The sequence below is a fragment of the Rhodobacteraceae bacterium Araon29 genome (genome assembly GCA_039640505.1).
Lineage (GTDB): Bacteria > Pseudomonadota > Alphaproteobacteria > Rhodobacterales > Rhodobacteraceae > CABZJG01.
The window spans coordinates 3,377,485-3,492,827 of sequence record CP046865.1; the positions used below are offsets into that span (position 1 = coordinate 3,377,485).

Here is a 115,343-nt window from a genome sequence, read left to right on the forward strand (position 1 = left end):
TCCGGCGATATTCTTGCCCTGACGGGCGAAAGTGGATCGGGCAAGTCAATGACCGCGCTGGCACTAATGCAATTGCTGCCCGAAGCGGCCATATGCAGCGGCTCTATTCAACTTGACGGCCGCGAGGTGATCGGGCTGGATGACCCGTCGCTTTGCAAGCTGCGCGGGGCGCAGGTCAGCATGGTGTTTCAAGAGCCGATGACAGCGCTTAATCCGGTCAAAACCATCGGCAATCAGGTGATGGAAACCCTGCTAGAACATGATATGGCGCAAAAGGCCCAAGCTCGGCAGCAAGCCCAGCAGGTGCTGGAACGGGTCGGGCTTCCCGCTGCCCAGATTTCAATGAACAGCTATCCGCATCAATTGTCGGGCGGTCAGCGGCAACGGGTGGTCATCGCTATGGCCATCGCGCTGCGCCCGAAGCTTTTAATTGCGGATGAGCCGACCACAGCACTGGATGTCACCACCCAGGCGCAAATCTTGAGGCTGCTGAAAAAGCTTACCAAAGAGGACCAGATGGGGATGATAATGATCACCCATGATCTGGCTGTGGTGGCCGATATGGCCGATGAAATCGCAGTGATGCAACTTGGTAAAATAGTTGAAAAAGCCGGCCCTGAAACGCTGTTTACCGCCATGCAGCACCCCTATACCAAAACCCTTTTTGCCGCCTCGGGGCATCAGGTTGCCCTACCGCCATTGCCGCCAGATCCACCACCCTTGCTTGAGGTCAAAGACGTTTATCGCAGCTACACGCTGCCACGCCGCGCCCTGTGGCAAAAACCGGCCCAAAAACCGGCGGTTCAGGGGGTCAGCTTTGAGCTACGCCGCGGCGAAAGGCTGGGTCTGGTGGGCGAATCGGGTTGCGGCAAATCCACCCTGACACGGGCAATATTAGGGCTTGATCCGATTGATAAGGGCGATATCTGGCTCAATGGGCAAAGCCTGCATGGGGCGGGCGCCGATCTGCGCCGTGATATTCAAGTGGTGTTTCAAGACCCCTACGGCTCGTTCAACCCGCGTCATAAAGTCGGCCGGCTTATTCGAGAGCCCTATCATCTTTTGACGCAGCCCCCGACCCCACTGGATCAGGGTGATGCCGTGGTCACTGTGCTCAAAGCGGTCGGCCTGCACGCCGAGGATCAATTTAAATATATCCATGAGTTTTCCGGTGGCCAGCGGCAACGGATCGCCATTGCCCGGGCGCTTATCATTCGCCCCAAACTGGTTATTTTCGATGAAGCCGTCTCAGCGCTTGATGTCTCGGTGCGGGCGCAAATCCTTGATCTGATTGCTGCACTGGCCGAAGATTACGGGCTCAGCTATCTATTTATCAGTCACGATCTTTCCGTGGTGCGCACCATTACCGATCGCTGTTTGGTGATGCAAAACGGAGAAATTGTCGAACATGGCCAAACCGCCGCTATCCTTGACAATCCGCAGCATACCTATAGCCAAGAATTGATCGCGGCAGCCCCCAAGCTGCCCAGAATTTCCATAGGAGCCTAAAGACATGTCGCTTCCCAAACTGCCCTTTGCCGCAGATAAATGCCTTATTGGTGGCCGGTGGATTACCCCTCAAACCGGCAATACAATTGATCTGATCAACCCCTCGGACGGAAGCGCGCTAACGGCGATTGCCGCAGGTGGTGCGGAAGATATCGACGCCGCGGTTGCCGCAGCCCGCAGTGCATTCGACACAAGCTGGTCCCAAACCACCGCAACCGATCGCGGCCGTATGTTAAGCAAGCTGTCGGCGCTGGTGTTAGAGCATAGCGCCTATCTGGCCGAACTTGAGGCGCTGGATGTGGGCAAACCGCTAAAACAGGCCCATGCGGATGCCATCGCTCTAGCGCGTTATATGGAGTTTTATGGCGGCGCGGCGGATAAGCTGCACGGCGAAACCCTGCCCTATCAACAGGGCTATACGGTCTACACCCTGCGCGAGCCACATGGGGTTACCGGCCATATAGTGCCGTGGAATTACCCAATGCAAATCATCGGCCGATCGGTGGGTGCGGCATTGGCGATGGGCAATGCCTGCGTGCTGAAACCCGCAGAAGAGGCTTGCCTGACAGCATTGGCCTTTGCCGATCTGGCGGGCAAGGCAGGTCTGCCCGACGGGGTTTTAAACGTGGTGCCCGGCACAGGTCAAAGCGCGGGTGCCGCCTTGGCAGCGCACGGCGGCATTGATCATCTTAGCTTTACCGGATCCGTGATAACCGGACAGCGGGTGCAGGCGGCAGCCGCGCAGCACGTGGTGCCGGTCACGCTTGAGCTTGGCGGGAAATCCCCACAGGTGGTCTTTGAAGATGCTGATCTTAACGCCGCCTTGCCGTTTTTAATCAATGCCGGGATACAAAATGCCGGTCAGACCTGCTCAGCCAGCAGCCGGATATTGGTGCAGCGCGGCCTTTATGAACAGGTGGTTGAACGCATGTCCGAACGCTATCAAAGCCTGACAGCGCGGCCCGCAATGGCAGATGGCGATTTGGGGCCGCTAATATCAGCGCGTCAGCAGGGCATCGTGAACGGGTTTTTGGAACAGGCGAGCGATCTGACCTGCGCCGCCAAAGGGCAGATTGCCGAGGATGCGCCGAAAGGTGGCAGCTATGTGGCGCCGCATCTTTTTGCCGATGTGGCCCCGACCCACGCGCTGGCACGCGATGAGGTGTTCGGGCCAGTGCAGGTGGTGATCCCGTTTGAGGATGAGGCCGAAGCGATTGCCATTGCCAACGGCACCGATTACGGGCTGGTGGCCAGTGTCTGGACCCGTGACGGCGGGCGGCAGATGCGCATGGCCAAGGCTCTGCGCTCGGGTCAGGTGTTTATCAATAACTACGGCGCTGGCGGCGGGGTTGAGCTGCCCTTTGGCGGGCGCGGACTGTCGGGTCACGGCCGCGAAAAAGGCTTTGAGGCGCTTTACGGGTTTTCGGCGCTGAAAACCGTTGCCGCGCATCATGGCTAGCGGACGGCTTCGCCTGACGAACCGCGATGCGCGCAGGCTCTGGATCTGGACCAATGGACTGGCCGAAACGCCAATAGGTCCATGCAAGCTGATGGATATTGTGAACCGTTTGGGGTTCGTTCAGATCGATACCATCCGCAATGTCACCCGCGCCCATAATCATATTTTATGGTCGCGCAATCAAAACTACCGCGAAGGGGCGATCTGGGACCGCTTAGCGGCCCGCGATGTGTTTGAGCATTTCACCCATGATGCCAGCCTGATCGCGGCTGATGTGCTGCCCTATTGGGGCCTGCAGTTTGCCCGATTAGAGGCTGCGATATCGCGCAACACTTGGTATCAGTCAGGTCTGGCCCAAGAACAGGTGGCCGCAATCGTTGCGCGCATCAAAGTCGAAGGCGCCCTATCCACTCATGCGTTTGACACAAAGGCTAAAATCCGTGAGATGTGGGCGCGGCCGCCGCATAAAAAGGCCCTTGATCACCTTTGGTATGCCGGAAAACTGGCCACCTCGCATCGTGAAAAATTTGTAAAGTTCTACGATCTGGCCGAACGTGTTTTCCCGCCCCATGAGCAGCGCACAGACGCCGAGGCGCTGCGCTGGCTCGCGGCTGCAGCGATGGACAGGTTAAGTTTCGCCGCGCAGGGCGAGGTGCAGCGGTTTTGGGATGTAATAAGCGCGCAGGAAGCCAGAGAGTGGACCACGAAAACCAAGGACCTTATCCCGATAGAAGTCACCTGTGCAGATGGGTCGACCTATGCCGCAATAGCGCATCCGGACATAGAAAAACGGCTGCGTGCAGCGCCTGAGCCCACATCAAAACTGCGCATTTTAAACCCGTTTGATCCGCTGATCCGTGACCGTAGCCGACTGGAAAAGCTATTTGGCTTTGCCTACCGCAATGAAATGTTTGTGCCAAAGGCCAAACGCATCTGGGGGTATTATGTGTATCCCCTGCTCGAAGGCACGCGGTTTGTTGGGCGAATTGAGCTTAAGGCCGACCGCAGCAAGCAGCTGCTTGCTGTAATCGGTTTTTGGAAAGAACCGGGTCAGCAGTGGAGCACTGCGCGCTGGAATAAATTGGAAGCCGAACTGCGCCGGTTTGGCAGGTTTGCCGGCTTAAGCACGCTGAGATGGGATATCGAACGTGTTTAACTTGAATATCATTGGATTTGAGCGCAAGCTTTGAATGAGGACAGCGGAGGCATTTGGATGAGACTGGACGGAAAAACGGCCATTGTTACCGGCGGAGGTTCGGGATTTGGTGCCGGGATAGCGCGTAAATTTATCGCCGAGGGCGCACAGGTGGTGATCGCCGATATCAACAGTGCAGCGGCTGAAAGCCTGAGCGATGAGCTGGGCGCAGCAGCCTTTGCCGCCCATGTGGATGTTGCAGATTTACGCTCGGTAAAAGCGCTTGCCCACCAAGCTGAAAAAGATGTGGGAGCGGTTGATATTATCATTAACAACGCCGGGGTGACCCATTTGCCAACGCCGCTAGACGAGGTCAGCGAAGAAGATTTTGACCGCGTGTTTTCGGTCAATTGCAAATCTGTCTATTTGACAGCCAAAACCTTTGTGCCGGCCATGAAAGCGCGCGGCGACGGGGCGATTTTAAATATCGCATCCACCGCAGGCGTATCACCACGGCCCAACCTCAATTGGTACAACAGCTCGAAAGGCTGGATGAACACGGCGACCAAAACCATGGCGGTCGAGCTGGCACCCTTTGGCATCCGCGTGAATGCCATCAATCCCGTGGCAGGTGAAACGCCTTTGCTTGCGTCGTTTATGGGCGAAGATACGCCCGAGATACGCGCCAAATTCCTATCAACCATTCCTTTGGGGCGGTTTTCCACACCCGAAGATATTGCCAACAGCGCCTGCTATCTATGCTCGGACGAAGCCAGCATGGTGACCGGGGTCTGCATGGAAGTGGATGGCGGGCGGTGTATCTAATGCAGCCCGGACCACGTAATTTAATCACCGATGTTGCAGGAATTGAGGTCGGCAACGCCTGTGATGCGGCGCTGAAATCCGGCGTCAGCGTGGTTCTGTCGGATGCCCCCATGACCGCCTCTTGTGCGGTGATGGGCGGTGCACCTGGAACCCGGGATACCGAATTGCTTGAACCCGACAAAACCGTACCGGCGGTTGACGCGCTGGTGCTGTCTGGCGGATCTGCTTTCGGGCTTGATGCGGCCAGCGGCGTCAGTGCCTGTCTGGCCAAAGAAGGTCGTGGCTATAGGGTGGGCAGCGCCAAAGTGCCGATTGTGCCCACTGCTATATTGTTTGATTTGCTCAACGGCGGCGATAAAAACTGGGCGACCAACCCCTATGCGGCTCTTGGCCGCGCCGCCTTTGAGGCCCGCAGCGAAAGTTTTGATATAGGCACTGCAGGCGCAGGCTACGGCGCGCTCTGCGGAATGATGAAGGGTGGTCTTGGCTCTGCTTCATTTCAGCTTAGCTCTGGGATCACCGTCGGGGCGTTGGTGGCCGCCAATCCGGTTGGCAACCTAGTGGAACCGGAGGGCAAACGGTTCTGGGCTGCCCCGTTTGAGGTTGGCGCAGAGTTTGGCGGCTGCGGTGTGCCAAACCCCAAGGGCCCCGTTGGACTTGCGCAAAGCAAACTTGGCCGTTTGGTTGACGGCGCCAACACCACACTGGCCATCGTGGCCACCGATGCCATTTTGACCAAAGCCGAAGCCAAACGCTTGGCTACCATTTCGCATGACGGCTTTGCACGCGCCATTTTGCCCTCGCATTTGCCGCAGGATGGGGATTTAATCTTTGCCGCTTCAACCGGCAGGCAGGCTGCACCCGAAGGCCGGTTGGGATTTGCCGAGCTGTGTCACGCGGCCAGCCTATGCGTCGCGCGCGCCGCAGCACGCGGTATATTTGAAGCAAGCAGAGAGCAGAATGATACGCTACCCACTTGGGCTGATTTCAATCGCTAAGGGGCCAGATATCTTTTCAAGCATGGCACATCTGAATTTCTAAACCACGCATTTATTCAACGAACACTAAAAAACACCGCAGGGCGCTAAATCGACCGGTTTGTGGCTTTTGGATGCGCCAATGTGATGCCAACTTGATAGCTTTTCGCAAGCAGGGATTGGCGGCGCTTAATTGAACCAGTGGCACCGCAGAGCACTTCGAGCCTGCGTGGAGAGAAGCCAAAATAACCAAAGGTTCCCTTGATCCATGCGGTTTCCAATGCAGACAGGTACCCGCCATTTTCCATTTCATCTGAGCGTGCTCCGGCCGGGACTAGAAGCACTCCGGAACGGGGCCTTTGGAGTGAGCTTTCCGGGTCTTGTAATTGATCGTAGGCCCAACCCCAGCTCCAGACACGGTCGAGCCAACCCTTAGTCATCGATGGCATGCCCCACCAAAATAGCGGAAAAACCAGACAGATTGCATCAGCTCGCGCAATCCGCCGTTGTTCGTGGGCCACATCATCCGATGGGGTTGCGTGGGGTTCTCTTGCAATGTCAGCCATTGAAAAACGCGGATCAAAACCTTCCGCATGTAAATCTGCTAGCTCGACCGAATGACCAGACGCCTCTGCGCCAGCCATGAATTGCTGGGCAACAGCAGCGCTAAACGACTTTGGGTTGGGGTGATCTAGAATGGTCAATACATGCAAATGCGCAGCCTTCAGAAAATATTTTTCCAGCGCCATTTAAGACTATGGATGCAAAACCAGTTCACAAGCTGGCCGCTCCAAATACGCGTGTAGGCGTTGGCTTAAACGCATTCCGCCCGAGAGTTGAGTTTAGGTCAAGAGGAAACTTACTGGTGCGCTTTTTCACATTTGGAGGGCCAGGGCACTGGGCGACATAGGAACACCTTGCCAATGCCTTGGCGTGTCTTGTCGTGTTCGCCACAATATTGTCCGATATCACAATAGCCTAGATCACCGACCGCGCGCTTGTGTCAGCCCTTTTCGTGAAAAAATCCAAAAATTTTCTCGGCCATGGCAGCGGAAATGCCATCTACGGCCTTTAGATCGGCTAGATTGGCGCGGCTAACGGCTTTGGCCGAGCCAAAATGGGCAAGCAATGCGCGTTTGCGTGATGCGCCCACACCGGTTATTTCGTCAAGGGGCGTGGCCCCAATGGCCTTGGCCCGCTTGGCCCGATGGGTGCCGATTGCAAACCTGTGCGCTTCATCCCGCAGTCTTTGGATGAAATACAGCACCGGGTCATTGCGCTGCAGAGCAAAGGGGCGCTGGCCGCGCATGTGGAACTCTTCTTTGCCCAGATCACGATCAATGCCCTTGGCCACCCCGACCATGGGGATGTCGTCCACGCCAAACTCGGCCATAACCTGCGCCACGGCAGAGACCTGACCTGCGCCGCCATCGATCAACAATAGATCCGGCCAGTGATCCAAACTACGGTCGGGGTCTTCCTTCAACAGACGTTTAAAGCGGCGGCTCAGCACCTCTTTCATCATGCCGAAATCATCGCCCGGGGTCACGTTTTCATCGGATATATTAAACTTGCGGTAGCTGTTTTTCATCAGCCCCTCAGGGCCGGCCACAATCATCGCGCCAACCGCGTTGCTGCCCTGAATATGCGAGTTGTCATAAACTTCGATACGCTGCGGCGGCTGATCTAGTTCAAAGGCGTCCGCCAGACCGCGCAGCAGTTTTGCCTGGGTCGCAGTTTCGGCCATTTTGCGCGCCAGACTTTCCTTTGCATTGCGCAGCGCGCCCGAGATGAGTTCAAGTTTTTCACCGCGCAAGGGGACGATAATATCAACCTTGCGGCCGAGCTTATCACTGAGCAATTGCTGCATCAGATCGGCGTTTTCAATACCGTGGGACAGGATCATGGCGCGCGGCGATTCCTTGGTGGCGTAAAACTGACCCAAGAACGCTTCCATCACCTCGGCATGGCCCATATCAGCAGCCACACGCGGGTAAAAATCCCGATTGCCCCAGTTTTGATTGGCACGGATGAAAAACACCTGCACGCAGGCCTGACCCGCTTCGAGATGCAGCGCAACAATATCGGCCTCTTTGACAGTTCTGGGATTGATCCCTTGGGTGGTTTGCACTTGCGTCAACGCGCGAATACGGTCGCGAAGGGAAGCAGCCTGTTCAAACTCCATCGCTTCAGAGGCAGCGGCCATTTGCGCGGCCAGCGTTTCTTGCACCTCGGTCGAGCGACCCGATAAAAACCGCTGCGCATCCTTGACCGACGCGGCATAATTATCGCGTGAAATACGATCAACGCAAGGCCCGCTGCAGCGCTTGATCTGATACTGCAAGCACGGCCTCGTGCGGCTTTCAAACATCGCATCGGTGCAGTTGCGCAGCATGAACACCCGCTGCAATTGCGATAAGGTTCGGTTCACTGATCCGGCGCTGGCAAAGGGCCCGTAATAGGCGCCTTTTTCTGATTTTGCACCGCGATGCTTTTTGATCTGGGGAAAGCGGTGCTGGGTGGTGACAAGAATATTGGGAAAGGATTTATCATCCCGCAGCAAAACATTATAGCGCGGTTTCAGCTGCTTTATCAGGTTCTGCTCTAGCAGCAGGGCTTCGGTTTCGGTGCGCGTGGTGAGAAACATCATCGAAGACGTTTCAGAAATCATCCGAGCGATACGCGCCGAATGACCGCTTGGACGAGCATAGTTTGAGACCCGCGCTTTTAAGTTACGCGCTTTACCGACGTATAAAACCCGTGCCTGATCATCCAGCATACGGTACACACCAGGCGAGCTGTCCAGCGTTGCTACATACTTTTGGATAATTTTATAGCCGGTTTTATTCATGATGTGCGCATTGGTCTAAGGGTATCTATCGAATTGATAATGATTCTTTCCTAGCTGCAATGTTATAGCTTTGGGATCAAGAGAAAAGCTGTCCACCGTTCCTGTGGATAACTCTGGGGAAAAGCAATGAGAATCTGGATTTTTCTTTGCAAAGTCTGCAACTTCGCTAATATGCCTAAAAATTAGGCATATAATTAACATATTGAAATCATTGTATTTTTTTTCATGCCTTCCTGCAAATTATTGAAAACAATACATTTTTGTAACAACTCTTTAACAAAACCTTACACCGGTGCACAACTTGTCCGATAAATTTTTCGAGCCGTTACTCAATGCCGAGTATATCTGGGGTTTGCCAGACCAAATGCTGGCCGCCATCGACACACAGTAATTGCCCTGTGATCGCCGGCGCATCAATAAAATACCCCAGTGCCGCCGTGATGTCGGATGGGTTAGCGCCGCGGGTCAAAACCGTATTTTCACGTTGTTTTTGAAAGTGTTCCAAAGTTTGCCGAGCGCCTTGCAATGTCGGACCGGGGCCGATTGCATTGACCCGGACGTGCGGCGCAAGCGCCTGTGCTGCGGTCTGTGTCAGCGCCCAAAGTCCCATTTTGGCGATTGTATAGCTGGCAAATTCAGGTGTGAGCTTGCGCACCCGTTGATCTATCATATTGACAATAAGCCCCTGCGCGAGCGGTTCGTTATTTGCATCCATCTGCGCTTTAGGTAGCTGCGCGGCAAAAGCCTGACTTAGAACAAAAGGTGCCCGTAGATTGCTTTCAATATGGCGATCCCAGCTTGTCCGCGTAGCCGTCTCAAGGGTGTCATATTCAAAAATCGAGGCGTTGTTGATCAGGCAGGTGATTGGCCCACCAAGAGCCGCGGCTGCGGCAGGCAAGAGCTCTTGGACCTCTGCCTCTATGAGCAGATCAGCTGGAAGCGCCTTTGCCTTGCAGCCCAAGGCTTGAATCTCTGCTACCACCTCATCTGCTGCCGCTTGCGAGCTGGCATAATGCACCACCACATCATAGCCCCGCGCCGCCACATATAGCGCCATTTCTCGGCCAAGCCGTTTCGCGCCTCCGGTTATCAATGCCCGCATGATCGCACCTTTCAAATTTTAGGATAGCACAATAGTGACATAGGCCAAATAACTGCCGGTCAAGAGCACGCCCCATAATCGCGTCAGTTTCATCCGCCCAACCACAAACGGCGCAAGCAGTAGCGAAGACCCCAGCATGACCCAAAGATCAAAGGTCAAAAACGCGCGCGGTACCGGCACGTCACCAATCAATGCGGTGATCCCAATGATGGCCAGCAGATTAAACATATTTGACCCAATCACATTGCCAATTGCGATATCTGCTTGCCTTCGAATAGCGCTCATCACTGTGGTGGCCAACTCTGGCAAGGATGTTCCAATAGCGATTAATGTCAAACCAATGGCTGTTTCGCTAACATGATAGCTCAGCGCAATAGAAGTTGCGCTGCTCACCAGAATTTCTGCGCCCAGCGGTAGTCCAACCAACCCAAGCAACAAATAAAGCGTAATCCACCAACCGCTCATAGACTGATCCGCAGCCTCTAGATTGGTTAAATCTGCTTGATCTGTGCCGGTCTCTTGCCGGTGGGCGCGGGCCTGCATAAAGGCATCTCGCAAAGAATAGCCAAGTGCAGCCAAGAGCACAGCGCCCTGCCACAAACCAAATTCTCCGGTAAAGGCCAAGGTAATAAACAAAAGCGTTGCCAGCAACATAAAGCCATAGATTTTGCGGCTGTTACAGCTAGAGGTATCCACCACAGATATGATCGCTGGAATGCCCAGAACCAAAAGCACATTAGCCGTGTTCGAGCCCACCACATTGCCCAAAGCAATCCCTGGCGCATTATCCAAAGTGGCCCGGATTGCAATCAAAAGCTCAGGGGCTGAGGTTCCAAAAGCCACGATGGTCAAGCTGACAATCAAAGCCGGCACCCCAAGCCGCAAGCTTAGGTTGACCGCGCCTTTTACCAGCGCATCCCCAGCCAAAAGTAATATAACAAGACCAATCGCAGACAGCAGCCAATCCATCACAGGTCCCTATTTAGCACCACATACACAGGGCGGCTTACCGATCATGATCCGGCCACACTCAGGGCATCTTACAGATTTGCGACGGCCAACCTTTGGCATCCGCAACCTGCCAAGCATGGCCAAGACCGCCATGCCAGCCAAAAACAAGACGACAATCTTAAAAATCATATCAAAGCCCAAAGCGGGCAAAGGCCGCCTTTTCCTCTAACATAATCGATGCGCTGTGAAACAGGGATGTGCCAAATCGCTGTGCCAAGCTTTTCTTTTGGCCATAAAGCCGGAAACGTACTTTTTCGCCATAGCGCTCTTTTAGAATAGGCACCAGATGACCAATTGCATCCGCCAGCCCCAAGTCAACAGCGGTCTGACCGACCCAGTATTCACCGCTAAACAAATCTTCATCAGAACTGAACTTGTCGCCCCTGCGCGCAGTAACATGGTCAATAAAGGCTTTGTGGACCTGCTCTAAGGTGGCTTTCATGCGGGCCACATCTTCGGGCTTTTCTTCGCGAAACGGGTCAAGCGTCGATTTTGATTTTCCCGCTGTATAGACCCGCCGCTCGATGCCATAACGGGCAAGGAACTCTGGCGCGCCAAATCCGGCAGAGATCACTCCAATGGACCCAACGATCGAGCTATGGTCAAGAAAGATCTCATCCGCTGTCACCGCCAGCCAATAGCCGCCCGAGGCGGCCACATCCTCGACAAAGGCCAGAACCGGCACTTTATGTTCTTCTGCAAGCCGGCGAATTCTCGCTCCAATAAGCGAGGATTGAACTGGTGAGCCACCGGGTGAGTTTAAAACCAACGCTACAGCGTCGGGTTTGCCTTTGCGAAAGGCCTTCTCAAGCATTGGCGCTAAAGCCTGATCATTAAGCTGCCCACGCGACCCGGCCGCAATAAGACCAGAAAGCCGCACCACGGCCACGGACTTTTGAGGTTTTAGAAATGGAATTTTAAGTTTCATGGTCCTGATGTAGAGTGCTTGGCGCAAACAAACAAGAACCCTAGGTGATCCATTGAAATTAAATTTTGACCGCAGGAAAGCCTTTAGTTGCGCAACCGCCATCCGGTTTTGAAAATCCAGCCAATCACCGCCAGACACAGCACGGTGAAGCCAAAAATAGCGATCAAGCTGGTATAGACAGACACATCAGCCATTCCGAAAAACGACCAGCGAAAGCCAGAAATTAAATACACAACCGGATTTAACATGGCGATGTTTTGCCAGACCGGCGGCAACATCGAGATTGAATAAAACGAACCACCAAGAAACACCAGCGGCGTCACAATCAGCAGGGGCACCACTTGCAATTGTTCAAAATTCTTTGCCCATATGCCTAGAATAAAGCCCAAAAGCGAAAACGAGAAACAGGTCAGAACCAGAAATGCAAACATGGCGAACGGATATTGGATTTTCAGATCAACAAAAAGTGTCGAGGTGGCCAAAATAACCATGCCGATCAACAGCGCTTTGGTGGCCGCCGCCCCCACGTATCCAGCTACGATTTCCAGAAAACTAACCGGCGCTGAAAGCAATTCATAAATCGTGCCGACAAATTTTGGGAAATATATCCCAAAAGAAGCATTCGATATTGCTTGCGTCATTACCGTGAGCATCACCAGACCCGGCACAATAAAAGTGCCATAACTGACCCCTTCGACCTGATCTATGCGACTGCCAATCGCAGCGCCAAAAACGATGAAATACAGCGATGTGGATATCACCGGTGAGGCAAGGCTTTGTCCCGCAGTGCGAAAAAAGCGCGCCATTTCGAATTGATAGATGGCCTTTATAGCGTGGATATTCATACCTATACCTCTGCTTCACTCGGGGTTTTGGCCTTGTCGGCCTGCACTAGACTGACAAAAATCTCTTCGAGCGAGGATTGATCAGTTTGCAAATCTTTCACCTGCAATCCGGCATTGGAAAAATCATGTATCAACCGCGTGATGCCGGTGCGGTCGCTGCGCGTGTCATAGGTAAAACTTAGCGCTGTGCCGTCATCGGAGAGCACAAGGTCATACTCGCCCAGCGCCTGAGGTATTTTATCAATCGTATCTTGCAACTCAATAGTCAGTGTTTTTTTGCCAAGCCGCTTCATAAGCGCCTGTTTTTCTTCCACCAGCAAAATCTCACCCTTGCTGATCACCCCGACACGCTCGGCGATGGCTTCGGCTTCTTCGATATAATGCGTGGTCAACACAATGGTCACACCACTGGCCTGCAATTCGGCCACAATATCCCACATATCCTTGCGCAGTTCCACATCAACGCCGGCGCTCGGCTCATCTAAAAACAACAGGCGCGGCTCATGGCTCAGGGCTTTTGCAATTAGCACCCGACGCTTCATACCGCCCGAAAGCTCAACCACTTTCGAGTTGCGTTTGTCCCAGAGCGAGAGTTGCTTGAGCAGCTTTTCAAGATAGCCATCATTTCTGGGCTTGCCATGCAGTCCCCGCGAAAAACGCACCGTGTTGAACACGGTCTCAAACGGCTCAAGCGAGACATCCTGCGGCACGAGCCCGATGAGTTTGCGAGTTTCACGATAATTAGTGATGATATCATGGCCGTTCACTAGAACCTCACCCGATGTGGCCAGGCAGATTCCACAGATGGTTGAAATCAAGGTCGTTTTGCCAGCCCCATTTGGCCCCAAAAGAGCGAGAATTTCCCCCTGATTGATGGTCAGGTTCACATTGTTCAGCGCTTGAAGTCCGCCGGGAAATGATTTCGAAAGGTTTTTAACCTCGACAACACTACTCATCCAACCTCACAAACTAAACCAATGCGCTGAATCTATTTGATAAACATACGCTTGGATAGTCAAATTAGTATCCAACAACCGTCGTTTCCGGCGCAAATAAAGAAACGACGCGCCGTCACTTTGCTGCACGCACCGTGTCGATCATCAGTTGAACATTTTCTGGATCGGCATCTGGCGTGATCCCATGACCCAGATTGAAAATATGTGGCCCACCGCTGAGCGCTGTGCAAATCTGGCGAGCCTCATCAACCAATGCCTGACCGCCTGTGACCATGTGAGACGATTTAAGGTTACCCTGAACGCAGCTGTCCTTTTGCAGATGCTGCGCGACCCACTTAGGGATAACCGAATTATCAACCGCCACACAGTCGGCGCCTGTCGCCGCAGCAAAGCCGATGTATTTATCCCCAGCCTCACGTGGAAACGCAATAATCGGGATATCTGGATGCCGCGCCTTTAGGGCGGTGATAATCGCTTTTGTCGGGGCAACTGCATAGCGCTCAAAATCCGCACCTGTCAGCGATCCAGCCCAGCTGTCAAAGAGTTTCACGACCTCGGCGCCAGCCTCAATCTGGGCACTGAGATATTCGATTGTTGCAACCGTTATAAGATCCATCAACCCGTCAAAAAGCTGTGGGTTTTCCTGTTTCAAAGCATGCGCTGGCCCCTGATCCGGGGTGCCGCGCCCTGCAATCATATAGGTGGCCACCGTCCATGGCGCACCGGCAAAACCGATTAATGTGGTTTCTTGTGGCAACGCCTTGGTCAAAATCCGCAGGGTTTGATAGACCGGTGCCAAGGTTTCATCAATGTCAGCGATAGGCCGCAGCGCCGCCAGATCATCATCACGTGTCAGGGTTGAAAGCCGCGGGCCTTCGCCAGTGACAAACCACAAATCAGCGCCCAGCGCCTGCGGCAGCAACAAGATATCAGCAAACAGGATCGCCGCATCAAACCCATAGCGGCGGATTGGCTGCAAGGTAACCTCGGCCGCCAAATCGCTGTTATAGCAAAGTGATAGAAAATCCCCCGCCTCGGCGCGGGCCGCGCGGTATTCGGGCAAATAACGCCCTGCCTGCCGCATCATCCAGATCGGCGGGGTGTCTAAAATTTCACCTGCAAGCGCGCGAAGTATTTTCTTTTGCTCTGCCATATGTCACCCTTGGTACTGGTTCTGCTTCGCCGCCCTCTTGGCGGGCATCGCCGCTAAGCTCTTATCAGAATGTGTTGACCGACTTAAACTAGATATATGACCCAGACTTTACCAAATCCAAGCGCGCCGCTTAAAATTGGCACCCGCGGCTCGCCATTGGCGCTGGCGCAGGCCTATGAAACCCGCGACCGGCTTGCGGCGGCTTTCGCATTGCAGCAAAGCGCCTTTGAGATCGTGGTGATTAAAACCACCGGTGATAAAATTCAGGATCGCCCGCTGAAAGACATCGGTGGCAAAGGGCTTTTCACCCGCGAGATTGAAGCCGCGCTGCTTGAAGGCGTCATTGATATCGCGGTTCATTCGATGAAAGATATGCCAGTGGCACAGCCGCAGGGTCTGCTGCTTGATACCTACCTGCCACGCGAAGATGTGCGCGATGGCTTTATCTCACCCCGGTACGGCAGCATCGACAGCCTGCCGCCCGGCACTTTGGTGGGCACGTCGTCATTGCGCCGGCGCGCGCAGCTTTTGCACCGCCGCCCTGATTTGCAGATCGTCGAGTTTCGCGGCAATGTGCAAACCCGCCTGAAAAAACTTGATGCGGGGGTTGCCGCCGGCACATTTTTAGCCATCGCTGGCCTGAACCGGTTGGACATGGCGCATCTGGCCAAAGCGCCGATTGCTGTTGACGCCATGCTGCCGGCTGTGGCGCAGGGGGCGATTGGGATCGAGCGGCGCCGTGATGATTTGCAAACAGCCGGACTGCTTGAAGCCATTCATGATCCGGATACGGGCCATCGGCTTGTAGCCGAGCGGAGTTTTTTGGCGGCACTGGACGGATCGTGCGAAACCCCGATTGCAGGCTTGGCCGAGCTCAGCGGCGGCACGCTGCGCCTGCGCGGTGAAGTGCTGCGCCCGGACGGGTCCGAAGCGATCAGCGATGATCAAAGCGCCCCGATCGAAGATGGTGCCACCCTTGGCGCCGAAATGGCTGCGCAATTGCTGACCCAAAGCGGGCCGGGATTTTTCGATTGGCGCGGCGAGGATAAAACCTAGGAACCTTTGGTAGCCTGCTGCGGAATAACCTTGCCTGGATTAAGGATATTGTTCGGATCAAGCGCCTGTTTGATCTGCCGCATCACCGCAACCGCAACGGGATTTTTACGCCGCTGCATTGATGGCAATTTGCTGCGGCCAATACCATGTTCGGCGGAAAAACTGCCGCCAAGGTCAAGAACCACATCTTCCACCGCCTCGGTGATCGCCGCATGCACCTTTGGGTCATGGCTTTTTGGCCAAACCGGATAGTGGATATTGCCATCCCCAAGGTGCGAGACAACAATGGTCTCAGCCCCGGGGTCCAGCGCCGTCAAACGATCCTGCATGCGGTTTAGAAACACCGCCACCTTATCAAGTGGCACAGCAATGTCGTGATTGACCAGAGGCTTTTGGGCAACTGTGACCTCTGCCGCGCTTTCGCGCAGATGCCACATTTGGGCACGCTGTGTGTCGTTTTGGGCAACAACCGCATCCAAGATCGCGCCGCTTTGCAATTGATCGGCTAGGATCGCTTCAAACCGCGACGACAGCTGGATTTGGCCGCTGTCATCAGGGGCAGATAAGTCCTCGGCAGTGGTGGCCACCTCAACCAGAATATTCACATCATATTGGATCGGAAATGGCAGTTGGCGGTCGGCAAAATGGGCGGCATATTTTTCAATATAAAACCGCGGCATATATTCATAGGCTTCAACCGAACCGCCCGTGGCTGATTGCAGCGCATTGAGAATGCTCAGCGCCGCATCAAGCGAAGGCACAGCCAACATAGCGGTGGCATAGGCACGCGGCTTTGGCATCAACCGCAGCACAGCGGCGGTGATAATGCCCAAAGTGCCTTCTGCGCCGATCATCAGATGTTTAAGATTATAGCCAGAATTATCTTTGTGCAGTTCGGACATCATATCCATGATCTCACCGTTGGGCAGCACAACTTCGATGCCAAGGCACAAATCACGGGTGTTGCCATAGCGCAGCACATTTGATCCGCCCGCATTGGTCGACAGCATGCCGCCAATCATGGCTGAGCCGCGCGCACCAAACGTCATCGCGAAAATAAAATCTTGCTCTTCTGCCGCCTCGTGCAGATCAGACAGGATCACTCCGGCCTCGACCACTGCAAGGCGTGCATCAGATCGGATTTCCCGAATGGCGTTCATCCGTTCTAGTGACAGCACCAATGCGCCCTCGGCGTAGGTGCCATCCGCTAAACCCGTGTTGCCGCCCATTGGCACCACAGCGATCTTTTCTAAATTGGCCCATTTAACGATCTCTGACACCTGATGCACATTTGCAGGGCGCACCACTGCCAAAGGGGTGAAAGGATGTAATTTGAACCAATCACTGGAATATTTTTCACAATCACGGCCAGTGAGCACATGCGAAGGACCAACAATGTCTATCAGGGCATTTATCTGCGTCATTGGGGGTTCCTTTGCTATGTCATTTTTGCCAGAAAAAACAAAAAAAATCTGCTCTTTGCAAGCAACTTAACGCCTAAAAGCTTTGGGTTCCATGCGCAAAATGGCACCACCGTCATACCGACGCAATACAGAGCCCGTTTTTTACCGGTTTTTAGAGCCCATGAGCAGGGCGTATTAATCCCATTTGGCCAGTGGCGGCAGGCTCATCAAAACCGCTTCTGGATCATGCCCTGTTGCCAGACCAAATTTTGTTCCACGGTCATAAACCAGATTAAACTCTGCATAAAGCCCACGGTGGCTCAATTGAGTTTGCTTGTCTTCGTCGCTCCACGGCTGCGCAACGCGTTTGGTCACCAAAGGCAGATAGGCGGGCAAGAATGCGCGGCCTATATCCTGGGTCAGTGCAAAATCCGCTGCCCAGTCGCCAGTGCAGCGATCATCCATAAATATCCCACCCACGCCGCGCGCGCGTTTGCGGTGGGGAACGTAAAAATACTCATCAGCCCAAGCCTTTAGCTTTGGGTAGAGCGCTGGATCATGCGGGTCTAGATGGGCTTTTTGAGTGGTGTGAAAATGGGCGGTATCTTCAGCATATTCGATGCAAGGGTTCAAATCCGACCCGCCGCCAAACCACCATGCTTTCGGGGTCCAAAACATGCGTGTATTCAGGTGCACTGCCGGACAATGCGGATTTTGCATATGCGCCACCAGTGAAATACCACTGGCCCAAAAGCGCGGGTCATCTGCGATATCGCTCAGCCCCGGCCGGGCCCGCATCGCCGCCTGCGCCTGATCACCAAGCCGGCCATAAACGGTTGAAACATTCACCCCAACCTTTTCAAACACACGCCCGCCGCGCAGCACGCTCATCAAACCCCCCCTGCATCACTACCATCATCTGATTGCCGTTGTGTGGTTGTGACCTCAAACTTTCCAGCAGGCCTTTCAGCCATCGAACCATCGGCATGGTCATTTTCAAGCTGTTGAAAAGAAGTAACTATTTCATCGCGCAATTGATGAAACCACGCACTGGCCTGTTGCTTTTGCTGATCCGATATTGTCACCATGGTTTCCGTCTTTTTGCCTTGCGCTTTAATAGAATCTGTCTCTTGGGAACCCACTGACTTGTCAAGCGGACTTGCCCCTTCGCGGCGCTAAGCCACAGCCTTTTAAGCCAATGTTCCGTCCTTAGTGTGCCGGTGCTTCAACTGGATCAATCAACGTCCGCCCACCATCCACTGTTAGTATTTGGCCCGTAACAAACCCTGCGCTTTCAGAGGCAAGATACTGCACCGTCTCAGCGACATCGGAAGCGGGTGCGATCCGCCCCATCGGAGTGTGCTTTTCGATATCACTGCGATAGTCGCTATTGTCTTTGAGCATATCCTGTAGGCTTGCGGACATCACCGAACCAAAAGCAACCGCATTGACCCGGATACGGTGCGGCGCTAGCGCCACCGCCATGGCCCGTGTCATTTGATCGAGCGCGGCGGTGGATACAGAATATCCCAAAAGCTGTGGATGCGCCCGACGGGCCGCAATTGAGGACAGGTTGACGATCGCGCCCGCCTGCCCTTCGGTCTGTGATCCGCTTTGCTTGATCATTCGGGTGGCAATCAATTGCGACAATCGAAGGCTGGTCATGAAGTTTTGATTCAACAAAGTTTCAACCGAGTTGTCATTCAAATCCAAAAGGTCCGAGGCCATCATTTGCCGCGATGCATTGATTAAAATATCAACCCGGTCGAAGCTATCAAGCGTAGCTGATAGCAGGTTAGCAATGGTGAGTTTTTCCCGCAGATCACCGGCGAAATACCGTAAGTTACTTTGACTGGATTCGTTATCAACTTCCTTTTGCAAGCTGGCCTCATCCATATCGGCAAACATCACATTGGCACCATGTTCGGCAAAATGCCGAGCAATGGCCAAGCCTATCCCATTGGCAGCACCTGTCACAATTGCCGTCTTTCCATCAATCGAGAATGACATATCAGCTCCTTGATTCTCGGCGAGAGATTAGCGAGTTTTTCGCAAATGTTCGAGAGGGCGATTTGCAAACAGAACTTTGAATAGATTATTCTGCGCCATTTGCTTTACATTTGCAAAACAGCTTTGCAGCACTGCCTCATATGGCAATTGCCGGTTGGCAACCATGAATAGACGCCCTTTCGCCGCTAAATTTCGCGCCGCTGATGCAATAAACGCTTGTCCAATTGTCGGATCAGCTGCCCGCCCGTGATGAAATGGTGGGTTCATCACTATACCATCCAACGCTGTCTTGGCGCACCATGTGGTGGCATCACTCCAATGAAAAGCCACCCTGCGGTCTCCACAATTCTGCCGTGCGCAGTCTATGGCCGCGCTATCCGCTTCGATGGAGTCAATATGCTCAATCTCTGGATAGTCAAATAATCGGCGTGTCAAATATCCCCAACCCGCCCCAAAGTCAGCGTACCTGCCGCGCAGATCATCCGGCAGTGAAGCGGCCAAAAGCTGCGATGCCGGATCAATGCCGTCGGCCGAGAAAACACCCGTTTTTGTTACAAAGCCATCTTCGATCAGATTGAAATTATCGGCTTGCCAATCATCAAAGACCCCGGTGGTGCGATACCACGCAAGCTTGCCATGCGCTTTTGAAACAACGCCCGTTAAGTCAACGCGGGTTTTTAAGTCTTTTATCAGGCTGTCGATACCCTGTGACTTGCTGCCATCGACGATTATGATTCCATCACGGCCTGTCGCGCGCGTTGCTGTGTAAATCAGATGCCGGGCCAAACGTTTGACCCGTGGTAAATGCACAAGGGCAACATCTAGATCAGCAGGTTCAGATGGCAGGGGATCAAACCCTTGGTCTTGGAAAAGATCAACGAGGGGCTTAAACCTATGCATGATTTTGGGCTTAAGATGCGCTAGCGGCGTGACATCCTCTAAGCGCTCTGGAAAAAAGACCGCAGAGTTGCCACTCTGGGGAAGCGCCAGTTTGCCCTGCCTTAAGCTAAATTCAAATCGCGCATCAAACACTTAAGTACCATTGTCCGCCTAATAAGATGCTTTACTCTTTTTCCATCGTACATTGCAACGGATGCTGGTGCTGACGGGCGAAATCCATAACTTGCGCCACTTTGGTTTCGGCCACTTCATGGCTAAACACACCGACCACGGCCAAGCCTTTTTTATGCACAGTTAGCATGATTTCAAACGCCTGCGTCTGGTTCATTCCAAAAAAGCGCTCAAGCACGATAACGACAAATTCCATAGGGGTGTAATCATCATTTAAAAGCATGACTTTATAAAGCCGGGGGCGCTCGGTTTTGGCGCGCGTATCAATCAGAACATCCTGATCGTTATCGCCTTCAGGCTTATTGGTCATTTTAAATACAAGACCCGTCATCCAGACCCCAAATTGGTATTTCTGCTGAATCACTATATAAACTGTCCGACGCCAGAGAAAAGCCCCGCATAGCAACAATTCAATTCAGAACTAAAAAATGTTTAGACGGCGCATAATTAAGGGCTTTAGGATTTGCGATCAAAGCCTAGGCGAAAGGCGTGCCTAATGCCTATTTTGGTTGTGATGAACTACAAACTTGTCACTCACCAAACATCATGAAGCTAGGTGAAAGAACATCAGCAAAACCCTTTAGTTGTGGTTTACAAGCCAAGAACCCCTAAATGTGCTATTAAATACATCCGAAATTCCCACAAATCCATTGAAATTGAAGGCTTTATTCGTGAATCGCGTTGTGTTATCTTTGAAAAAAATAAAAAGCCAGCCACAAATGGCGGCATGAGGCAGACAAGGACAGTTACCATGAAAAGACGGCATAGCAAGCCGGCTCGGTTTTGGTTATTTGCAGCAACCGCAATTTGGATGCTGGTTATTTTGCCGTTTAGCGCAATGGCCGCACCCTATGCCGCTATGGTGATCGACGCCAGAACGGGAAAAACCCTGCATTCCGAAAACGCAGATACCCGTCTTCACCCAGCATCCCTGACGAAAATGATGACGCTTTATGTGGTGTTCGAAGCCGTTGAAAACGGCGAAATCTCACTCGATACCATGGTGCGCGTATCGCGCAAAGCAGCCTCTGAGCCCCCTTCCAAGCTTGGGTTGAGACAAGGCCAACGTATCAAGCTTCGCTATTTAATCCGCGCGGCAGCGATAAAATCAGCCAATGATGCCGCCACTGCCCTTGGCGAAGCAATAGAGGGCTCTGAGGCCGCCTTTGCGCGGCGGATGAACCGGACAGCAAAAGCGATGGGAATGTCCCGCACCACGTTCAAGAATGCCCATGGTCTAACAGAGTCAGGTCACTTGTCGACCGCCCGCGATATGACAACCTTAGGACGGCATTTGTTCTATGATTTTCCAGACTATTATCATTTATTTTCGCGCCGCGAGCATAATGCGAAAATAAGAACAGTCAGAAATACAAATCGGCGTTTTTTAAACGACTATAAGGGTGCTGATGGGATCAAGACTGGGTATACGCGCGCTGCGGGCTTTAACCTAGTGGCTTCCGCCGAAAGAGGGCGCGAGCGCATTATAACCACTGTTTTTGGTGGGCGCTCAACCACCACCCGCAATGCCCAAGTGGCCAAACTTATGAATCTCGGATTTAAAAAAGCACCCACAGCTGTTGCCGAGGTGAAACCCTCAAAACCAGATTATTCACGGCTTGCCCAGAACGGCACTTTTGGCAAACGCACAACCTTTAAAACTGCTGTCAACAAAAGCCTGCGGCCAAAGGCAAGACCAACCAATACAAGCATGCCGCTTAAGGTTGCGACACTTAATTTAAAAGACGAAATAGCCGCCGCTTTGATTGTGGCGAATACGCCTAAGATATCGACCTCTAATGGATCAAGTCTTGTCCCCAAAGCCCGGCCAGCAAAACTTTCCAACCAGACAATAGCACCAATTGCCACACCGTCCGAACCAGAAATTGTGGCCCGCCTATCCACCTCTGGTGGTCAAAACTGGGCAATTAATGTTGGCCGTTTTTCGACCCAGTTTTCGGCGGAAAAAATGCTGCTTAAAACTGCCCTTGCAGAAATGAGCACTTTGAACGGGTCATTGCGCAAAGTTCAAAAAGGGAAGCTTGGTTTTGAAGCAACTTTTGTTGGGCTTAGTCAGGATACGGCGGATCGCGCGTGCGAAAGATTAGCAGCCCGTAATGTCACCTGTACAGTTGTAGGTCCAAGCTGAAATTAAGAATACTATTGTTTGAGGTTGGTCATTGCCTTTAGGGTTTATCCAGCAGTGCGCGGAGAGATCGCGCTTGGGTCTGTATGAAGTTCGATAATCGCGGATGTACTGGCAGCGCGCGCGCGCTCGAGAGCGGCGGGAAACTCTTCTGTTTTATAAACATGCTCACCGTAGCCGCCATAACATTGGGCCAAGCCAGCAAAATCTGGATTGTGCAATGTGGTGCCCGAGGGCCGCTCTGGATAGCTGCTTTGCTGATGCATCCGGATTGTTCCATAAACCCCATTGTTCACCACGATCACAATGACTTTAGCGCCATATTGCGCCGCAGTGCCAAATTCCTGCATGGTCATTTGAAAACATCCATCGCCTGCGAAGCAGATCACTTCTTTTGAAGGATACGCCAGTTTGGCCGCAACCGCTGCCGGCAACCCATACCCCATTGAGCCACTGGTTGGGGCAAGCTGTGTGCGATAGGATTTATAACAGTAATAGCGGTGCAGCCAGCCAGCATAGTTTCCCGCGCCATTTGTTATAATGGCATCATGCGGCAAAACTTCCGATGCGTGGGTGATCACTTGTTCCATCTTGACTGCGCCGGGGGTTTGAAACGGCTGTTGCCAGCGTTCATACGCAGCACGGGGCGCGGATCTCCTATCGGCGCTTTGCTCTGAAATTAGGTCCATTGCAGTGCTCAGAAATTCACCAGATTGGCAGGCCAGACCAATTTCAGGTCGGTAAACGCGGCCTATTTCATTCGGGTCGGCATGGATATGAATGATTTTTTGGCGAGGAGTGGGTATATCAAACAGCTCATATCCGCCTGAGGTCATTTCCCCAAGCCGGGCGCCAAGCACTAAAATGCAATCAGAGTCTGCCACCAAAGCGCCCAGTTCGGGATTGGGCGCGATACCAACGTCCCCAACATAATTGGGGTGCCGGTTATCAATGTAATCTTGGCACCTAAACGAGGTACCAACAGGCAAGCCTTGGGCAGACGCAAAGCGTCCCAAGTCCTTTGCAGCCTGCGCACTCCATCCCCCGCCGCCCACAATAACCATTGGATTGCGCGCTTCTTTTAGCCAGTCCATCACCTCAGTAACCGCGTTTTGTGATACTGTCTGGCGCGCTGGATTTGCCGGAGCGCCATCTGCAACATCTGCCATTGCGGACAGAATATCTTCCGGTAGCGCCAAAACCACCGGACCGGGCCGACCTGACATCGCAACGTGAAATGCATGGCTGATATATTCGGGAATACGGTCCGTGCGATCAATTTCGGTCACCCATTTGGCCAAGGGTAAAAACATCTGGCGATAATCGACTTCCTGAAAGGCTTCCCTGTCCCGCTGATCCGTTGCCACCTGCCCGATAAACAACACCATCGGGGTGCTATCCTGCAACGCAATATGCACCCCAGCAGAGGCGTTGGTGGCGCCAGGGCCTCGGGTGACAAATGCAACACCCGGGCGGCCCGTAAGCTTTCCATGTGCTTCCGCCATCATCGCAACGCCGCCTTCTTGGCGGCCTATTATGGTTTCTATATTGCTATCAAAAAGCCCATCTAGCGCTGCCAGATAACTTTCACCGGGAACACAGAATACCCGATCGACCCCCTGAATTTCGAGTTGATCGACAAGAATTTGACCGCCATGACGCATTGGTTTTCCAACTTGACTAATCTTCGCCAAAAAACCCTAATACCTAGCTGGCCAAGAGGGAACAGGTGAATTTAAAATTATGCCGCCCACAAAGCTAGCATGGTGCGCGCCTGTTGCCATTTGGCCAACGGCTGGCGGTATTGATCGCACAATTCCACTGCGTGCTTTACCAACGCAGCATTGACGGAGCCAAAGTGTGCTTATCCAGCCGTACAGTATCTTCTCGGCCCGTCATGATATGTCGACCCGCGTCTATACACCATTCGATTAACTTAATCTGCTGGGCACCAATGCCTACACCGCGCCAGTCATGATCGAAAAACAGTCGCTTACAGTTTTATCGCAATAATTGAACACATCCTTACCCGCAGGCATCACGTTTTTGAAGCAGCTGTTAAAGAGGCCATATCCGCGCGCCAGGGTAACATAGAGCCACGTTTGGCCTCAGTGCCAGAGCCGCCGCCAATGGGCAGTTGGATAATCATGCTCAGGCAATTGCTGTTTAATCCCTTCCATTAAGCGCGTAAACAGCTAAGCGTCAGATGTTGGAGATTGGTCAGGACTGCGCAAACGCTAAAGCGCGGTCCAAGCCACACTTCAAAAGATGCATGGATGCACAAAACACACCTCTGTCGTCTTTGCACATAACTGCAGTCAATTGACTGCCTTTTAATGGGTCCAAACTGTGCGGCGATCAGTGGCAAAATTTTCGCCATATCCGCGCTGACGGATATTCACTTTACGCTTCTTTGGTTCAATAACATCTGCATTGATATTATGGTCATTGGCATATTCCAAAGCGGCGTCCTTGCTTTCAAATTGCAAGGTCACCTGAGACTGCATATCGTTGCTTGATGTCCAACCCATAAGAGGGTCCACTTCGCGGGCAGAGTCTGGTGCATATTCCAACACCCAAAAGCGGGTGTTTGCGGTCCCAGATGACATCGCCGTTTTGGCAGGTTGGTAGATACGTGCACGCATTGCCTTTGTCCTCTTATTACACTGGTATATGCTAGATTTATTCCCCATAAACAAGAGCAAGTTGACATGAACACTGAATCATTCGCTAGGTAAATTCGAAAAATATTTCTTTTTCAAAACCAATATTGTGATGGCTTTTGACACTGCAAAAATAATTTCTAAGTCTACAGCATAGATAGGAAAGCAAATTATGACAGAAAACAGTCTTGGGCATGTAACGGGCGATGTTCGATCTCGGCCGAAACTTGAGGGCGGAAAAGCCTTTAAGATGCAGACCGAGTTTTCGCCAGCCGGTGATCAACCCACCGCTATCGCCGAATTGAAAGCCGGAATTATAGAAGGTGAACAAGATCAGGTGCTTTTGGGTGCGACCGGTACGGGCAAAACCTTCACTATGGCAAAAGTGATCGAGGAAACCCAAAAGCCGGCCATTATTATGGCCCCAAATAAAACCTTGGCGGCGCAGCTATACGGCGAGTTCAAAGGGTTTTTTCCCGACAATGCTGTGGAATATTTCGTCAGCTACTATGACTATTACCAACCCGAGGCCTATGTGCCGCGCTCAGACACCTATATCGAAAAAGAAAGCCAGATTAACGAACAGATCGACCGGATGCGCCATTCAGCAACGCGGGCTTTGCTTGAACGTGACGACGTGATTATCATTGCCTCTGTCTCTTGCATCTATGGCATTGGTTCGGTGGAAACCTACGGCGCCATGACCCAAGACCTAAAGGCCGGCGAAAACTATAATCAACGACAGGTCATGGCAGATTTGGTCGCCCAGCAATACCGCCGCAATGATCAGGCTTTTCAACGCGGCTCGTTTCGTGTGCGCGGCGATAGTTTAGAGATTTTTCCAGCGCACCTAGAGGATCGGGCTTGGCGGCTGTCATTCTTTGGCGATGAACTGGAATCAATTGTAGAGTTTGACCCACTGACAGGCGAAAAAACCGATAACTTTGAGCAGATTAGAATCTACGCCAATTCGCATTATGTCACCCCAAAGCCTACAATTCAGCAGGCCATCATCAATATCAAGGACGAGTTGCGCAAACGATTGGATCAATTGGTTGGCGAAGGTAAACTGCTAGAAGCCCAACGTTTGGAACAACGCACCAATTTCGACCTTGAAATGCTTGAAGCCACCGGCGTTTGTAGCGGGATTGAAAATTATTCGCGGTATCTAACGGGCCGTGCACCGGGCGAACCGCCACCCACCCTGTTTGAATTTATCCCCGATAATGCAATTGTGTTTGCGGATGAAAGTCATGTCAGCGTGCCGCAGATTGGCGCGATGTACAAAGGCGATTATCGGCGTAAGTTTACACTTGCCGAGCATGGGTTTCGCCTGCCGTCCTGTATGGACAACAGGCCGCTGAAGTTCGAGGAATGGAATGCCATGCGGCCACAAACGGTCTATGTGTCTGCAACCCCTTCAAACTGGGAAATCGAGCGCACAGGGGGCGTTTTTGCCGAACAGGTTATCCGGCCCACCGGTCTTTTGGATCCCGAGGTCGAGATTCGGCCAGTGGAAATGCAGGTCGATGATCTGCTAGATGAAATTCGCAAGGTTGCGGCCAGTGGATTTCGTACTTTGGTCACCACTCTGACCAAACGCATGGCTGAGGATCTTACCGAATACCTGCACGAACAAGGTATTCGCGTGCGATATATGCACTCGGACATCGACACCATTGAGCGGATTGAAATTTTGCGCGATCTGCGCCTTGGGGCTTTTGATGTGCTCATCGGTATCAACCTATTGCGCGAAGGCCTCGATATTCCCGAATGTGGTCTGGTTGCCATCCTAGATGCGGATAAAGAAGGCTTTCTGCGGTCCGAAACATCTTTGGTGCAAACCATTGGCCGCGCTGCAAGGAATGTAGAGGGTCGTGTCATCATGTATGCAGACCGGATCACTGGTTCGATGGAGCGCGCCCTGTCGGAAACCAATCGCCGACGCGCCAAGCAAAAGGCCTATAATTTAGAGCATGACATCACGCCGGAAACGGTTCAAAAAAATGTAGAGGATGTCCTCGCAGGTCTTTATAAAGGCGATACCGATCAATCGCGCGTCACCGCCCAGATTGATAAGCCCATGGCAGGGGCAAATCTTCAAGCAGTTCTTGACGGGCTGCGCAGTGACATGCGTAAGGCGGCTGAAAATCTTGAATTTGAAGAAGCCGCACGGCTGCGCGATGAAGTCAAGCGGCTTGAAGCAGTTGATCTGGCCGTCGCGGATGACCCGCTTGCGCGCCAATCCGCCATTGAAGCAGTCAGCGAAGGACCCCGCAGCAAAGGTCGCTCGACCGCAGGGCGCGGAGGTACCCGTACATATCGCGGCAAATCACAAAAGAAGTTTTAAGTTTCCTGCTCATACGCCGATCCAGATGATCATGTATGGGAAATTGCAATGAACCCGTTTTGGCCATTGCAGTCAGATGGCGGGCTAACCTTGCCGGATGAAGACATCTAATTGCCGTCGTATCCAACCATATGCTGTTCGCCGCGTTCCCGCGCAAGACGAATTTGCTTTTGCCGCTCGCGAAAGCGGTCTTTATCTGCTTCGCTGGTTTCATGCGCACATTGGTGGCAAGCTACGCCGTGCTCGTATTCCGGACGCTCTTTATCTGAGGGAAGAATTGGGCGGCGGCAGGCAAAGCACAGCTGATGCGGCCCTTCCTTAAGCTCATGCCCGACTGACACCCGCGCATCAAAAACGAAACACTCGCCATCCCATTTGCTGTCCGCCTGCGGTACCTCTTCAAGGTATTTAAGGATGCCGCCTTTCAGGTGGTAAACATCTTCCACCCCTTGGCTCAGCAGATAGTTGGTCGATTTTTCGCAGCGAATGCCGCCAGTGCAAAACATCGCGATGCGTTTGTTGTGAAACCGCTCTTTGTTGTCTTCCCACCATTTTGGAAAATCGCGAAAAGATTTTGTTTGCGGATCTATTGCGCCGTCAAAAGTGCCGATCCCGACCTCATAATCATTACGGGTGTCGATGACAGCAACATCTGGCGCCGAAATCAGTGCGTTCCAGTCCTGCGCTTCAACATAATGACCAACACGCGCCTTTGGGTCTACATCGGGCTGCCCCATAGTCACGATTTCTTTTTTAAGCTTCACTTTCATCCGCGGAAATGGCGGCAAGCTCGCAGTGCTTGCTTTATGTTCAAGGTCGCTGCACCCGGGCAGGCCGCGCAAATGGATAAGAATGGCGTCAATCCCGTCCCGCGAACCAGAAATCGTGCCATTAATGCCCTCTTTCGCAATTAAAAGAGAGCCGTAAATGCCAAGCGCTTCGCATTTCTCCTGCAATGGTCCCTGTATGGCGGCAGGGTCCTCAAATCGTGTAAAATGATAAAGCGCGGCAACGGTAAACATGGGCGCTGCATTACATTGAAAGCGCGCCAAAAAGCAAGGGCGCAGGATGCTTGTTACAATACCGAACGCATTTGCCGTCCTTCAATAACAACCGGCACCAAAGGCCGGCCAAGCCCAGCGCCACCATCAAGATTAATCCGGTTGCCATAATGGGTCGGGGTATCAATCGGGGTATGCCCATGGATGATCAGATGGGCATGGGGGCCCTGATGCGCGTGAAACTCTTGCCGGATCCAAAGCATATCATCTTCGGTTTGCTGATCTAATGCCACACCGGGGCGAATGCCTGCATGGACAAAAAGCTTATCATCGACCACATGTTTTATGTTCAGTGACTTTAGAAAATCAACATGGGCCTGAGGCACCTTTTCCAGTGCGTCTTTATGCACGTCAATCAGGTTGCGCCTGTCATGCACGTCCACCCCGTATGACGCCATTGTTGCACGCCCCCCAAGGCGCTCATGAAACCAGTGTAGCCCAACCAAAAGACGCGGGTCATGACGCGGTGGGCTTTGCATGAACCATTCAAGCATCCGGTCATGATTGCCCTTTAGGATGGTGAAATTGCGCCCTTCGGCGCAAAGCGAGATAAGCAATTCAATCACCTGCCGGCTGTCTGGCCCACGATCTACAAGATCACCAATAAACACAACAGCTGCATCCTTGCCGCCGTCTTTTTCAATCGCGATAAGCGCGGCCTCAAGCTGGGCCAACTGGCCATGGATATCACCCACGGCATAAATAGGATAAGAGGGTTCAGACATTAAAAAAAAACTTTCTTCAAAATTGGTCTTTCGATAAAGCAGCAGCAAGGCGTGACGACCTTGCTTTGAATGCGAAATCTATTGAGCCTATGGAAAAGCAAAAAATTTTCACCATTAAACCCTACAGTGTGTTTACTTATATCTTTTCTCTTATTACGTTCAACATATTAAAGCCGCATCGTGCTTTCGGTGTAATTTAGTTTTTGCTTTTTAAGGGTATAAAAAATGATATTTTGGCCAATTTTAGGATTATTTGTGATCGCCGCGGGATATGTTATCCGCAACAACTTTGACTTCCCCGACAATAAAAATCTTGACGGCGTGGTGAATATGGTCGGTTGGGGCGTTAAAGTTGCAGGGCTACTGCTGTTTATAATTTCTACATTTAACGGCATGTTTTTTTACGCTGAGCCTGGCTTTAAATACCATGTCCGGACTATTTTAGGCGAAGAAAAAATGGTCTCGGATACAGGGTACAACATGCATCTGTTTGGCCGCTATAATGCATGGAAAAATGCGGTGTCCGTGCAAGCAGTAAAGGGCGGTAAAGGTGACTATAGGGCCGAAACGGAAAGCGTGACCACGAGCGCAAATTTGCCGCCGAAATCACTGGTTTTTCTAGATCAAGTGGATGCGGTCGTCTCGGCCACCGCGCGGTTTGAGTTGCCTTCTGACGAAGAGGGATTTTTAACCATGGCGCGGCTTTACCGATCCCCAGAAAACCTACTGCGCACAGAACTAGTTCCAGCGTTTGAGGAGACCCTAGGCGCAAATGCGGCGTTGATGTCAGCAGAGGATTATTTTCAAGGCGGCAAAACCGAATTTAACAACGAGTTCGAGCGACAATTGGCAGATGGTATTTATCTGGTCAGACGGATTGAAAAACGCGTCAAAGTCGAAAGCAGTCGCGCCGGCACCGCCAATGTGGCGCTGGGTGAAAATCAAGAGCAGTTTGGCGATGAATTCAAAACGGTCTTTATTGTTGAAAAGCTTCTGGATGAAACTGGGCAGCCAAAGCGTAAAAGACAAGCGTTTGAAAAATTTGGCATCAGCGTGACATCAGCGCGGGTAACAGATGTGCGGCCAAATATTAAATTTCAGGAACGCATGGGCCTGCGGCAACAAGCAGCGGCAGACCGTGCTATCGCCCGCGAACAGCGCGTACAGGAAGAAGAACAACGCCTGCTGGCCATCACGCGCGGCGAACGGGAAGTAGCAGAGCGCCAAGCGGCCGCAAAAGTTGAACAAATTCAGAAAACAACCGAAGCCGAAACCGAAAAACAACTGGCAATCACGGCCGCCGAGCGTGAGAGAGAGTCGGCGCGTATCAGGCAAGAGCGCGCGCAGATTTTACTGGAAACTGCCCGCATTGACGCACAAGCAAAACAAGTCAGCGCCGATGCCGCCGCCTATGAAAAAACCGCCATCCTTGAGGCAGATAATGCGCTTGCGCAAAAATTAGCGGCCTATGTCGAAGTTCAAAAAGTATGGGCAGAAGCCTTTGCCAACCGTAAAGTGCCCACAACGGTATTTGGCGCACCAGAAGGCGGGGTTGGAACCGATGGTGACATCAGCCGCTTTATTGATTTGCTAACCATGCAGGCGGCAAAAGGGCTTGCGGTAGATCCTTCTATTGAGCGTAAATCAGCTGAGTGATTTTCCAGAAAGTCAATGTGTTTAGTTTCGGTTAACTGAATACTATTCCGCCAATCAAACCTCCATAGCGAATAAGCCATGTGCCAAGTAAAGCCCCTTAGAAGGGCTTTACTCCTCGTTGTTCAACAAAAAAAGATTATGCTACATCAAAAGACAGTGGCTTGACCTGCTTGAACAGGCCAGTTTGCGCCAATTGCTCAACCACCTGATCTTTGATCGGATGATCGACATAAAGCAGCGCTATCGCCTCGGCGCCTGCGGCCGCGCGGCCGAGGGTAAAGTTTGCGATATTGACCCCGTTTTCACCCATGGTGTGACCCAAAGTGCCGATAATGCCGGGGACATCTTCGTTTGTGGTATACAGCATATGTGCGCCAATTTCAGCATCAATATTGATACCTTTAATCTGAATAAACCGCGGTTTTCCATCACTAAAGACAGTGCCCGCTATTGAACGCTCACGCTGATCTGTAACAACGGTCACTTTGATGTAGCCTTCAAAGGCACCAGATTTATCCTGATTGGTGGTGCTAATCTGAATACCGCGTTCTTTGGCGATAAACGGCGCGCTGACCATGTTCACATCGGGGTTGGCCTTTTTCATGATCCCGGCGACAACCGAACAATTCAAAGCCTCAAGGTTCATTTCGGACACCGAGCCATCATAAAGTATGTTAATCGCGCTAACCGGTTCATCGGTCATTTGGCCTATAAAGCTGCCCAAATGTCCAGAAAGCTCAAGCCATGGTCCCATAACCTTGGCTTCTTCAGCCGTGACCGATGGCATGTTTAGCGCATTGGTCACCGCTCCGGTGAGAAGATAATCTGACATCTGTTCAGCCACCTGCAAGGCAACATTTTCCTGAGCCTCGGTGGTGGCTGCGCCCAGATGCGGGGTACATACCACATTCGGCAGATCGAAAAGCGGATTTTCAAGTGCCGGTTCAACTGCGAAAACATCAAACGCAGCACCAGCGATATGGCCTGATTTTAATGCATCCGCCAGCGCTTCTTCATCCACCAGTCCGCCGCGCGCACAGTTGATAATGCGAACGCCTTTTTTTGTTTTTGCAAGATTTTCACGGCTCAGCACATTGCGGGTTTGATCGGTTAGCGGCACGTGCAACGTGATAAAATCAGCGCGTGACAGAAGAGCATCCAACTCGACCTTTTCAACGCCCATTTTGTCAGCTTTTTCAGCGCCCAAAAAGGGATCATAGGCCAGCACTTTCATTTTAAGCCCGCGGGCGCGATCACAAACGATGCCGCCAATATTACCCGCGCCAATGACGCCCAGCGTTTTGCCGGTCAGTTCAACGCCCATGAATTTTGATTTTTCCCATTTGCCAGCGTGGGTTGAAGCGCTGGCCGCAGGAATTTGCCGCGCCACTGCAAACATCATGGCAATGGCATGTTCGGCTGTGGTGATCATATTGCCAAACGGCGTATTCATTACAATCACACCGTTCTTACTGGCAATGTCGCGGTCAATATTGTCGACCCCGATGCCCGCGCGGCCAATGACCTTTAAATTGCCCGCAGCATTTAGAATTTTCTCGGTGACCTTAGTGGCCGAGCGAATGGCGAGACCGTCATATTGGCCGATAACCTCAAGCAGCTTTTCTTTGTCTTTGCCAAGATCGGGTTCGAAATCGACATCAATGCCGCGATCACGGAAAATCTGGACCGCTGTGGGGGATAACTTATCAGAAACAAGAACTTTGGGGGCCATTTTAGGCGCTCCTTCTTTGGATAGTTGTTCAGAATATGGGGGATTAAGCCGCTTGGTTTTGGGCGTTCAGTTCGCTCTCAAAGGCCCAATCGAGCCAGGGCAGCATGGCCTCTATATCGGTTGTTTCAACCGTTCCACCGCACCAGATGCGCAGCCCTGCAGGGGCGTCGCGATAGGCACCGATGTCATAAGCGGCATCCGCTGCATCAAGCCGCTTGGCCACGGCTTTGGCAAATCCTGCCGGATCGCTAATTCGTGGGTCGGTGAACTTGAGACAGACCGAGGTATTGGACCTAATCACAGGATTTTCTGCAAGAAAATCAATCCAGTCACGGGATTTTACAAAATCTGCAATAGCGCCTGTATTGGCGTTGGCTCGCCGGATTAAGCCGTCCAAACCACCCACTGAACGTGCCCAGTCGAGGGCCAGTAGATAATCTTCAACCGCCAGCATCGAGGGGGTATTGATGGTCGCGCCCTCAAATATGCCTTCGATCAATTTACCGCCTTTGGTTAGGCGAAAGATTTTCGGCAGAGGCCAAGGGGGCGTATAGCTTTCAAGTCTTTCCACCGCCCGAGGGCTGAGGATCAGCATACCGTGCGCCGCTTCACCGCCCAGAACTTTTTGCCAGCTAAACGTTGTTACATCGAGCTTGTCCCATGGCAAATCCATGGCAAAAGCCGCCGAAGTGGCATCACAAATAGTCAACCCTTCGCGATCGGCCGGAATGACATCACCGTTAGGGACGCGAACCCCCGAGGTAGTACCATTCCAAGTAAAGACCACATCGTTCGCATAGTCTAAAGCAGCCATATCGACAATCTCGCCATACTCAGCGGTTTGAATATCTGCGTCTATTTTCAGCTGCTTAACCACGTCGGTGACCCAACCAGAGCCAAAGCTTTCCCACGCCACCATAGTGGCCTTGCGAGCGCCCAAAAGCGACCACATCGCCATTTCAACTGCGCCGGTATCCGAGGCAGGAACAATCCCAATGCGGTAATCATCAGGGATGCCCAGCACGTCGCGGCTGCCTTCGATGGCCGCTTTCAGCCGGGCTTTGCCAACCGCGGCACGGTGACTGCGGCCCAAGGGCGCACCAGATAATTTATCAAGTTTAAAGGTAGGGTTTTTGGCACAGGGGCCAGATGAAAAACGCGGATTTACCGGCCGCGTTGCCGGTTCTTTTATGCTCATCAATTCTATCCTTCCAGATAAGTGCCCCTCGTTGGGGAGGGGTGTCCCACGGACGGAGATATACTTCTAGGCATGGGCTAACAAGCGCTAAAACGTACAAAATTGCCGCATGGCTTGCGAATTTAAGGTGTGAATGACCACTATCGGAAACCTTTTCCAATGCTCAAAATAGCATGTCGGTTTGGCATCGGTATCGCAGAGGTATCGCAGCGGTGGGAAAAACACGGTGTTTTATCGCCAAATTTGCGGCAAGGGCCGTTGGCAAGCCTGGCAAAATTTGGGCCTCTAGGAAACCTTTTCGAGCTTGGAGCCTTGGCTTGCGTTCTCTTCATTTGAGTATTTGAACAAAAGAAAAGAAGCATAATTTGTGTCCACAACCCAGCGCAAAAAGAGTGTTGCGACCCAGCTGCCGGGCGCGCATTGAGATAATGAAGGGCACAAGAGATATCTGCGTGACATTCACAGTTGTTTGCGGCATCAGGCGGGAAGAACCTTGCTATGATGGTGATGGGGTCTGACCGGCCAAATGAAGCTAGGAAAGTTGACTTTATGAAACATGCAAGGCGCCATGCGTTGGTCATCGGGGGAAGTGGCTTTATCGGGCACCAAATCGTCGAGGTTTTGTCGGATGCGGGATATATCGTCCATTCCATGAGCAGAAATACGCTCTGCCGTAGGGCGCAATTTAATCTGTTGGTTGATCGTAATGATACGGGCAGGCTAAATGCCCTGATCGCAGACCAGAAATTTGACCTATTGGTGGATACATGCGCCTTGTCGGGGTGGGATATTGACGGCATTTGCGACAGTCAGCTTATGTACCGGGTTGACCATTGGGTTCACATCAGTAGCGCCGCGCTTTATTCAGATATGTCTACTGCTTGTTTTACAGAAAGTTCTTTGACCGGCGGCGCGGCGCATTGGGGGGAGTATGGCCGCAAAAAGCATGAAGCCGAACACGCTGTGTTAAAGCGGTTCACGGCCCATGGCGCAAGGTTGACCCTATTACGGCCACCTTATGTGTATGGCCCGAAAAACAGTTCGTACCGAGAGGCCTTTGTATGGGACCGTATGAAAGCAGGACGCGCAATTCCTCTGCCGCTTAAGCCATGCAAAGTACAATTCGTCTATGCGCGGGATTTGGCAGGGGCAATTCTTCATATTGATCGCAGTGCAGCGACTGCGCAAACCGAGATCTTGAATATAGCACCTGAAGGATGCATTGATCTAAGGCAATTTTGCCAGGCCGCTGTGCGCGCAGCAGGTCATAAAGAGTGGGAGTTTGATGTGATAGATGCAGAAAAACTTGGCATTAGTCCGCGGGAGTTCTTTCCGTTTCGCACCGAAAATCTTTGCTTGTCGGTTAAGGCTTTCACGGTCCGATATGGCGGGTTTGATTTCATGGCACTGGACGAGGGCCTGAAAGCAACATACGCCGCTTATCAGGCGGCCTAGATGTGTGGCAGCTTACGCTTCGGATATGAACACAGGAAAGACTATGCGTTACTCTTATTCAAATGCCGTTTGCGAAAACCCTCTATGGGGTTTAGTGCCCCTGCCGACACTTTATGAAAAATAACCAAGGACCCGCCTTATGTTTTCTGTCACCTTGATTTCTGCGCCCGGATTGCTTGATGCATCACTTTTGGAAAACCTACGCAATGCTTGGGGCGGCGGCGATGCCCTGTGGCTTGCCCCGGATGAAGCAGCCGAGTTTTCCTGTGCTGCATTGCCGGAAAACCGCTGGCAGGTTTGGCAAGATCTGCAGGGTATGCAGGTGGATATGATTGTGCAGCCGGAAGAAAACCGGCGCAAGAAAATGCTGCTTGCTGATATGGACAGTACCATGATCCAGCAAGAATGTATCGACGAGTTGGCAGATCACGCCGGTGTGGGCGCGCGGGTGAAAGACATCACCGCCCGGGCAATGAACGGCGAGCTTGATTTCGAACAAGCCCTTCATGAGCGGGTGGCGCTTTTGCAAGGGCAGCCGGCGAGCATTATCGACCAAGTGCTAGCAGAGCGGATTGAACTAATGCCCGGCGGCACAGTTTTGCTGGCCACAATGCGGGCGCATGGAGCCTATGCCGCTTTGGTGTCCGGCGGCTTTACCGCCTTTAGTGCAGTGATTGCCGAAAAGCTTGGGTTTGACACACACCGTGCCAATCAGCTGCTGATGCAAGATGGGGTGCTGACCGGCAAGGTGGCGCTGCCAATATTGGGGCGGCAAGCAAAAGTGGATGCGCTTGAGGCCTTTACCTCTTCCCTCGGCATTAGCGAAAGCGATGTGCTGGCCGTGGGGGACGGTGCCAATGATCTGGGCATGCTGGGGCGCGCCGGTGCCGGCGTGGCGCTGCACGCCAAACCCAGCGTTGCCGCCGAATGTGACATAAGGGTGAATTTTGGGGACCTTACGGCTTTGCTCTATTTGCAAGGCTTTAGCAAATCAGAATTCACACCAGCGGGCTGATCTGTTGAAACAGGGGTTTTCATTTGCAAAACAAGCCCCATTTATTATCGTGACAGTAAACGTGAGAACATTATGGGCACCTATGAACGCAATACCGATGTCATCGCCAGCTTGAGCGACGAACAATATTGGGTCACGCAAAAAAACGGAACCGAGCGCCCGGGAAGCGGACAGCTGCTGCACAACAAAGCCGCAGGGATTTATGTCGACATCGTATCCGGCGAGCCGCTTTTTGCATCAAGTGATAAGTACGAAAGTGGCTGTGGCTGGCCAAGTTTTACCAAGTCAATCGAAGCGGCGCATATCACGGAAATAAGCGATGAAAGCCATGGGATGATCCGTACCGAAGTGCGCAGCGCGCATGGGGACAGCCATCTTGGCCATGTGTTTCCCGATGGCCCAATCGATCGCGGCGGTCTGCGCTATTGCATCAACTCTGCTGCCTTGCGCTTTATTGCCAAAGCCGACATGGTGGATGAAGGATATGGCGCCTATCTGGATCAGGTGGAGGATTTGGTATGAGTGAACGTGCAGTATTAGCTGGGGGCTGTTTTTGGGGGATGCAGGATTTGATCCGCAAAATGCCCGGCGTGCTAAAAACCCGAGTGGGCTATACCGGCGGCGATGTGCCCAATGCCACATACCGGCATCATGGGACCCATGCCGAAGGGATCGAGATTATTTTTGACCCTGCTAAAATCAGCTATCGGCGCCTCTTGGAATTTTTCTTTCAAATTCACGATCCAACCACGCTAAACCGTCAGGGCAATGATCGCGGACTGTCCTATCGATCCGGGATTTATTATCTTGATACGGCGCAAAAATTGGTGGCCGAGCAAACCATTACAGATGTTGAGGCAAGCGGTGTTTGGCCCGGCCCTGTCGTAACTGAGCTGGCGGCCGCTGGCGATTTTTGGGAGGCAGAACCAGAGCATCAAGATTACCTTGAACAACGACCTAATGGCTATACCTGCCATTATGTTCGCCCTGATTGGGTCTTGTCATCCTAATTTAAAACGCGCATTGATCCCATGTCTGCGCTGCGCAGGCTAGGATTTTATCATGCAGCCGTTCAGGGCCATTTCTTTAAAACTGTTCTCAGTGATGGTTTTCATCACCATGATTTCACTGATTAAAGCTACAGCGGACACCGTACCGCCGGGGCAGGCGGTATTCTTTCGATCTGCTTTTGCGATCCCTGTGATCTGCGGCTGGCTCATGTTGCGCGGTGAATTGCGTACCGGGCTGCGCGCCATCTCGCCTTTGGGGCACTTATGGCGCGGATTGATCGGCACCACGGCCATGGGGCTTATGTTTGCCTCGCTTGCCTATTTGCCGCTGCCTGAAGTGACCGCGCTTAGCTATGCTGCCCCATTGCTCACTGTGATTTTTGCCGCTGTGCTATTGGGCGAGCGCCTAAGGCTTTTTCGAATTACAGCCGTCGGACTGGGGCTTATTGGGGTATTGGTGGTGCTTGAGCCACGGCTAACTATGCTGTCCTCGGGCCAATTTGAGCCCGAGGCGGCCTTTGGTGCCGGGTTGGTGCTTTTGGCGGCTGGGTTTATCGCCCTAGCGCAAACTCACATCAGGAAACTGGTGCAGACCGAGCACCCCGCAGCTATTGCGTTTTATTTTAGCCTGACGTCAACCATCGCCGCCCTGCTGACAGCGCCGTTTGGGTGGGCAGCACTTTCACAGCAAACCGCCCTGCTGTTGATTGCAGCCGGAGTTTTGGGCGGCGTTGGGCAAATCTGTCTAACGCTGTCCTTTCGATATGCGCCGGTCACGGTGGTGGCGCCATTTGATTACGCCTCAATGCTATTTGCGCTTTTGATTGGCTATTTCGTGTTTGCAGAGGTGCCAAGCCTGCAAATGCTTATCGGAGCTACTATTGTGATCGCAGCCGGGGTTTTGATTATCTGGCGCGAAGCGCAACTGGGACTGGAACGCGGCAAAGCGCGGGCGCTAAAAACCCCGCATGGGTGAATTTAGCGATCTTGATATTCCATCAGGCTATAAATCGGCCGCAACAAGTGACGGCGAAAACGGCCCAAGGGAAATCGGCGCGGCGGCTTCTGAAAAAGCTTTGGATAAAGCCGCTTTTGCGATGCGCCCAGCGCCAGATCGGCCAGCAGCGCGCCTGCATAGCTGCCCATGGCAACACCATTGCCATGATAGCCAAAGCCCGCATAAACTCCGGGCATCTCTTGGATCGGGCCGACAAACGGGGTCAGATTACGGGTTAGACAAATCAGCCCAGACCAGTCGTGTTTAATTTCAACCTTGCGCCAGGCTGGAAACATTTCGGCAAAATTTGCGCGGATTTGCTGCGCGATTAATGCGCTGTGGTGCGGGGTTGCAAAAAGACCGCCGCGCATGCCGAACAGAAACCGGTTGTCAGGCAGCAGCCGGAAATAATGCAGCAATTGGCGGCTGTCTGCTGCCACCTGCGTGCTGGTATAGCCTTGGGCCTGCAGCTCGGCGTCCGTAAGGGGCCGTGTGACAATCACCGATGACTGCACCGGGATGTAGCGTGCTCGCATCCAATTGGGCAGATCATCACTGGAATATCCATTGGTTGCGATAATCACTTTTTCTGCATGGACACGCGCCTTCGGCGTTTGTAACACGTAGCCCTTGCAGGTTGGCTTGATATCCGTAACAGGGCTTTGGCCGTAAACTTTTGCACCCGACTGCTCTGCTGCCTGCAAAAGCCCAAGCGCATATTTTCGTGGGTTAAGCCCAAAGCCTACCGGGGTTGTGAGTCCGCCGTAAAAGGGACCGCCAAATCCAAGTTGGCGCAATTCGCTTTGCGCATGATACACTGCTGTGACACCGTAGTTTTCTTTGATCCGCGGGATTTCATTACGCAAGGCGATGGCATCCTTAGCGCGGTGGGCCAGTTCGGTTTCGCCGCCGGGCTGCACCTCGGCATCAACCCCAAGCGCATCAAGCCGATGCCCAACCAACTCAACCGCTGCCTTTTCGCTTTGTCGGTACTCAATCCGGCCGGGCTTGCCAACCAGCCTGTCAATCTGTGCATCGCTGGCCTTGGCACCGCCAAGGCAACAAAACCCACCATTGCGGCCCGTGGCGCCAAACAGCGGATGCTCTGCCTCTAAAACACAGACCCGCGCACCGGCTTGCGACAGCTCATACGCCGCTGATAATCCGGTAAAGCCTGCCCCGATAATTGCAACATCATAGTCCTGATCACTGCGCAAAGGCGGATATTGCGGCGCGGGAACACTTGTTGCCCAAAAGCAATCCTTTATCGGATCATCCCCGTACGCCACCGGTTCATAAATGCGCTGCATCTTTACCACTACATTTTCCCTTGCGATTGAGCTTACTCCTTGGCTTTGTAATTTGATCAAATTTACCAACCTTTGCAATATGGTAATGTGGTCGTTCGCAGGTTAAACTGACCGTAAATCAGGTATATACAACCCGCATAACACCAAAAACTTGAAAGCGCACAGATGAAAGACGATGTAAATTTAACCAATGAAAGCAAAATTCCAGCGCATGAAACGGTGTATCGCAAACTAAGGGATCTGGTTCTGTTCGGGGAAATTGCCCCCGGTCAAGCGGTTACAATCCAAGGCCTTACCGATCAGCTTGATGCCGGAGTGACCCCAGTGCGCGAAGCCATCCGCCGATTAATCGCAGAAGGCGCGCTTGATTTTATGGGCAACCGGCGCGTATGCGTTCCATACCTGTCTGTGCAGAACGTCAATGAACTGATTTTTGCCCGTCAGGCAATAGAACCACAGCTTATTTTATTGGCCACGCAACAGGCAACATCCGAAGATTTAGACCATCTTTGCCAAATTGATACAGAACTGGATCAGGCGATCAAAATAGGGGATGTCACGGCCTATCTGCGGCGCAACTATCGCTTTCATAAATCCCTGTACGAGCTATCAAAAGCCCCCATTTTAGTATCAATTGCCGACGGACTATGGCTGCGCTTTGGGCCATCGCTTCGGGTTGTTTGTGGTCGGCTTGGCACCTTAAACCTGACTGACCAACACAAAGAAACGCTCTCAGCCATGCGCGCCGGTGACGCAGAAAAAGCCGCCCGCGCCATCCGTGAAGACGTCATCCAAGGTATGGAACAAGTTCGCCATGTGATGACACAGACCTAATTACACTTCAGTTAGATTGACATCAAAAAATTTGATCATATTGTGGGGCTGGTAACATTTATCTGGCTTCATGCGGTAATATTTCAGATCAAAGAGGTGCAAAATGACGCTTTTATCAAACCAATTTCCAACGGCTGAACTACAGCGCCGAGATGCAGCGCATCATCTGCATCCTTTCACCGCGGCAGGTGAGCTTGCCGAAAAAGGGGCGCGGGTAATCACAAGTGCCAATGGCGTTTACATCACCGATTCCGAAGGCCAAGACATTCTTGATGCCATGGCAGGCCTTTGGTGTGTCAACATCGGCTATGGCCGGCCAGAGTTGGCCGATGTGGCCGCCAAGCAAATGCGCGAACTTCCCTATTACAACACCTTCTTTCAAACCACCCACTTGCCAGTGATTGATCTGTCAGAGCGCATTGCGCAACTGGCCCCCGGTGATCTAAACCATGTCTTTTATGGCAGCTCGGGATCAGAGGCTAATGATACCAACATCCGCCTTGTGCGCCAATACTGGGCGCTGCAGGGCAAGCCGGAAAAATCCGTCATCATTAGCCGCAAAAATGCCTATCACGGATCAACCTTGGGCGGGGCCTCACTCGGCGGTATGGCGGCGATGCACGCACAAGGCGGCCTTCCCATCCCTGATATCCACCACATTAATCAACCGGACTGGTGGGCAGAGGGCGGCGATATGAGCCCGGACGAGTTCGGTCTTGCGCGCGCACGCGAATTAGAACAGGCAATTGAAGACCTGGGCGAGCACCGCGTGGCTGCATTTATTGCCGAGCCGATACAAGGGGCCGGCGGGGTGATTATACCGCCCGACAGCTATTGGCCGGAAATTCAACGTATTTGCGACAAATATGAAATTCTGCTGATTGCAGATGAAGTCATTTGCGGCTTTGGCCGCACCGGCAATTGGTTTGGCAGTCAAACCTATGATATTAGACCGGACATTATCAGCATCGCAAAAGGCCTAAGCTCTGGCTATCAGCCCATCGGCGGCTCTGTGGTGAGCGATGCGGTTGCCGAGGTGATGGCAACCAGCGAATTCACTCATGGCTATACCTATTCAAGCCATCCGGTGGCCGCAGCTGTTGCTTTGGAAAACCTGCGTATTTTAGAGGATGAAAAAATTGTCGACCAAGTGCGCGACGTGACCGGCCCATACCTTGCACAAAAGTGGCAAGCCCTTGCAGATCATCCTCTTGTTGGAGAGGCTAAAATCAAAGGATTGATGGGATCCATTGCACTCACACCAAACAAAGTAAATCGCGCGCACTTTAAGACCGCTTCGGGTACGATCGGATATATGTGCCGTGAGCGCTGCTTTGCCAACCATCTGATTATGCGCCACGTGGGCGACCGGATGGTTATTTCGCCGCCTTTGATCATTTCCACTGCTGAAATTGATCAGTTAGTAGACCGCGTTCATATTGCGTTGGATGAAACTGCTGCACAAGTGCGAAGCGAAGGATTGTGGCAAGAAGCCTAAGCATGGGGTTTCAAACCCGCGCACTGAAAGCCAAAAGCCAAATTTTCTGCTTGACCCCTGTAAAACAGGAGTTTTTTTCGCAAATGGGTGTAATTAGGGAAAAACGTGATTCATAATAATCTATGATTCGCCGCAATCTAAGGGAACCAGCTTTTCACGGGAATCTAGAAGGGGCTGAATGCCGATCAATTGATCAATCCGCGAGTTAATGGTAATATTTGGGCCTAAAGTGCCGCAATATGCTTGCAATATAACCGGTGAATAGTTGTAGAGTTAGGGTCAAATGCCTAACAGCTAACCAAAATAAACAGGGAGCCAGAATTGGCAAAAGACACAGCAGGGGATGCATTCGTTCAATTTGACCGGGTTCAGAAAAGCTATGATGGCGAAACTCTGGTCGTAAAAGACCTCAATCTTGAAATGCCACGCGGTGAGTTTTTGACCATGCTTGGGCCATCAGGGTCTGGCAAAACCACATGCCTGATGATGCTTGCAGGATTTGAAACCGCCACCCACGGTGATATTTTGCTCGATGGGGTTTCGATAAATAACATACCTCCGCATAAACGCGGTATCGGCATGGTTTTTCAGAACTATGCGCTTTTTCCTCATATGACCATCGCCGAAAACCTATCCTTTCCTTTGGAAGTCCGTAAAATGGGCAAATCTGATCGTGAAGAAAAAGTTAAGCGGGCCTTGGATATGGTGGAAATGGGCGCCTTTGGCGGCCGGCGGCCTGCACAGCTATCGGGCGGCCAACAACAAAGGATCGCTTTGGCACGGGCTTTGGTATTTGAGCCTGAACTGGTTTTAATGGATGAACCCCTTGGCGCGCTTGATAAGCAATTGCGTGAAAAGATGCAGTTTGAAATCACCGATCTTGCGCACCGTTTGGGGATCACCGTTGTTTACGTGACCCACGATCAGACGGAAGCGCTGACTATGTCGGATCGGGTCGCCGTTTTTGACGATGGGCGCATTCAGCAACTGGCAAAGCCAGATCAGCTTTATGAAGAGCCGGAAAATAGTTTTGTTGCCCAATTCATCGGTGAGAATAACACCATGGAAGGCACCGTGAAAGAGATAAAAGACGGGCTGGCAATGGTAGAATTGGAGGGCGGCGAAGTGATCGCCTGCAAGCCGGTGAATGTCAGCAAGCCCGGCGAACGGACACGGGTTTCGATCCGGCCTGAGCGGGTTGAATACAACAAAGACCGAATTCATGACAACGCACAAAAGCTAAAAGCCGAAGTGCTCGAATTCATCTATATGGGAGACATTTTTCGCACCCGTCTTCGCGTTGCCGGCAATGATGAATTTATCGTTAAAACACGAAATGCGCCCGACCAAACGCGCCTAACACCCGGTGATAAAATTGAAATTGGCTGGCTACCGGAAGACTGCCGCGCACTAGATGCATGATTGAATTTTCGAATTCGCACCAAAAGCAAAAGGTGCGATCCACTGAGGGTCCATTAGATTAGCTCGTGTCTTGGACCAGTTAGCTGAATTACGGGCGACATGGGAGACTGAAATGAAATCAACTAAAACAATTTTGACAGGCGCTGCGCTGTCATTAATGGCTGGTTCTGCATTTGCAGATGGCCATATGGCAAGCGAAATGACCATTGTGTCATGGGGTGGTGCCTACTCAAAATCACAATTGAACGCCTACCATAACCCCTATTCGGAAATGACAGGTGTTACTATTCTAAATGATGACAGCTCTAGCACAGCGGTTGCCAAACTGCGTGCGATGAACGAAGCCGGCAATATCACTTGGGATGTTGTGGACGTAGAAGCAGCGCCTGCGATGCAGCTTTGCGACGAAGGTTTGGCAATGGTCATCGATCCTGACACGATGCTCGCAGCAGCGCCTGATGGAACACCTGCTTCAGAAGACTTTGGCGATATGCTGGTGTCTGAGTGCTTTATTCCACAAATCGTGTACTCAACAACATTTGGATACCGGACTGACCTCGTCGGTGACACAGCACCAACATCTGTTTGTGACGTGTTTGATACAGCTGCCTATCCTGGCAAGCGGTCATTGTTCAGTGTGCCGATCAACACAATGGAATGGGCATTGCTTTGCGACGGCGTTGCAAAATCAGACATCTATGACATGCTGGAGACAGAAGAAGGTCAAAATCAGGCACTCGCCAAACTGGATACTATCAAAGACGATGTGATCTGGGTTTCATCAGGTTCTGATACACCACAGCTTTTGGCAGACGGCGAAGTCATCATGGGCGCCACCTACAACGGCCGTCTTTTCTCTTTGATCGAAGAGCAGAAGCAGCCTGTTGCGATGATCTGGGATGGTCAGGTTATGGATTTGGATGGCTGGATTATCCCAGCAGGTCTAAGCCCAGAGCGTCAAGCACGCGCACTTGACTACATCATGTTTGCCACGGACACTCAGCGTCTTGCGGATCAAGCAAAATGGATCAGCTACGGTCCAGCTCGTGCATCCTCTGCGCCGCTGGTTGGAAAGCACGCTGATTTGGGCATCGACATGGGGCCACATATGCCCACAGCACCTGAAAACCTGTCACGTGCGTTCTTGATGAACTATGACTTCTGGGCCGATTATCGCGATGACCTGGACGCAAAGTTCCAAGCATGGCTGGCTAAGTAAGCTCGTACAATTGGGAAGGGCTACATCGGCCCTTCCCGTTTTTTTCTACTTAATTTCAACTCCACAGCTGTATCAGGCAAACCATGAGCGCTTCGACCAACACCGAACCGATGCTTTCCGCAGACGGCAAACCCCTTAAACAAAGTTTAGCTCGGGCGCTGCGTCGCCAAAAGATCCGTGCTCTTTTACTGATCGCGCCACTTTTGGCATTTATCTTCATCGCCTTTATTTTGCCCATCGTGACGATGTTATTCCGTTCCGTCGAAAACGATATCGTGGCAACAACGCTTCCCCAAACGGTGGCCGCGCTGGAAACTTGGGACTCATCAACTGGTGAGCTGCCAGACGAGGCTGTCTATGCGGCCTTCGCCTCAGACATTCAAAAAGCCGCAAAAGCAAAGGTTCACACCAAAGTCGGGTTGCGATTAAACTATGAACAGTCTGGCATCGCATCGCTGTTCAAAAAGACCGCCCGCAAGGCCAAAAAATGGGATCTGGAAACAGACGGCCCTTTCAAAGAAAAGCTCATGGATGTTCACAAGGGTTGGAGCAAAATTGAAACTTGGCAAACGCTCAAAGTTCATAGCTCAAACTATACCAGCGGCTATTTTTTGAACGCGGTTGATATGCGCAAAACCATTGATGGCCCGCAGTTTCAACCCGAAAATAAACAAATTTTGCTAACGCTGTTTGGGCGAACACTGATCATGTCGCTTGCTATCATGGGTTCGTGCTTATTGCTGGGCTATCCGGTGGCCTGGCTGCTGGCAAATCTGCCGATGCGACATGCCAACCTATTGATGATTTTAGTACTATTGCCGTTCTGGACCTCCCTGCTCGTGCGCACATCCGCCTGGAAGGTGATGCTACAACAACAGGGGGTGATCAATGACGTTCTGGTACAACTTGGCTTGGTGGCCGATAGTGCCCGTCTGGTAATGATAAATAATGAAACCGGAACGATCATTGCTATGACGCATATCCTGCTGCCCTTTATGATCCTGCCTATGTACTCGGTGATGCAAACTATTCCGCCAAGTTATGTTCGGGCCGCCAAATCGCTGGGCGCGACCAACACGACTGCATTTTGGCGGGTCTATTTCCCACAATCCGTGCCCGGCATTGGGGCCGGATCAATTTTGGTTTTTATCCTCGCGATTGGATATTATATCACGCCAGAAATTGTGGGTGGTACAAAAGGCGTGTTTATTTCCAACCGAATTGCCTATCACATTCTAAGATCCTTGAACTGGGGACTTGCGGCAGCGTTAGGAACAATCTTGTTGGTTGCTGTTCTGATCCTGTATTGGGCCTATGATAAGATGGTCGGCATCGACAACGTCAAGTTGGGAGGGTGAGGTCATGGCTGCACTTACTGTGATTTCGCGCAAACCATTATCGTTCGTTTTATCCGTCACGGCTCTGCTTGGCGCGTTGGTCGGCGTGCTCATGGGTATGTCCATGGGAAATGCCCCGCTAGGGCTGATTGCAGGGGCCGCAATAACCGCTGCAATTGCCTATTTAGTAACCTCCATGGTTACCAAGGAAAAAACCGCACGCTATGGGCTTATCGCGGCGACATTGATAGCTGGTTTATATTTCTTTGGGTTGGTCGGCGCTTTAACCGGCGCGCTCTTCGGATGGTTTTTGGGCTGGTTCATCTTTTGGCTTTTTGAGGGGCGCTACCGCGCGCGTCTTCACCCTTATCTGACCCCCGGTCAGGTCCTTTGGCATTTTACATTTAGAATTATCTGCGGGCTGATTTTCGCCTTTCTGATCATTCCGATTATTGTGGTGATGCCGCTGTCCTTTAATGCACAGGATTTCTTTACCTTCACACCAGAAATGCTACGCTTTGATCCAGCTGGCTATTCGTTGAAGCACTATAATGACTTCTTTACCAATAACGAATGGCAGCGGTCGTTCAAGAATTCGTTGATTATTGCCCCAATTGCGACGATAGTTTCCATATCACTGGGCACGCTCGCGGCCATTGGTCTAAGCCAAAGCCATGTGCCATTTAAACGGGCGATTATGGCGATCCTAATTTCGCCCATGATCGTTCCATTGATCATTTCAGCAACCGGAATGTTTTTCTTTTATGCCGGGTTGGGCAAATTTCTGGAAAATCAAATAGGTCTGGATAAGAACCTTGTCGGATATATGAAAGTCGTTCTGGCCCATGCTGTGCTGGGCATCCCCTTTGTGATCATCACAGTCACTGCAACCTTGGTGGGCTTTGATAATTCACTGACCCGAGCGGCGGCAAATATGGGTGCCAACCCTGTTACTACATTTTTCCGAGTTCAAATGCCGCTCATTTTGCCGGGTGTCATTTCGGGCGGCCTGTTTGCCTTTATCACCTCTTTCGATGAGGTTGTGGTGATTATGTTTGTGGGGTCGGCCAGTCAGAAAACGCTGCCTTGGCAAATGTTCACGGGGCTGCGCGAACAAATCAGCCCGACAATCCTGGCTGTGGCAACGATCTTGGTCGCACTTTCTATTTTGTTGCTGACCACATTGGAATTGCTCAGGCGCCGCTCTGAAAAACTGCGGGGAATGACCCCAGGTTAAGAGAATTTGAAATCCCAAGTTGCTGCGCCATTAAAATGATAATAGCCGTGTATCGCAACGCTTTTGAATGGCGAAAAACGATCTAGACTTAAGCCAGGCATTGCGGCAAATATCTGTAAAACTTGTTTGATAGGTGAATTTGATGAAAACCGCTTTGATCACGCACGACGATTGTTTGAAACACGTGACCCCGCCGGGGCATCCTGAACAGGTCGCACGCCTTGAGCGGATTTTACAGGCGCTAGAGCCACTTGATCTGACCCGTATCAGTGCACCGCTGGCTGCCGATGATGATCTGCTGCGCGTTCATCCCAAATCACATATCGACGCCCTTTGCAACGCCGCACCAGAGGCCGGCTTTACCGCCATAGATGGGGACACGCATATGTCTTCGGGATCTTTGCAGGCGGCCTATCGGGCGGCGGGGGGCGTGCTACGGGCGGTTGATATGGTCCTGCAGGGCGACGCGCCCAATGCTTTTGCTGCCGTGCGACCCCCTGGGCACCATGCCGAAACACAAACCGCGATGGGATTTTGCCTTTTTGGCAATGTCGCGCTTGGTGCCAAACACGCCCTGGATTATCACGGGCTAAAGCGGGTGGCCGTGGTTGATTTTGATGTGCATCATGGCAACGGAACCCAAGACCTGTTATGGGATGAGCCACGCGCTTTGACCGTCACCTCACAGCAAATGCCGCTTTGGCCCGGAACTGGCGCGGAAACCGATACCGGTGCTTTTGGTAATGTGGTTAATATTCCCCTGCCCCCAGACAGCAATGGCGCAACAATGCGCGCCGCTTATAATCGGATTGCCTTTCCAAAGATCATAGATTTCAAGCCTGAGCTGATTTTAGTATCTGCCGGCTTTGACGCACACCGCGATGATCCATTGGCACAATTGAATTGGAGCACAGACGATTTTATATGGCTGACTAAGCAACTTTGCGCTTTGGCCAGCGATCTTTGTCACGGACGGCTGGTTTCTGCGCTCGAAGGCGGGTATGATCTAGAGGCCTTGGCAGCATCGGTTAAGGCCCATGTCGAAATTCTTAGTGAGGCAGCACAATGACGGATACACCGATAGCGGAAATGACCTTTGAACAGGCCATGGTAGAATTGGAAAAAGTTGTCAGCGCTTTAGAACGGGGCGATGTTGCGCTAGATCAGTCTATCACACTGTATGAACGTGGCGCTGAATTAAAAAAGCGATGTGAAGCCAAGCTTAAAGAAGCCGAAGAGAAAGTTGCGGCCATAACGTTCGATAATGACGGGGCGCCATCAGGGACAACACCTGTCGAAGGTTTGTGATGTTTGGTGAACGGCTTGCAAAGCACGCCGCAACTGTTGAAACCCAGCTAGATCAGGCGATGGCGCCAATGGGCGATACCCCTGTTGTGCAGGGAATGCGCTATGCCCTGCGCGGCGGCAAACGGCTGCGGGCATTTCTGGTGATGCAAAGCGCCGCCATTTATGATGTGCCTCAAAGCCAGTCCATTTGGCCAGCTGCGGCAATTGAAGCTATTCATGCCTATTCTTTGGTGCATGACGATCTGCCTTGCATGGATGACGATGATTTGCGTCGGGGCCAGCCAACGGTGCACAAAAAATGGGATCAGGCCACCGCCGTTCTTGTCGGGGATGCCCTGCAATCGCTTGGCTTTGAACTGGTATTAGACCCCCAGTGCAGCCCCCTAGCCGATTTGCGCTCTGATCTTGCCCTGCGCCTTGCGCGTGCTGCGGGCGCTGCAGGAATGGTTTTGGGCCAAGCGCAGGACATAGCCGCAGAAACTGCACCCTCCCCATTGGACCTTATGCAAGTTACCGAATTGCAACGCCACAAAACCGGGGCGCTTTTTTCTTGGTCAGCACAAGCTGGGGCGATCCTTGCACAAGAGGATCCTGCACCATTGGCAAAATATTCCGCTGCCCTCGGATTGGGCTTTCAGATCACGGATGATATTCTTGATGTCGAGGGCGATCCCAAAAAGACCGGCAAACGGCTTAACAAAGACGCTGAGGCGGGAAAAGCCACTTTTGTTTCCTTACTTGGGCTCAAAGGCGCCAAAGAGCGGGCAAAAGAGCTGATAAGCGAGGCCTGTGATGCTGTGACACCCCTTGGTATAAAAGCAGAGCCCTTGCAGCATTGCGCCAAGTTTATTATTTCAAGAGAAAGCTAGATCGGTTCAAAGAGACTTGATGACACAACGCCCGCATACACCCCTGCTCGATAAGGTCCAGTCACCAGCTGATTTAAAACAGCTTAGTGAGGCCCAGTTGCAGCAGCTTGCCAACGAATTGCGCAGCGAAACCATATCCGCAGTTGCGGAAACCGGTGGCCATCTTGGCGCTGGCCTTGGGGTTGTAGAACTGACCGTGGCTCTTCATGCCATCTTTGATGCACCACGTGATAAAATCATCTGGGATGTCAGCCATCAAAGCTATCCGCATAAAATCCTAACCGGGCGGCGGGACAGGATTCGCACCCTACGCCAAAAAGACGGTCTAAGCGGATTTACCAAGCGCAGCGAAAGTCCCTATGACCCTTTTGGTGCCGCACACTCCAGCACCTCGATTAGCGCCGCCCTCGGCTTTGCCGTTGCACGCGATCTGGGCGGCTCTTGCGCCAGCGGGTTGGGCGATGTTGTGGCCGTGATCGGCGATGGCGCCATGAGCGCCGGCATGGCCTATGAGGCGCTGAATAATGCCGGACATCTAAAAAAGCGCATGGTTGTGATTTTGAACGATAATGATATGTCAATTGCCCCGCCAGTTGGCGCGCTGTCGTCCTATCTTTCCCAGCTATACGCCGGTGCCCCGTTCCAAGATTTAAAAGAGGCTGCCAAAGGTGCGATCGGGTTTTTACCTGAACCGTTCCGCGAAGGGGCAAAACGCGCCAAAGATATACTCAAAGGCATGGCCGTGGGTGGCACCATGTTTGAGGCTTTGGGCTTTTCTTATGTTGGGCCTATTGATGGTCATGACCTCAATCAATTACTGCCTGTGCTGCGCACTGTGCATGAACGCGCCACCGGTCCTATTCTGATCCACGCCATCACTAAAAAAGGTAAAGGCTACGCGCCCGCCGAAACTGCGCGTGATAAAGGTCATGCAACGGCAAAGTTTGATGTGCTGACAGGTGAGCAAAAAAAATCGCCCTCAAACGCTCCCTCATACACCAAGGTTTTTGCCGGTGCCTTGCTTGACCAAGCCGCAGCCGACCCGCAAATCTGCGCCGTCACAGCTGCAATGCCAGATGGTACCGGGCTTGATCTATTCGCCAAACGCTACCCATCGCGTTGCTTTGATGTGGGCATTGCAGAACAGCATGGTGTGACTTTTGCCGCGGGGTTGGCCGCGGGAGGGCTTAAGCCCTTTTGCGCGATATATTCAACGTTTTTGCAGCGTGGGTATGATCAGGTGGTACATGATGTGGCGGTGCAAGGATTGCCGGTGCGCTTTGCCATAGACCGCGCAGGTCTTGTGGGCGCTGACGGAGCGACCCACGCTGGCAGTTTTGACATTGCTTTTCTTGCCAATCTGCCCGGAATGGTAGTGATGGCCGCAGCCGACGAGGCTGAGCTGGTACATATGGTGGCAACTGCGGCAGCGCATGATACAGGGCCAATTGCGTTTCGCTATCCACGCGGCGAAGGCGAGGGGGTCGAATTACCCGAAAAGGCCGAGGTGCTTGAGCTGGGTAAAGGCAGGCTAATACGGTCAGGCCGCGGGGTTGCCATCCTATCGTTTGGCACCCGTCTTGGGGAAGTTCAAAAAGCCTGTGAGACATTGGTTGCACAAGGTCTGGATCCAACCATTGCCGATGCCCGATTTGCCAAGCCTCTGGATCATGAATTAATTCTGTCGTTGGCAGCAAACCATGAAGTCCTTATCACTATTGAAGAAGGCGCTGTTGGTGGGTTCGGATCGCATGTGATGCAGTTTTTGTCCAATGAAGGCGTGTTTGATAACGGGCTTAAATTCCGCTCGATGGTCCTGCCCGATCAGTTTATTGATCAGGCCAGCCCCACAGAAATGTATGCCACTGCAGGATTAAATGCTGAGGCTATTGTAGATAGGGTCTTGAACCTGCTCGGAGTTTCGAAGATATCCTCTAAAGCTTAAGCAGCGCTGCCAAGCCCTGACGGTAATCGCGATAGCGCAACGATACCCCCAATTCCGTTTTGATCAGGTCGTTTTTAACCTTCTTACTTTCGGCATAAAAACTACGGGCCATCGGGGTCATCTCAGCCTCTTCAAATTTGACTACTGGCGGTAGCGGCATGCCAAGCAATTCGGCGGCATGCGCGATCACATCTTGCGGCGGCGCAGGATAATCATCGCAAACATTATAAACCGCCCCAGAGCGCGGACGGTTGATAGACGCGTGCAGAACCTGAGCGATATCATCCACGTGAATTCGGCTAAAAACCTGATTTTTCTTTATAATTCGCCGCGCCGTACCATTTTTGACCTTGGAAAACGGGCCTCTGCCCGGCCCATAAATCCCGGCCAAGCGGAAAATATGCAGCTTGAGTTCTGAAATTTCCTGCCACTGGCGCTCTGCTGCAATACGGGCTATGCCGCGTTTGGTAGCCGGTGCAAGCAGTGCATTTTCATCGATCCATTGGCCTTGATGGTCGCCATAGACCCCTGTTGTCGACAAATATCCAACCCATTTGAACTGGCCAGCCCGCGCATTGAGCGCGCAGCCAAAATCACGCAGCACCGGATCACCCTGCGCATCAGGGCCAGCGGACACCAAAACATGCGTGGATGCACCCAGCGCTGCTGCTATTTCATCGGTTTTATCCCATAAAAGTGGTGTGACCCCCGCCGAGCGCATCCGCTCTGCCTTATCTGGGGTACGGGTGGTTCCGGTTACCTGCCAACCAAGCGGAATGAGCATCCGCGCAAGCGCTTGGGCCGAATAGCCATGACCGAAGGAAAGCATCTGGTTCTGCATACCCTATTTGCACATGAAGCCCGCATGGCCGCAAGCCGTTATCGGAAAACCGCTTGATTTTAGCGCTTAAGACTGCTGGGGTAGAGGCATGCGTAAAACCACACCCGATCTAGATGCCGCCTATGGCTTAAAAACCCCAGATGATAATATCCGTTTGTACGCAAGTTGGGCTGAGGAATACGACCAAAGCTTTGCCGATGAAATGGACTATCAATTGCCGCAAGAAGTGGCGCGGCTGTTTGCCAATTCCGGTGGTCTAGGCCCGGTTTTGGATATTGGCGCTGGCACGGGTTTGGCAGCAGAGGCTTTGACATCTTATGGTATTGGGCCAATTGACGCTTTGGACATATCTCAAGAAATGTTGAGCGTTGCAGCCTTGAAAGGCGTGTATCGAAACTTGATGGTGAAGGATATCACAATCCCCTTTGACCTGGGATCTAACCACTATGCGGGTCTTATCAGTTCTGGCACGTTTACCACTGGCCATGTTGGACCTGAGGCATTAGATCACCTTTTAGCTATTGCACTGCCCGATGCATTATTTGCTATTTCAATCAATGCGTTTCATTGGAAAACACAGGGTTTTGAAAGCAAATTTTCTGCCTTGGATGGACAGATTTATAATTTCGAACTAGTTGATATCGCCATTTATGGAGCTCGAAACACCAGTTCGCATAAAGATGATAAGGGCAAAATTGCGCTGTTTAAAAAGCAATAAAAAGCCCTTTTTTTTACTTTTTGATCCCGAAGGCGCTTAAATTAAGGTGATATTCACCTTGATCTGAAAATTTTGTAGACAGAAATTTTTATCTGATCGGAGTGCCTTGATGAGTGTTTCTGGCAAGCTGGCAGAAGAGCGGCGCGGCCGCTTGGCTGCAGAAAGATTGCTCGAACTCAAACAGGCAGAACTGTTTGCTGCCAATCGTAAACTTGGGCGTCATGCCCAGGCGCTTAGTGAAGAAATCGTTGAAACACGAGCTGAAATCTCAAGTGTTCGCACCGAAAACCAAAAGGTCAAATCCGACTTAACCGTTGCCCATCAGAAAATTGAAATTGTTGAACGGCGATTGTGGCACTCGATAGAAACTATTCGTGACGGGTTTGCCGTATTTGACATCGACAACCAGCTGGTGATGGCCAACAACGCCTATCTTTCAATTTTTGATGGATTGGAAGAAATCCAGACCGGGGTACCCTATGCCCGTATTCTTCAGCTTTTGACCGAGGAGGGTATTGTAAATATCGGCTCAGCATCAGCCGCAGAATGGCGCGCTGAAATGCATGAACGATGGCAAAGTGATCATCCAGATTCTGTTATAATCCAGCTTTGGAACGAAGAATACATTCAATTGATTGACCGGCGAGGACATGGCGGTGATGTGGTTAGTTTGGTTTTAGACATCACTGAATCAGTCACCCATGAAAAAACTTTAAAGGCTGCTCAGGAAACCGCTGAAAGTGCAAATCGCGCAAAATCCGCATTTCTTGCAAATATGAGCCATGAGATCCGCACGCCCATGAACGGGGTAGTCGGTATGGCAGATTTGATGGCCGATACAGTTTTGAATGATGAACAACGGCTTTACGTAGATACCATCAAAACCTCTGGTGAAGCACTTTTGGTGATTATCAATGATGTGCTTGATTATTCCAAGATTGAAGCCGACAAGATGAGTTTGTATCCCGAGCCTTTTGACTTAGAAAAATCAATTCACCAAATTCTAATTATGCTGCAAACGAGCGCAACTGAAAAACACATTGATCTTCTGTTAGATTATGATGTTTCTCTGGTCAGTCAGTTTATCGCTGATCCGGGTCGCATCCGCCAGGTTTTGACAAATTTGATTGGCAATGCCCTAAAGTTTACTCTTGAAGGGCATGTATTGGTTCGCGTGACAGGTCAAAAACAGTCCGCGACCGTCTGTGCACTTGAAGTTGTTATTGAAGATACTGGTATTGGCATTTCTACTGAAAAAATCTCACATATTTTTGGGGAATTCAATCAGGTCGATAATCAGAAAAACCGTCGTTTTGAAGGAACTGGTCTGGGGTTGGCGATTTCAGAACGCCTGATAAACATGATGGGTGGTAAAATTTGGGTGGAGTCTGAAGAAGGCGTTGGTTCAAAGTTTGGTTTCAACCTTGATCTTGAACGGGTTGAAACTCCAAAGAATGGCTACCCGAATATTAGCAATAGGTTTGACCATATTGTCATTGCTGAAAAATCATCTTTTGCGGCCTCTATACTTCAAAAGCAACTGTCAGACTTGGCCAGTAACATAACACTTTGCCACGATGGCCGCGCAACACTCGACGCCATAAATGAGCTCACAGATTTGGTATTGGTTGGGTTTGATCTGCCTGATATGGGTGGCTTTGAATTGGTTCAAACTATTGCTAAGAAACCCAAGGCCCCAGCCTTTATTATGATTAGTAATTCTGCAGCCGATATTTCAAAGCACGCCAATGCGCCGTTATTAAGCGGCGTTTTACAAAAACCAATATCTCGGCCGTTACTATATTCCACCTTAGAAACCCTGAACCAAACCAAAATCCCGGAATGTGTTCCCAACAAAGCCTCACCTGAGCCTTCCTCAGCAGACGCCGAGGGTAATAAAATGAAAATATTGACCGCCGAGGACAATAAAACCAATCAATTGGTTTTTAAAAAGATGGTTAAATCTTTGAATATCGACTTGGTTTTTGCCGCCAACGGAGAAGAAGCGGTAGAGCTGTATAAAACCTATAAACCAGATTTGATATTTATGGATATTTCGATGCCAAAAATGGATGGCAAAGACGCTACGCGGGCGATACGCGCTCTTGAAAGCGCATCGAAAACCCACACCCCGATTGTTGCATTGACAGCGCATGCGATGAGCGGTGATGAGGCAGATATACTATCGGCTGGTCTTGATAAATACCTTACAAAGCCACTGCGCAAGCCGGCTATATTTGAACAAATTAGTCATCATGCCCCAAAAGGGGTCTGTTTGGGAATTTAACTCAGGCCACATTTCCCCAAATTTTAATCTTCATGATAAGATCAACAGCGGAGCGCCCTTAGTTAACTTGCTCGCGTAAAATCGATGCCGTGATGGAAATCAGAAGATAAATCCCGCATAGAATTAAAAGAACTGTAAGTGTATCTTCAAAAGCATGCGGGTGGCTTGCGCTTTCTGCACTGACCGGTTCAACCGCAAGCGTTAAATAACGGGATTGAGATGTGGCATCACTTTCGGTTGCGCGCAAATGCTCTAGGGAAGATTGAAACATCATATCCCGGGTTGCTACATCGGCCATAGATACCTGTATTCGTGAAAGCAGTTCTGCCAATGTCATGCCGTTATCCATCGGGGCCTTTATTGTCTCTTCGGTATCAATTTTTGCCTGCCGGAGCCGCCGAATATCAGCACGCACACCTGAAACACGCGACTCGTTGGGCTTTAAATTATCCAAAAGAGCTTCGAGTTGTAATTCTTTGCTAAGAATTTGTTGCTCTAAAGTTGTTATTTGTGAACGAAGACTGGCTGCATAAGCCTCAGGGTCTAATAGAGTGGATTGTTGCAACTCAACGAGCGCTTCCTGGGCTTTTCGGCGTTCTTCCATCGCACTTTGAAGAGATTCCTTAGCATCAGCTAATTGATTTTTCTTCTTGCGTTGAGAAAGACCATCAACTTTTTCTTCGGCATAGGTAATTAGGGCTCTGGAAAATGCAACGCTCACTTCAGGATTGGCCGAGATGACTTCCATGTTCACAACACCCTCGGTGGGGTCAAACCCTAATTTTATTCGTTTTTTATAGATTTTATAAGCGGACTCATTACTTGCATTTTCTGGCAGTCTTTGGAGAACATCAATGAATTGCGCACCGAAATGGTCCTTAAAACCTGCATCTCTATCAAGCCGCAGCATTGCTTCTTTGGATTCAAGGAAGGTTTGCACCGTGATCGCATCCTGAGTTGTTGCAAACGATGTGCCCGACAACAGCCCCCCAGCGCCACCAATTCCGCTATCCGCTTTGTCTATTTGGAACGCAGATTTTGTTGAATACATCGGCGTTGCCAAACTGGAAAAATAGTAACCAGACATAAGAGTTGGCAAAAATATAAACGCAGCCAAGCGCAATACCAGCATCAAAATATTACGCCGCCTGCGCCTAATCATGTCTTTTTGCAGTGCCATAATCTCTGCAGCGCGCCTGACCCCCGGATTTGGATCAGATGTTTTTGTTAAAACCGCTGGAACTTTTGACAAGGCAATTTTCTGCGGTAACTGTTTTTTTCCATCCTGCGAAGGTAAATCGGTCTTTGCTTGGATATCCAAAACATTCCCGCGCTCAAAAGGATCAATACCCTGCATCCGTAGTTTCAGAACTGCTTCATGATCCGTCTCAAACGGCAACCCATGATTTTGAGCCGTTCGGCGCGCCATACGCAACTGCCGAGCGTTTAAGCCTTCCTGCCTAACTGCCTCTAAATCCTGATTAATGGTGTTTTGCGCGGCTTGCGCTGTGGCTGCTCCAGACCCTTTTGCAACATTATTGAAAGACTTCTGCGACTGATGCGTTTGCTCAGAGTCTTCTTGGTTGCCGCGCTGTGCAAGCTTTGAGGCAAGGCCCTTTATACGGTATTTTTCAATTTTGTGTTTCATAGTCATATAACTGCTTTGCCTGCTCTAGGTTATCGAACAAATGCAATTTTCCGGACAACAGGACGGCGGCCTGTGTTGCATATTTTTCAAGAATTTCTGCTTGATGCGATACGATAATAATGGTCGTTGTACGCAGTCGCTCGGCCAAAATATCACCAGCCTTTTTATTGAAACTGACATCCGTGCTGTTCGGCATGCCTTCGTCGATAAGGTAGATGTCAAAATCCAGCGCCAGCATAAGCGAAAAGGTAAACCGTGCGCGCATTCCAGATGAATATACGCCGAGCGGTTGATCAAAATATTCATCCAAATTGCAGAGCCATCGGCAATAGGATTCGACGTAATCGGGATCTAATCCATAAAGCTTGGCGATATAGCGACAATTTTCCTGCGCCGTATGCCGGTTCACAACACCGCCCATAAACCCCAAAGGAAATGAGACGTTGCAATATCGGTTGATGGTACCTTCATCGGGTTTTTCCAGACCAGCCATCATTTTAATCAATGTGGTCTTACCAGTTCCATTTGGCGCTAAAATACCCAAGGACGTCCCTAATTCAACCCTGAACGAGACACGATCAAGAATAACTTTTCGCTGAGTGCCTGTCCAAAAGGACTTGCTGACATTATTGAATTCTAACATGTAAACTGCGGACCACGTCTGTCTAGATATTTGCTTTATAACTATAAAACAGGGGAGTTAATTTAATCTAAGTATGGCAAATATAGATCAAATATGTCTATTTTTTGCCGAAAATTAATTAATTTAGAGATGTTGCAATTGGAGTGCCAAAATAGCTAAGGTAATTGGCAAAGGTTGGCCGCATTAAGTTAGCAGAAATCTTCGTAAAAACATACGGGTAAACACGGCTAGGCTAGATGTAATTCACAACTAAAACCAAGCCCAGCAATATTGCGATCCAAACCACCATTGACCCGGTGGGTAGAACTTTTGCAACCCCTGTATTTGGTCCATAAAGTTGAAATAAAATCGCAACAATACGGCTAAGCCCCAACTGAACATTACTACTAAGATTTGCCCAGGCCTGTGAAAGGCCCTGTGATACACCACCCAAAAGTCGTGGAAGGAGCCGGCGGTAAATCCAGTCAACATCCAAATTAACCGCACGTATTTCAGGGGGATGAATGCCACTGCGCATCAACACTGCAAAAGCCAGCAATGCAAAACACAGCAATTGAAGCTGTCCAACCACATGCGCCATTGTGTAGGGATGATATTCGACATCATAAGGCAGAAGCGCATAAAGCGTATCGGGGTAAACCCCTATGAAAATACAAAGAAACGCGGTGATCCCCATTGCTAGCTGCATATGAACAGGGGCTTCTTTCGGGCGTAGGCCACTGTCGTGACTGAAAAATGTAAAGTAGGGTATTTTAATGCCTGAATGCGACAGCACACCTGCTGATGCAAAAACAAGAATAGCCCAAATAATTGGATAATGTTCGTTCGCAGTTTCATCCAAGATCAATGATTTCGTCACAAAGCCGGAAAACAGCGGAAAGGCGGAAATCGATGCAGCCCCGATTAGGCAGAAGATTGCTGTGCGCGGCATAGTGCGGCACAACCCGCCCAGTTCTGAGGCCTTTGATGTCCCAGTTCGAAACAGAACAGCTCCAACGCTCATGAATAAAAGCGCTTTGTAAAGAATATGCGCAAAGGCATGTGATGCCGTGCCGTTCAGCGCCATTTCGGTGCCGACCCCAATGCCCACAACCATAAAGCCAAGTTGGTTGTTTAGGCTATAGGCCAGAACCCGGCGCAAATCATTTTCAATCTCCGCAAAGAAAATTGGGAATAAGGTCATCACAGCGCCAATATAAATAAGTATCTCGGTCCCAGCAAATCCGCGTGCCAGTGAATATACCGCCAATTTGGTGGTAAAGGCAGAAAGGATCACCGTGCCGGTGACCGTGGCCGCCGGATAACTGTCCTGAAGCCAGTTGTGCAGCAACGGAAAGGCACATTTCATCCCGAACGAGATAAAGATGAGCCATGTGCCCAAACTTCCCAGCGTCATAGCCTCAAAGGCGATAGACTGGGTTTCGCGGTACAAAAGCGCTGTGCCTGCCAGCAAGATCACGCCCGATGTAATCTGGATAATCAGGTAGCGCATTCCGGTGTGATACGCCCCTTCGGTGCGCCGCGCCCAGATCAAAAACACAGATGTGATCGCAGTGGCTTCCCAGTAGATAAACAAAGTGATCAAATCACCGGCAAAGACCGCCCCGATGGCAGCACCGGCGTAAAGCAATGCCGCAAGCTGTTGCACCGTATCGCGCACATGCCATGCGTAAAGATTGCCTAAAAACGCAGCAATACAGAAAATCAGCGCAAAAATGCGTGACAGCTTATCCACCCGCATGGTGTCCAGTGTCAGTCCAAGCAAATCAAATTGGCCGTAAGTTCCCTCTGGCAAGGACCAAACTTGAGCGCCGGCAACCAAGGGCACCAACAAAAGCAAAGCTGCACGCAGCGGGCCTTTGGGCAAAGCAAGCAATAAAAACGCAGCCGCAATAAACAAAAATGCTGTTGGCATCAGGTTAAGCATCATCATGGCCCACCTGCTCTAATTCTTCCTCAGGGTAGCTTTCGCTATCAATGGCTTTCTCGCCATAGAAGTCCTCGGGCCGTTTGATAAAAATCCGCAAGGTCTTGGCCGCGAGGATGAGCGCGGTGAACATCAAAAAGCCATAGGCGGCATAAAATCCGGGGATGTATTCGACTGCAAAATGTCCATATTTCTTATAGGTAAAATCAGCCAAAAACGTCATCAGACATATCACGGCCAATGCTCCAAAAATCTTGTTTGCATTTGCCGGGTCTGTACACCACATAAGCACCCGACCCAGTGGTGGGTAGCTGTCGGGATTGTCAGCGGGCTTTCGGTCCATCAAACTCTCCTCAGTTGGTCGCGCCAAGTGGCATTAAAAACGCTTCAATATAGCCAGCAAAGAAAAACAGAACCACACATCCAAGCGCCGTGAATGCTGGCGGCCCCCAGACGAAAGGTGATGTTTCAAGATTTTTAACCGGCACGGCAGTAGCATTATCACGTATAAAAAAGCCTTTTCCAACGATCGGCATTAAATAGGCTACATTCAGTAAAGAGCTGACCAAGAGCACGGCAATGATGATCATCTGGCCTGTATCCACTGCACCCATCATCAACAGCCATTTACTCCAAGATCCCCCAAGCGGAGGCAATCCGATAATAGACAGAGCACCGATTAGAAATGCACCGAATGTAATCGGCATCGCGCGCCCTAACCCGCTCATATCGCTAATTTCGGTTTTACGGGTAGCTACGTAAATTGAACCGGCGCACATGAAAAGAGTGATTTTACCCATTGCATGCATCACCACATGTAGCCCGCCGCCAACAATGCCCATGCTGGTGGCCAACGCCATCCCGAGCGTGACATAGCTCAGCTGACTTATGGTTGAATAGGCAAGACGCGCTTTAAGATTGTCTTTGGTCATCGCAATGACCGAGGCTGCAACAATCGAAAACGCTGCCAGCCACATCAGCCAAACCGATGCGCCAGTTGTTGCGAGAAAGTCGATGCCAAAGATATAGACCCCAATTTTTAGCATGGTAAAGACGCCAGCTTTGACCACGGCCACAGCATGCAGCAGCGCGCTCACCGGGGTCGGGGCCACCATGGCCGCCGGCAACCAGCGGTGAAATGGCATCAATGCAGCCTTGCCAATTCCAAAAGCATAAAGCGCAAGCAAAAGCGCGGCCATCGGCCCTGCAATATGGTCTTGCAAAATACCGCCGTGGGTGAAGTCCAGCGTTCCGGTTAGGCCAAAGGTCCAGATAATTGCCACAAGCTGCAACCCGATTGAGGTTGAAATCAGAACCCCTAAATATGTACGGGCACCCTTGATTGCTTCTGGCGTGCCTTTATGCGCAACCAAAGGATAGGTCGATAGCGTCAGTGCTTCGTAAAACAAGAACAAGGTGAACATATTGGCGGCAAAGGCAATGCCCATCACCGAGAAGATCGCAAAAGAAAAACAGGCAAAGAAACGGGCGTGGTGCTTTTCTTTATTGGTGCGCATATAGCCTATGGCGTAGATATGCGTGACCATCCACAAACCCGACGCCAAAAGCGCAAACATCAAGCCCAGGGGTTCAACATTAAAGGCAAGATCAAGCCCCGGCAGCACTTCAAATAGAACCAAAGGCGCGGTTGTTTGACTGCCCACATTGTAAAGAATGACCAATACCACCGCAAAAGTTGCTGCTGCGATCACAAAGGTCAGCCCATCGCGCAGATTATCACGGTGGCGCAATACCAAATTTAGTACAACTGCCACAGCCGGCAGGATCATTGACAAAAGTATAGCTGTTGAGGTGTCCATTCCCATCGCCTGCCCTACTCCATACCCGTTGACCCGGCCAAAAGTCCTTCGGCCGCAGTTTTAGACGCACTCAGGGTCAAATCGCTATCAAGACCAAAATAAATACATGCAAGCGCCATGATCCATAGCGGGATCAACATGCTCAAGGGCGCTTCACGCGCAGTTACTTCTTGCGACGGTTCAGTCAGATAAAGCGTTTCGATCACCCGCCAAACATAGATCACTGCCAACAACGAAGAGGCAACAATCAGCACTGCAATCGGCCACCACCCGGCCTCAAGCGCTGCCTGCACCAACAACCATTTGCTGATAAATCCAGCAGTTCCAGGAATACCAATTAAGGACATCCCCGCGATGACCATGGCCGCGCTGGTCCATGGCATGGTTTTGCCAAGGCCGTTCAAATGATAATAGAACGACCCACCTGATCGAAGCACGAAAATACCAACGCCCATAAACAAAGCCGCTTTGGTAATTCCGTGGTTGAACAGTTGGATCATAGTGGCCATCAAGCCGGCTTGTGAGAAAAATGCGATGCCAAGCAGCATATATCCGATCTGTGCAATACTGGAATAGGCCAGCATACGCTTAAGGTCGCGTTGAAAGATTGCCGTCAAAGACGCTGCAAACATAGCCACCAATGCAAACGGCAAAATGATAACTTCAAGTGTTGGAACCTGAGAAATAAATCCCGGTTGGAACACACTGAACATAAACCGAAGAAGGACATAGATTGCCACTTTGGTCGCTGTTCCAGCCAAAAACGCAGTGATTGCTGAGGGCGCAAATGTATAGGCATTTGGAAGCCAAAGATGCAGCGGATAAATTGCGACTTTAAGTCCGACGCCGACGACGATAAAGGCAAAGGCTGCGCGGACCGTTCGGCTGTCTGATTGGTTGGCGATCCGCTCGGCCAGATCAGCCATATTCAACGTGCCAGTCGCCATGTAAAGAAAGCCGATCCCTATGACAAAAAATGTCGCGCCGATCGTGCCCATGATCAGATAATCATAAGCAGCCGTCAAAGCCCGTTTGTCACGATGCGATCCCTGTGCAATGAGCACATAGGTGGACAAAGACGAGATTTCCAAAAACACAAAGACGTTAAAGGCATCCCCCGTAATCACAACACCCAAAAGCCCGGTCAGACACAGCAAATATAGCGCATACAGCAAGGTTGAGCTGCGGCGCGGTATTTCTGCTTCAAAGCTGGCACGGGCATAAGGCAGGATCACTGTGCTAATGCCGGAAACTAAAAACAGCACAAATGCATTGGCGGCATCTACACGGTACTCAATGCCCAAGGGCGGCGCCCAGCCCCCGATATGATAGGATATGTAACTGCCATCGAGAACCTGAAGCAGCAGCAAACAGGCAATTACAAATGATATCGCACTTGCGGCAAAAGCTATTGGCCATGCCAGCCGGCGGCTGCCCAGAACCACCACCAATGGTGCGGCAACAAACGGCACCAAAACTTCGAGAATCGGCAGATGGTCCGTCAATGTAAGCGCAACGTGGTGAACTTCTTGGGTGGCCATCAGCTGTGCTCTCCTGCAGCCTGCTCTGATGCCCACTGCTCACTTTTCAGCACCGCATTTTCAATCTCGGCAATCTGGTCTTCTTCGATGGAATGGTATTCTTCACGGATCCGGATGATCAACGCCAATCCCAGCGAGGTTGTGGCAATACCAACAACAATCGCTGTAAGGATCAAAACATGCGGCAGTGGATTTGAGTAGACAACATCTGGGTCCACTTTCATATCCAAAGGAAAGATAGGCGCGGTACCGCCTGTGACTTTCCCGATTGAAATATAAAGCATAAAAACCGAGGTCTGAAAAATATTCAGGCCAACGATTTTTTTCACCAGATTGCCTTTGGCAACGACAATATAAAGCCCGGTCATCATCAAGAGAATGAACAGCCAATAATTCAAATGCCCGACGATAAAGTCCAAAGTCCCACTATCCATTATCACCAGTCCTCATCGCTTAGAACTGGCGCTCTGGACGCAAACGCATAATAGACCGCAACCATGACTGCGGTCACGGTAATGCCAACGCCCAGTTCTACGATCAATATTCCGTAATGCTGACCATGTTCGGGATGGTGCGGTGCAAGTGCTGCGTAATCAAGATAAGCATAACCAGCAAACAGGCTATAAATCCCTGTGGCGGCATAAATTAGTACCCCTAGGGCAATCAACTTATGCACCAGCCAAGGCGGAAATACTTGCTGGGCTTTGTCGAGCGTAAATACGAGCCCATAAAGAATGAACCCGGCGGCCATAATCACACCCGCCTGAAATCCACCGCCTGGGGAATAATCCCCATGAAATTGGACATACAGGGCAAAAAGGAAAATTGTGCCAACCAACAGCTTGGTGATCACGCGCAAGATAAGATGATGGCGCATTACGCAGACCCCCCTGTGTCGGGATCATCTTCCTCTTTTCTTCGGCGGGTACGCAGCCCGCTTATCAGCATCAAGACGCCAATGCCGGCAGCAAACACAACGGCTGTTTCGCCAAGCGTATCATAGCCGCGATATGACGCCAGAATTGCTGTGACCGCATTGGGCACACCGATTTCGTGTGGAATACGCTCTAGATAGTCTGGCCCAACATGGATTTGGGCTGGCGCATCGCTTTGGCCGAAACTTGGCATGTCAAGCGTGCCATAAACAAGCGCGGCTCCAGTCACTAAAACTGCCATTAATGGGACAAATGACGAGCGATTTGAGCTGCGCTCTGATCGCGCAGTCAAGGCCAGCGTGCCAAGCATTAAAACAGTGGAAATTCCTGCCCCAACCGCCGCTTCGGTAAAGGCCACATCAACTGCATCCATAGTGACAAACAACAACGCGGAGACAAGGCTAAACACGCCCGATAGCGTGACAACCGCAAACAAACTTCGGGTGCGCACAACCGCCAGCGCGATAACCGTTAGCACGACAAAAAGCGTTATGTTGATAAAGGTTTCTATTTTGCACCTGTAGTTTTTATTCTTACGCCTGTCTCGATTTGGTTATGCGGCATCAGGGTCGTCGCTTGAACCATCATCAGAATTCTTCGGGCGCAAACCAGACACCAAGGCCGCATTTGCCACCGCATGCGTCGAGGTCGGGCCGGTGATAAATAAGAATACGCCAATGATCAACAGTTTGACTGCAATCAAACCCCAGCCAGCCTGCACCATCATTCCGGTCAACAACAAAATCACTCCGGCCGACTCGGCAACAGAGGCCGCATGAAGACGCGTCCAAAAGTCGGGGAAACGATAGACACCAATAGCGCCAACTATAACAAAAAAGGACCCGGCTGAAATCAATGCCCAGCTTAAGATTTCAATAAAAAGTTGCCAACCGCTCATTTGTTGTTTTCCTCTTTCGGGGGTGTCCACATCACATCACCAATAGAACGGTAGCGGAAAAACTTTAGCACCGCGATGGTGCCGACAAAATTTATCAGCGCGTAGAGCAGGGCGATATCAAGGAAATCAGGCCGCCCAGCCAAAAAACCAACCACGCCAATAAACAGAACCGTTTTGGTTCCAAATGCGTTAACGGCCAGCACCCGATCATACAAGGTGGGCCCTTTGATCAATCTGGCTAAAACCAAAAACATTGCTGCAAAAACCGCAAGAGCTGCAAGAGCAAACATTATCTTAGCCCCTCTGTTTCAACAGCGCTCACTCGGCGGTCCATATCCGCCAATGAGGCATCATCCTCAGGACAATAACTTAAGGCGTGAACCAAGAGCCCGTTTTCTTCTGTTTCAACTGTAATTGTTCCGGGTGTCAAAGTAATAGAGTTGGCAAATATAACCTGAGCAAGGTCGGTTTTTTGACTTTGAGGAACAACCAACATTTTTTGGCGGATTGGCATTACAGGCGACAGTATCACGCGGGTCACCGCCCAATTGGACTTTGCAATTTCTCCGAAGAGCCAGATGATGTAACCCAAAAACCGTAATGGGTTTAGCCGAATTTGAACATGATCGCCATCAACCTTGTCCATGCGCCAAAGAATAATCATGATTAAAAAAACTGAACCAAGCCCAAATCCGATAACAAGCGGCTTATAGACACCAGACATCAATAGCCATAAAGCCATTAGAAAAATTGCGCTGGCAATTGCCTTCAATTTCTTGTCCCCACACACCCTTTGGCGTCAACTCTCAGCCAGCTCGCCTAACCAACTTAAAACTAACCCTCTTTTACCAGATGTATATGTAGAATGTGAACATATGATTCAATCCAGATCGATAAAATTTCGTACCTTTAATACAAAAAACATCAGGGCTTTGTTGCGACAAAACCACTACAGGTTTGATTTTTGGTTTGAAAGATCCTCAAATTGCCTTTTTTCACTTTAAATTCATCAAGCGAGCAACTTTCTCAGATAACTCAAATACATCCAATGCACCGATTAACACTTTAGTGCCCCAAAATCTTCTTGGATAAATGCAAAGCTTATATGTTGGCTTCCAGACGCAGTCTAAGGTCACGCAAAACCGGCAATACTGTGCGCAGCTTTTGCGTACCCAACTCTCCAACAAAAGAGGACACAACAGGGGCCACGGCAGCCAGCGCTGTTTCGCGCGCCCGTTTACCAGCCGGGCTTAAGGCCACAAGTTTACGCCGCGCATCATCCCAGTCGGGCCGCACATGAATATAACCTGCAACCTCTAGCTTGTTGAGGGTATTGGTCATTGCACCGCGGGTAACATGAAAACTCTTGGCCAGTTGCGCAGGTGTTCTTTCCCCACCGAGGCCTGCCAATTGGTTGAGAACCGAGAAATGCGACAGCTCCATTCCCTTGGGCAAAACCCTTGCCAACCGATTTCGTAGCAACTGGTCGATCGTTAAAATCTCACTGAACAGTGAAATGGCTAACGGGCTTTGATCATCACTCATGTTCAGGTCCAGAGTACCTTTTCTGCTTATAAAGCGATGGCACACGCGCACGTGCCCTGTCAACGTCACCAAGGTTTATGTCAACCATACAAAATCCCGTTCCCTCTGCCAAAAGTGTTAGCAACTCTCCCCATGGGGCGACTGCCAAAGTGTGCCCATAGGTGGTTCTTGGAGGGCCATTTTTACAGCAATGTTCACCATGTTGGGCCGGTGCCAAAACATAGCAGCCCGTTTCGATCGCACGGGCTCTCAGCAAAGCTTCCCAATGCGCATGCCCTGTGGTCACCGAAAAGGCCGACGGAACGGAAATAATTTGTGCGCCAGAATATGCAAGATCGCGATATAAAACTGGAAATCGAAGGTCATAACAGATAGTTAATCCAATCATTCCAACATCTGTTTGGCAGATAACTGCCTGATTTCCAGGGCGGTAACCAGCAGATTCACGATAGCTTTCACTGCCAGATATTGAAACATCGAACATATGTATTTTATCATAACGTGCTTTGATATTGCCATCCGGATCGATGACAAAGCTGCGATTGGCAAAGCGCCCATCCGGGTCATTGGTTTTCAACGCCAATGATCCAATCACGATCCAGACTTTCGCAGTGCAGGCAACAGAGCGCAGCGCCGCCAGCGTAATATCATCCTGCTCAAGTTGTAATACATCTGCTTGATGACGGCGACTTGTTGAGACACAATTGGTTACTTCAGGTGTTAAAATCAATTCCGCACCCTGCGCTAGGGCACCATCAACCAAAGCAAGCGTCGCATCTAAATTTTTCTTCGGATCATCCGAGCTATTAAGTTGAAGCAGCGCCGCCTTCATAGCCCGTTTAAGAGAGGCTCTAACTTGCCAGCATGCTCTAGACTGTAAAGTTCATCACACCCGCCGACATGTATATCACCCACAAAGATTTGCGGCACGGTGCGGCCACCTTCTGATCGTTTGGTCATCTCTGCCCTTTTTGCCGGATCACCTGCAACATCAACTTCTTTAAAGGATACACCTTTTTTGTTCAAAAGCCGCTTGGCGGCATAGCAATAGCCGCAGGTTTGGGTGGTATAGATTTCAACTTTATTCATTTCACAATCCGCCTCAGTCACCGATTTAACGGTTTTTTTCCGCGCGCGCTAGTACTGCCACATTCACATTTAAAGCGCCTGCTTTTAAACAGGCTTGTGTTGCTGCGTGCAAGGTCGCACCAGATGTCATCACATCATCCACGATCAAAACGTGTTTACCCATAAGAGCCTTCTTTCGCCTTTTATTGATCTCAATAGACGCGCTTAACCTTTTATATCTTTCATCAAAATCAACTTTTTCAAGGGCTCTCGTGTGAGCAGGCCGTCTCAATGCATTTGGCATATAAGTTAGGTTTGTGTGCTTTGCGAGAGCAGATGCTAAAAGACAGGCTTGATTATATTTCCGGCGCATCTGCCGAAACCAATGCAAAGGGACCGGCATTACAACTGTCTCAGGCGTTAAAATATCATGGCAGGCCTGCGCAATCCAGCGGCCAGCTGGACCAGCGATATCGGTGCGATCAGAGTGTTTAAGTCCTAGCACCAGCTTGCGCGCCGTGCCTTGATAGATCATTGCGGCGCGTCCATTCTGCCATGGCCTTGGGGTCAAAATACAAGCATCGCATATTGCAGTGTCGCCAGTTGGTGATCCCATTAAAGATGATCCGCATAGATTACAGGTGACACCGGACGCAAATGGCATCTGGGCCCAACAGTTGCCGCAAAGACCAAAGTCGCTCTCTACAACCTTTCCACAATGTAGACATCGGGGCGGGTAAATCATGCGTAAAGCAGTTTGAAAATTGACTCGATTCATCTATGTGTTTCTCATGTCTAAAGCACCGTTACTTATCGACCGCACGTCACTTGCACGCCGCCGCGCCCGTACCAAAGCAGGCCGTGGGTATTTTTTGCATCAAGAAGCGATCACTGATCTTCAAGATCGCCTTCAAATGATTACCAAACCCTTTACGGATATCACAATTGTCACCGGCCACCCTGCGCCTTGGGCAGAAGCTTTTCCAACAGCACAAATTGTGCCTGATGATGAGGTTTTGAACCTACTACCTGCGAGCAATGACTTGGTGATCCACGCAATGTCCCTACACTGGGCCAATGACCCGCTCGGGCAAATGATCCAATGTCGCCGCGCGCTACGCCTTGATGGTTTATTTTTGGCCAGTTTGCTAGGCGGCAAGACATTGAACGAATTGCGCTCGGCTATGTCCGAAGCAGAAACCTTGGTGCGCAGTGGTGTGTCCCCACGAGTATTGCCTATGGCTGATATTCGTGACTTGGGCGCGTTGCTTTCAAGAGCAGGCTTTAATCTTCCAGTTGCCGACAGCCATAGTGTAAATGCAACCTATCCTAGCCTGAATGATCTCATGCATGATCTTCGCTCAATGGGTGAAACAAATGCACAATTGGCGCGATCACGCCAATTCACCACCCGCCACATGCTTCAAAAGGCCGAAGAAATATACCGTGCCCGTTTCGGTTTGCCCGATGGCCGATTGCCCGCCACATATGAACAAATATGTGTTACTGGCTGGGTGCCAGATGATAGCCACCCCAAACCTTTACGGCCCGGTTCTGCCAAAATGCGACTGGCAGAGGCGTTAAATGTGCCAGAAGTTCCACTCAAAGATTGACCCCGTGCCAGAATAGCTTACATCCTGACCGTCGCTTACATCAAACCGGATATCACGCATGCCCGACGCCCTTGCCCCAGCTAAAAGACCAAATAACAGCCCGGCAGATCATCCAAAGGTACCCAAGCAGAAGGTTGGTATTCTTTTGGCCAATCTGGGTACGCCTGACCATCATGATTATTGGTCGATGCGCCGCTATCTCGGTGAATTTTTATCCGACCGCCGCGTTATTGATTATTCACCTTGGCTCTGGCAACCTCTCTTACAGCTGGTGATCCTGACCTCACGCCCGTTTCGCTCAGGCGCCGCCTACAAGTCGATTTGGAATACTGCAGCGGATGAAAGCCCGCTGATGACAATCACCAAGGACCAGACCGCAAAAATAACCGATGCAATGCGCGCGCGGTACGGCGAAGATGTTATGGTGGATTTTTGTATGCGCTACGGTAATCCCTCAACCAAATCAAAAGTCGAAAAGATGACCAAGGCAGGATGCCAGAAAATCCTCTTTTTCCCGCTTTACCCTCATTACGCCGGCGCAACCAGCGCTACAGCTAACGATGAGTTTTTTCGTTCCTTGATGCAGCAAACCTGGCAGCCGGCAGCGCGCATCGTGCCGCCTTATTTTGATGATCCGCGATATATAAACGCCCTTGCCGGCTCAGTTGAGCGGGCCTATGCAGATGCTAATATCAAGCCTGATTTACTTGTTTGCTCTTACCATGGTGTGCCGAAGCGATACTTGATGCAAGGCGATCCCTATCATTGCCAGTGCCAGAAAACCACGCGGCTTCTAAAGGAAAAACTGGGCTGGGCGGACAGTGAAATCATGACCACTTTCCAATCAAAGTTTGGCCCAGAAGAATGGCTCAAGCCCTACACCGTAAAGGAAGTCGCACGGCTGGCAGCCGAAGAGGGCAAGAAGAATATTGCCGTTATTGCACCCGCTTTTTCGGCGGATTGCATTGAAACGCTCGAAGAGATCAATGAAGAAATCAAAGAAAGCTTTGAGCACGCCGGAGGAGAAAATTTTATGTATATTCCCTGCCTTAACGACGAAGATGCCCACATAGGAGCGCTGAGCGCTTTAATTGAAGACAATTTAAAGGGCTGGCTGGACTAACAATTTATACGTTCCTTGCGATGCGGCCCTCTTATTAGGGGTATCAGGGCACTATTTGCACAGCCGCCCAATAAAGGTAGGCTTGCGGGCACAAAGGCTGCAAAGGATACTATATGTCACTTTATGATCAATTAAATTCTGCTTACACAACACAAGTGCACGAAAATAATTCTTTCATCGACCAGAACATGATTTTTGCCGAACAAATTGTAAATGCGCTGATCAACTTTTTAGAAATCCCTCAGAAAAATCCAGATTTAAAGGGCGTCGAGAGCTATCTTCAATATCTGCGCTTGGACCGCGAAAAGGGATATCTTGCACAGGAAAGTCTTGCGAAGGCACTATCACATTTTCCAGAAGGAAAGTTTCAATTTGGTCTTGGCCTGTTGCTTGCGGCGCAACCTGACCATCACCCAAGACAATTCGCAACTTTTGCAATCGACGGAGACCGAGATGGTGATCGGCTCAAAGTTGGCGTTCTAGGTAAAGAGTTTGAGTACGAAGCAGCAACTCAATCTGAGCTTGATCTCAAGGCTCTATGTACACATGTGTTTGATGATCTAATGGCCGGGTTATCTTGGCGCATAAGTGATGAGGTTGAAAAAACTCGAATTGGCTTTGACGTAACCCCTTTAGAAGACTAAAACCGCTCAAGTATCCAGTATTTTGCCAAATTTCCGTTACGTTTTGCAATGCAAAACCCTTTTGCGATTTATTGACGCATGCAGGCCTGTAGCCTACTTTAGGCCGTGGGAAATTAATGTGAAAGAGATGTGGTAGTGGACCAAAAAGATATAAATCAAGTCGTTTCTATTGAAGTAGCTGACGACTACGCGCTGATTTGCCTAAACAATCCACCAGTCAACGCAGCATCGCAGCTTTTGCGGCAGGGTTTGCAGGACGCTATGGCGTTTTGCACAGCACAGAGCGATATTAAAGCAATAGCGATTTATGGGTCTGGACGCACATTCGTTGCTGGCGCAGATATCAAGGAGTTTGGCAAACCGCCGCAGGCGCCGTTTCTGCCGGAACTTGTCAATACAATCGAACAAAGTAGCACACCGGTAATTTCTATTCTGCATGGAACGGCCTTGGGCGGTGGGCTGGAAATTGCACTGGGCACCCATGCCCGCGTTGGTATCAAAGGCCTTCGGCTTGGGCTTCCAGAAATTCACCTAGGTTTATTGCCGGGCGCAGGCGGCACGCAACGCACACCGCGTTTGGCAGGGATACCTGCAGCGCTCGAAATGATCCTTTCTGGACGTCATATTCCCGCAGATGAAGCATTAGAATTGGGCCTGATTGACCAACTGGGCGAAGGAGAGGCGCGCGATGTTGCTATAAATGCAGCTCAAGATGTCGTTGCCGGTCGGTTAAAGACACGCAGAACAGATCAAATCTCGGTCAAGCCAAACCACGCGCATTTGGATGAGATCGAAGCTAAGTTACTGGCCACCAAAGCCCACTTATTTTCACCCCACAAATGTGTCGAAGCTGTCCGTGCGTCAAGTTTGCCGATACTTGAAGGCCTAAAGGTCGAGCGGCAAGCCTTTATGGAATGTATGGACACCCCGCAACGAGCCGGCTTAATTCATGCTTTTTTCGGCGAACGTGCTGTCAGTAATATTCCCGAAGCCAAAGGGCCTACCCGCGACATTGCAAAAATAGGCATCATTGGTGGCGGCACCATGGGGTCCGGAATTGCAACGGCCTGTTTACTGTCCGGCTTGTCCGTCAGACTACTGGAAACAGCCCAAGAAAATCTAGACCGCGGCTTGGCAACTATCACCAAAAACCTAAAGGGTGCGGTCAAGCGTGGAAAACTATCGCAAGATAAATTTGACATGGTGTTGTCCAATCTTGATGGCAGCCTAGAGATCAGTAATTTTGCCGATGTGGATTTGGTGATCGAAGCCGCCTTTGAAGATATGGCCATCAAAAAGGAAATCTTTACCAAACTGGACGCTGTTTGCAAACAAGGCGCTGTGCTGGCGAGCAACACATCCTATTTGGATATCAATGAAATAGCGGCCGTGACCGCGCGGCCCGAGGACGTCATTGGTCTGCACTTCTTTTCCCCTGCGCATGTAATGAAACTCTTGGAAATTGTTGTTGCGGATAAGACAGCATCTGATGTGGTTGCCACTGGCTTTGCACTTGCTAAAAAACTGCGCAAAATTGGCGTTAAAGCAGGGGTTTGCGACGGCTTTATTGGCAATCGTATTTTATCATACTACTCAAAAACCGCTTCTTATTTGGTGTTGGAAGGCGCCAGCCCAGAGCAGGTTGATGAAGCTCTAGAGCGTTTCGGCTTTGCCATGGGACCGCATAAAGTGGGCGATTTGGCCGGATTGGATATCGGCTGGATGACACGAAAGCGCAAAGCTGCGACCCGCTCAAAACAAGATCGCTATGCTGGTGATGTCGCTGATAGAATTTGTGAAAATGGTTGGTATGGCCGCAAAACCGGTCAGGGATATTATCTTTATGATAGCTCGGATATCCGCCCCAACCCCGAGGTCGGCAACATAATTGACGCAACACGCACAAAGCTTGGGATGACGCCAAAGTCCTTCACAGAAAATGAGATCGTGGATCGCTATATGACCGCGATGATCAGTGAAGCTGTGCGGGTGCTAGAGGATAAGATTGCCGCGCGCCCTGTCGATGTCGATATGGTATTTCTATTTGGCTACGGGTTTCCACGCCACCGTGGGGGACCACTACATTATGCCGATAAAATTGGTGCAGAAAAGTTGATCGAGCGGATTGAAGCCTATGCCAAGGATGATGATCATTACTGGAAAGTGCCAAACCTGCTTCGGGACATGGCGGCACAGGGTAAAAAATTCGCTGACTTAAACCGATAGAGAGAAAAATGGATCTTAATTTTTCCGCCCAAGAACGGGCCTTTCAATCCGAAGTGCAATCATTTCTGGCAGATAACTTGCCAGACGATATCGCCGCAAAAGTCCGACTTGGCGATGGTTTGACCAAAGATATGATGGATCTTTGGCACAGCATCCTAAATGCCAAGGGCTGGCTTGCGACAACCTGGCCTAAAGATTTTGGAGGACCCGGTTGGACACCGGTGCAAAAGCACATTTTTGAAGAAGAATGTTGCCGTGCCTATGCCCCGCGCATCGTGCCTTTTGGGTTAAACATGCTTGGACCTGTGCTGCAGAAATTTGGTACGGCAGAGCAGCAGGAAAGTATTTTGCCGCGTATTTTATCCGGTGAAGATTGGTGGTGCCAAGGGTATTCTGAGCCCGGCGCAGGATCAGACCTTGCATCCCTTAAAACCCGGGCGATACGCGACGGCGACGAGTACATCATCAATGGTCAAAAAACATGGACCACATTGGGCCAGCACGCAAATAAGATTTTCTGCCTTGTGCGCACAAGCGGCGAAGGCAAACCCCAAGAAGGCATCAGTTTTGTATTGGTTGATATAGACACACCTGGCATCGACATGCGTCCGATCCGCTTGATCGAAGGGGGCCATGAGGTCAATGAAGTCTTTTTTACCGACGTGCGCGTTCCAGTCAGCAATTTGGTCGGTGAGGAAAACAAAGGCTGGACGATTGCCAAATTTCTTCTTAGCCATGAGCGCACCGGGATCGCAGGCGTTGGCTTTTCGATGCAAGCGTTAGAAGAGGTTAAAACCCTTGCTCATAGCATTCGCCGAGGGGCGAAACGGCTCATTGATGATCCGTTGTTTTCCGCACGCTTGGCCAATGTTGAGATTGACCTTGAGGCAATGAAAATCACCAATTTGCGTATGTTATTTCAGGCCCAGAAGCAAGGAGCCCCGGGGCCAGAAACTTCAATGCTCAAAATCAAGGGAACTGTGATTAACCAAGAGCTGCGCGATCTTGCCCGTCGCGCATTAGGCCCTACGGCAGCGCCTTTTCCCGGGCATGTCACCGATGGCAATATTCTCTTTGGACCGGCGGACACCGCCTTTAATGCGGCAAGGTATTTTAACAATCGAAAGACATCTATCTTTGGCGGGTCAAATGAAATTCAGCGCAATATTCTAACCAAAACCATGTTGGAGCTTTAATCCATGGACTTTAACCTAACCGAAGACCGACGCATGGTTTTGGACACGATCAGCCGCTTTTTGCAGGATCAATATCCGGTCGAGCACCGTATTCAGGTCGCCTATGATGCTCCGTTCCATGATCTGAGTAAGTGGCGGGAACTTGCAGAATTAGGGCTATTTTCTGCCCTTGCTGATGAAAGTGTTGGGGGATTTGGCGGCACTGGTTTTGATATTGCTGTGATCTTTGAAGCTTTGGGGAAAGCGCTCAATTGCGAACCTTTTCTACCCCTTGTTATGGCAAGTAGACTTCTAGGTTCTGCCGGACGAGACCAACAAACTCTGTTAGAGGGCGAACAAAATTACGCTGTTGCAATATCTGAACCTGATGCGCCCTATGAGTTAACTGATATCAGTTGCACTGCGACCGCAGACCACAGATTAAGCGGACGGAAATCAGCCGTCTATGGCGGTCAGATCGCCCAGAAATTTTTAGTTGCTGCAAAAGTTGGTAATACAGTGAACCTGTATCAAGTCGATGCAAATGATGCAGAGGTTATAAGCTACGGACTGATCGACGGAGGCGGCGCTGCCGAAGTGTTGCTCGATGATACTCAAGCAGAACTTTTAATCGAAAATGCCGCACAAGCCTTAAGCGGCGCTATGAACGCTGGCATTGTTGCGCTCTGTGCTGAAGCTGTTGGTTTAATGGCTGTCAGTTATGAAATGACCGTTGATTATCTACGTCAGCGCAAGCAGTTTGGCCGGCCTATTGGCAGTTTTCAGGCCTTGCAGCACCGCGCAGTTGACATGCTGACCGAGATTGAGCAAGCCCGCTCAATCACAATCAAAGCCGCCGCAGAGCTTGATGGACCACAGGCCAGCCGCTATGCCTCTATGGCAAAAAATCTAATCGGTCGCGCAAGCCGATTGATCGCTGAAGAGGCCATTCAATTGCATGGCGGAATTGCGATGACTTGGGAATATCCTGTTTCGCATTATGCAAAACGATTAATTATGCTGGACCACCAGTTGGGAGATACCGATTATCATTTGTCCAAGGTTATTGATGATCTAGCATCAGGAAGCCCAAATCTACGCGAGGCCTGATTTTGCCAGACCCTAAGTTTCGCTAACTTGCAAACTGATCTAGGATTGAACTGATCTCTTTAAATTTTTCGTTCACCATTTGCGTGTCATTTCGGCTTTCAATGTTTAGCCTTACAACGGGCTCTGTATTGGAGGATCGTAGGTTGAACCGCCAGTCATTAAATTCAAGGCTCACCCCGTCTGAACAGTCCTCAATCAACGCATCTTTTTTATAGGCGTCTATAACCTCTGAAATGGCTTTAGCCGGCTCTGTGATTTTAAAGTTGTGTTCTCCGGATGACGGGAATTTTTTCATCCTCTCTGCCAATAAAGCCGAAAGCGGTTTGCCAGTACGCCCCATAAGTTCGCAAATTAAAAGCCAGGGGATCATACCGCTATCGCAATAACTAAAGTCACGAAAGTAATGATGAGCAGACATTTCGCCACCATAAACCGCTTCATGTTTGCGCATCACCTGCTTTACAAAAGCATGCCCGGTTTTTGACTGCACGGCTTGCCCGCCCTTTGCAGCAATCACATCACGTGTGTTTAAAACCACGCGCGGATCGTGAACGATTGCTGCTGCCGGCTCTTTGTCTAAAAACACATCCGCCAATAGACCAACGATATATTCACCCGGTATAAATTGACCCGTTTCATCAAAGAAAAAGCATCGGTCAAAATCACCATCAAAGGCAACACCGATATCTGCTTTTGATCCAAGTACTTTTTCGCGGGTTACTGGTTGGTTTTCCACCAAAAGCGGATTTGGAATGCCATTTGGAAAGCTCGCATCAGGTTCTAAAAACTGATCTACAAACTCAAGAGGTGCTGCCCGGTTATCCAGTTCCTGTTTAATTGCAGTATAGGCCCCAGCCGCGGCCCCATTGCCGCAATTGACCACAAGTTTAAGTGGTCTAAGACTATCTACATCTATAAAGGACAGGACTTTTTTCACATAGGCGCTGCGTGCTTCTATATGAGCGTCGCGATAAGCGCCTAGCTGGTTTTGAACCTTAAAGCGCCCGGTCTCGGCAACTTTGTGTACTTCTGCAAGTTCAGCATCCGGATCAACCGGGCGAGACCCTTCTGCGACAATTTTCATCCCATTATAGTTGATCGGATTGTGAGAGGCAGTGATTTCTATTCCCCCACCTGCACCAAAGTGACTGGTTGCGTTATAAACTTCTTCTGTGCCTGCCAGCCTAATGTCAATCACAGCTGCTCCGGCATCGCGTATTCCACGGGTCAAGGCAGCCGCAAGCTCTTGCGAGCTGGCACGTGCATCATAGCCTACGACAACAGAATTAACGTTGAGAACATCAACAAACGCCCTACCAACCCGATAGGCAACATCTTCATCAATGGTTTCGTTTAAAATGCCACGTAGATCATATGCTTTAAAACAGGTAATTTCCCGTGGCGGCAAAACCTCTGTTATAGAATTTTTCATAATATTTTAATCTCTTTGCTGAGCGACATGTAAAATTGCATCTAGGTATCCGGAAACCGATCCACAATCAAACCTTGGATCTTTTAGCATGACCGAACTTACTTTCCCCGCTGCCGCCTGTTTATCAATGGCCTCTGCTAGCTGAATTTCACCGCCAACACCGCTTTTTTGATGTTTCAGGATATCGAATATATCCGGAGTTAACACATACCGACCGATGGAGGCCATAAGTGAGGGTGCTTTTTCAAGCGAAGGCTTTTCAATCAGCCGCCGTATTTTTCCACCCGATACATCAGGCTCAATAATCCCATATTTAGAAACGTCTTTTGGGTCTACAGTCATAGTTGAAAGCTGAGTATTTCCTGTTTGCTGATAGGCATTGACCAAATCTGCAGTGACCCCAGGTTCGGTGAAAGGAATAAAATCGTCGGCCAGTAAAACCGCAAAAGGCTCATTGCCAACCACTCGCTCGGCGCAAGCCACTGCATGGCCCAATCCCAATTGTTCAGCCTGACGCACAAAAATGCATTCAACGTGCTTGGGAAGGATATTACGCACCAAGTCAGCTGCTGCATTTTTACCTTTTTTGCGAAGCGCGACTTCCAATTCAGGATTGCTATCAAAATGGTCTTCTATGGCGCGCTTATTTCGTCCCGTCACAAAAATCAGAGTATCAATTCCTGCGGCAACTGCCTCTTCTGCGGCATACTGGATGAGCGGTTTGTCAATAATTGGCAAAAGCTCTTTGGGCATTGCTTTCGTAGCGGGCAAAAAGCGCGTCCCAAATCCCGCCACCGGAAACACAGCTTTTCGAATTTCTTGTTTCATTGTAAAGCTCTTCTTTGCGGCGGAGTATATCTAAAAACTTTAATCAGGGTATAGTTATTTGCCTAAGCCATCTGGTCTGAATACGTCTAACCCTTTATCGGATAATCTAACAGCCCTCTTTAACGTTCACAATTCTTTTGCTTTATTTTTCACGCCCATCTGCATCAGTAAAAACCTCAATTGGTTCACGGGATTTCATAAGTTGTTTTGGCTTGGGGAAACATCCTTGCTTGATAGTTTTCCTATTGCTAGAGTTGGTTGATTTTTCTTGTTGTAAGCTGAGTTACCCATGCAAAGCCTAAATAATATCGTTGATCTAGACACCTATCCGATCGAAGACCCGGGCTTTGGTGAAGAGTGCTTAAAGAATTTAAATACAGACGGCGTCTTAACATTGCCGGGATTTTTGCGCCAAGATGCAATAGAGCAACTTGTTGAAGAAGCGGAAAAGCAAAAGAACAATGCCTATTTCACAACGTCGACCCACAATGTTTACCTTACCCCGACGCGTTCTGACATAGAGCCTGACCACATATTCAACCGCCAGCTTTGCTCTTCCAAAGGCTGTATAACCACAGATCAGGTGCCACAAAAATCTCACCTGAACACAGTTTATAACGCAGATATTTTTCGCCAGTTTATAGCAACTGTGGTGGGTGAAAAAACGCTTTATGAATATGCTGATCCCTTATCATCTATCAATGTGCACTTTGCCAGCGAAGGTCAGGAATTGAACTGGCATTTTGACAACTCCGAATTTGCCATAACTTTATTGCTTCAATCGCCAAAAGCCGGCGGCGAGTTTGAATACGTTAAAAATTTGCGCGATGCTGATCAAAACGATATGAACTATGCCGGCGTCGAGGCTGTTCTTGATGAAAAAACTAAGCCATCACATCTCACAGTGGAACCGGGAACTTTGGTATTATTCAGGGGGCGCAATTCCATGCACCGCGTAACCCCAACAGTAGGGGATCGCACCCGCATTTTGGTGGTTTTTGCCTATAATTCGGAACCCGGCATCGCCCTTTCGGAATCTGCTCGAATGACCTTTTTTGGTCGTTTGGGGTAAATTTCCTCCTCTATAGGTGCCTTTGATTACGACCTTGCAGCTCGACTTTAGGCGGAAGTTCACTGCCTCTCTAACGGCTGCGGAGGGGAAATTTGATGCTATATAGGTGCAAGAAATGCCCTAACGGATCAAAACCACCAGCAAAAGCAATGATTGCTTCTTCAACTATTCCGAGATGAATATTCTACCACTGCGCCTATGATATTAGAACTTTAGCGCCGCCTGCCTATTTGACGAAGCACCAAGATATTTGACGCAACCAGTACACTAATGATGATGGTCCCTCCAATAAGTGCCCACTGGCCGGGATATTCACCGATCACAGCCCATACAAGCAAAGGCGCAAGAGCAGTTTCCAATAAAATCAATAAGGCGACTTCGGCCGAGCTAATATAGCGCGGCCCCAAGGTTAAGAACACGCTGGAGCACGCAATGAAGCTGCCATGCAGCAAAATTAACGTCGGCTGGGCATAAAAGGCGCTAAGCGGTTCTGCAAATGGGGCAACCATCAAAGCGCCCAATACATAAGCCACTGGAATAGCTGGTACCATGGACACGGCTCGCAATTTACGAGCAGCAGTCATGGCGCCTGCGAAGCTGGCCGATACACAAACAGCAACCAAATCGCCCTGCCAACTGGCTTGTTCGTTTACGCTCGAACCGAAGGCAACAATTGAAAGACCTAAAAAAACTCCGATAATCGTTAAAACCATTCTACGCGTTATTGGTTCGCCTAAAAATAACCGGCTGAATATGGCTGCAAAGACGGGCATCGATGCAATGATTAAAACCACATTCGCTACGCTGGTTAGCTTGATGGCCAAAACAAAACTTGGCGCGCTCAACGCAATGAGCACGGTGTAAATTAATCCAGAATATCCAGTTTGGAAACTTTCATAGAACGGCTTTCGCCCCATAAATATGGCAACAACCAATAGCACAATGAGGCCAGATAAAATGCCGCGCCAAAAAGTGACTGTCCAAGCCGTGGCATCAATCATACGAATGAATAATGAATCAGGCACTACAAAAAGAACGCCGATAGTCGTGATCCACAATCCTTTTTTATGTTCGCCCAATTCAATACTCCGCCACAAGCTTCGATAGAGGCTAGATTTATTCAGCAGTTAGGGTCAATTCAAACAGTTGGAAAACTCGCAATTTTCTCAAAAATCATCCATTAAGACTCAGCTTTTGTGTAATCAATGTAACTTTTACCCAATTGATGGGGCCGTAAACCCATAAATTCTGTTTGGCCTTTGTTTACAAATAAAGTTTTTTATTTTGGCAGCTGTTTAATTGTCAGAACGGTATTTTTTTCATTTTAATTTAGAAATATTCTCAGCCATTGATACTTGCCCGATAGGCTAAAATCGTTTAGCGAACTGTGACAGTTTTCACAATTTACTGTCAACTCACATAAATTTCTGTCAACTCACAAATGTAAAATACTAATTCTGAATTTCACAACCTAAAATTTTGCACAATGATAACACGTATTTTATATCTACAGGAAAGGCGATTTGATTGTCTAAGGCTACTCTTACTCACCTAGCTCGGCTTGAGTCCGAAGCTGTTCATATCATCCGGGAAGTTGCCGCGGAAGCGGACAATCCTGTGATGCTTTATTCAGTGGGCAAGGACAGCGCCGTGATGCTGCATCTGGCGAAAAAGGCGTTTTATCCAGCGCCGCCTCCGTTTGCGCTTTTGCATGTAGATACCACTTGGAAATTTCAAGATATGTATGCTCTTCGTGATAGGGCGGCCAAAGAAGCAGGGATGGAGTTACTGGTGCACCAAAATCCCGAAGCTTTAGAAAAGGGCATTAACCCTTTTGATCATGGCCCGTTGCACACTGATATGTGGAAAACCGAGGGTTTAAAGCAAGCGCTGAATCATTATGGTTTTGATGCGGCCTTTGGTGGGGCTCGGCGGGATGAAGAAAAGAGCCGTGCGAAGGAACGTATTTTTAGCTTCCGCACAGCGCAACACCGCTGGGACCCCAAAGCACAGCGGCCAGAACTTTGGTCGCTTTATAACGCACGCAAAGCCAAAGGCGAAAGCATGCGGGTGTTTCCAATATCAAACTGGACCGAGCTTGATATCTGGCAATATATACATCTTGAAAGCATCGAAATTGTACCGCTTTATCTTTCTCAACCGCGCCCAACTGTCGTGCGCGATGGTTTGATACTGATGGTAGATGATGCCAGATTCCCATTAGATGGTGAAACACCAGTAATGCGCAATATTCGGTTTCGTACGCTTGGATGCTATCCACTGACAGGTGCTGTTGAAAGCGCTGCAACCACACTTCCAGAAGTGATACAAGAGATGCTTTTGACCTCTACATCCGAGCGGCAAGGCCGGGCCATCGACCATGATCAAGCCGCCTCAATGGAAGTCAAAAAACAACAAGGTTATTTTTAGGTTAGGTGCGAAATGACGAAATCATCATATAAAACTGACGCCCTGATCGCTGCGGACATAAACGCCTATCTAGAGGCGCATCAACACAAAAGCCTTTTGCGATTTATAACATGCGGCTCTGTAGACGATGGCAAATCCACTCTCATCGGCAGACTGCTGTATGACAGCAAGATGATTTTTGAAGATCAATTGGAACAGTTAGAATCCGACAGTAAAAAACTGGGAACGCAGGGGGATGAGATCGACTTTGCGCTTCTGGTTGATGGTTTGGCAGCGGAGCGCGAACAAGGCATTACCATTGATGTTGCTTATCGGTTTTTTGCGACGGATAAACGAAAATTCATTGTCGCAGATACACCCGGTCATGAACAATATACGCGTAATATGGTAACCGGAGCCTCCACAGCAGATTTGGCAGTCATCCTGATTGACGCGCGCAAGGGTATTTTAACACAGACCCGCCGGCATAGTTATTTGTGTCACCTCATTGGTATCAAAAATATTGTACTGGCCGTCAATAAAATGGACTTGGTCCATTACGCAGAAGAAACTTTTGACCAGATTGTCGAAGACTACAAACGCTTTGCCACAGAAATCGGCATCGGCAAATTCGCTGCCCTGCCGATCTCAGGGTTCAAAGGCGATAATATCACGGCTTTATCTGCGAATACCCCGTGGTATCAGGGTTCAACCCTGATGCAGCATTTGGAAACTATAAACCTTGAGCAGGCTAACGATGACCAAGACGCTTTTCGTATGCCTGTACAGTGGGTCAATCGACCGAACCTAGATTTTCGGGGCTTTTGCGGCAAAATTGCAAGTGGCCAAGTGCACCCGGGCGATGAAATCCGTATTCTACCCTCTGGAAAGACCTCGTATGTTGACCGTATTGTAACCCAAGACGGAGATTTAGATGTTGCGCAGAAAGACCAATCTGTCACCCTAACCCTGCGCGATGAGGTTGATTGTTCACGTGGGCAGATTATCACTGCTGCCAAGGAACCTTTGGAAGTTTCCGATCAATTTGAAACCACTTTGATCTGGATGGAAGAAGAGGCTCTAACGCCCGGGCGGGCCTATTATTTGAAAATTGGTGCACAAACAGTTTCAGCGACTGTTGCAGAACCAAAATACCAAATCAACGTGAACACACTGGATCACAGCGCAGCAAAGACACTTGATCTTAATTCAATCGGCGTGGCCAATATAACCACCGACCGGGCCATTCCTTTTGCACCTTATTCAGAAAACCGTGAGCTTGGTGGGTTTATCCTTATTGATAAAATAACCAATGCGACAGTTGCTGCAGGTTTGATCAATTTTGCACTTCGTCGTGCCCAAAATATCCACTGGCAAGCAACTGATATCAATCGTGACCATCATGCAAATTTGAAAAATCAAAAACCGATGGTGCTTTGGCTTACAGGGCTTTCAGGATCAGGAAAATCCACGATTGCCAACGCTATCGAAAAAAAATTAGCACAAATGAATCGTCATACATTCCTATTGGACGGCGATAATGTAAGGCACGGGTTAAACAAAGACCTTGGATTCACAGAAGCTGACCGCATTGAAAATATCCGGCGCGTGGGTGAAGTTGCCCGGTTGATGACCGATGCAGGACTAATTGTTATTACAGCCTTTATCTCACCCTTTCGTGCCGAACGGGAAATGGTGCGCCAGATGATGCAACCAGGTGAATTTATTGAGGTCTTCATTGATACACCGCTGCACATTGCGGAACAGCGGGATGTAAAAGGATTATATGCCAAGGCGCGTGCTGGAGAATTAAAGAACTTTACTGGAATCGATAGCCCTTACGAGGCACCAGAAAACCCAGAAATTATAATTGATACAACACAAATGGATGTAGAACCTGCTGCAGATAAAATCGTTAAACTGCTTATGGGTGGGTAAGCCGAAAAAAACGCTTTCGCCAGATTTAAAGCGATCCCGAAAGGGAAAGGCTGTTATTAGTCAAGTGATTAATCTTGTGGCAATAGGTCAAAAATATAACCTATTCGCTGGATCATCTAGAGCCCCTGTTCCAGAATTATATTGACCGGTTGGTAAAAAGTAATGCAGTGTTTGTCTTGTTCCAGATGGGGGAAAACTATGAAAATTCTTAGCAAAATAAATCGTAGACTTGCCATTGCAATTCTGTTTGCTGTGGGAGCATCACTCACCAGCGGTGTGGTTGCTGCGGAAAAAATCAAAGTGGCAGCAATCTATACGCTACCTGTAGAACAGCAATGGATTAGCCGAATTCACAAAGCGTTAAATGCCGCTCAGGATCGGGGTGACATAGAATATCTTTATTCCGAAAATGTTGCAAATAACGACTATGAACGGGTGATGCGGGAATATGCAGAGCAAGGTCAGCAACTCATCGTTGGTGAAGTCTTTGGCTTAGAGCGGGCGGCTCGGAATGTGGCGAAAGATTATCAAGATACGGCGTTCCTGATGGGGTCTTCCTTTGGTCCCGTCGCACCGAACTTTTCTGTATTTGACAACTGGATCCACGAGCCGAGCTATCTGTCTGGTTTGGTGGCCGGTTCTATGACGGAATCGAATTTAATCGGAATGGTTGGGGGTTACGCAATCCCGGAAGTTAACCGGTTGATGCATGCCTTTATGGATGGCGCGCGCGAAGTTAATCCTGACGTCAAGTTTATGGTTAACTTTATCGACAGTTGGTATGATCCACCCAAAGCAAAAGAAAGTGCTTTTGCTATGATGGATGCAGGTGCAGATATTATGTATGCTGAACGCTTTGGAGTGTCGGACGCGGCCGTAGAACGCGGTGTAAAGGCGATCGGAAATGTCATTGATACGGCCGCCGATTATCCAGACACAATTCTTGCCTCAGCGCTATGGCATATGGAAGCAACGATCGACAAAGCAATTTCTAATGTGGCCGACGGCCGCTTTGAAGCCGCTGATTATGGTCAATACAGCTTTATGGCCTATGGCGGTGGATCATTGGTATTGGACAGCTCATTGGTTCCAGCCGATGTGGTCGAACTTGTCACAGCTCGAGAAACCGAAATAAATGATGGGCTGTTTCGTGTAAACGTGAACGACGCCCGTCCCATTTCTGACAATTAATTGAAACCTGCACTGGCCTGCCACCCGGCAGGCCAGTGTTTATAAAAGGTGAAGATTAGGTGGGCAAAGTACTTGCGCTTAAAGGCCTATCCAAACGATTTGGATCTGTTCAAGCGAACGCAGCAATAGACCTTGACCTCAACAAAGGTGAGGTTTTGGCGCTTCTGGGTGAGAACGGGTCTGGTAAGACCACATTGATGAACATGCTCTTTGGGCATTATCTGCCTGACTCCGGCAGTATAGAGGTTGCAGATAGTCAAGGCTCGTTGCAATCACTCACCCTAGGGCATCCCCAAATTTCACTCAAAAAAGGCATTGGCATGGTGCATCAGCACTTTACGCTGGCCGAAAACCTCAATGCATTGGACAATATAACCTTAGGGACCGAACCGCTCTTATCTTTTCAAAGAAACACGCTGACCGCACGTAAAAAATTAGATAAAATTATGGATGATACGGGCTTATTTGCGCCCCTAGATATTGCTGTTGGAAAATTGTCTGTCGGAGAAAGGCAACGAATAGAAATCTTAAAGGCGCTCTATAGGGATGTGCGGATTCTGGTGCTTGATGAACCAACAGCAGTGCTCACACCACAAGAGGCCGATGACCTTTTCGACAATATCAACACGATGGCTAAAAACGGTTTATCGGTTATTTTCATCTCACATAAACTGCGTGAAGTGCTTTCATTTTCTCAGCGCATTGTTGTTTTGCGACAGGGTAAAAAAGTTGGTGAATTGGTTACTAATAAGACCAATGAAAGTGAAATCGCTCATCTGATGGTTGGCGGCGGGGTCAAGAGCGCCGAACGGGAAACTTGCATGCCCGGTGAAGCTGTTTTGCAACTTAACCAAGTTAGCATCACTGGCCGCTCTAAACGCGACAGTTTGTTTGAGCAATCACTAGAAGCTCGCGCACATGAAATTCTCGGCATCGCCGGCGTTTCTGGCAATGGTCAAGCGGCACTTGCCAGCTTGATTGCAGGGTTAGAGGTACCCGAAAACGGATCAATCTTAATAGATGGCAGTGCGGTTGAAAAACCAACGCCAAAGAAGATGATAGGGGCCGGCGTAGGCCGCATTCCTGAGGACCGGCATCATGAAGGTATCATTGGAAAAATGAATTTGGCCGATAATCTGATCATCGAAAAACTCGATGATACGGAAATACAAAATTTTGGCATTTTGAAGCAAGGTAAAATAAAAACCAGCGCGGCTGACCTTTGTGAAACTTACGACGTACGCGGCCCTGGTGTTGACGCAGAAGCCAGACTTTTCTCAGGCGGTAACATCCAAAAAATGATCCTTGCGAGAGTCTTTGAACAAAACCCCAAGTTAATTTTGGCAAATCAACCTACCCGCGGTTTAGACATGGGGGCCAGCGCAGAGGTTCGGCGTAGACTTCTCGACGCTCGAAAGAACGGTGCGGCTATCCTTTTAATTTCTGAAGATCTTGATGAGGTTCTTGCCCTGTCTGATAGAATACTTGTTATTCATGATGGAAATTTAATTCCTGCAGAGACACGTGATCGCGCTCAAATTGGTTTACTCATGGCGGGGACAGCAGCGTAATGCGTATAGAACCTCGCTCAAAGGTTTCAAAAACCCTGATAATCTCAGTTCCAATATTGTCATCTATTGCGGCTCTACTAATTGCGGCTATCCCAATCAGTTTTGCAGGGGCAAATATTCTGCGAGCCTATCAAGAAATGTTTTTTGGTGTTTTTGGCTCTATTTTCTCATTTTCGGAAATGCTGACCCGGGCGACACCGTTAATATTTACCGGATTGGCGGCGGCACTTGCCTTTAGAGCGCGTCTTTGGAACATCGGAGCAGAGGGGCAGCTTTATCTAGGCGCTTTGCTTTCAGTGGTCGTCGGTACTGGATATTTTGACCTGCCACCACTGCTTTTGACACCGATCATTATATTATGTGGCGCAATGGCTGGCGCTGTTGGAATGGCAGTGCCGACTTTTTTGAAAGTTCGCTTTGGGGCAGATGAAGTGGTCACAACACTTTTGCTGAACTTCGTGATTTTGATTTTTATTCAAATGATGCTGGAAGGCGCACTGAAAGACCCAATGGGATTAGGTTGGCCGCAATCCTCTCCGATTGTAGAAGAAGCGATGCTACCAAAATTAATACCGCGGATGCGGGTCCACTCGGGATTGATTGTTGCCATTGTTTGCGCAGTTGTCGTTCATTTTGTTCTGTCTCGTACGGTCTGGGGCTTTCGTGTCCGCGCTGTGGGGGAAAATGCAACGGCCGCAAGATACGCGGGCATTCCCGTTAATCGTTCGCTTTTCATGGTCGCTATCTTCTCAGGTGCTCTGGCCGGTTTGGCGGGGGTTTCCGAAGTTGCGGGATTAAAGGGATATCTAACGGCTGATCTATCACCCGGTTTTGGCTATACAGGGATTGTCGTGGCTATGCTGGCAGGCTTGTCACCCCTAGGCGTGGTTTTGGCGGCTTTGTTTATTGCTTCAGTTTTTGTCGGTGCAGATAGTATGAGCCGAGCCATGGGCGTTTCTTCTTATTTAGCAGATCTTGTGGTCGCATTATCACTTTTATCTGTTTTGATTGGCGGCTTTGTGACCCATTTTCGAGTAGTCTGGTCTAAGAGGCCGCTGGAGAAGACAGATGATTGATATCTTGAACATATTACTCAGCGAGTCGTTTTGGGCAGCGTCATTGCGGATAGCCTCACCCTTAATTTTTGGTGTTCTTGGCGCTCTTTTATGTGAGCGCGCAGGTGTTTTAAACCTTGGTATCGAAGGTATTTTCGTGGCTGGAGCTATGGCCGGTTGGATGGCTGTTTGGCTTGGGGCCGGGCTTTGGGGCGGAGTATTTTTTGCGCTCCTTGCTGGCGGCGCACTGGGTTTATTACATGGAATTTTAACTGTTCCTATGGGGCTTTCTCAGCATGTATCAGGACTAGGAGTTACATTATTTGCCACCTCGTTGAGTTATTTTGTCTATCGAACCTCGCTGCCAGCCGTTTCTTCCCCCCCGCGTATAGAACCATTTCGGGCGCTTGATATCCCAATCCTTTCCGACTTGCCGTTTGTTGGGCCGGTATTGTTCCAGCAAACCGCCCTTACATGGCTGGCCCTTATTTTGGTTGCCGTCATCTGGTATGTGATGAACCGCACGCCGCTGGGCTCTGCGTTGCGTGCTGTTGGGGACAACCCGGACAGCGTCGATGCACAGGGGCTTTCCGTTTATGCATTACGCATCGGCGCGGTTGTTGCGGGCTCGTCTTTGATGGCGCTGGGGGGCGCATTTTTGACCATGTCGGCCTTTGATGCGTTCTTTTTTGGCATGGTCAACGGACGTGGTTGGATTTGTATTGCCTTGGTGATTTTCGCCAGTTGGCAACCGGGCAAGGCCCTGCTTGGGGCTTTGCTCTTTGGGGCTTTTGATGCACTGCAGGTTCGCCTTCAAACCGAAGTAGGTGCCTTGGTGCCCGGACAGGTTTTCTTAATGGCGCCATATCTTCTATCCATTTTGGCACTTGTGATAGCCGCACGCCGCGCAGATTACCCGCGCGCCTTGTTGACCCCATGGTTCAAAGGTCAAAGATAAGGAAGTCATCATGTTTGATCTAATTGTAAAAAATGCAAATCTTCCAAACGGAAAGAGTGGCTTTGATATTGGGTGCAAGGGCAATATCATCATGGCCATCGAAAAAAATATCTCAGCAGAGGCCGGACAGGTTATTGATGCCGGTGGACACCTTGTTTCTCCACCTTTCGTTGACCCGCATTTTCACATGGACGCGACGCTTTCTTTAGGCACGCCTAGGATGAATGTGTCAGGAACGCTGCTTGAAGGGATCAGCTTATGGGGCGAGCTAAAACCAATACAAAGCGTCGAGCAGATCTTTGAGCGCGCGATGCGCTACTGCGATCTGGCCGTTTCCATGGGACTTGGTGCAATCCGCAGCCACGTTGACGTTTGTGATGACACTTTAAAAGGCGTGGAGGCCCTACTTGAGGTGCAAAAGCAAGTTGCAGCCTATATAGATCTGCAACTCGTTGCCTTTCCTCAGGACGGCGTTTTTCGCGACCCAACCGCATTAAACAACCTCAATCGAGCGCTTGATATGGGCGTGTCAATTGTTGGAGGCATCCCGCATTTTGAGCGAACAATGGAGGAAGGTGCAAACTCTGTTCGCGCCCTGTGTAAAATTGCTGCCGAACGGGGGCTTATGGTTGATATGCACTGCGATGAAAGTGATGACCCGCACAGCCGCCATATTGAAACTTTAGCCTTTGAAACCCAAAGGCTCGGCCTAGAAGGGCGGGTGGCAGGCTCGCACCTTACCTCGATGCACTCAATGGATAATTACTATGTCTCTAAATTGATCCCTTTGATTGCAGAGGCCGGTGTACATGCAATCCCAAACCCACTGATCAATATCATGTTGCAGGGACGCCATGACAGTTATCCGAAACGCCGGGGCCAAACGCGTGTCAGAGAACTTCGCGACGCAGGTATAACCGTGGGCTTTGGGTCGGATTGCGTAATGGATCCTTGGTACTCACTTGGCAAAGCCGATATGTTGGATGTTGCATTCATGGGTCTTCATGTTGGCCAGCTTTCTAGCCGTGCTGATATGAGGTGGTGCTTTGATGCAGTTACAAAAAACTCTGCGAAAATAATGGGGTTAGAAAAATACGGTGTGGGCGTTGGCAACTATGCCGATATGGTAATTCTTCAGGCAAAGGATCCAATCGAAGCCATAAGGTTGCGTCCAACTCGTCTTGCCGTCATTCGAAGGGGAAAATTGATCGCACAAACCACCCAAAGCGTTTCCAAGTTACATCTATCAGACCGGCCGGATGAATTAAAACCGGATGACTATGCACCAGAATAAGACGCCCTTGCGCCATCAAAGGCCTCTACCCAAACATTTTTGATGCGGTTTTATGCTGCAACAGGCGGCATTAAATTATAACATCTTTCAGTGATTTTGGGTGGTTTGTCAGAAGCTCGTATCCATCTTCGGTGATGATGACACTATCCCCGACTTGGGCGCGGAAACTATCGACTGTCACCGATCCGTCCACGGCAAATACCATTCCCGGCTCTATGCGTGTTTTGTCGCCGGTCACAAGCTGGGGTTTTTCGAGAAAGCTAAAGCCCGTGGCGCGGCCACATCGAAATGGATAGTCATATCCTGCGTCTTGAATGACTTTGGCATAAGCCGCGTGGACAGCTTCGGCGGTAATCCCCGGGCGCAAAACAGCAAGTGCAGCTTTTTGGCTTTCAATCGCCACGTCATAAACTGCCGCTTGTGATTTGTCTGCTATTTCCCCGATCCAAAAGGTACGATCAAAACCAAGCTTAAATCGGTGGAAATTTGTCATGCCACAAAAGCATAAAAATACCGGTTCACCAGTTTTCATAATCCGCGTTGTGGCGCGGTGATGGGTTTTGGTAATCTCTTTTCCAGAGGCCATAATTTGCAGAAAATGCGTATTTGGCGACATGTCAGTGTCTTCATAATTCGCACTGAGCAATTCTGCTGCTGTTCTAGTTCCTGCCTGCGAGGTTGCAATAGCAACTTCATACTCTGGGACACCGTCTTTGATCGCAGCACGGCCAGCAGCCATCATAGCATTTGCAACCTGCCCTGCATCCCGAGCGAGTTGTAACTCTTGCGCGGATTTTATCATCCGCATGTCAGCCAAAATGGATGAGACGCTAGAGATCGTTTCGGCACCAAGCAAATCGTCCATATAACGGCGCACAATTGGCGGCATATGATCGGGTTCTATACCAACGCAAGCAGCTCCGTGAACAGCTTTTGGTAATTCCGCGCGCCACTCTTGGCCCATCCCATCATTCCAAGCGGCAATTTGATCTACCTTGGCAGAGACCTTGGCCATATTGAGATCAATAGTTGGGGTGATCAGCAGGCTTTGTCCATCTTGTGAAATAACAAGAATGGTCGGCCGGCCGAACTCCATGTAAAGATAGTCATAATATCCCGTGAGGTAATAAATGTTGTCTTCATCGGTAACCAAAGCCACATCGACATTCTTTTCACACAGTCTTTGGCAAAATCTTTGAATCCGAGACGCATACATCAATTATGTCCAGTTTGATTTTTCTGCGGCAGCCTATCCTGAACAAGCTGCGCCCAGAATTTTGCCCCAATTGGGAGCAGAGCATCATTAAAATCATAGTCATTCGCATGAAGAGGTCGGCCAAAACGACCGCTTTGACCATTTCCCAAAAGTAAAAAGCACCCCGGCACTGCAGCACTAAAGTGGGCAAAATCTTCTGAAAAGCTCATCGGCTCTCGGTCGCCAATAGTTTCAAGGCCCAAGGCCCGTGAAACCTTTGTTGCGGCATCTGTAGGTCCATCAGAGTTTATCGTCTCAATAAATTCAGTTTTAAAACTCAGGTCTGACGAAACCCCATGTGCCACCGATGTACCCTCAACAATCTGCCGCATTAACTTTTCAATAATGCGGCGATCATCCGGCAGTCTTGCGCGAACATCACCTTTTAATTGCGCATATCCTGGCAACACATTGCGCTGACCATCCGTAAGAAATTCGGTCACTGAAACAACAGCGCCAGCACCTGGGGCAAGTTTTCTTGAAACAATGGTTTGAAGCGCTTGCACTACCTCAGCACCCACAGTGATAGCATCACGGCCTGCCTGCGGCATGGATGCATGTCCGCCCTGCCCTTCTATCGAAATTTCAAATAAGCTTTCACTTGAACAGATTAAACCTTTTCGAGTTGAAACCTGGCCCAATGGTGCCCCCGGTAAATTGTGAATTGCATATATTTCCTCGACAGGGAATTTTTCTAACACACCCTCATCAATCATGGCGCGCGCCCCTAACCCATGCTCTTCGTTTGGCTGGAAAATAAAAACCACCGTGCCGTCAAAATTGGGATCATCTGCCAATGTTTGCGCCGCGCCCAACAACATCGTCATATGCCCATCATGTCCACAGGCATGCATCACGCCTGCATTTTGCGAGGGATAGTCGTGGTCACTGACTTCTTGTATGGGCAGCGCGTCCATATCCGCTCGTAGAGCGATGGCACGATTGCCTTTGCCAGCTCTCAAGATGCCTACAATGCCAATGCCTTCATATACCTCTAGGCCCAAGTCTTTCAAAATACCTGAAATGCGCGTCTTGGTTCGGTGTTCATTGAAACCAAGCTCTGGAAACTGATGGAATTCCTGACGGAGCGCAATCAAGTTGTACGGTTCAGATACCATCTGTGCCTCCTCATTACATGCGTTTAGATTATCAATTCTTGCGGAAGCCAGTTGTCAAAAAACGTCATATCCTCTGTGAGTTTTCGCAGAGTAAATGATTTTCGCAAATAGGATTTTACGTTCTAGCCTTTCTGGGTTTGGCGATATTTCATGCGCTCATGTGCTTCCGCTGTACCATCATGAAAAGAGCCGAACCACTTATCCCACGGCATTTGAAGGTTGCCGTAGTTGACTTCAAAGTACCTATGGTGAAGTTGATGGTGAAACGTGCCTAAGGCAAGAGATTTTTCTTCCTTTACAAGTAGATTTTCAAAACCTGTGTGGGACGTGGCCGCCGTGAGAGACTGGTGCTGCATATGAAAAAGTATATGCAAAGGGTGCGCAGGCACGACTAAGTGGATTAGAATGGAACTGAAAAATAAGAGATGCTCTAAAGGATGCATCGATAGCCCAGACCACGGTCCGACATTGATGTTTCGATGATGAAGACCATGCGCCAACTTGTAAAGCGGTGGCCAATGAAGCAGTCGGTGAATCCAGTAAAAATGAAAAGATATCCAAATTGGCGTTAATAGAAACAAAAGTGCAAACCAAATAGGATTATCAACCCATAAAAGAACAGGCGCCCATCCATTGGCCATAGCCCAGAACATCAGCACTTCATATGTGGTCCAGAAGAACACTCCACTCCCCAAAGACCAAAACATGTTATCCCGAACTTGACCACCCAATGAAAATTGCTTGCCAGATTTCATCAAAGGTCTAGGGTCGTATTTCAGCTTTTGGCCTTGCTTAGTGAAGGTATAAAAATATAGATGCAAACCACCGGCCACCGCGCCCAAAAGCACAATATTTCGTATGTATATGATCGCAATCCACTCGAGCGAAAGGGTTTGGGCCTGCTCAAGGCTTGGTTGAAACCAGAAAAATGAAATACTTGCGATCGCAATAAGGATTAAGTTTTCAGTTATAAGAAACCAAGAATTCCATATCCATTTTAAAATTTCTTTAGGCCTTGGGGGCCAACTAAACAAAGGCGACACCTGGATTGGAACATTTGGGATATGATTCCATCCTTTGATTTTGGGATTTGGCATCGAATATACCTTTTTAACAGTAGCACATGCATAAAAATACAAATTTTGAGCATATTGTACATAGCTTTGAGCTCTGCTCTAGCTTTTCAAGCTTATGGCATGAAAATGCCAACGCATTTGACCAAGTTTCATTGACCAACTTAATTCAAGGAAGGTTTGAATAGCCTCTAAATGACTAATGCTATAGCTAAAAGTTATAATCAGAAACCTGCGACCTTAAATTTCTTAAAAACTTTTTGTTATCTATGACGATGCAAGTTAGACTAAGTGTGTGTTAAAAATTTAAACTTCCGTTAATGAGTTAATCGTATGCCAAGTGATAAAATTGTACGTAAGATCGCCGTTATTTTCGTAACTGACGCCGTAGGCTTCAGCAAAATGATGGCAAAAAACGAAGATCAAACCCTAAAAAGTCTTCGATTGTGTCGAGAAATCCTGGACAATCTATTCGAGGAACACGGAGGCAGAATATTTAACACTGCGGGAGACTCTGTTTTGGCCGAGTTCCAAAGTGCAGTATCAGCCGTCATTTGCGCAACTGAGTTTCAAAAATTAATCAAAGAACGGAATGCCTCTGTTGAAGCTGATGCCCAAATGCGCTTTCGTGTCGGCTTGAATATGGGTGATGTTATTGTCGAGGGATCAAACCTATATGGGGATGGGGTTAATGTTGCCGCGCGGTTAGAGGCTCTGTGCCAACCTGAAGGCGTTTCTTTATCCAAGTCCATTCATGATTTTGTAAGTCAAAAAGTTGATTTTACTTTCGCTGATCTAGGGGACCAAAAGGTCAAAAACACTGTTGTGCACGCTTTTGATATAACGATGGAGGGTGTGGAAAGCAGATCAGCAGAAAAAGAAATCGAGAGCTCTTCAACAGATGAAAGTTCTCCTCCAACTATTGCTGTTCTTCCGTTTAAAAATATGAGTAATGACGAAGAGCAAGAGTATTTCGCAGATGGTGTGACTGAAGATATTATTGGAAATCTCTCGTCATGGAAATCTTTTCCCGTAATTTCCAGAAGCTCGTCGTTTAGCTTTAAAGGCATGGACCTTAAATACTCGGACATTGCAAAGCAATTAGGGGCTGACTACATTGTCGAAGGTAGCATTCGAAAAGGTGGTAACAAGGTTAGAATAACGGCAAGTTTGGTTGATACTAAAGATGGCCAGCAAGTTTGGTCGAAACGGTGGGATAGAAGCCTAGAAGATATTTTCGAAGTCCAAGACGAGGTTTCGCAAGAGGTAGCAGCCTTAATTGCACCTGCATTGAAAATGAAAGAGCAAGAGCGCGTTCAAGCCAAGCCCCGCGCATCATTTTCAGCCTGGGACAGCTATCTTAAGGCTCTTTCAATTTACAATCAAAAAAGAGGACAGGAATTTACCAATGAGGTCGCAGACTCCATTATGGAACTTTGTGATAATGCGGTAGAAAAAGACCCTCAGCTTTGTGATGCCTATGTATTGAAGTGCCGTGTTGTTTACGGCCAAAAATTGTTTAACCCGTTATTTGGCTCAGAGCGTAAAGACAATGAAGCTCTTTTCCACGAATTGGCTGAAAAGTCATATTCCGTAGATCGGCACAATCCTGAAGCTGTCATCGCATACAGCCGTTCCTTTAATCTTAAAAAAGATTATGCCCAAAGGATAAAATATGCAAAAGAGGCATTGGATTTGAATCCCAGTCATGCCGATACAAACTTCGATTATGGTTTGGCAATTATTAATGATGGGCGCTATCAAGAAGCTGAGGCGTTTGTCCAAAGGGCTATCGAGTTAAATCCAATTGAACGTGCGGGGTATGAGGGGTTTTTTCCACTTCTCTATATGGCGATGCGCAACTCAGAAAAAGCCTTAAACTGGTGCGATATTCTGTGTGACCGGAACTTTCACAGCCGATACGACGGATTTAGAGCAAGTATCTCAGCACATCTTGGAAATTTATCCGACGCAAGCGCCTATTTGGTAAAGTTTAGAAAGGCGCGACCAGAAATTGAAAGCCTAGAAGATTATCAAAAGGTGACGCCCAAAATTTGCGAGGACTATTTACTCGAAGGTTTTGCATTGATTTGGGATAAATGAGTTAAGTGGACTAATTTTTGATAAAGGGGACGAGTTCCTACTTTATTTACATCTATTTTGGTAAACTATTTAGCTCTTCTGCCGTTTAACTTGCAGAGGAGACGTTAAGTATGACCGACAGTGAAGTTATTCAGATTATCTGGGGCAACCCAGAGCTCCAATCCCAGTTTGAAATTGACCCCTATGGTCTTTCACAAAGGCAACTTATCATTTTACAATTGCATGAGAAATTTAAGTTCATCTCGTCAAGACCTGATATCAAACGACCACAGAGCGTTTAATCCTGAGCAGATTTAGCCCTAGTTCTCGACATATATATTTCTAGGCCAGCTTTTTGCTGAGTGGATTACACAGTTTATTTCAATGAAACTGAATAGTGTATTTGGGATGTAAGATAAAAGCTGAACCGAAGTTCAACGACCTTACCGACAATGTCGAATGCCCTTCGCTCAACCTCCAATACGGGGGTGCCTTCAGACACAGCGAGCATCTTTGCGATTGAGGATGTTGCTTGTAATGCTCTTAATTGCTCATCAGCACGCACAATAGTGACCCCATAACTGCGTTGATAAAGTGGGTATAGAGCATTTGGCAGTGGGCTGCGTTCTTTTAAGCCTGGAAAAAGATCGGCAGTTAGCACAGAGGTTTCATAACAAACTGGCGTTTCTTTGATGCACCTTACTCGAGTAATTTCAAACACTGCGCTGCGGGCTTCCAACCCCAAGACTTGTGCCTCTTTGGCGTTTGCCGCCCGTCTTCTAACCGTTTCAGAAAGCGGCTGGGGGATTGCCTGTGATCCATCTTGATGCCGCAAACGGAAAAAATGAAACAATGATGTTTCCGGAGTGGTAGTCGCAACAAAAGTCCCTTTTCCCTGATGCCGTTCAACTAGACCAGATTGTTCAAGCTTGCTTAGAGCTTTTCGAGCAGTTCCTTGGCTCACGCTATAGTGTGCGGCCAGATCAAATTCGCTTGGCAACATCGCACCCGGCGCCAGATCCCCTGACACAATGCGCGCCATAACTGCATCATGTACCCGCTGGTAAAGCGGTAAGGCTTGTTCGGATAAACTGCTCATTCGACCCCTTTTTTAATGAATATGATACATAAAATTGACTGACCTTCAAGAATTCAATCCATTAGGTCTTGTATAAGAATAGATCAGTGTGATATCAATAGATGTTAATTAATCAAAATATGTCAAGGAGTGATATTTTGGCAATTCCTCAACTGTTGGTTCATGACCACAAAGACAATGTAGGTGTCGTAGTCGTTGAAGGTCTGACGGCTGGAACAGAAATGTTATGTGTGATTACGCATGATAATTCCGACTTTAAGCTTACCGCAAATGCAGACATTCCAATTGGGCACAAAGTTGCACTTAAGCCCTTGAAAGAGGGCGATACTGTTTTCAAATACGGTGAAGATATCGGAAAAATGGTCGGGTCTGCTGATGTCGGCGATCATTTACATACCCACAACTGCAAAACAAAACGGTGGTAGCTCCAATGGCACTAGATTTTTCTAATCAATCAATTAATGCATGGCGCCGCGAAAATGGCCGCGTCGGTGTTCGGAACCACGTTGTGATTCTTCCAGTGGATGACATTTCTAATGCAGCCTGTGAAGCTGTTGCAAATAATGTCAAAGGAACAATGGCCCTTCCACATGCTTATGGGCGCTTGCAGTTTGGTGAAGATCTTGACCTGCATTTTCGCACCATGATTGGGACTGGCGCAAACCCAAATGTTGCTGCTGTTATTGTCATTGGTATTGAACCCGAATGGACCAAGGTTATCGTCGATGGGATCGCCAAAACCGGCAAGCCTGTTGAAGGGTTTTCAATCGAACAAAAGGGCGATTTCGAAACCATCCGTCAAGCCAGTTGGAAGGCCAAGGAATTCGTTCATTGGGCGTCTGAACTTCAAAAAGAAGCCTGCGGCCTGTCTGAGCTTTGGGTATCCACGAAATGTGGTGAAAGCGATACCACAACCGGTCTGTCGTCCTGCCCAACTGTTGGAAATATGTATGATAAGCTTCTTCCACATGGGCTTTATGGCTGCTTTGGGGAAACATCTGAAATCACCGGCGCTGAGCATATTTGCGAAAAGCGGGCTGCAAATCCTGAGGCCGCTGCTAAGTTTCGGAAAATCTGGCAGGCGTATCAGGACGATGTTATTTTCGCGCATCAAACAGATGATCTGTCTGATAGCCAACCTACCAAAGGAAATATACTTGGTGGCTTGACGACAATCGAAGAAAAAGCTTTGGGAAATCTTGAAAAAATTGGACGCACATCGACCTATATTGATGCGATGGGACCAGCAGAAGCACCCGAAAAAGGCCCTGGTCTGTACTTTATGGACAGCTCGTCAGCAGCAGCAGAGTGCGTTACGCTCATGGCGGCAGGTGGCTATGTGATTCACACCTTCCCCACAGGTCAGGGCAATGTGGTTGGCAATCCAATCGTTCCTGTTATCAAGATATCTGGCAACCCGCGCACCCTGCGCACTATGGCGGAGCATATTGATGTCGATGTCACCGGCGTTTTGACCCGTGAAATGACTATTGACCAAGCAGGTGATAGCTTAATCGATATGATCCAGCGGACTGCAAATGGACGGTATACAGCGGCGGAAGCTCTAGGCCATCGGGAGTTTTCAATGACAAAACTCTATCGTTCAGCATAAAGTTAACTTGGCTTAAAAAATTTACGGCTTTATCCCAGCGCTTTTGCGCTGGGTTATTTTTTGGAAATCTGTTTCACATCGAAGCAAGCGCGTGCTCAACACCTTTGCGTATGTGCCCTTCTAATGCATTGACAGCTTTGCCGGCATCGCGTGCGAGGGCAGCCTCAAAGACGGTTTTGTGTTCGGCAACTGCCTCTTCGCCTCTGTATGTAAGCACAAGCATCTGGTAACGAAGATACTTATCATAGATTGTGGCGTGTAAACTTAGAAGGTTTCGGGAATTACACGCCTGAATAAGTGCTTGGTGAAACTCCCAATCATAACGCTTCCAAGTTTCTTTTTCGGAATCATCTCCCGAGAGCATGCGCTTTTCCATTATGTGTAACTTGTGGTGGGCCGCCACCAAATTGCCTTCCCAATCAGCGTCGCCGTTTTGTACAGAAGCGGCAAGCGCATGGCATTCAAGCAAAATCCTCAGGTTGGTAATTTCGATCAAGTCCTCGCGTGACACTTGAGTTACAAAAAACCCACGCTGTTCTTCGGCGTCTACAAAGCCTTCACTTGCCAATCTATTTAGGGTTTCACGCAGCGTCGAGACGCTAGCAGAATATCGTCCTTTTAAAGCATCAAGTTTAAGCTTTACACCAGGAGCGAGCTCTCCAAAAATAATATCTTTTTTGATTTTTTCAAAAGTTGAAGTACCGACTGTATTTTGAGGTTTGCCCATGGAGAATATCACCTGACATTTTTATAGTTTACAAAAAAATACAATTTTATCAGAGATATTTCAAGACATTGCTTTATAGGGTAAAAATTAAAACGCCATATATTATTGTCAATCTCATTTTTTCCAGTTAGCCTAGGCCTTCAGAGTTATCAATCAGATTCTGGCAGTGGCGCCCGGAGATCAAAACAGAAAGCTAATGGTGGGATTCAAGTTAATGGCTAAAGTCACGGCATCAAAAGAAAATACCGCCAAAATTGGTGTCAATACAAGCACACGCTTAGCCATCGTTGGTATCGGGCTTGTGGGAAAGCGTCATGCAGACGCGATTAACCAGCTTAGTCAAACTAGTCTATCCGCTATAGTGGATCCAAACCTTGAAGGAAAAAATTACGCCGTTTCCCATAACATACCTTGGTATGAGACACTCTCTGACATGCTTGCAAACGAAATGCCAGACGGCGTGATATTGGCCACTCCGACGCCACTTCATGTCGAGCAAGGTTTGGAATGTATCAAAAAGGGGCTTCCAGTCTTGATTGAGAAACCACTTGCCAATTCAGCCTTTGAAGCCAAAGAACTGGTTGGCTTGTCAGAAGAATTAGGCGTCCCGCTGGTAGTAGGTCATCATCGACGCCACAACCCACTTATCCAAAAAGCAAGTGAGGTTATCAAGAGCGGGCAAATTGGGAAAATTCGCGCGGTCCATATGCAGTGCTGGTTTTATAAACCTGACCATTATTTTGATGTTGCACCTTGGAGGAAGCTAAAAGGCGCTGGTCCTATATCGGTCAATCTGGTTCATGATGTAGACTTAATGCGCCACCTCTGTGGAGAAATTGTGAGCGTCCAAGCAGAAGCCACACCCTCAACCCGAGGCTTCGAAAATGAAGATGTAGCAGCAGCCGTCCTTCGCTTTGAAAGTGGAGCCATTGGAACAATCACTGTTTCCGATTCTATATCATCTCCCTGGAGTTGGGAAATGACGTCTCAGGAATATCCGATCTATCCATCCACCTCTGAAAGCTCCTATTACATCGGAGGAACACTAGGCTCTCTTTCGGTACCTGATTTGATGCTTTGGACCCACCAAGAAAAACCAGATTGGTGGACGCCCATTTCCGGAGAAACTTTGTCGCGACAGGTATCTGACCCTCTAATTAACCAAATTAACCACTTTGCCAACGTAATAGCTGGGAATGAAGAGCCACTTGTTAGCGGCCGCGAAGGATTACGAACATTGCAAGTTATCGAAGCAATCCAAATTGCTGCTGAAAAAAAAGCAGGTGTTCAGGTAAATGATTTATTCGAAGCCAACCCCATTAGCTAAGAGGTTGGAAAGCATGTCCTAATCATATCGGTTTTACCGATATAACAATTAATCTCCGATATTTTCATTAACATATTGCAATTTTAAAAAAATAATGTCACTACTGACTCGGACCTTTTCGCTATGTCCAATTTTTCACGGGAGGACTCAATCAATGATCACCAACTTCACACGTCGTGCGGCAATTGCTTCACTGACAGCGGCCAGCATTGCTGCGACCGCCGCCGTACCATCTTTCGCGGCAGACATTACATTTACTTTGGCCACTTCAGGCTCAGAAACTGACCAACGCTCAGTTGCAATGGCTGAAGTCTTTGCGCCAATGGTTGCCGGTTTTGCGGATTATCAGGTAGGCTACAATGGCACACTTTTCGCACAGGGCACCGAATTGGAAGCCATCAGCCGTGGCAACCTTACTATGTCTATCGCCTCCGCACAGGAACTGGCTCAATTCTTTCCTGAGTTTTCAATCTTTGCCACGGGCTATGTTCACCAAGATGCAGCCCACCAAGTGCGCGTGTTCAACAATCCTTTGATGGATCCGTTTAAGAAAACAGTTGAAGACGAACTTGGCGTAAAATTGCTAAGTGTTATGTATCTAGGCCGCCGTCACGTAAACCTTCGCCAAACGCGGGATGAAGTGAATGTGCAAACGCCTGCTGATTTGGCCGGCATTAATTTACGTATGCCTGGCACGGATGCATGGCAATTCTTGGGTGCGGCTTTGGGCGCATCTCCTACTCCACTTGCGTTTTCTGAAGTCTACACTGCGCTTTCTACAGGTGCCGTTGACGGTCAAGACAACCCACTACCTACAGTTGTAGACAAAAAATTCTACGAAGTGACTAAGCAAATTGCCCTTACGGCGCACTTGGTCGACCTTAACTACATCGCTTTCTCGAAAGAAACTTGGGATAGTCTGACAAGCGAACAGCAAATGACAGTTCAGCGCGCAGCCGATGCGGCCGCGGCATACGGACGTCTGAAGCAGCTTGACAAAGAAAATAATCTTGCAGACTTTATTCGTAGTCAGGGTGTAGAAATCTATACACCTGACCTGAAAGCGTTCCGTGAGCACGTGCAAGCACAATATGTGGGCTCGGAAGCAGCGGCCAGCTGGCCTGCAGGTGTACTGGATCAAATTAACGCTCTGGGTAACTAAACGGAAATAAAAAATCGCGGGGGATCCGATATGAAAGCAATTTCCAAATGGTTCTCCCGCAGCACTGAATTTATCGCCGCTATGATGTTAGCGGCGATATTTTTTACTTTTCTTATACAAATTTTTACCCGATATGCCGCCAAAATCGCGTGGTTAATGCCCATTCCACCAATTTCTGATTGGATGTCTTCCCTTCAACCACTCGGCTGGACTGTAAATCTAATTTCATTGCTTTGGGTCTGGGTGGTATTTTTTGGCTCTTCTTTCATCGTGCGCGAACGCGACCATGTGACATTTGATATTTTATATTTGGCAGCACCCTTCAAAGTGCGCCGCATACTAGCTTATATTTCTGCCATTTGTCTTATTGGTATGATGATTTATGCCATGCCGGCAATGTGGGACGCCGTGTTTGCCAATCGGTTGATGGAATTAAAGAAAATTCAAACGCTTCGCATACCAATCACGGGCGATAAAATCGCAATCAAGTGGCTGTTTGCCTCATTCTTTTTGCTAATGGTTGCAACCATTCTGCGTTATCTTTGGCGACTGGTCACAATAGCGCGCTACGGACCGCCAGAGACTGAGTTGGAGGATATCATCTCAGCGGAACATGGAGCAGGAGGCGACCAATGAGCATAGAATTAACACTTGGAATTATGGCTCTGTTTGGTATGGCCGCAATTGGAACACCTGTTGCGTTCTCTATTTTGATGGGCGTGATCGTATACCTGGGCGTTGCAGGACAAGACATCGCTATTGCTGGCGAAACTATGGTTCAGCGTCTATTTGACGGATTTTTATTGCTAGCTGTGCCGCTCTTTATCGTTTCAGCAAATATAATGAATGCGGGATCAATTTCTGATCGGTTACTTAATTTTTGTGTTGCTGTGGTTGGCCGCTTCCGGGGTGGCATGGGGCACGTAAATGTGGTGGCATCACTGATTTTTTCAGGGATGTCTGGTTCAGCTGTGGCCGATGCTGCAGGTATCGGCAAGATTATCATCGATATGATGGTAAAAAGCGGAAAATATACCCGTGGATATGCTGCCGCAATCACCGCGGCAACCGCTACAATTGGCCCAATCATACCGCCTTCTATTCCAATGGTGATCTATGCGCTTGTCTCGGGCGCATCCATCGCTGATCTGTTCCTAGGCGGTATCATTCCTGGTCTTCTTATGGGATTGGTACTCATGGGAATGAATACAATTATTTCCCATCGCAGGAACTTTGGCGCCGAAGATCCCGTGCCCTTGCGGCAACTTCCGCGCCTTACTGTTCAGGCAACACCCGCGCTTTTAATGCCATTCATCCTTTTATTTTGCTTATATAGCGGCATCACGACACCCACAGAAGCTGCTGCAATCGCCGCGCTTTATGCTCTTATTATCGCAGCAGGGCTCTATCGGACGATCCGTATTAAAACTCTCTATGAAATTTTTGTGGAAAGTGCCCGGGCTGCAGCATCGGTTGGATTGGTCATCGGTGCATCGATGATACTTACTTATATTGTCATTCAGGAAAACATCCCTCAGGCCTTATCAGCAAGTCTAGAAGGTGCAGATATAAGTCCCTTAGTTTTCCTAATCCTTATTAATATCTTAGTCCTACTCTTGGGATGCATCCTTGATGCTACAGTCATCATTCTTGTGATTGTTCCACTGTTTATTCCGACATGTGAAGCGCTTGGTATTGACCTTGTGCATTTTGGTGTTGTTGTCGTTGTAAACTCAATGATTGGTTTAATAACGCCTCCTTACGGTATTTTGCTTTTTGTAATCAACGCAGTCACAGGTATCCCGCTGAAAGAGATAATAAGTGAAGTCTGGGTCTTCCTGGGTGTGCTTATTTTCGCACTTCTTTTGATGATACTCGTACCAGAGATTGTACTTTGGCTACCTCGTGTCTTTGGATATCAAGGATGAGCCATCTCTCAATTGCGACCACCGCCATTCCCGGAGATTTATCCGAAAAGCTGGAAAAAATTGCGGCTGCTGGATTTCATGGGGTGGAATTATATGAACCGGATTTCATCAGTTTTGATGGTGCTGCTGAAGATATTCGTAAATTATTGGAAGTTTACAATCTTCAAATTACTCTTTTGCAACCCTTCACTGACTTTGAGGGATTAATCGGCGATCAGCGCAATCAGGCTCTGAAAAGATTGGAAAGTAAGTTCGATCTGATGCAGAGCCTTGGAACGGACTTACTACTTGTGTGTTCCTCATGCCATCCCGACACCTCAGCTGACAGAAATGTGATCCTATCCGATCTCGCTGAACTTTCGAAACGCGCAGCTGAACGCAACCTAAAGGTCGCCTACCTTGCCTTGCCTTGGGCACGCCATATACAAACTGAAATGCAGGCGCTTGATATTGTGCAAAAGATTGACAGTCCAAATTTCGGGTTGGCCCTAAATAGCTTGTTTAGCCTTGCAGATGGATCAAAGCCAGCACGGCTTAGGGATATTCCAGGGGATAAGGTATTTCATGTTCAATTGTCCGATGCACCATTTCTAGGCTCTGACATCCAACATCTAAAGCAATACTTCGGGATGCTTCCAGGTCAGGGTGTGCTAAACCTAGCAGGATTTATTAGAGTTCTCGCAAAAAACGGCTACTGTGGAACCTGGTCACTAGCGTGTTTGGGAGAGGCTTCCAGACAAAAACAATATACAAACTTTACTGCCGACGGTTATCGGGCGCTGGTGAATTTACTAGACCAAGTTATGCGAACAGATCCAAGTTTTGAATTTGGCATCCCAACACTTCCAGAACGAATTTATGCCAATGGATTCGAGTTCATTGAATTCGCCTGCGACGAAGCATCCGGAACGCAGCTCACGCAACTGCTTTCTTCTCTTTGTTTCAGGATGGAGCGCAGACATGTGTCAAAATCAGTGGAACTCTGGCGGCAGGGTGCCGTCAATATTGTGGTAAATACCGAAAAAGAAGGTTTCGCGCATTCAGCTTTTTTGAGTCACGGTCCATCAGTTTGTGACATGGGGTTACGAGTAAAAGACGCTGCAAAAACTGTTGAGAGGGCATCAACGCTTGGTGCTAAGGTGTTTTCACAACCGGTTGGTGTCGGTGAATTGAATATTCCTGCAATCCGCGGCGTTGGTGGGGATGTTATTCATTTTATCGATGAAAAATCCAATTTGCACCGGGTCTGGGATATCGAGTTTGACCCTGCGGAAAAAACCCAAGCCGTGCCGCCTGCTGGACTGCGCCGCATAGATCACATCGCTCAAACAATGAAATATGATGAAATGCAAAGTTGGCTTCTATATTTCGTTTCAACTTTTGAAATGGAAAAGTCGTCCGTGGTTGATGTGGCTGATCCATCAGGCGTAGTATTAAGTCAAGTCATTGAAAGCCCAGAAGGAGAGGTGCGCTTAAACCTTAATGGGGCGGACTCTCACCATACATTTGCGGGGGCATTTCTTGCTGAAAGAGTAGGTGCGGGAGTTCAGCACATGGCTTTTCTAACAGACGATATTTTTGAAACATCTGATCAGCTAAACTCTTCAGGTTTTCCACGTTTGGAAATTTCAGCCAATTATTATTCTGATCTTGAAGTTTTATTTGACCTTGATACCGATTTTGTCTCAAAGCTAAAAGAAGGAAATATTTTATATTCCAAGCACGACAAAAGTGAATACTTCCAAATCTACTCAACCCCTATTTTTGATGGGTTTTTCTTCGAAGTTGTACAACGCAAGAACGGTTACCAAGGTTATGGTGCTCGCAATGCACCAACACGCCTTGCAGCCCAAAGAAAGTACAATACTCCTAATGGAAAAGCTTCAGAAATGAGAACCTAATTTTCCAATCTCTTTGATACCAAATATCACTTTTCTATGGGGTATTACAAATATGCAGGGGCAATAAATATTACTTTGTCCTCATTAATCCTGATGGCTAGGCGACGCAGTAAAAGGAGGTCAAAGGCAGATGAGCAACTATAATGAACAACGAGCCGTAAGGCATTGGTGGCGTACATCAATCATCGACATGGAACCCGGCAAGATCGCGTTTCGAGGGCGGCCCATCGAGGACTTGATTGGAAATGTCACATTTCCGCAAATGATCTGGCTAATGGTTCGTGGTGATTTACCAAGCCGAAAGCAAAGCGAATTACTGGAAGCCGCTTTGGTGGCAGGCGTTGATCACGGCCCTCAAGCACCTTCCATCGCAGCCGCAAGAATGGCGGCAACGTGCGGCGTTGGACTTAATAATGCAATGGCCACTGCTGTAAACATGCTCGGTGATGTCCATGGGGGCGCTGGCGAACAATGTGCCGAACTGTACTATTCAATTGCAGCAAAAATGGATGACGGCATCGCATTGGATATGGCTGTCATTGAGGGGTTAGATGAATGGCGCGCAAAATTTGGAAAATACATCTCTGGTTTTGGGCATCGGTTTCATAAACCTGTCGACCCACGCGCGCCACGCCTTATGGCATTGGTAAAAGAAGCAGCTAAGGAAGGCACCGTAAATGGGCAGTTTGCAGAAATTGGAGAGGCAGTAAGAGAACGCATCGGCAAACAACGCAACAATCGACCAATCGCTATGAATATTGATGGTGCAACAGCAGTAATATTCTGTGAGCTTGGTTTTCCATCGGCTTTATCACGGGGATTATTTTGTCTATCTCGCTCTGTTGGTGTGCTGGCCCACGCATGGGAACAAATGCAGCAAGGTGGAAGAAATAAAGGTCCAATGCCACCAGATTTTCTACCTCTTTATGAGCCCGCAGAAAATGATGAATAATGTACATAAACCTTTCCAAATTGGTCTGATTGGAACGGGTCGCATAAGTGACATCTATATTCAAACTTGTGCCAAATTTGATGAATTGGAAATTGTTTCATGCGGCAGCCTAGATGTCGAAGAAAGCCAAAAAAAGGCTAAAATGTATGGTATTCCCAAGGTTCAGAGCCCGGAAGAAATTCTTGCTGACCCGAATATTGATTGTATTTTGAACCTGACAATACCTGCCAGCCATGCGTCACTAACCCTAAAAGCACTTGAAGCAGGAAAGCATGTCTATTCTGAGAAACCTTTTGTAACGGATGTCTCAGATTGTCGCCGTATATTGGATCTAGCGAGTTCTAAAAACCTTAAGGTAGGAAATGCACCTGACACCTTTTTTGGTGGTCGGTGGCAAACTGTTCGTAAATTATTGGATAAACAGGTCATTGGAAAGCCAACGGGTGTGATGGCTTTTGCAGGGACCCATGGAGTTGAACGGCATCATCCAAATCCAGATTTCTACTATCAAACCGGCGGTGGCCCACTGCTAGATCTTGGGCCCTATTACCTGACCGCCATGGTATTTTTATTGGGACCAATATCAAAAGTTAGTGGAATGGCGCGTAAAACATTCGATCAGCGAATGATAGAAAATGGAAAGCGCTACGGTGAAAGAATAAAGGTAGAGGTCGATACCCACTCTCTGTCTATGCTTGAGTTTCAAAATGGTTCAATCGGCTCTATGACCCTTAGTTTCGACATTTGGGATAGTGAAACTCCACGATTGGAAATTTATGGCGAAGACGGAACAATCTGCATTCCCGATCCCGATCCTGTGCATGGCGCCAATATTTTTCAAGGGCCCGTTTTGTACCGAACCCGCAGTGAGTCGCGCTGGGAATTTCAACCACGTCCAAAGGATCGAGGGGATTGGTTAGTGGCAGAAAATACCCATAGCTTTAATCAAGATAGCCGGGGGGTAGGATTATTAGACCTATACTATGCAGTACGCGATGACCGAGCCGTGCGCGCAAGCGCAGAACTGGCTGCCCATGTCTGCGAGGTCATGCACGGTATTTTAGATGCGCCAAGTCAAGGCGGATTTGTTTCCGTAAAATCTACCTGTGATGCCCCAGAAATTCTCCCGGAAAATTTTCCGGCTTCCGAGAACCAAGATCATGAAAGGCATGGAATATGAGCGTCGAAACTCTTCAATTTTCTGAACCGTTTTTCACCGTTCGGCTTTTGATGGATGAAGCCAACTATAACGTATCTGTTCGATCAATAATCCTAAATCTTTCCGAGGAACCCATCGCTGTGCAAGACCAGAAAATAGGCCATTTGAACTCAGTCATCTTGTGCAACACGCCCATCCACAGACTGAAACACTGCATTGTGATAGAACGATTTGATGAAAACCCAAACCAAGAGGAATTGTTTGAAGACGTTAGGAAGATATGGCCCTCTGCCTGGGATGTTCGAAAAGAGCCACGTTTGAAAGGGGTAAGCCACTACATGTCTCCCAAGGTTTGGATTAACCAGCTAGGTCTTTCAATGTATCACTCGGCCTCCGTACCGCTTAAGGTCGGGCTGCATAAATTTCATGATTTTTGCCCTGTGCCAGGATTTCGGGAAGTCCATACCCAGATTGTTGGGTTTGGTAAAATGCAGCAGTGCTTAGAAAAAGATTTGCGCACGCTTTATCTTGAAGAAACTATGGCGCCAGGCTGCACTCACCGGCCGATGTATGATGCACAGGGAAATTACCCTTGGCACCAATATGAAACTATCACGCCTAGCATTTTCATGGCAGTGGAAATGCTCCCTGAGGGCGCATCACCACCCACGTTTTAGGAATTAATGCTATGAATATTTTACCAGAACACATAAATTTTGATGGGCCTTTTCCGAAATTAAATCGGCGGTTGAGATTGGGTGTATTGGGCGGGGGTCGCGTTTCAACCCTGCAAGCTGCTGCAGCTCGTATGAGCAACCATTGGGACATTGTAGCCGGCGCTTTGTCCTCTGATCCTGTGCGAGCAGCCGCTCAAGGTTCAGACTGGTTCTTTAGTCCCGATCGCAGTTATGCTTCGTTTGAAGACATGGCACGGATAGAGGCCTCTCGTCCTGATGGGATTGACGCGGTCATGGTCACAGCGCCCAATCATGTGCATTTTGAAGGCTCTAAAGCTTTCATTGAAGCCGGTATAGATATTTTGTGCGACAAACCCCTAACCAATGACTTTTCTCAGGCCCAAGAATTGGTGCGCCTAAGCGGGCAAGCCGGTGTTGTGTTCGGGGTTTCTTATGTGATGTCCTGTTTTCCGATGATCCGGCAAGCACGCGAACTTGTAAGCTCTGGGACTCTTGGCAAAATCAACCAAGTACATGTTGAGTTTCTACAAGATTGGATGACACCAGAAGATATGGGCGCCGCTGAGCATGTAAAATGGCGTCTCGATCCTGCAAAGTCCGGTAAAACAAGCTGTGTGGGTGATATTGGCACACATGCCGCTCATCTAGCCAGTTTTGTATCAGGATTGAAGATGACGGACCTGCGCGCGGAATTTCATGTTTGCGGATCGCCAAAACCTCTTGAAGATACAGCTTTTATGATGACGCGATTTGAGGGAGGCATTCCCGGCACCTTGATGATAACCCGCCTTGCACCCGGCAACCGGGGCGGGTTGCGTTTACGTATTTTTGGAAGCGAGGGCGGGCTTGAATGGGATCTCGAAAATGCCGATCAATTGAAGTTAAATCGGTTTGGCGAAGCGGATCGCGTTATCTCTCGAGGAAATGGTCATGGTGTTTCACCAGCGACAGAGCGCTTAATTCGCACCGCTCGAGGTTTTCAAGAAGGCATAATTGAAGCTTGGGCGAATCTATATACAGAATTTGCAATGGCTGTGGCGGCTGGCAAAGACGGCGTGGCAGTTCCAGATAATTGGTTGGCTTTGCCCTCTGTCAAAGACGGAGCTGACGGCGTGCGTTTTATAGAAGCAACGGTTATTTCAAACGACAATGGTGGGCGCTGGGAGAAAATTTAGATCCCAAGAGTTCCTACGATATATTTATAGTTGATATAAAACAAAATATCATATATTTTATAATTAATCATATTAAACAACTTGTATCATATTGATTCCGGGGCCCACCTGATGACCGAGCGAAGGGAAAATAATGCGCCCAAGAGCCTTTATTCTTTAGCACATCTGACTTTGATAGGTGTGACGCCACCCGAGCTTGTTTATATTGCGGCGCGCGCTGGGTATGACGCAGTTAGCCCAAGATTTATACCGATGCATGTGCCCGGAGAGTTCACCCAATCTCCTGTCGGGAAATCTCAGGTTCAAGCAACAAAAACAGCTCTGAAAACCACAGGACTTAAAGTTCTTGACGTTGAGCTTGCCCGTTTAACAGAAGATGTAGATCCCCGTAATTTTATTCCTGCGCTGGAACTCGGTGGAGAATTGGAAGCCAAGCGAATGATTATGTCAGCTTGGACAAAAACAAGAGATGACCGAAATTTTCTAATCGACGTTTATGCAGAAACTTGTGATCTGGCACGCCCCTATGGAATAACCGTTGATTTGGAATTTCCAACCTTTTCACGTCTTAGAACGCTTGATGAAGCACTTGATATCGTACGCGCTGCAGACCGGCCGAATGGCGGTATTTTGGTAGATACCTTGTACCTGCATCTTAGCCGAGTTGATCTTGCCGAACTTCTGCATATACCGAGCGAGCTTTTCCACTTCTTGCATGTTTCAGATTGCCTGCCAGGTATTGCCGACACAAGAGAAGGAATGATCCAGCTTGCCCGTGACGCGCGCCTTTATCCAGGTGAAGGGTGGATCGACTTCAAAGGCATCATCGAACGCATGCCACCCGTTGATTACTCAATTGAGTTGCCAAACAAAGCGCGGATTAAAGAGCTTGGATACGAAGAACATGCACGCCGCTGCCTTCAGCATGCGAAACGCACATTTGGTGCAGCCCGCTCCGAGCGCCGTCAAAAGACGGCAATGGCGGTTTAGGAATATTATAATATGAGGATAATTATGGGCAAAGAACTGTCTGCAGAAGAACGCAATCTGGCCAAGGAGATGTTGGACCGCGCGCGCGCGGCAATGGCAAAAATTGAAGATTGGAGTCAAAAAGACCTAGACCGCCTTTCACAAGCTATTGCTTGGTATGCGGGCAATGAAAAAACATTTACAAGATTGGCTGAGCAAGGTGTTGATGAAAGTGAGATCGGGGATCGTTCAGGCAGACCAGCGAAGCGATTCAAAATACACATGGTTCTGCGTGACGTTCTACGCACACCGTCAACTGGCATCGTGGAAATAGATGAGCCACGCGGATTGGTAAAATATGCCAAGCCAGCAGGCGTTATAGCTTCTCTCATTCCGATGACCAACCCGGCAATGACACCACCAGTCACGGGTGTTTCTGCAGCAAATGCCCGAAATGCAGTTATTTTCTCACCACATCCCCGCACTGCGCGCACCACCTTTGAAATGGTTGAAGTCATGCGGACTGCCTGCAAAGCTGTCGGTGCGCCTAAGGATTTGTTTCAAGCAATACTCAAACCGTCAATTCCGCTGACACAGCATTTGATGGAGATTTGCGATTTAACGCTGGCCACTGGCGGCAAGCCAATGGTTAAGGCCGCCTATAGTTCAGGAAAGCCAGCTTATGGTGTGGGTGCCGGCAATTCATCTATCGTAATTGACGAGACTGCTGATATTTCTATTGCAGCAGAAAATACGCGAATTTCAAAAACATCCGACTTTGGGTCGGGCTGCTCAGCAGATGGAAATATCATCATACAAAAATCAATATACGATGATATGGTCAAGGCTTTGATAGTAGAGGGTGGTTACCTGTGCAGCGAAGAAGAAAAGGAAATGCTGCGGCAGGCTATGTGGGATGAAAAAGGCAATCGGACCTTTCCAACAATTGCCTGCCGACCACAACAAACCGCTGAGGTCGCTGGCTTCACGATCCCTGATGACCGCAAGTTTCTAATGGTTGAAAATCAAGGTCAAATCGGGAAGGAACATAAATTCTCTGGCGAAAAACTAACGACGTTGATGGCGCTTTATCACTTTGATCAATTTAAGGATGCTCTGGAAACAGTTCGGGCTATTTACAAGGTTGCCGGAACCGGCCATTCCTGCGGCATCTACAGTCACAATGACAGCCATATTGATGCTCTTGCTCATGTTGCGCCTGTCAGCCGCATGATGGTGCGTCAACCACAATCCAAGGCAAATGCCGGTTCTTGGACAAACGGTATGCCAATGACATCTAGTTTGGGCTGCGGCATCTGGGGCGGCAATATCACCAACGAAAATGTCACTATGAAGCATATGATGAACTACACCTGGGTCAGCCGTCCAATTCCAGAGGACCGGCCCTCGGAACAAGAACTCTTTGGAGAGTTTTTTGGACAGGAGGTCGTATAATGGAAAAGGCTGGCATAACCGGAGTTACAAAGACCGTTGCTGAACACATCATCGATTTTTTGGAACGGCGTGATGTAAAACATGTATTTGGACTGTGCGGTCATACAAATATCGCTGTGCTTGCTGCGATGGCGGAAAGCCCCATTGATTTTGTAACTGTCAGACACGAACAAATTGCCAGCCATGCGGCAGATGCTTATGCGAGGGTGAATGGTCAGGCCTCGGTGGTGCTGTCACATTTGTCACCTGGGTTGACCAATTGCGCGACCGGCGTGGCAAATGCGGCAATGGACTGCATTCCTATGGTGGTGATAGCAGGCGATATCCCAACCCACTATTATGGAAAGCATCCACATCAGGAAGTGAATTTGCATGCAGATGCCCAGCAGTATGAAATCTATCGGCCCTTTGTAAAACGGGCTTGGCGGGTGGATCGAGCCGAGTTGATGGCCGAGATATTGGAAAAAGCATTTCACTTGGCCGAAAGTGGGCAACCCGGTCCAGTCCTTGTTAACGTGCCAATGGACATTTTTTCAGAAAAAATTTCATCCACGACATTTGATCGGATAAAGTCAAACACCCGCAACCTCATAAAACCGTCTATAGATGATAAAACCGCCCGTCATATTGTGACACAATTGGCGCAGGCGAAAACGCCAGTAATCTATGCGGGGGGCGGAATATTACTCGCGCAGGCGTCAAGCGAACTTCAAGAGTTTGTAGATCATATGCAAATTCCTGTAGCCCATTCTTTAATGGGCAAAGGTGCCTTGCGCGATGACCACCCAATGGTCTTGGGAATGACCGGATTTTGGGGAACAGAATTGGTAAACCAAACCTGCCTAAACGCAGATTGGCTTTTTGCCATCGGGACACGTTTCAAAGAGGCAGACTGCTCATCATGGTATCCAGGCTATACTTTTAATATCCCGGGAACCAAGGTGATTCATGTGGACATAGAGCCTTCGGAAATCGGGCGAAACTATCCGGTTGAAATTGGGGCGGTTGCAGATGCCAAATTGACCTTGGCAACCCTTACGCGTGTTGCCAAAGAAGTATATCCGCAGGGATTTAAGCGCACTGAAATTTTGGGAAAAATAGAAACTTTCAGGCGAGAATTCAAAGATGGTAATGCAGAGATGGCAACCAGCAATGCCTTTCCCATGATGCCTGAGCGCATTTTGGCAGAGACCAGAAGAGCGCTGCCTGAGGATGCTATTATTACCACCGACGTTGGCTGGAATAAAAACGGGGTGGGGCAACAGTTCGACATATTATCCCCAGGATCAATCCTAACACCGGGTGGGTTTGCCACAATGGGATTTGGGCCACCCGCTGCCATTGGCGCGAAATTGGCGGCACCCAACCGCGTGGTGATTTCGCTGGTAGGAGACGGCGGTTTTGGCCAGAATCCTTCAATGCTTGCCACGGCTGTGGAGCGTGGGCTGGGAATTATTTGGTTGGTCATGAACAATAACGCTTTTGGCACAATTGCTGGATTGCAAAAAGCCCACTATGGATTAACCTACGGCACAACTTTTCCAGGCTCTGCTGAGGCTCCGACCAATGGGCCCGGCTATGCAGATATCGCGCGGGCTTACGGGGCAGACGGCATTCGAATTAGCTCGGCAGATGAGCTTTATCCAGCCTTATGTGCGGCAATCAAAACAGGTAAGCCAACAGTATTGGATATCCCAATGATCAATAATCCAACGCCAACCACAGGCCATTGGAATATTCTGGACATTTATACGCCAGAGGGCAATGTTTCACATGTATCCACCTGATAGGAATTATCATGGACCTACGAAAAAATCGTTTTAAAGCCGCATTAAACGAGGGCCGCCATCAATTGGGCATTTGGAGCGGTTTAGGCGGACATACCGCCCCGGAAATATTAGCGACTTGCGGATTTGATTGGGTTTTAATTGATGCTGAGCATAGCCCAATGGAGCCAATCGATGTTTTGCCAGCGCTTCAGGCCATCTCAGGGTATCCCGAAGTTACGCCGATTGTCAGGCCTGCGGATCACAGCGCAAGCGTTATAAAACGATTGCTAGATATGGGTGCACAGTCTCTGCTAATTCCTTTCATTCAAAATCGTCAAGAAGCGGAAGAGGCAGTTAAATCAATAAGATATGCTCCAAAAGGCATTCGCGGAATGGCTGGAATTACACGTGCAAACCGTTTTGGACAAGTTCAAGATTACGCCACGCGCGCCAATGAAGAGATTTGTTTGCTTGTCCAAGCCGAAACAGCTGAGGCGTTGGAAAACCTTGAGGATATTGCCTCTGTAGATGGGGTAGATGGGGTGTTTATTGGACCAGCTGATCTGGCCGCAAGCATGGGATTTGTCGGCCAACCTGACCACCCAGATGTAGTAAAAGCCTGCGAAGATGCTATTGCGCGCCTAGGTGTAATAGGATGTCCGGCAGGGATCCTAACACTGAACGAAAATTTTTCTAAGCGCTGCATAGAGCTCGGCACGCTTTTCACCGCCGTCGGAGTTGACTTAGTTATGGTTGTTGATGGCGCTAAAGAATTGCGGCAACGTTTCAATCACGTTTAACTTTTATATTTCGAACTCAAATTTGGGCAGATACTGCTTAAAGTACAAAAACTGGGTTTAAAACTTTTTTCATGTAACATAAGTCTGGCAAGGTAATTAAAAGGACTGGTTGCGTGGCGTTTAAAAAAAGCTTTCTTGCTGGTGAAGAAATTTACAAGGCTGGCCAAAATTCCAATGGTGCCTTTATAATTGTGTCTGGGACTGTCAGCCTTTATACAGACATGGACTTTCATTTGGTTACTCTTGGCGAGGGCGAGTTATTTGGTGAACTTGGGCAGGTTGTTGATGAACAACGAAGTGTGACGGCAATTGCAAGAACGGACTGTCAGCTTAAGCATATCCCGCGAAATGTTTTAGACGAGAAGTTTAAAAATTCTGATCCTGCCATAAATGGTATGTTTAGAGCTTTGGCGATACGGCTTAGAAAGGCAAACGAGCAAAAAGTTGAAATGTGGACAGAAATCGAAAGCTTGCGGACTGGTAGAAAAGACCTTGAACTGGAGATGGAAAAAATGAAACGGGCTCTAAAAAATTAAGCTTCCTTATTTTAGTTTTAGTCTAGCATATTGAAATAAATCCATTAGTGGGTGGTAAAGGTTTGTGAGCTTTTCGGGGGTAGGTTCCTATCTGTTGCTATGCCACACAAAAACAGAGCCACTAATTTTTCTAAAGATAAAAGATAAATGGCACTTAAGAGGTCTTTACCAGACCTTGAGCGGAAAGATACTTTCGAATTTTATCCACTTTACTTTTGGGAACCATGCCCGTGCTGAGATAGTTGCCCTCAATTTTTGCACAGTGCCGTGGGATCATCGCTTCCATAACTTTTTCAAGGCGCAGCCTAATCACCATTTCAGTGCGAAGTTCCAGCAGCTCTTCGCTTGAAAACTTTCCAATCAGCAAAGCACCAGTTTTAGATTTTCTATCTGCCCACTTATCGCTTCCTAGATCTTTATGATGCATGATTGCAAGGTTTTGAAATTGAACCGCGCGCATTGCATTGTATACTGCGTCTTCAGTATCTTTTCCTTCAATTTTAGCTTGGGTTTGCTCAGCGTGTAAGATTGCTAATCCCGCATAATGAAATACTGTTCGCTCTTCACGGCCATCTTGGATTGCCAAGGCATAATCATTATAGCCGCAATCCTTTAATATATTTGAACATTTGGCGATTATATCCGTCAAATCAGTATCCACATTCCAATTTGGAGAAAGGCTTATTGCATCACCTTCAATAACTTTTGCCTTTATAATTGGTTCATTTTCGTCATCTGAAATTGGCATTTTTGGTATCTCTCACGATAGATTTTAACTTTTATTCTGCCTTATGTTTTAGGGTTTTCCGGTTCTGGATCTTTTGTATCACTATCTTCTTGTGCACCGCGTTCAATATAGTCCACCGGTTGAGACACCTCTCCGTTGGCACTTTTTCCAACCAAAAGAGGTAGCATTTCGAAATGCGTTGAAGAGCTTAATGTGGTTGCAGGTGGCTCTTTCCAAGACATAGTATCAAAGGCATCACAGATTGGACAAACAGCGTCCCACTCTGGATGGGCCGTTTGACAATTTTCGCAAACCCACTGTGGTCCACGTTGAGCGCTTAGCGCTTTTGCAAGCCAGGCGCGCACTGCGTGGTCCTCTCCTCCTTCACCGCGTTCAATGGCGGCCATGATTGTAAGAATATGGGCATCAGGTTGATGATCCAAAAGCGTTCCCAAAGCCCGCCGTGCCCCCGGAAAATCCTCTGCTACCAAGTGCAATTCAGCCAATGTTAGCTTTGTTTCACGGTGCTCAGGTGCAAGTTTGCGCAGCATTTCGAACCGCTTTAGCCGCTCTAAAGGCGTTTCATCAGGGGCAATTTCACAGAAGGCCGCCGCCAAATCTGGATGCGGCTGGGCAGCCCAAGCTTTCTTGATAACTCGTAACGCGTATTTATGCTTGTCTTGTTCAATATAACTTCGCGCCGCCATCACCGCTGCCGGTACGAGGTCTGGGGACAGTCTATTTGACTCTATTGCCGCCTCACGAGCTTCGATGGTCTCCCCATCTTTTAAAATTCCGCGCGCTTGCGACAGGGCTAAAACTGCATCGCGGCGCTTGTGGACATCGCGCGGCAGACCGCCATGCTTTAACTTAGCATTTAACGTCTTTCGCGCACCCTCCCAGTCTTGGGATCGGGCTTGTAATGATAAAAGAATATCTTGTGTCTCTTCATGCTTGGGTTTTATCAAAAATGCTTTTTCTGCCAGCTTTAAAGCAACCTCGGTTTCACCATCTTCCAAACGTTGTTTTAA

Annotated in this window: 105 protein-coding genes and 2 pseudogenes (2 of these 107 only partly in view); 59 read left to right on the forward strand and 48 right to left on the reverse strand. The window is 49.3% G+C overall.

Annotated features, from left to right (window positions below; all coding sequences use genetic code 11):
- The 5 genes in view from GN278_16390 to GN278_16410 are tightly spaced (at most 57 nt apart) and all read left to right on the forward strand, a layout consistent with a single transcriptional unit that may run on beyond the window.
- Positions 1-1,509, forward strand: the 3' portion of a protein-coding gene (locus GN278_16390; GenBank protein ID XAT62206.1) for a dipeptide ABC transporter ATP-binding protein. Its footprint begins 81 nt before the window's first position; only the last 1,509 of its 1,590 coding nucleotides appear in the window; its start codon lies beyond the left edge, outside the window; its stop codon occupies positions 1,507-1,509.
- Between the two features lie 4 nt (positions 1,510-1,513).
- Positions 1,514-2,968, forward strand: coding sequence for an aldehyde dehydrogenase family protein (locus GN278_16395; protein XAT62207.1), 1,455 nt, complete (start codon positions 1,514-1,516; stop codon positions 2,966-2,968).
- Positions 2,961-4,124: a winged helix-turn-helix domain-containing protein gene (locus GN278_16400; GenBank protein XAT62208.1), complete on the forward strand. Its 1,164-nt coding sequence runs from the start codon at positions 2,961-2,963 to the stop codon at positions 4,122-4,124. Before GN278_16395 ends, GN278_16400 begins: the two co-directional genes overlap by 8 nt.
- 57 nt (positions 4,125-4,181) lie before the next feature.
- Complete coding sequence (locus tag GN278_16405; GenBank protein XAT62209.1) at positions 4,182-4,928, forward strand: glucose 1-dehydrogenase; 747 nt, start codon at positions 4,182-4,184, stop codon at positions 4,926-4,928.
- Positions 4,928-5,926, forward strand: a complete 999-nt coding sequence (locus GN278_16410) for a peptidase T4 (GenBank protein XAT62210.1) — start codon at positions 4,928-4,930, stop codon at positions 5,924-5,926. The genes GN278_16405 and GN278_16410 overlap by 1 nt, the downstream gene beginning before the upstream one ends.
- An 86-nt stretch (positions 5,927-6,012) precedes the next feature.
- Here GN278_16410 and GN278_16415 read toward each other — a convergent pair whose 3' ends face one another.
- The 8 genes from GN278_16415 to GN278_16450 all read right to left on the reverse strand — a co-directional run bounded on the left by GN278_16415 (position 6,013) and on the right by GN278_16450 (position 14,751).
- Positions 6,013-6,654, reverse strand: a complete 642-nt coding sequence (locus GN278_16415) for a flavodoxin family protein (GenBank protein XAT62211.1) — start codon at positions 6,652-6,654, stop codon at positions 6,013-6,015.
- A gap of 254 nt (positions 6,655-6,908) precedes the next feature.
- Complete coding sequence (gene uvrC / locus GN278_16420) at positions 6,909-8,756, reverse strand: excinuclease ABC subunit UvrC (protein XAT62212.1); 1,848 nt, start codon at positions 8,754-8,756, stop codon at positions 6,909-6,911.
- Between the two features lie 325 nt (positions 8,757-9,081).
- Positions 9,082-9,858, reverse strand: a complete 777-nt coding sequence (locus GN278_16425) for an SDR family oxidoreductase (protein ID XAT62213.1) — start codon at positions 9,856-9,858, stop codon at positions 9,082-9,084.
- Between the two features lie 18 nt (positions 9,859-9,876).
- On the reverse strand, positions 9,877-10,830 hold the full coding sequence (locus GN278_16430) for a calcium/sodium antiporter (GenBank protein XAT62214.1): 954 nt from the start codon (positions 10,828-10,830) through the stop codon (positions 9,877-9,879).
- 169 nt (positions 10,831-10,999) lie between these two features.
- Positions 11,000-11,797: a S49 family peptidase gene (locus GN278_16435; protein ID XAT62215.1), complete on the reverse strand. Its 798-nt coding sequence runs from the start codon at positions 11,795-11,797 to the stop codon at positions 11,000-11,002.
- 83 nt (positions 11,798-11,880) lie between these two features.
- Positions 11,881-12,642: an ABC transporter permease gene (locus tag GN278_16440; GenBank protein ID XAT62216.1), complete on the reverse strand. Its 762-nt coding sequence runs from the start codon at positions 12,640-12,642 to the stop codon at positions 11,881-11,883.
- A gap of 2 nt (positions 12,643-12,644) precedes the next feature.
- Positions 12,645-13,598, reverse strand: a complete 954-nt coding sequence (locus GN278_16445; GenBank protein ID XAT62217.1) for an ATP-binding cassette domain-containing protein — start codon at positions 13,596-13,598, stop codon at positions 12,645-12,647.
- A 115-nt stretch (positions 13,599-13,713) separates the two neighbouring features.
- Positions 13,714-14,751, reverse strand: a complete 1,038-nt coding sequence (locus tag GN278_16450; protein ID XAT62218.1) for a uroporphyrinogen decarboxylase — start codon at positions 14,749-14,751, stop codon at positions 13,714-13,716.
- A 96-nt stretch (positions 14,752-14,847) separates the two neighbouring features.
- On the opposite strand from GN278_16450, the gene hemC reads away from it, so the two are divergent.
- Positions 14,848-15,807: a hydroxymethylbilane synthase gene (gene hemC / locus GN278_16455; GenBank protein XAT62219.1), complete on the forward strand. Its 960-nt coding sequence runs from the start codon at positions 14,848-14,850 to the stop codon at positions 15,805-15,807.
- Here hemC and GN278_16460 read toward each other — a convergent pair.
- The 5 genes and pseudogenes from GN278_16460 to clpS form a co-directional block, all read right to left on the reverse strand.
- A complete protein-coding gene (locus GN278_16460) occupies positions 15,804-17,231 on the reverse strand; it encodes an FAD-binding protein (protein XAT62220.1) in 1,428 nt (475 codons plus the stop codon). The two genes, hemC and GN278_16460, sit on opposite strands and share 4 nt — an antisense overlap.
- A gap of 174 nt (positions 17,232-17,405) precedes the next feature.
- Positions 17,406-18,298, reverse strand: a pseudogene (hemF, locus tag GN278_16465) (oxygen-dependent coproporphyrinogen oxidase).
- A gap of 121 nt (positions 18,299-18,419) precedes the next feature.
- Positions 18,420-19,220, reverse strand: a complete 801-nt coding sequence (locus tag GN278_16470) for an SDR family oxidoreductase (protein ID XAT62221.1) — start codon at positions 19,218-19,220, stop codon at positions 18,420-18,422.
- Positions 19,221-19,247: 27 nt separating this feature from the next.
- Positions 19,248-20,252: a methyltransferase gene (locus tag GN278_16475; GenBank protein ID XAT62222.1), complete on the reverse strand. Its 1,005-nt coding sequence runs from the start codon at positions 20,250-20,252 to the stop codon at positions 19,248-19,250.
- A gap of 31 nt (positions 20,253-20,283) precedes the next feature.
- On the reverse strand, positions 20,284-20,622 hold the full coding sequence (gene clpS / locus GN278_16480; protein ID XAT62223.1) for an ATP-dependent Clp protease adapter ClpS: 339 nt from the start codon (positions 20,620-20,622) through the stop codon (positions 20,284-20,286).
- Between the two features lie 420 nt (positions 20,623-21,042).
- Between clpS and GN278_16485 the strand changes: the two genes are divergently transcribed.
- On the forward strand, positions 21,043-22,440 hold the full coding sequence (locus tag GN278_16485) for a D-alanyl-D-alanine carboxypeptidase (protein XAT62224.1): 1,398 nt from the start codon (positions 21,043-21,045) through the stop codon (positions 22,438-22,440).
- A gap of 44 nt (positions 22,441-22,484) precedes the next feature.
- On the opposite strand, the gene GN278_16490 is transcribed toward GN278_16485, so the two are convergent.
- The 3 genes from GN278_16490 to GN278_16500 form a co-directional block, all read right to left on the reverse strand.
- Entirely contained in the window at positions 22,485-24,101 is a 1,617-nt protein-coding gene (locus GN278_16490) for a thiamine pyrophosphate-binding protein (GenBank protein XAT62716.1), read from the reverse strand.
- Between the two features lie 166 nt (positions 24,102-24,267).
- Complete coding sequence (locus GN278_16495) at positions 24,268-24,426, reverse strand: hypothetical protein (protein ID XAT62717.1); 159 nt, start codon at positions 24,424-24,426, stop codon at positions 24,268-24,270.
- 344 nt (positions 24,427-24,770) lie between these two features.
- A complete protein-coding gene (locus GN278_16500) occupies positions 24,771-25,082 on the reverse strand; it encodes an ETC complex I subunit (protein ID XAT62225.1) in 312 nt (103 codons plus the stop codon).
- A 190-nt stretch (positions 25,083-25,272) separates the two neighbouring features.
- Between GN278_16500 and uvrB the strand changes: the two genes are divergently transcribed.
- Together uvrB and GN278_16510 are read left to right on the forward strand one after the other, a co-directional pair.
- Positions 25,273-27,450, forward strand: a complete 2,178-nt coding sequence (gene uvrB, locus GN278_16505; protein ID XAT62226.1) for an excinuclease ABC subunit UvrB — start codon at positions 25,273-25,275, stop codon at positions 27,448-27,450.
- Between the two features lie 12 nt (positions 27,451-27,462).
- Positions 27,463-27,561: pseudogene (locus tag GN278_16510) on the forward strand (VOC family protein).
- Here GN278_16510 and GN278_16515 read toward each other — a convergent pair.
- The gene (locus GN278_16515) at positions 27,558-28,472 is read right to left on the reverse strand and encodes a rhodanese-related sulfurtransferase (GenBank protein ID XAT62227.1); all 915 of its coding nucleotides are present in this window, start codon (positions 28,470-28,472) and stop codon (positions 27,558-27,560) included. The pseudogene GN278_16510 and the gene GN278_16515 overlap by 4 nt on opposite strands.
- A 53-nt stretch (positions 28,473-28,525) precedes the next feature.
- The gene (locus tag GN278_16520; GenBank protein ID XAT62228.1) at positions 28,526-29,236 is read right to left on the reverse strand and encodes a serine/threonine protein phosphatase; all 711 of its coding nucleotides are present in this window, start codon (positions 29,234-29,236) and stop codon (positions 28,526-28,528) included.
- Between the two features lie 330 nt (positions 29,237-29,566).
- Here GN278_16520 and GN278_16525 point away from each other — a divergent pair, with 330 nt between their 5' ends.
- A complete protein-coding gene (locus GN278_16525; GenBank protein ID XAT62718.1) occupies positions 29,567-30,892 on the forward strand; it encodes a hypothetical protein in 1,326 nt (441 codons plus the stop codon).
- A 136-nt stretch (positions 30,893-31,028) separates the two neighbouring features.
- On the opposite strand, the gene GN278_16530 is transcribed toward GN278_16525, so the two are convergent.
- Together GN278_16530 and GN278_16535 are read right to left on the reverse strand one after the other, a co-directional pair.
- Entirely contained in the window at positions 31,029-32,624 is a 1,596-nt protein-coding gene (locus tag GN278_16530) for a phosphoglycerate dehydrogenase (GenBank protein ID XAT62229.1), read from the reverse strand.
- A gap of 43 nt (positions 32,625-32,667) precedes the next feature.
- Complete coding sequence (locus GN278_16535) at positions 32,668-33,822, reverse strand: phosphoserine transaminase (protein ID XAT62230.1); 1,155 nt, start codon at positions 33,820-33,822, stop codon at positions 32,668-32,670.
- A gap of 498 nt (positions 33,823-34,320) precedes the next feature.
- Here GN278_16535 and GN278_16540 point away from each other — a divergent pair, with 498 nt between their 5' ends.
- The 5 genes from GN278_16540 to GN278_16560 all read left to right on the forward strand — a co-directional run bounded on the left by GN278_16540 (position 34,321) and on the right by GN278_16560 (position 38,278).
- Positions 34,321-35,277 carry an NAD-dependent epimerase/dehydratase family protein gene (locus tag GN278_16540; GenBank protein ID XAT62231.1) on the forward strand — a complete coding sequence of 319 codons (957 nt, stop codon included), beginning with the start codon at positions 34,321-34,323 and terminating at the stop codon, positions 35,275-35,277.
- A gap of 139 nt (positions 35,278-35,416) precedes the next feature.
- Complete coding sequence (serB, locus tag GN278_16545) at positions 35,417-36,292, forward strand: phosphoserine phosphatase SerB (GenBank protein ID XAT62232.1); 876 nt, start codon at positions 35,417-35,419, stop codon at positions 36,290-36,292.
- A gap of 72 nt (positions 36,293-36,364) precedes the next feature.
- A complete protein-coding gene (gene msrB, locus GN278_16550; protein XAT62233.1) occupies positions 36,365-36,814 on the forward strand; it encodes a peptide-methionine (R)-S-oxide reductase MsrB in 450 nt (149 codons plus the stop codon).
- The gene (gene msrA, locus GN278_16555) at positions 36,811-37,302 is read left to right on the forward strand and encodes a peptide-methionine (S)-S-oxide reductase MsrA (protein ID XAT62234.1); all 492 of its coding nucleotides are present in this window, start codon (positions 36,811-36,813) and stop codon (positions 37,300-37,302) included. Before msrB ends, msrA begins: the two co-directional genes overlap by 4 nt.
- A 52-nt stretch (positions 37,303-37,354) precedes the next feature.
- Positions 37,355-38,278, forward strand: a complete 924-nt coding sequence (locus GN278_16560) for an EamA family transporter (GenBank protein XAT62235.1) — start codon at positions 37,355-37,357, stop codon at positions 38,276-38,278.
- A gap of 2 nt (positions 38,279-38,280) precedes the next feature.
- On the opposite strand, the gene GN278_16565 is transcribed toward GN278_16560, so the two are convergent.
- Positions 38,281-39,609, reverse strand: a complete 1,329-nt coding sequence (locus tag GN278_16565; GenBank protein XAT62719.1) for an FAD-dependent oxidoreductase — start codon at positions 39,607-39,609, stop codon at positions 38,281-38,283.
- A gap of 165 nt (positions 39,610-39,774) precedes the next feature.
- On the opposite strand from GN278_16565, the gene GN278_16570 reads away from it, so the two are divergent.
- The 10 genes from GN278_16570 to dxs all read left to right on the forward strand — a co-directional run bounded on the left by GN278_16570 (position 39,775) and on the right by dxs (position 51,278).
- Positions 39,775-40,443, forward strand: a complete 669-nt coding sequence (locus GN278_16570; GenBank protein XAT62236.1) for an FCD domain-containing protein — start codon at positions 39,775-39,777, stop codon at positions 40,441-40,443.
- A 103-nt stretch (positions 40,444-40,546) separates the two neighbouring features.
- Positions 40,547-41,941, forward strand: a complete 1,395-nt coding sequence (locus tag GN278_16575) for an aminotransferase class III-fold pyridoxal phosphate-dependent enzyme (protein ID XAT62237.1) — start codon at positions 40,547-40,549, stop codon at positions 41,939-41,941.
- Between the two features lie 321 nt (positions 41,942-42,262).
- A complete protein-coding gene (potA, locus tag GN278_16580; protein ID XAT62238.1) occupies positions 42,263-43,363 on the forward strand; it encodes a polyamine ABC transporter ATP-binding protein in 1,101 nt (366 codons plus the stop codon).
- A 112-nt stretch (positions 43,364-43,475) separates the two neighbouring features.
- A complete protein-coding gene (locus GN278_16585) occupies positions 43,476-44,582 on the forward strand; it encodes an extracellular solute-binding protein (GenBank protein ID XAT62239.1) in 1,107 nt (368 codons plus the stop codon).
- Between the two features lie 83 nt (positions 44,583-44,665).
- Positions 44,666-45,940, forward strand: coding sequence for an ABC transporter permease subunit (locus tag GN278_16590; GenBank protein ID XAT62240.1), 1,275 nt, complete (start codon positions 44,666-44,668; stop codon positions 45,938-45,940).
- Between the two features lie 4 nt (positions 45,941-45,944).
- A complete protein-coding gene (locus tag GN278_16595; protein XAT62241.1) occupies positions 45,945-47,156 on the forward strand; it encodes an ABC transporter permease subunit in 1,212 nt (403 codons plus the stop codon).
- Between the two features lie 142 nt (positions 47,157-47,298).
- Positions 47,299-48,225 (forward strand): histone deacetylase family protein, encoded by a 927-nt coding sequence (locus GN278_16600; protein XAT62242.1) that lies wholly within the window; start codon positions 47,299-47,301, stop codon positions 48,223-48,225.
- A complete protein-coding gene (locus GN278_16605) occupies positions 48,222-48,464 on the forward strand; it encodes an exodeoxyribonuclease VII small subunit (GenBank protein ID XAT62243.1) in 243 nt (80 codons plus the stop codon). The genes GN278_16600 and GN278_16605 overlap by 4 nt, the downstream gene beginning before the upstream one ends.
- Positions 48,464-49,333, forward strand: a complete 870-nt coding sequence (locus GN278_16610) for a polyprenyl synthetase family protein (protein ID XAT62244.1) — start codon at positions 48,464-48,466, stop codon at positions 49,331-49,333. Before GN278_16605 ends, GN278_16610 begins: the two co-directional genes overlap by 1 nt.
- A gap of 19 nt (positions 49,334-49,352) precedes the next feature.
- Positions 49,353-51,278: a 1-deoxy-D-xylulose-5-phosphate synthase gene (gene dxs, locus GN278_16615; protein XAT62245.1), complete on the forward strand. Its 1,926-nt coding sequence runs from the start codon at positions 49,353-49,355 to the stop codon at positions 51,276-51,278.
- On the opposite strand, the gene GN278_16620 is transcribed toward dxs, so the two are convergent.
- A complete protein-coding gene (locus tag GN278_16620) occupies positions 51,268-52,119 on the reverse strand; it encodes an NAD(P)H-binding protein (GenBank protein ID XAT62246.1) in 852 nt (283 codons plus the stop codon). The genes dxs and GN278_16620 overlap by 11 nt on opposite strands.
- 88 nt (positions 52,120-52,207) lie before the next feature.
- Here GN278_16620 and GN278_16625 point away from each other — a divergent pair, with 88 nt between their 5' ends.
- Both GN278_16625 and GN278_16630 read left to right on the forward strand, forming a co-directional pair.
- Positions 52,208-52,837, forward strand: coding sequence for a methyltransferase domain-containing protein (locus GN278_16625; protein XAT62247.1), 630 nt, complete (start codon positions 52,208-52,210; stop codon positions 52,835-52,837).
- 109 nt (positions 52,838-52,946) lie between these two features.
- Complete coding sequence (locus GN278_16630; protein ID XAT62248.1) at positions 52,947-55,124, forward strand: response regulator; 2,178 nt, start codon at positions 52,947-52,949, stop codon at positions 55,122-55,124.
- Between the two features lie 58 nt (positions 55,125-55,182).
- Here the strand turns inward: GN278_16630 and GN278_16635 are convergent, their stop codons facing one another.
- The 16 genes from GN278_16635 to GN278_16710 all read right to left on the reverse strand — a co-directional run bounded on the left by GN278_16635 (position 55,183) and on the right by GN278_16710 (position 67,927).
- The gene (locus GN278_16635; protein XAT62249.1) at positions 55,183-56,778 is read right to left on the reverse strand and encodes a capsule biosynthesis protein; all 1,596 of its coding nucleotides are present in this window, start codon (positions 56,776-56,778) and stop codon (positions 55,183-55,185) included.
- Positions 56,756-57,415 (reverse strand): ATP-binding cassette domain-containing protein, encoded by a 660-nt coding sequence (locus GN278_16640; GenBank protein ID XAT62250.1) that lies wholly within the window; start codon positions 57,413-57,415, stop codon positions 56,756-56,758. The genes GN278_16635 and GN278_16640 overlap by 23 nt, the downstream gene beginning before the upstream one ends.
- 232 nt (positions 57,416-57,647) lie before the next feature.
- On the reverse strand, positions 57,648-59,342 hold the full coding sequence (locus tag GN278_16645) for a Na(+)/H(+) antiporter subunit D (GenBank protein ID XAT62720.1): 1,695 nt from the start codon (positions 59,340-59,342) through the stop codon (positions 57,648-57,650).
- Entirely contained in the window at positions 59,335-59,685 is a 351-nt protein-coding gene (locus tag GN278_16650; protein ID XAT62251.1) for a hypothetical protein, read from the reverse strand. Before GN278_16650 ends, GN278_16645 begins: the two co-directional genes overlap by 8 nt.
- A 10-nt stretch (positions 59,686-59,695) precedes the next feature.
- Positions 59,696-61,162, reverse strand: coding sequence for a monovalent cation/H+ antiporter subunit D family protein (locus GN278_16655; protein XAT62252.1), 1,467 nt, complete (start codon positions 61,160-61,162; stop codon positions 59,696-59,698).
- Between the two features lie 14 nt (positions 61,163-61,176).
- A complete protein-coding gene (locus GN278_16660; protein XAT62253.1) occupies positions 61,177-62,703 on the reverse strand; it encodes a monovalent cation/H+ antiporter subunit D family protein in 1,527 nt (508 codons plus the stop codon).
- Positions 62,703-63,137 (reverse strand): Na+/H+ antiporter subunit C, encoded by a 435-nt coding sequence (locus GN278_16665; GenBank protein ID XAT62254.1) that lies wholly within the window; start codon positions 63,135-63,137, stop codon positions 62,703-62,705. The genes GN278_16660 and GN278_16665 overlap by 1 nt, the downstream gene beginning before the upstream one ends.
- Positions 63,138-63,139: 2 nt before the next feature.
- Positions 63,140-63,580: a Na(+)/H(+) antiporter subunit B gene (locus tag GN278_16670; GenBank protein ID XAT62255.1), complete on the reverse strand. Its 441-nt coding sequence runs from the start codon at positions 63,578-63,580 to the stop codon at positions 63,140-63,142.
- A complete protein-coding gene (locus GN278_16675; protein ID XAT62256.1) occupies positions 63,580-64,116 on the reverse strand; it encodes a DUF4040 domain-containing protein in 537 nt (178 codons plus the stop codon). The genes GN278_16670 and GN278_16675 overlap by 1 nt, the downstream gene beginning before the upstream one ends.
- Positions 64,117-64,191: 75 nt before the next feature.
- Positions 64,192-64,536: a sodium:proton antiporter gene (locus GN278_16680; protein ID XAT62257.1), complete on the reverse strand. Its 345-nt coding sequence runs from the start codon at positions 64,534-64,536 to the stop codon at positions 64,192-64,194.
- Positions 64,533-64,826, reverse strand: coding sequence for a pH regulation protein F (locus GN278_16685; protein XAT62258.1), 294 nt, complete (start codon positions 64,824-64,826; stop codon positions 64,533-64,535). Before GN278_16685 ends, GN278_16680 begins: the two co-directional genes overlap by 4 nt.
- On the reverse strand, positions 64,826-65,278 hold the full coding sequence (locus GN278_16690; protein ID XAT62721.1) for a hypothetical protein: 453 nt from the start codon (positions 65,276-65,278) through the stop codon (positions 64,826-64,828). The genes GN278_16685 and GN278_16690 overlap by 1 nt, the downstream gene beginning before the upstream one ends.
- A 359-nt stretch (positions 65,279-65,637) precedes the next feature.
- Positions 65,638-66,081 carry a MarR family transcriptional regulator gene (locus tag GN278_16695; protein ID XAT62259.1) on the reverse strand — a complete coding sequence of 148 codons (444 nt, stop codon included), beginning with the start codon at positions 66,079-66,081 and terminating at the stop codon, positions 65,638-65,640.
- The gene (locus GN278_16700; GenBank protein XAT62260.1) at positions 66,074-66,913 is read right to left on the reverse strand and encodes a carbon-nitrogen hydrolase family protein; all 840 of its coding nucleotides are present in this window, start codon (positions 66,911-66,913) and stop codon (positions 66,074-66,076) included. The genes GN278_16695 and GN278_16700 overlap by 8 nt, the downstream gene beginning before the upstream one ends.
- Positions 66,910-67,170 (reverse strand): glutaredoxin 3, encoded by a 261-nt coding sequence (grxC, locus tag GN278_16705; protein ID XAT62261.1) that lies wholly within the window; start codon positions 67,168-67,170, stop codon positions 66,910-66,912. The genes GN278_16700 and grxC overlap by 4 nt, the downstream gene beginning before the upstream one ends.
- Before the next feature lie 25 nt (positions 67,171-67,195).
- On the reverse strand, positions 67,196-67,927 hold the full coding sequence (locus GN278_16710; GenBank protein XAT62262.1) for a ComF family protein: 732 nt from the start codon (positions 67,925-67,927) through the stop codon (positions 67,196-67,198).
- Positions 67,928-67,940: 13 nt separating this feature from the next.
- Between GN278_16710 and GN278_16715 the strand changes: the two genes are divergently transcribed.
- The 6 genes from GN278_16715 (at position 67,941) to GN278_16740 (ending at position 75,040) form a co-directional block, all read left to right on the forward strand.
- Positions 67,941-68,762 carry an SAM-dependent methyltransferase gene (locus GN278_16715; GenBank protein ID XAT62263.1) on the forward strand — a complete coding sequence of 274 codons (822 nt, stop codon included), beginning with the start codon at positions 67,941-67,943 and terminating at the stop codon, positions 68,760-68,762.
- A 58-nt stretch (positions 68,763-68,820) separates the two neighbouring features.
- Positions 68,821-69,885, forward strand: a complete 1,065-nt coding sequence (locus GN278_16720; protein XAT62264.1) for a ferrochelatase — start codon at positions 68,821-68,823, stop codon at positions 69,883-69,885.
- A gap of 113 nt (positions 69,886-69,998) precedes the next feature.
- Complete coding sequence (locus GN278_16725) at positions 69,999-70,529, forward strand: hypothetical protein (GenBank protein XAT62265.1); 531 nt, start codon at positions 69,999-70,001, stop codon at positions 70,527-70,529.
- Positions 70,530-70,679: 150 nt separating this feature from the next.
- Positions 70,680-72,755, forward strand: a complete 2,076-nt coding sequence (locus tag GN278_16730) for a 3-hydroxyacyl-CoA dehydrogenase (GenBank protein XAT62722.1) — start codon at positions 70,680-70,682, stop codon at positions 72,753-72,755.
- A gap of 8 nt (positions 72,756-72,763) precedes the next feature.
- Positions 72,764-73,951 carry a pimeloyl-CoA dehydrogenase large subunit gene (locus GN278_16735; GenBank protein XAT62266.1) on the forward strand — a complete coding sequence of 396 codons (1,188 nt, stop codon included), beginning with the start codon at positions 72,764-72,766 and terminating at the stop codon, positions 73,949-73,951.
- 3 nt (positions 73,952-73,954) lie between these two features.
- Complete coding sequence (locus tag GN278_16740) at positions 73,955-75,040, forward strand: acyl-CoA dehydrogenase (protein XAT62267.1); 1,086 nt, start codon at positions 73,955-73,957, stop codon at positions 75,038-75,040.
- Between the two features lie 22 nt (positions 75,041-75,062).
- Here GN278_16740 and GN278_16745 read toward each other — a convergent pair whose 3' ends face one another.
- Positions 75,063-76,472, reverse strand: a complete 1,410-nt coding sequence (locus GN278_16745) for a phosphomannomutase (GenBank protein XAT62268.1) — start codon at positions 76,470-76,472, stop codon at positions 75,063-75,065.
- A 6-nt stretch (positions 76,473-76,478) separates the two neighbouring features.
- The gene (gene galU / locus GN278_16750) at positions 76,479-77,300 is read right to left on the reverse strand and encodes a UTP--glucose-1-phosphate uridylyltransferase GalU (protein ID XAT62269.1); all 822 of its coding nucleotides are present in this window, start codon (positions 77,298-77,300) and stop codon (positions 76,479-76,481) included.
- Between the two features lie 289 nt (positions 77,301-77,589).
- Here galU and GN278_16755 point away from each other — a divergent pair, with 289 nt between their 5' ends.
- Positions 77,590-78,372, forward strand: coding sequence for a 2OG-Fe(II) oxygenase (locus tag GN278_16755; protein ID XAT62270.1), 783 nt, complete (start codon positions 77,590-77,592; stop codon positions 78,370-78,372).
- 212 nt (positions 78,373-78,584) lie between these two features.
- On the opposite strand, the gene GN278_16760 is transcribed toward GN278_16755, so the two are convergent.
- On the reverse strand, positions 78,585-79,451 hold the full coding sequence (locus GN278_16760) for an EamA family transporter (GenBank protein ID XAT62271.1): 867 nt from the start codon (positions 79,449-79,451) through the stop codon (positions 78,585-78,587).
- 448 nt (positions 79,452-79,899) lie between these two features.
- Between GN278_16760 and cysD the strand changes: the two genes are divergently transcribed.
- The 7 genes from cysD to GN278_16795 all read left to right on the forward strand — a co-directional run bounded on the left by cysD (position 79,900) and on the right by GN278_16795 (position 88,788).
- Positions 79,900-80,802, forward strand: a complete 903-nt coding sequence (gene cysD / locus GN278_16765; protein ID XAT62272.1) for a sulfate adenylyltransferase subunit CysD — start codon at positions 79,900-79,902, stop codon at positions 80,800-80,802.
- Between the two features lie 12 nt (positions 80,803-80,814).
- Positions 80,815-82,719 carry a sulfate adenylyltransferase subunit CysN gene (cysN, locus tag GN278_16770; protein XAT62273.1) on the forward strand — a complete coding sequence of 635 codons (1,905 nt, stop codon included), beginning with the start codon at positions 80,815-80,817 and terminating at the stop codon, positions 82,717-82,719.
- 198 nt (positions 82,720-82,917) lie between these two features.
- Positions 82,918-83,910: a BMP family ABC transporter substrate-binding protein gene (locus GN278_16775; GenBank protein XAT62274.1), complete on the forward strand. Its 993-nt coding sequence runs from the start codon at positions 82,918-82,920 to the stop codon at positions 83,908-83,910.
- 59 nt (positions 83,911-83,969) lie between these two features.
- Positions 83,970-85,481: an ATP-binding cassette domain-containing protein gene (locus GN278_16780; protein ID XAT62275.1), complete on the forward strand. Its 1,512-nt coding sequence runs from the start codon at positions 83,970-83,972 to the stop codon at positions 85,479-85,481.
- Positions 85,481-86,557 (forward strand): ABC transporter permease, encoded by a 1,077-nt coding sequence (locus GN278_16785; protein ID XAT62276.1) that lies wholly within the window; start codon positions 85,481-85,483, stop codon positions 86,555-86,557. Before GN278_16780 ends, GN278_16785 begins: the two co-directional genes overlap by 1 nt.
- Positions 86,553-87,494, forward strand: a complete 942-nt coding sequence (locus tag GN278_16790; protein XAT62723.1) for an ABC transporter permease — start codon at positions 86,553-86,555, stop codon at positions 87,492-87,494. Before GN278_16785 ends, GN278_16790 begins: the two co-directional genes overlap by 5 nt.
- Before the next feature lie 7 nt (positions 87,495-87,501).
- Positions 87,502-88,788 carry an amidohydrolase family protein gene (locus GN278_16795; protein XAT62277.1) on the forward strand — a complete coding sequence of 429 codons (1,287 nt, stop codon included), beginning with the start codon at positions 87,502-87,504 and terminating at the stop codon, positions 88,786-88,788.
- A 70-nt stretch (positions 88,789-88,858) separates the two neighbouring features.
- On the opposite strand, the gene GN278_16800 is transcribed toward GN278_16795, so the two are convergent.
- The 3 genes from GN278_16800 to GN278_16810 form a co-directional block, all read right to left on the reverse strand.
- Complete coding sequence (locus tag GN278_16800) at positions 88,859-90,004, reverse strand: M24 family metallopeptidase (GenBank protein ID XAT62278.1); 1,146 nt, start codon at positions 90,002-90,004, stop codon at positions 88,859-88,861.
- A complete protein-coding gene (locus GN278_16805; protein XAT62279.1) occupies positions 90,004-91,161 on the reverse strand; it encodes an amidohydrolase in 1,158 nt (385 codons plus the stop codon). The genes GN278_16800 and GN278_16805 overlap by 1 nt, the downstream gene beginning before the upstream one ends.
- A gap of 122 nt (positions 91,162-91,283) precedes the next feature.
- Positions 91,284-92,258, reverse strand: coding sequence for a sterol desaturase family protein (locus tag GN278_16810; protein XAT62724.1), 975 nt, complete (start codon positions 92,256-92,258; stop codon positions 91,284-91,286).
- Positions 92,259-92,567: 309 nt separating this feature from the next.
- Here GN278_16810 and GN278_16815 point away from each other — a divergent pair, with 309 nt between their 5' ends.
- The gene (locus GN278_16815) at positions 92,568-94,337 is read left to right on the forward strand and encodes an adenylate/guanylate cyclase domain-containing protein (GenBank protein XAT62280.1); all 1,770 of its coding nucleotides are present in this window, start codon (positions 92,568-92,570) and stop codon (positions 94,335-94,337) included.
- A 110-nt stretch (positions 94,338-94,447) separates the two neighbouring features.
- Positions 94,448-94,618: a hypothetical protein gene (locus GN278_16820; GenBank protein ID XAT62281.1), complete on the forward strand. Its 171-nt coding sequence runs from the start codon at positions 94,448-94,450 to the stop codon at positions 94,616-94,618.
- A 74-nt stretch (positions 94,619-94,692) separates the two neighbouring features.
- On the opposite strand, the gene GN278_16825 is transcribed toward GN278_16820, so the two are convergent.
- On the reverse strand, positions 94,693-95,415 hold the full coding sequence (locus GN278_16825; protein XAT62282.1) for a UTRA domain-containing protein: 723 nt from the start codon (positions 95,413-95,415) through the stop codon (positions 94,693-94,695).
- A 134-nt stretch (positions 95,416-95,549) separates the two neighbouring features.
- Between GN278_16825 and GN278_16830 the strand changes: the two genes are divergently transcribed.
- Together GN278_16830 and GN278_16835 are read left to right on the forward strand one after the other, a co-directional pair.
- A complete protein-coding gene (locus GN278_16830) occupies positions 95,550-95,840 on the forward strand; it encodes a flagellar biosynthesis protein FlgA (GenBank protein XAT62725.1) in 291 nt (96 codons plus the stop codon).
- A 5-nt stretch (positions 95,841-95,845) separates the two neighbouring features.
- Complete coding sequence (locus GN278_16835) at positions 95,846-97,027, forward strand: D-galactarate dehydratase (GenBank protein ID XAT62283.1); 1,182 nt, start codon at positions 95,846-95,848, stop codon at positions 97,025-97,027.
- 73 nt (positions 97,028-97,100) lie between these two features.
- Here GN278_16835 and GN278_16840 read toward each other — a convergent pair whose 3' ends face one another.
- The gene (locus tag GN278_16840) at positions 97,101-97,754 is read right to left on the reverse strand and encodes an FCD domain-containing protein (protein ID XAT62284.1); all 654 of its coding nucleotides are present in this window, start codon (positions 97,752-97,754) and stop codon (positions 97,101-97,103) included.
- Positions 97,755-97,968: 214 nt separating this feature from the next.
- Here GN278_16840 and GN278_16845 point away from each other — a divergent pair, with 214 nt between their 5' ends.
- The 14 genes from GN278_16845 to GN278_16910 all read left to right on the forward strand — a co-directional run bounded on the left by GN278_16845 (position 97,969) and on the right by GN278_16910 (position 113,585).
- The gene (locus GN278_16845; protein ID XAT62285.1) at positions 97,969-99,081 is read left to right on the forward strand and encodes a gfo/Idh/MocA family oxidoreductase; all 1,113 of its coding nucleotides are present in this window, start codon (positions 97,969-97,971) and stop codon (positions 99,079-99,081) included.
- Between the two features lie 154 nt (positions 99,082-99,235).
- Positions 99,236-100,243 (forward strand): C4-dicarboxylate ABC transporter, encoded by a 1,008-nt coding sequence (locus tag GN278_16850; protein ID XAT62286.1) that lies wholly within the window; start codon positions 99,236-99,238, stop codon positions 100,241-100,243.
- 30 nt (positions 100,244-100,273) lie between these two features.
- Positions 100,274-100,879: a TRAP transporter small permease subunit gene (locus tag GN278_16855; GenBank protein ID XAT62287.1), complete on the forward strand. Its 606-nt coding sequence runs from the start codon at positions 100,274-100,276 to the stop codon at positions 100,877-100,879.
- The gene (locus GN278_16860; GenBank protein XAT62288.1) at positions 100,876-102,171 is read left to right on the forward strand and encodes a TRAP transporter large permease subunit; all 1,296 of its coding nucleotides are present in this window, start codon (positions 100,876-100,878) and stop codon (positions 102,169-102,171) included. Before GN278_16855 ends, GN278_16860 begins: the two co-directional genes overlap by 4 nt.
- On the forward strand, positions 102,168-104,072 hold the full coding sequence (locus GN278_16865) for a TIM barrel protein (GenBank protein ID XAT62289.1): 1,905 nt from the start codon (positions 102,168-102,170) through the stop codon (positions 104,070-104,072). The genes GN278_16860 and GN278_16865 overlap by 4 nt, the downstream gene beginning before the upstream one ends.
- 130 nt (positions 104,073-104,202) lie before the next feature.
- Complete coding sequence (locus GN278_16870; GenBank protein ID XAT62290.1) at positions 104,203-105,024, forward strand: citryl-CoA lyase; 822 nt, start codon at positions 104,203-104,205, stop codon at positions 105,022-105,024.
- Positions 105,014-106,204, forward strand: coding sequence for a gfo/Idh/MocA family oxidoreductase (locus tag GN278_16875; GenBank protein XAT62291.1), 1,191 nt, complete (start codon positions 105,014-105,016; stop codon positions 106,202-106,204). The genes GN278_16870 and GN278_16875 overlap by 11 nt, the downstream gene beginning before the upstream one ends.
- Positions 106,201-106,860: a hypothetical protein gene (locus GN278_16880; GenBank protein ID XAT62292.1), complete on the forward strand. Its 660-nt coding sequence runs from the start codon at positions 106,201-106,203 to the stop codon at positions 106,858-106,860. Before GN278_16875 ends, GN278_16880 begins: the two co-directional genes overlap by 4 nt.
- Positions 106,861-106,871: 11 nt before the next feature.
- Positions 106,872-108,056, forward strand: a complete 1,185-nt coding sequence (locus GN278_16885; protein XAT62293.1) for an oxidoreductase — start codon at positions 106,872-106,874, stop codon at positions 108,054-108,056.
- 111 nt (positions 108,057-108,167) lie between these two features.
- Positions 108,168-109,046, forward strand: coding sequence for a TIM barrel protein (locus GN278_16890; protein XAT62294.1), 879 nt, complete (start codon positions 108,168-108,170; stop codon positions 109,044-109,046).
- 24 nt (positions 109,047-109,070) lie between these two features.
- Positions 109,071-110,480, forward strand: coding sequence for an aldehyde dehydrogenase family protein (locus GN278_16895; GenBank protein XAT62295.1), 1,410 nt, complete (start codon positions 109,071-109,073; stop codon positions 110,478-110,480).
- Complete coding sequence (locus GN278_16900) at positions 110,480-112,267, forward strand: thiamine pyrophosphate-binding protein (protein ID XAT62296.1); 1,788 nt, start codon at positions 110,480-110,482, stop codon at positions 112,265-112,267. Before GN278_16895 ends, GN278_16900 begins: the two co-directional genes overlap by 1 nt.
- A gap of 11 nt (positions 112,268-112,278) precedes the next feature.
- The gene (locus GN278_16905; protein ID XAT62297.1) at positions 112,279-113,049 is read left to right on the forward strand and encodes a 4-hydroxy-2-oxo-heptane-1,7-dioate aldolase; all 771 of its coding nucleotides are present in this window, start codon (positions 112,279-112,281) and stop codon (positions 113,047-113,049) included.
- Between the two features lie 95 nt (positions 113,050-113,144).
- Positions 113,145-113,585, forward strand: coding sequence for a cyclic nucleotide-binding domain-containing protein (locus GN278_16910; protein XAT62298.1), 441 nt, complete (start codon positions 113,145-113,147; stop codon positions 113,583-113,585).
- Positions 113,586-113,739: 154 nt separating this feature from the next.
- Here the strand turns inward: GN278_16910 and GN278_16915 are convergent, their stop codons facing one another.
- Both GN278_16915 and GN278_16920 read right to left on the reverse strand, forming a co-directional pair.
- The gene (locus GN278_16915; GenBank protein ID XAT62299.1) at positions 113,740-114,333 is read right to left on the reverse strand and encodes a hypothetical protein; all 594 of its coding nucleotides are present in this window, start codon (positions 114,331-114,333) and stop codon (positions 113,740-113,742) included.
- A gap of 41 nt (positions 114,334-114,374) precedes the next feature.
- Positions 114,375-115,343 carry the 3' portion of a heme biosynthesis protein HemY gene (locus tag GN278_16920; protein XAT62300.1) on the reverse strand. 519 nt of this gene lie beyond the right edge of the window, so 969 of the gene's 1,488 nt are visible here — the last part of the coding sequence; its start codon lies beyond the right edge, outside the window; it ends in the stop codon at positions 114,375-114,377.

What these genes read in the sequence shown, in the direction of transcription:
- GN278_16395 (XAT62207.1), top strand. Translation starts at nt 1,514, where the DNA reads ATGTCGCTTCCCAAACTGCCCTTTGCCGCAGATAAATGCCTTATTGGT.
- GN278_16400 (XAT62208.1), top strand. Translation starts at nt 2,961, where the DNA reads ATGGCTAGCGGACGGCTTCGCCTGACGAACCGCGATGCGCGCAGGCTC.
- GN278_16405 (XAT62209.1), top strand. Translation starts at nt 4,182, where the DNA reads ATGAGACTGGACGGAAAAACGGCCATTGTTACCGGCGGAGGTTCGGGA.
- GN278_16410 (XAT62210.1), top strand. Translation starts at nt 4,928, where the DNA reads ATGCAGCCCGGACCACGTAATTTAATCACCGATGTTGCAGGAATTGAG.
- GN278_16415 (XAT62211.1), bottom strand. Translation starts at nt 6,654, where the DNA reads ATGGCGCTGGAAAAATATTTTCTGAAGGCTGCGCATTTGCATGTATTG.
- uvrC (XAT62212.1), bottom strand. Translation starts at nt 8,756, where the DNA reads ATGAATAAAACCGGCTATAAAATTATCCAAAAGTATGTAGCAACGCTG.
- GN278_16425 (XAT62213.1), bottom strand. Translation starts at nt 9,858, where the DNA reads ATGCGGGCATTGATAACCGGAGGCGCGAAACGGCTTGGCCGAGAAATG.
- GN278_16435 (XAT62215.1), bottom strand. Translation starts at nt 11,797, where the DNA reads ATGAAACTTAAAATTCCATTTCTAAAACCTCAAAAGTCCGTGGCCGTG.
- GN278_16440 (XAT62216.1), bottom strand. Translation starts at nt 12,642, where the DNA reads ATGAATATCCACGCTATAAAGGCCATCTATCAATTCGAAATGGCGCGC.
- GN278_16445 (XAT62217.1), bottom strand. Translation starts at nt 13,598, where the DNA reads ATGAGTAGTGTTGTCGAGGTTAAAAACCTTTCGAAATCATTTCCCGGC.
- GN278_16450 (XAT62218.1), bottom strand. Translation starts at nt 14,751, where the DNA reads ATGGCAGAGCAAAAGAAAATACTTCGCGCGCTTGCAGGTGAAATTTTA.
- hemC (XAT62219.1), top strand. Translation starts at nt 14,848, where the DNA reads ATGACCCAGACTTTACCAAATCCAAGCGCGCCGCTTAAAATTGGCACC.
- GN278_16460 (XAT62220.1), bottom strand. Translation starts at nt 17,231, where the DNA reads ATGACGCAGATAAATGCCCTGATAGACATTGTTGGTCCTTCGCATGTG.
- GN278_16470 (XAT62221.1), bottom strand. Translation starts at nt 19,220, where the DNA reads ATGTCATTCTCGATTGATGGAAAGACGGCAATTGTGACAGGTGCTGCC.
- clpS (XAT62223.1), bottom strand. Translation starts at nt 20,622, where the DNA reads ATGACGGGTCTTGTATTTAAAATGACCAATAAGCCTGAAGGCGATAAC.
- GN278_16485 (XAT62224.1), top strand. Translation starts at nt 21,043, where the DNA reads ATGAAAAGACGGCATAGCAAGCCGGCTCGGTTTTGGTTATTTGCAGCA.
- GN278_16490 (XAT62716.1), bottom strand. Translation starts at nt 24,101, where the DNA reads ATGCGTCATGGCGGTCAAATTCTTGTCGATCAACTCGAAATTCAGGGG.
- GN278_16500 (XAT62225.1), bottom strand. Translation starts at nt 25,082, where the DNA reads ATGCGTGCACGTATCTACCAACCTGCCAAAACGGCGATGTCATCTGGG.
- uvrB (XAT62226.1), top strand. Translation starts at nt 25,273, where the DNA reads ATGACAGAAAACAGTCTTGGGCATGTAACGGGCGATGTTCGATCTCGG.
- GN278_16515 (XAT62227.1), bottom strand. Translation starts at nt 28,472, where the DNA reads ATGTTTACCGTTGCCGCGCTTTATCATTTTACACGATTTGAGGACCCT.
- GN278_16520 (XAT62228.1), bottom strand. Translation starts at nt 29,236, where the DNA reads ATGTCTGAACCCTCTTATCCTATTTATGCCGTGGGTGATATCCATGGC.
- GN278_16525 (XAT62718.1), top strand. Translation starts at nt 29,567, where the DNA reads ATGGTCGGTTGGGGCGTTAAAGTTGCAGGGCTACTGCTGTTTATAATT.
- GN278_16530 (XAT62229.1), bottom strand. Translation starts at nt 32,624, where the DNA reads ATGGCCCCCAAAGTTCTTGTTTCTGATAAGTTATCCCCCACAGCGGTC.
- GN278_16535 (XAT62230.1), bottom strand. Translation starts at nt 33,822, where the DNA reads ATGAGCATAAAAGAACCGGCAACGCGGCCGGTAAATCCGCGTTTTTCA.
- GN278_16540 (XAT62231.1), top strand. Translation starts at nt 34,321, where the DNA reads ATGATGGTGATGGGGTCTGACCGGCCAAATGAAGCTAGGAAAGTTGAC.
- serB (XAT62232.1), top strand. Translation starts at nt 35,417, where the DNA reads ATGTTTTCTGTCACCTTGATTTCTGCGCCCGGATTGCTTGATGCATCA.
- msrB (XAT62233.1), top strand. Translation starts at nt 36,365, where the DNA reads ATGGGCACCTATGAACGCAATACCGATGTCATCGCCAGCTTGAGCGAC.
- msrA (XAT62234.1), top strand. Translation starts at nt 36,811, where the DNA reads ATGAGTGAACGTGCAGTATTAGCTGGGGGCTGTTTTTGGGGGATGCAG.
- GN278_16560 (XAT62235.1), top strand. Translation starts at nt 37,355, where the DNA reads ATGCAGCCGTTCAGGGCCATTTCTTTAAAACTGTTCTCAGTGATGGTT.
- GN278_16565 (XAT62719.1), bottom strand. Translation starts at nt 39,609, where the DNA reads ATGCAGCGCATTTATGAACCGGTGGCGTACGGGGATGATCCGATAAAG.
- GN278_16570 (XAT62236.1), top strand. Translation starts at nt 39,775, where the DNA reads ATGAAAGACGATGTAAATTTAACCAATGAAAGCAAAATTCCAGCGCAT.
- GN278_16575 (XAT62237.1), top strand. Translation starts at nt 40,547, where the DNA reads ATGACGCTTTTATCAAACCAATTTCCAACGGCTGAACTACAGCGCCGA.
- GN278_16585 (XAT62239.1), top strand. Translation starts at nt 43,476, where the DNA reads ATGAAATCAACTAAAACAATTTTGACAGGCGCTGCGCTGTCATTAATG.
- GN278_16590 (XAT62240.1), top strand. Translation starts at nt 44,666, where the DNA reads ATGAGCGCTTCGACCAACACCGAACCGATGCTTTCCGCAGACGGCAAA.
- GN278_16595 (XAT62241.1), top strand. Translation starts at nt 45,945, where the DNA reads ATGGCTGCACTTACTGTGATTTCGCGCAAACCATTATCGTTCGTTTTA.
- GN278_16600 (XAT62242.1), top strand. Translation starts at nt 47,299, where the DNA reads ATGAAAACCGCTTTGATCACGCACGACGATTGTTTGAAACACGTGACC.
- GN278_16605 (XAT62243.1), top strand. Translation starts at nt 48,222, where the DNA reads ATGACGGATACACCGATAGCGGAAATGACCTTTGAACAGGCCATGGTA.
- GN278_16610 (XAT62244.1), top strand. Translation starts at nt 48,464, where the DNA reads ATGTTTGGTGAACGGCTTGCAAAGCACGCCGCAACTGTTGAAACCCAG.
- dxs (XAT62245.1), top strand. Translation starts at nt 49,353, where the DNA reads ATGACACAACGCCCGCATACACCCCTGCTCGATAAGGTCCAGTCACCA.
- GN278_16620 (XAT62246.1), bottom strand. Translation starts at nt 52,119, where the DNA reads ATGCAGAACCAGATGCTTTCCTTCGGTCATGGCTATTCGGCCCAAGCG.
- GN278_16625 (XAT62247.1), top strand. Translation starts at nt 52,208, where the DNA reads ATGCGTAAAACCACACCCGATCTAGATGCCGCCTATGGCTTAAAAACC.
- GN278_16630 (XAT62248.1), top strand. Translation starts at nt 52,947, where the DNA reads ATGAGTGTTTCTGGCAAGCTGGCAGAAGAGCGGCGCGGCCGCTTGGCT.
- GN278_16635 (XAT62249.1), bottom strand. Translation starts at nt 56,778, where the DNA reads ATGACTATGAAACACAAAATTGAAAAATACCGTATAAAGGGCCTTGCC.
- GN278_16640 (XAT62250.1), bottom strand. Translation starts at nt 57,415, where the DNA reads ATGTTAGAATTCAATAATGTCAGCAAGTCCTTTTGGACAGGCACTCAG.
- GN278_16645 (XAT62720.1), bottom strand. Translation starts at nt 59,342, where the DNA reads ATGCTTAACCTGATGCCAACAGCATTTTTGTTTATTGCGGCTGCGTTT.
- GN278_16650 (XAT62251.1), bottom strand. Translation starts at nt 59,685, where the DNA reads ATGGACCGAAAGCCCGCTGACAATCCCGACAGCTACCCACCACTGGGT.
- GN278_16655 (XAT62252.1), bottom strand. Translation starts at nt 61,162, where the DNA reads ATGGACACCTCAACAGCTATACTTTTGTCAATGATCCTGCCGGCTGTG.
- GN278_16660 (XAT62253.1), bottom strand. Translation starts at nt 62,703, where the DNA reads ATGGCCACCCAAGAAGTTCACCACGTTGCGCTTACATTGACGGACCAT.
- GN278_16665 (XAT62254.1), bottom strand. Translation starts at nt 63,137, where the DNA reads ATGGATAGTGGGACTTTGGACTTTATCGTCGGGCATTTGAATTATTGG.
- GN278_16670 (XAT62255.1), bottom strand. Translation starts at nt 63,580, where the DNA reads ATGCGCCATCATCTTATCTTGCGCGTGATCACCAAGCTGTTGGTTGGC.
- GN278_16680 (XAT62257.1), bottom strand. Translation starts at nt 64,536, where the DNA reads ATGAGCGGTTGGCAACTTTTTATTGAAATCTTAAGCTGGGCATTGATT.
- GN278_16685 (XAT62258.1), bottom strand. Translation starts at nt 64,826, where the DNA reads ATGTTTGCTCTTGCAGCTCTTGCGGTTTTTGCAGCAATGTTTTTGGTT.
- GN278_16690 (XAT62721.1), bottom strand. Translation starts at nt 65,278, where the DNA reads ATGGCTTTATGGCTATTGATGTCTGGTGTCTATAAGCCGCTTGTTATC.
- GN278_16695 (XAT62259.1), bottom strand. Translation starts at nt 66,081, where the DNA reads ATGAGTGATGATCAAAGCCCGTTAGCCATTTCACTGTTCAGTGAGATT.
- GN278_16700 (XAT62260.1), bottom strand. Translation starts at nt 66,913, where the DNA reads ATGAAGGCGGCGCTGCTTCAACTTAATAGCTCGGATGATCCGAAGAAA.
- grxC (XAT62261.1), bottom strand. Translation starts at nt 67,170, where the DNA reads ATGAATAAAGTTGAAATCTATACCACCCAAACCTGCGGCTATTGCTAT.
- GN278_16710 (XAT62262.1), bottom strand. Translation starts at nt 67,927, where the DNA reads ATGAATCGAGTCAATTTTCAAACTGCTTTACGCATGATTTACCCGCCC.
- GN278_16715 (XAT62263.1), top strand. Translation starts at nt 67,941, where the DNA reads ATGTCTAAAGCACCGTTACTTATCGACCGCACGTCACTTGCACGCCGC.
- GN278_16720 (XAT62264.1), top strand. Translation starts at nt 68,821, where the DNA reads ATGCCCGACGCCCTTGCCCCAGCTAAAAGACCAAATAACAGCCCGGCA.
- GN278_16725 (XAT62265.1), top strand. Translation starts at nt 69,999, where the DNA reads ATGTCACTTTATGATCAATTAAATTCTGCTTACACAACACAAGTGCAC.
- GN278_16735 (XAT62266.1), top strand. Translation starts at nt 72,764, where the DNA reads ATGGATCTTAATTTTTCCGCCCAAGAACGGGCCTTTCAATCCGAAGTG.
- GN278_16740 (XAT62267.1), top strand. Translation starts at nt 73,955, where the DNA reads ATGGACTTTAACCTAACCGAAGACCGACGCATGGTTTTGGACACGATC.
- GN278_16745 (XAT62268.1), bottom strand. Translation starts at nt 76,472, where the DNA reads ATGAAAAATTCTATAACAGAGGTTTTGCCGCCACGGGAAATTACCTGT.
- galU (XAT62269.1), bottom strand. Translation starts at nt 77,300, where the DNA reads ATGAAACAAGAAATTCGAAAAGCTGTGTTTCCGGTGGCGGGATTTGGG.
- GN278_16755 (XAT62270.1), top strand. Translation starts at nt 77,590, where the DNA reads ATGCAAAGCCTAAATAATATCGTTGATCTAGACACCTATCCGATCGAA.
- cysN (XAT62273.1), top strand. Translation starts at nt 80,815, where the DNA reads ATGACGAAATCATCATATAAAACTGACGCCCTGATCGCTGCGGACATA.
- GN278_16775 (XAT62274.1), top strand. Translation starts at nt 82,918, where the DNA reads ATGAAAATTCTTAGCAAAATAAATCGTAGACTTGCCATTGCAATTCTG.
- GN278_16785 (XAT62276.1), top strand. Translation starts at nt 85,481, where the DNA reads ATGCGTATAGAACCTCGCTCAAAGGTTTCAAAAACCCTGATAATCTCA.
- GN278_16800 (XAT62278.1), bottom strand. Translation starts at nt 90,004, where the DNA reads ATGTATGCGTCTCGGATTCAAAGATTTTGCCAAAGACTGTGTGAAAAG.
- GN278_16805 (XAT62279.1), bottom strand. Translation starts at nt 91,161, where the DNA reads ATGGTATCTGAACCGTACAACTTGATTGCGCTCCGTCAGGAATTCCAT.
- GN278_16810 (XAT62724.1), bottom strand. Translation starts at nt 92,258, where the DNA reads ATGCCAAATCCCAAAATCAAAGGATGGAATCATATCCCAAATGTTCCA.
- GN278_16815 (XAT62280.1), top strand. Translation starts at nt 92,568, where the DNA reads ATGCCAAGTGATAAAATTGTACGTAAGATCGCCGTTATTTTCGTAACT.
- GN278_16820 (XAT62281.1), top strand. Translation starts at nt 94,448, where the DNA reads ATGACCGACAGTGAAGTTATTCAGATTATCTGGGGCAACCCAGAGCTC.
- GN278_16825 (XAT62282.1), bottom strand. Translation starts at nt 95,415, where the DNA reads ATGAGCAGTTTATCCGAACAAGCCTTACCGCTTTACCAGCGGGTACAT.
- GN278_16835 (XAT62283.1), top strand. Translation starts at nt 95,846, where the DNA reads ATGGCACTAGATTTTTCTAATCAATCAATTAATGCATGGCGCCGCGAA.
- GN278_16840 (XAT62284.1), bottom strand. Translation starts at nt 97,754, where the DNA reads ATGGGCAAACCTCAAAATACAGTCGGTACTTCAACTTTTGAAAAAATC.
- GN278_16845 (XAT62285.1), top strand. Translation starts at nt 97,969, where the DNA reads ATGGCTAAAGTCACGGCATCAAAAGAAAATACCGCCAAAATTGGTGTC.
- GN278_16850 (XAT62286.1), top strand. Translation starts at nt 99,236, where the DNA reads ATGATCACCAACTTCACACGTCGTGCGGCAATTGCTTCACTGACAGCG.
- GN278_16855 (XAT62287.1), top strand. Translation starts at nt 100,274, where the DNA reads ATGAAAGCAATTTCCAAATGGTTCTCCCGCAGCACTGAATTTATCGCC.
- GN278_16860 (XAT62288.1), top strand. Translation starts at nt 100,876, where the DNA reads ATGAGCATAGAATTAACACTTGGAATTATGGCTCTGTTTGGTATGGCC.
- GN278_16865 (XAT62289.1), top strand. Translation starts at nt 102,168, where the DNA reads ATGAGCCATCTCTCAATTGCGACCACCGCCATTCCCGGAGATTTATCC.
- GN278_16870 (XAT62290.1), top strand. Translation starts at nt 104,203, where the DNA reads ATGAGCAACTATAATGAACAACGAGCCGTAAGGCATTGGTGGCGTACA.
- GN278_16875 (XAT62291.1), top strand. Translation starts at nt 105,014, where the DNA reads ATGATGAATAATGTACATAAACCTTTCCAAATTGGTCTGATTGGAACG.
- GN278_16880 (XAT62292.1), top strand. Translation starts at nt 106,201, where the DNA reads ATGAGCGTCGAAACTCTTCAATTTTCTGAACCGTTTTTCACCGTTCGG.
- GN278_16885 (XAT62293.1), top strand. Translation starts at nt 106,872, where the DNA reads ATGAATATTTTACCAGAACACATAAATTTTGATGGGCCTTTTCCGAAA.
- GN278_16890 (XAT62294.1), top strand. Translation starts at nt 108,168, where the DNA reads ATGACCGAGCGAAGGGAAAATAATGCGCCCAAGAGCCTTTATTCTTTA.
- GN278_16895 (XAT62295.1), top strand. Translation starts at nt 109,071, where the DNA reads ATGGGCAAAGAACTGTCTGCAGAAGAACGCAATCTGGCCAAGGAGATG.
- GN278_16900 (XAT62296.1), top strand. Translation starts at nt 110,480, where the DNA reads ATGGAAAAGGCTGGCATAACCGGAGTTACAAAGACCGTTGCTGAACAC.
- GN278_16905 (XAT62297.1), top strand. Translation starts at nt 112,279, where the DNA reads ATGGACCTACGAAAAAATCGTTTTAAAGCCGCATTAAACGAGGGCCGC.
- GN278_16915 (XAT62299.1), bottom strand. Translation starts at nt 114,333, where the DNA reads ATGCCAATTTCAGATGACGAAAATGAACCAATTATAAAGGCAAAAGTT.